The organism is Lentzea sp. HUAS12 (genome assembly GCF_024125735.1).
In the GTDB taxonomy this organism is placed as follows: Bacteria; Actinomycetota; Actinomycetes; order Mycobacteriales; family Pseudonocardiaceae; genus Lentzea; species Lentzea albida.
Genome location: NZ_CP099738.1, coordinates 798673 through 914015, shown reverse-complemented (window position 1 = coordinate 914015; position 115343 = coordinate 798673). Strand labels below are relative to the sequence as shown.

General features: G+C 71.0%; 106 protein-coding genes (2 of these 106 only partly in view). 45 read left to right on the top strand and 61 right to left on the bottom strand.

Features of this window, described 5'->3' with window-relative positions:
* The 3 genes in view from ND450_RS04310 to ND450_RS04300 are tightly spaced (at most 12 nt apart) and all read right to left on the bottom strand, a layout consistent with a single transcriptional unit that may run on beyond the window.
* A protein-coding gene (locus ND450_RS04310; protein ID WP_253324847.1) for a hypothetical protein crosses the window boundary here: on the bottom strand, window positions 1-336 show its 5' portion. 765 nt of this gene lie to the left of the window's left edge; the window shows 336 of its 1101 coding nt (coding positions 1-336); it begins with the start codon at window positions 334-336; its stop codon lies beyond the left edge, outside the window.
* A 12-nt stretch (window positions 337-348) separates the two neighbouring features.
* The gene (locus ND450_RS04305; protein ID WP_253324846.1) at window positions 349-735 is read right to left on the bottom strand and encodes a FixH family protein; all 387 of its coding nucleotides are present in this window, start codon (window positions 733-735) and stop codon (window positions 349-351) included.
* Window positions 732-2069, bottom strand: coding sequence for a hypothetical protein (locus tag ND450_RS04300; RefSeq protein WP_253324845.1), 1338 nt, complete (start codon window positions 2067-2069; stop codon window positions 732-734). The genes ND450_RS04305 and ND450_RS04300 overlap by 4 nt, the downstream gene beginning before the upstream one ends.
* Before the next feature lie 136 nt (window positions 2070-2205).
* Between ND450_RS04300 and ND450_RS04295 the strand changes: the two genes are divergently transcribed.
* Together ND450_RS04295 and ND450_RS04290 are read left to right on the top strand one after the other, a co-directional pair.
* The gene (locus ND450_RS04295; RefSeq protein WP_253324844.1) at window positions 2206-3339 is read left to right on the top strand and encodes a sensor histidine kinase; all 1134 of its coding nucleotides are present in this window, start codon (window positions 2206-2208) and stop codon (window positions 3337-3339) included.
* Entirely contained in the window at window positions 3336-3995 is a 660-nt protein-coding gene (locus ND450_RS04290; protein WP_089924807.1) for a response regulator transcription factor, read from the top strand. Before ND450_RS04295 ends, ND450_RS04290 begins: the two co-directional genes overlap by 4 nt.
* A gap of 248 nt (window positions 3996-4243) precedes the next feature.
* Here ND450_RS04290 and ND450_RS04285 read toward each other — a convergent pair whose 3' ends face one another.
* The 4 genes from ND450_RS04285 to ND450_RS04270 form a co-directional block, all read right to left on the bottom strand.
* A complete protein-coding gene (locus ND450_RS04285; RefSeq protein ID WP_253324843.1) occupies window positions 4244-4882 on the bottom strand; it encodes a hypothetical protein in 639 nt (212 codons plus the stop codon).
* Window positions 4883-4977: 95 nt separating this feature from the next.
* Entirely contained in the window at window positions 4978-5622 is a 645-nt protein-coding gene (locus ND450_RS04280; RefSeq protein WP_253324842.1) for a response regulator transcription factor, read from the bottom strand.
* Window positions 5607-6659 (bottom strand): hypothetical protein, encoded by a 1053-nt coding sequence (locus ND450_RS04275; RefSeq protein ID WP_253324841.1) that lies wholly within the window; start codon window positions 6657-6659, stop codon window positions 5607-5609. The genes ND450_RS04280 and ND450_RS04275 overlap by 16 nt, the downstream gene beginning before the upstream one ends.
* Window positions 6652-7668, bottom strand: coding sequence for a sensor histidine kinase (locus tag ND450_RS04270; RefSeq protein WP_253324840.1), 1017 nt, complete (start codon window positions 7666-7668; stop codon window positions 6652-6654). The genes ND450_RS04275 and ND450_RS04270 overlap by 8 nt, the downstream gene beginning before the upstream one ends.
* Window positions 7669-7746: 78 nt before the next feature.
* On the opposite strand from ND450_RS04270, the gene ND450_RS04265 reads away from it, so the two are divergent.
* From ND450_RS04265 to ND450_RS04250, 4 genes are all read left to right on the top strand, one after another.
* Window positions 7747-8298 carry a VanZ family protein gene (locus tag ND450_RS04265; protein WP_253324839.1) on the top strand — a complete coding sequence of 184 codons (552 nt, stop codon included), beginning with the start codon at window positions 7747-7749 and terminating at the stop codon, window positions 8296-8298.
* Window positions 8299-8417: 119 nt separating this feature from the next.
* Window positions 8418-9878, top strand: coding sequence for an NF041680 family putative transposase (locus ND450_RS04260; protein WP_253324838.1), 1461 nt, complete (start codon window positions 8418-8420; stop codon window positions 9876-9878).
* A 184-nt stretch (window positions 9879-10062) separates the two neighbouring features.
* Complete coding sequence (locus tag ND450_RS04255; protein ID WP_253324837.1) at window positions 10063-10722, top strand: response regulator transcription factor; 660 nt, start codon at window positions 10063-10065, stop codon at window positions 10720-10722.
* The gene (locus ND450_RS04250) at window positions 10715-11788 is read left to right on the top strand and encodes a HAMP domain-containing sensor histidine kinase (RefSeq protein ID WP_253324836.1); all 1074 of its coding nucleotides are present in this window, start codon (window positions 10715-10717) and stop codon (window positions 11786-11788) included. Before ND450_RS04255 ends, ND450_RS04250 begins: the two co-directional genes overlap by 8 nt.
* 134 nt (window positions 11789-11922) lie before the next feature.
* Here ND450_RS04250 and ND450_RS04245 read toward each other — a convergent pair whose 3' ends face one another.
* Window positions 11923-13284 (bottom strand): oxygenase MpaB family protein, encoded by a 1362-nt coding sequence (locus tag ND450_RS04245; protein ID WP_253324835.1) that lies wholly within the window; start codon window positions 13282-13284, stop codon window positions 11923-11925.
* A gap of 263 nt (window positions 13285-13547) precedes the next feature.
* Here ND450_RS04245 and ND450_RS04240 point away from each other — a divergent pair, with 263 nt between their 5' ends.
* Complete coding sequence (locus ND450_RS04240) at window positions 13548-14456, top strand: DUF1996 domain-containing protein (RefSeq protein WP_253324834.1); 909 nt, start codon at window positions 13548-13550, stop codon at window positions 14454-14456.
* A 32-nt stretch (window positions 14457-14488) separates the two neighbouring features.
* Window positions 14489-14977 carry a DUF305 domain-containing protein gene (locus tag ND450_RS04235; RefSeq protein ID WP_253324833.1) on the top strand — a complete coding sequence of 163 codons (489 nt, stop codon included), beginning with the start codon at window positions 14489-14491 and terminating at the stop codon, window positions 14975-14977.
* A gap of 75 nt (window positions 14978-15052) precedes the next feature.
* On the opposite strand, the gene ND450_RS04230 is transcribed toward ND450_RS04235, so the two are convergent.
* The 6 genes from ND450_RS04230 to ND450_RS04205 all read right to left on the bottom strand — a co-directional run bounded on the left by ND450_RS04230 (window position 15053) and on the right by ND450_RS04205 (window position 21744).
* Window positions 15053-16066: a LacI family DNA-binding transcriptional regulator gene (locus ND450_RS04230; RefSeq protein WP_253324832.1), complete on the bottom strand. Its 1014-nt coding sequence runs from the start codon at window positions 16064-16066 to the stop codon at window positions 15053-15055.
* A gap of 38 nt (window positions 16067-16104) precedes the next feature.
* Window positions 16105-19197, bottom strand: coding sequence for a PA14 domain-containing protein (locus ND450_RS04225; protein ID WP_253324831.1), 3093 nt, complete (start codon window positions 19195-19197; stop codon window positions 16105-16107).
* Between the two features lie 316 nt (window positions 19198-19513).
* On the bottom strand, window positions 19514-20158 hold the full coding sequence (locus ND450_RS04220; RefSeq protein ID WP_253324830.1) for an HAD-IA family hydrolase: 645 nt from the start codon (window positions 20156-20158) through the stop codon (window positions 19514-19516).
* An 8-nt stretch (window positions 20159-20166) separates the two neighbouring features.
* Entirely contained in the window at window positions 20167-20424 is a 258-nt protein-coding gene (locus ND450_RS04215) for a DUF6510 family protein (protein ID WP_089924851.1), read from the bottom strand.
* A 13-nt stretch (window positions 20425-20437) separates the two neighbouring features.
* Window positions 20438-21175, bottom strand: coding sequence for a ferredoxin reductase (locus tag ND450_RS04210; protein ID WP_253324829.1), 738 nt, complete (start codon window positions 21173-21175; stop codon window positions 20438-20440).
* The gene (locus tag ND450_RS04205) at window positions 21145-21744 is read right to left on the bottom strand and encodes a sulfite oxidase-like oxidoreductase (protein ID WP_253324828.1); all 600 of its coding nucleotides are present in this window, start codon (window positions 21742-21744) and stop codon (window positions 21145-21147) included. The genes ND450_RS04210 and ND450_RS04205 overlap by 31 nt, the downstream gene beginning before the upstream one ends.
* Before the next feature lie 56 nt (window positions 21745-21800).
* Between ND450_RS04205 and ND450_RS04200 the strand changes: the two genes are divergently transcribed.
* Both ND450_RS04200 and ND450_RS04195 read left to right on the top strand, forming a co-directional pair.
* A complete protein-coding gene (locus ND450_RS04200) occupies window positions 21801-22580 on the top strand; it encodes a crotonase/enoyl-CoA hydratase family protein (protein ID WP_256557438.1) in 780 nt (259 codons plus the stop codon).
* 11 nt (window positions 22581-22591) lie between these two features.
* Window positions 22592-22972, top strand: a complete 381-nt coding sequence (locus tag ND450_RS04195) for an HNH endonuclease (RefSeq protein WP_253324827.1) — start codon at window positions 22592-22594, stop codon at window positions 22970-22972.
* 19 nt (window positions 22973-22991) lie between these two features.
* On the opposite strand, the gene ND450_RS04190 is transcribed toward ND450_RS04195, so the two are convergent.
* Window positions 22992-23438: a hypothetical protein gene (locus tag ND450_RS04190; protein WP_253324826.1), complete on the bottom strand. Its 447-nt coding sequence runs from the start codon at window positions 23436-23438 to the stop codon at window positions 22992-22994.
* Window positions 23439-23515: 77 nt separating this feature from the next.
* A complete protein-coding gene (locus tag ND450_RS04185) occupies window positions 23516-24457 on the bottom strand; it encodes a hypothetical protein (RefSeq protein WP_253324825.1) in 942 nt (313 codons plus the stop codon).
* Between the two features lie 137 nt (window positions 24458-24594).
* Here ND450_RS04185 and ND450_RS04180 point away from each other — a divergent pair, with 137 nt between their 5' ends.
* Together ND450_RS04180 and tsaA are read left to right on the top strand one after the other, a co-directional pair.
* Window positions 24595-25998 (top strand): YdiU family protein, encoded by a 1404-nt coding sequence (locus tag ND450_RS04180; protein WP_253324824.1) that lies wholly within the window; start codon window positions 24595-24597, stop codon window positions 25996-25998.
* Window positions 25998-26393: a tRNA (N6-threonylcarbamoyladenosine(37)-N6)-methyltransferase TrmO gene (gene tsaA, locus ND450_RS04175; RefSeq protein WP_089924869.1), complete on the top strand. Its 396-nt coding sequence runs from the start codon at window positions 25998-26000 to the stop codon at window positions 26391-26393. Before ND450_RS04180 ends, tsaA begins: the two co-directional genes overlap by 1 nt.
* Before the next feature lies 1 nt (window position 26394).
* Here tsaA and ND450_RS04170 read toward each other — a convergent pair whose 3' ends face one another.
* Window positions 26395-28992, bottom strand: coding sequence for an ABC transporter substrate-binding protein (locus ND450_RS04170; protein ID WP_253324823.1), 2598 nt, complete (start codon window positions 28990-28992; stop codon window positions 26395-26397).
* A 137-nt stretch (window positions 28993-29129) separates the two neighbouring features.
* On the opposite strand from ND450_RS04170, the gene ND450_RS04165 reads away from it, so the two are divergent.
* The gene (locus ND450_RS04165; RefSeq protein WP_253324822.1) at window positions 29130-29297 is read left to right on the top strand and encodes a hypothetical protein; all 168 of its coding nucleotides are present in this window, start codon (window positions 29130-29132) and stop codon (window positions 29295-29297) included.
* Window positions 29298-29420: 123 nt separating this feature from the next.
* The gene (locus ND450_RS45960; protein ID WP_371927648.1) at window positions 29421-29597 is read left to right on the top strand and encodes a DUF3040 domain-containing protein; all 177 of its coding nucleotides are present in this window, start codon (window positions 29421-29423) and stop codon (window positions 29595-29597) included.
* Here ND450_RS45960 and ND450_RS04160 read toward each other — a convergent pair.
* Genes ND450_RS04160 through ND450_RS04140 form a run of 5 tightly spaced genes read right to left on the bottom strand, consistent with a single transcriptional unit; the run spans window position 29569 to window position 34232 of the window.
* Window positions 29569-30603, bottom strand: coding sequence for a pyridoxal-phosphate dependent enzyme (locus ND450_RS04160; protein ID WP_253324821.1), 1035 nt, complete (start codon window positions 30601-30603; stop codon window positions 29569-29571). The two genes, ND450_RS45960 and ND450_RS04160, sit on opposite strands and share 29 nt — an antisense overlap.
* An 8-nt stretch (window positions 30604-30611) precedes the next feature.
* The gene (locus ND450_RS04155; protein ID WP_253324820.1) at window positions 30612-31406 is read right to left on the bottom strand and encodes a Rossmann-like domain-containing protein; all 795 of its coding nucleotides are present in this window, start codon (window positions 31404-31406) and stop codon (window positions 30612-30614) included.
* Between the two features lie 27 nt (window positions 31407-31433).
* Window positions 31434-32204 carry an ABC transporter ATP-binding protein gene (locus tag ND450_RS04150; protein ID WP_253324819.1) on the bottom strand — a complete coding sequence of 257 codons (771 nt, stop codon included), beginning with the start codon at window positions 32202-32204 and terminating at the stop codon, window positions 31434-31436.
* On the bottom strand, window positions 32201-33262 hold the full coding sequence (locus ND450_RS04145) for an iron ABC transporter permease (protein ID WP_253324818.1): 1062 nt from the start codon (window positions 33260-33262) through the stop codon (window positions 32201-32203). The genes ND450_RS04150 and ND450_RS04145 overlap by 4 nt, the downstream gene beginning before the upstream one ends.
* Window positions 33255-34232: an ABC transporter substrate-binding protein gene (locus ND450_RS04140; RefSeq protein ID WP_253324817.1), complete on the bottom strand. Its 978-nt coding sequence runs from the start codon at window positions 34230-34232 to the stop codon at window positions 33255-33257. Before ND450_RS04140 ends, ND450_RS04145 begins: the two co-directional genes overlap by 8 nt.
* A gap of 85 nt (window positions 34233-34317) precedes the next feature.
* On the opposite strand from ND450_RS04140, the gene ND450_RS04135 reads away from it, so the two are divergent.
* Entirely contained in the window at window positions 34318-35529 is a 1212-nt protein-coding gene (locus ND450_RS04135; protein ID WP_371927647.1) for an MFS transporter, read from the top strand.
* Window positions 35526-36248, top strand: a complete 723-nt coding sequence (locus ND450_RS04130; protein ID WP_253324816.1) for a TauD/TfdA family dioxygenase — start codon at window positions 35526-35528, stop codon at window positions 36246-36248. Before ND450_RS04135 ends, ND450_RS04130 begins: the two co-directional genes overlap by 4 nt.
* 87 nt (window positions 36249-36335) lie before the next feature.
* On the opposite strand, the gene ND450_RS04125 is transcribed toward ND450_RS04130, so the two are convergent.
* Genes ND450_RS04125 through ND450_RS04115 form a run of 3 tightly spaced genes read right to left on the bottom strand, consistent with a single transcriptional unit; the run spans window position 36336 to window position 37893 of the window.
* On the bottom strand, window positions 36336-36890 hold the full coding sequence (locus tag ND450_RS04125; RefSeq protein WP_253324815.1) for a hemerythrin domain-containing protein: 555 nt from the start codon (window positions 36888-36890) through the stop codon (window positions 36336-36338).
* Between the two features lie 12 nt (window positions 36891-36902).
* Window positions 36903-37577 carry a hypothetical protein gene (locus tag ND450_RS04120; RefSeq protein WP_253324814.1) on the bottom strand — a complete coding sequence of 225 codons (675 nt, stop codon included), beginning with the start codon at window positions 37575-37577 and terminating at the stop codon, window positions 36903-36905.
* The gene (locus ND450_RS04115; RefSeq protein WP_253324813.1) at window positions 37567-37893 is read right to left on the bottom strand and encodes a plasmid stabilization protein; all 327 of its coding nucleotides are present in this window, start codon (window positions 37891-37893) and stop codon (window positions 37567-37569) included. The genes ND450_RS04120 and ND450_RS04115 overlap by 11 nt, the downstream gene beginning before the upstream one ends.
* A gap of 80 nt (window positions 37894-37973) precedes the next feature.
* Between ND450_RS04115 and ND450_RS04110 the strand changes: the two genes are divergently transcribed.
* From ND450_RS04110 to ND450_RS04100, 3 genes are read left to right on the top strand one after another with little or no spacing between them, the layout of a single operon-like run.
* Entirely contained in the window at window positions 37974-39158 is a 1185-nt protein-coding gene (locus ND450_RS04110; protein WP_253324812.1) for a cytochrome P450, read from the top strand.
* On the top strand, window positions 39155-39949 hold the full coding sequence (locus ND450_RS04105) for an SDR family oxidoreductase (RefSeq protein WP_253324811.1): 795 nt from the start codon (window positions 39155-39157) through the stop codon (window positions 39947-39949). The genes ND450_RS04110 and ND450_RS04105 overlap by 4 nt, the downstream gene beginning before the upstream one ends.
* On the top strand, window positions 39934-40545 hold the full coding sequence (locus tag ND450_RS04100; protein WP_245786716.1) for a flavodoxin family protein: 612 nt from the start codon (window positions 39934-39936) through the stop codon (window positions 40543-40545). The genes ND450_RS04105 and ND450_RS04100 overlap by 16 nt, the downstream gene beginning before the upstream one ends.
* Here the strand turns inward: ND450_RS04100 and ND450_RS04095 are convergent.
* From ND450_RS04095 to ND450_RS04050, 10 genes are read right to left on the bottom strand one after another with little or no spacing between them, the layout of a single operon-like run.
* The gene (locus ND450_RS04095) at window positions 40455-41042 is read right to left on the bottom strand and encodes a phosphatase PAP2 family protein (protein ID WP_253324810.1); all 588 of its coding nucleotides are present in this window, start codon (window positions 41040-41042) and stop codon (window positions 40455-40457) included. The two genes, ND450_RS04100 and ND450_RS04095, sit on opposite strands and share 91 nt — an antisense overlap.
* 34 nt (window positions 41043-41076) lie before the next feature.
* The gene (locus ND450_RS04090) at window positions 41077-41748 is read right to left on the bottom strand and encodes an SDR family oxidoreductase (RefSeq protein WP_253324809.1); all 672 of its coding nucleotides are present in this window, start codon (window positions 41746-41748) and stop codon (window positions 41077-41079) included.
* Window positions 41749-43023 carry a D-glycero-beta-D-manno-heptose 1-phosphate adenylyltransferase gene (gene rfaE2, locus ND450_RS04085; RefSeq protein WP_253324808.1) on the bottom strand — a complete coding sequence of 425 codons (1275 nt, stop codon included), beginning with the start codon at window positions 43021-43023 and terminating at the stop codon, window positions 41749-41751.
* Window positions 43020-43595, bottom strand: coding sequence for an SIS domain-containing protein (locus ND450_RS04080; RefSeq protein ID WP_253324807.1), 576 nt, complete (start codon window positions 43593-43595; stop codon window positions 43020-43022). The genes rfaE2 and ND450_RS04080 overlap by 4 nt, the downstream gene beginning before the upstream one ends.
* Window positions 43592-44791, bottom strand: coding sequence for a glycosyltransferase (locus ND450_RS04075; protein WP_253324806.1), 1200 nt, complete (start codon window positions 44789-44791; stop codon window positions 43592-43594). Before ND450_RS04075 ends, ND450_RS04080 begins: the two co-directional genes overlap by 4 nt.
* Entirely contained in the window at window positions 44788-45648 is an 861-nt protein-coding gene (locus ND450_RS04070; RefSeq protein ID WP_253324805.1) for a glycosyltransferase, read from the bottom strand. Before ND450_RS04070 ends, ND450_RS04075 begins: the two co-directional genes overlap by 4 nt.
* On the bottom strand, window positions 45645-46628 hold the full coding sequence (locus ND450_RS04065) for a glycosyltransferase family 9 protein (protein WP_253324804.1): 984 nt from the start codon (window positions 46626-46628) through the stop codon (window positions 45645-45647). Before ND450_RS04065 ends, ND450_RS04070 begins: the two co-directional genes overlap by 4 nt.
* Window positions 46625-47140 (bottom strand): HAD-IIIA family hydrolase, encoded by a 516-nt coding sequence (locus ND450_RS04060; protein ID WP_253324803.1) that lies wholly within the window; start codon window positions 47138-47140, stop codon window positions 46625-46627. The genes ND450_RS04065 and ND450_RS04060 overlap by 4 nt, the downstream gene beginning before the upstream one ends.
* A 53-nt stretch (window positions 47141-47193) precedes the next feature.
* Window positions 47194-48186, bottom strand: coding sequence for an NAD-dependent epimerase/dehydratase family protein (locus ND450_RS04055; protein WP_253324802.1), 993 nt, complete (start codon window positions 48184-48186; stop codon window positions 47194-47196).
* Entirely contained in the window at window positions 48183-48578 is a 396-nt protein-coding gene (locus ND450_RS04050) for a ChaB family protein (protein ID WP_253324801.1), read from the bottom strand. Before ND450_RS04050 ends, ND450_RS04055 begins: the two co-directional genes overlap by 4 nt.
* Window positions 48579-48625: 47 nt before the next feature.
* Here ND450_RS04050 and ND450_RS04045 point away from each other — a divergent pair, with 47 nt between their 5' ends.
* On the top strand, window positions 48626-49978 hold the full coding sequence (locus tag ND450_RS04045; RefSeq protein ID WP_253324800.1) for an aldehyde dehydrogenase: 1353 nt from the start codon (window positions 48626-48628) through the stop codon (window positions 49976-49978).
* On the opposite strand, the gene ND450_RS04040 is transcribed toward ND450_RS04045, so the two are convergent.
* Genes ND450_RS04040 through ND450_RS04015 form a run of 6 tightly spaced genes read right to left on the bottom strand, consistent with a single transcriptional unit; the run spans window position 49962 to window position 56658 of the window.
* Window positions 49962-51176, bottom strand: coding sequence for a UDP-glucose/GDP-mannose dehydrogenase family protein (locus ND450_RS04040; RefSeq protein WP_253324799.1), 1215 nt, complete (start codon window positions 51174-51176; stop codon window positions 49962-49964). The genes ND450_RS04045 and ND450_RS04040 overlap by 17 nt on opposite strands.
* A complete protein-coding gene (locus ND450_RS04035) occupies window positions 51137-52120 on the bottom strand; it encodes a glycosyltransferase family 9 protein (RefSeq protein WP_253324798.1) in 984 nt (327 codons plus the stop codon). Before ND450_RS04035 ends, ND450_RS04040 begins: the two co-directional genes overlap by 40 nt.
* Window positions 52117-53016 carry a glycosyltransferase family 2 protein gene (locus tag ND450_RS04030; protein WP_371927645.1) on the bottom strand — a complete coding sequence of 300 codons (900 nt, stop codon included), beginning with the start codon at window positions 53014-53016 and terminating at the stop codon, window positions 52117-52119. Before ND450_RS04030 ends, ND450_RS04035 begins: the two co-directional genes overlap by 4 nt.
* Window positions 53013-54608 carry a carbamoyltransferase C-terminal domain-containing protein gene (locus ND450_RS04025; RefSeq protein WP_253324797.1) on the bottom strand — a complete coding sequence of 532 codons (1596 nt, stop codon included), beginning with the start codon at window positions 54606-54608 and terminating at the stop codon, window positions 53013-53015. Before ND450_RS04025 ends, ND450_RS04030 begins: the two co-directional genes overlap by 4 nt.
* 9 nt (window positions 54609-54617) lie before the next feature.
* On the bottom strand, window positions 54618-55535 hold the full coding sequence (locus ND450_RS04020; protein ID WP_253324796.1) for an NAD-dependent epimerase/dehydratase family protein: 918 nt from the start codon (window positions 55533-55535) through the stop codon (window positions 54618-54620).
* Window positions 55525-56658 (bottom strand): zinc-dependent alcohol dehydrogenase, encoded by a 1134-nt coding sequence (locus ND450_RS04015; protein ID WP_253324795.1) that lies wholly within the window; start codon window positions 56656-56658, stop codon window positions 55525-55527. Before ND450_RS04015 ends, ND450_RS04020 begins: the two co-directional genes overlap by 11 nt.
* A gap of 140 nt (window positions 56659-56798) precedes the next feature.
* On the opposite strand from ND450_RS04015, the gene ND450_RS04010 reads away from it, so the two are divergent.
* The 3 genes from ND450_RS04010 to ND450_RS04000 are packed head-to-tail and all read left to right on the top strand — an operon-like array spanning window position 56799 to window position 60965.
* Entirely contained in the window at window positions 56799-59054 is a 2256-nt protein-coding gene (locus ND450_RS04010) for a molybdopterin oxidoreductase family protein (RefSeq protein WP_371927644.1), read from the top strand.
* 2 nt (window positions 59055-59056) lie between these two features.
* Window positions 59057-59470: a hypothetical protein gene (locus ND450_RS04005; protein WP_253324793.1), complete on the top strand. Its 414-nt coding sequence runs from the start codon at window positions 59057-59059 to the stop codon at window positions 59468-59470.
* A 1-nt stretch (window position 59471) separates the two neighbouring features.
* Window positions 59472-60965, top strand: coding sequence for an MFS transporter (locus tag ND450_RS04000; protein WP_253324792.1), 1494 nt, complete (start codon window positions 59472-59474; stop codon window positions 60963-60965).
* On the opposite strand, the gene ND450_RS03995 is transcribed toward ND450_RS04000, so the two are convergent.
* Together ND450_RS03995 and ND450_RS03990 are read right to left on the bottom strand one after the other, a co-directional pair.
* Window positions 60948-63185, bottom strand: coding sequence for a GH92 family glycosyl hydrolase (locus ND450_RS03995; RefSeq protein WP_253324791.1), 2238 nt, complete (start codon window positions 63183-63185; stop codon window positions 60948-60950). The two genes, ND450_RS04000 and ND450_RS03995, sit on opposite strands and share 18 nt — an antisense overlap.
* A gap of 21 nt (window positions 63186-63206) precedes the next feature.
* Complete coding sequence (locus ND450_RS03990; RefSeq protein WP_253324790.1) at window positions 63207-63815, bottom strand: hypothetical protein; 609 nt, start codon at window positions 63813-63815, stop codon at window positions 63207-63209.
* Between the two features lie 187 nt (window positions 63816-64002).
* Between ND450_RS03990 and ND450_RS03985 the strand changes: the two genes are divergently transcribed.
* Window positions 64003-65391, top strand: coding sequence for a hypothetical protein (locus ND450_RS03985; RefSeq protein ID WP_253324789.1), 1389 nt, complete (start codon window positions 64003-64005; stop codon window positions 65389-65391).
* On the opposite strand, the gene ND450_RS03980 is transcribed toward ND450_RS03985, so the two are convergent.
* Window positions 65381-66142, bottom strand: coding sequence for an endonuclease/exonuclease/phosphatase family protein (locus tag ND450_RS03980; RefSeq protein WP_253324788.1), 762 nt, complete (start codon window positions 66140-66142; stop codon window positions 65381-65383). The two genes, ND450_RS03985 and ND450_RS03980, sit on opposite strands and share 11 nt — an antisense overlap.
* Before the next feature lie 60 nt (window positions 66143-66202).
* On the bottom strand, window positions 66203-68188 hold the full coding sequence (gene fusA, locus ND450_RS03975; RefSeq protein ID WP_253324787.1) for an elongation factor G: 1986 nt from the start codon (window positions 68186-68188) through the stop codon (window positions 66203-66205).
* Between the two features lie 281 nt (window positions 68189-68469).
* Between fusA and ND450_RS03970 the strand changes: the two genes are divergently transcribed.
* The 4 genes from ND450_RS03970 to ND450_RS03955 all read left to right on the top strand — a co-directional run bounded on the left by ND450_RS03970 (window position 68470) and on the right by ND450_RS03955 (window position 72847).
* On the top strand, window positions 68470-69060 hold the full coding sequence (locus ND450_RS03970; protein ID WP_253324786.1) for an SGNH/GDSL hydrolase family protein: 591 nt from the start codon (window positions 68470-68472) through the stop codon (window positions 69058-69060).
* 112 nt (window positions 69061-69172) lie between these two features.
* Window positions 69173-70327, top strand: coding sequence for a xylose isomerase (gene xylA, locus ND450_RS03965; RefSeq protein ID WP_253327854.1), 1155 nt, complete (start codon window positions 69173-69175; stop codon window positions 70325-70327).
* A 1-nt stretch (window position 70328) separates the two neighbouring features.
* On the top strand, window positions 70329-71711 hold the full coding sequence (gene xylB / locus ND450_RS03960) for a xylulokinase (protein WP_253324785.1): 1383 nt from the start codon (window positions 70329-70331) through the stop codon (window positions 71709-71711).
* Window positions 71708-72847, top strand: a complete 1140-nt coding sequence (locus ND450_RS03955; RefSeq protein WP_253324784.1) for an ROK family protein — start codon at window positions 71708-71710, stop codon at window positions 72845-72847. Before xylB ends, ND450_RS03955 begins: the two co-directional genes overlap by 4 nt.
* Here ND450_RS03955 and ND450_RS03950 read toward each other — a convergent pair.
* Window positions 72804-73106: a DUF6223 family protein gene (locus tag ND450_RS03950; RefSeq protein ID WP_253324783.1), complete on the bottom strand. Its 303-nt coding sequence runs from the start codon at window positions 73104-73106 to the stop codon at window positions 72804-72806. The two genes, ND450_RS03955 and ND450_RS03950, sit on opposite strands and share 44 nt — an antisense overlap.
* 133 nt (window positions 73107-73239) lie before the next feature.
* Here ND450_RS03950 and ND450_RS03945 point away from each other — a divergent pair, with 133 nt between their 5' ends.
* Together ND450_RS03945 and ND450_RS03940 are read left to right on the top strand one after the other, a co-directional pair.
* Window positions 73240-74322: a sensor histidine kinase gene (locus tag ND450_RS03945; RefSeq protein WP_253324782.1), complete on the top strand. Its 1083-nt coding sequence runs from the start codon at window positions 73240-73242 to the stop codon at window positions 74320-74322.
* On the top strand, window positions 74319-74984 hold the full coding sequence (locus ND450_RS03940) for a response regulator transcription factor (protein WP_253324781.1): 666 nt from the start codon (window positions 74319-74321) through the stop codon (window positions 74982-74984). The genes ND450_RS03945 and ND450_RS03940 overlap by 4 nt, the downstream gene beginning before the upstream one ends.
* Here the strand turns inward: ND450_RS03940 and ND450_RS03935 are convergent.
* Complete coding sequence (locus tag ND450_RS03935) at window positions 74939-79180, bottom strand: BTAD domain-containing putative transcriptional regulator (RefSeq protein ID WP_253324780.1); 4242 nt, start codon at window positions 79178-79180, stop codon at window positions 74939-74941. The two genes, ND450_RS03940 and ND450_RS03935, sit on opposite strands and share 46 nt — an antisense overlap.
* Window positions 79181-79277: 97 nt before the next feature.
* Here ND450_RS03935 and ND450_RS03930 point away from each other — a divergent pair, with 97 nt between their 5' ends.
* Window positions 79278-79802 carry a response regulator transcription factor gene (locus ND450_RS03930; RefSeq protein ID WP_253324779.1) on the top strand — a complete coding sequence of 175 codons (525 nt, stop codon included), beginning with the start codon at window positions 79278-79280 and terminating at the stop codon, window positions 79800-79802.
* A 10-nt stretch (window positions 79803-79812) separates the two neighbouring features.
* On the top strand, window positions 79813-80736 hold the full coding sequence (locus tag ND450_RS03925) for a peptidoglycan-binding protein (protein ID WP_253324778.1): 924 nt from the start codon (window positions 79813-79815) through the stop codon (window positions 80734-80736).
* Here ND450_RS03925 and ND450_RS03920 read toward each other — a convergent pair.
* The 4 genes from ND450_RS03920 to ND450_RS03905 all read right to left on the bottom strand — a co-directional run bounded on the left by ND450_RS03920 (window position 80730) and on the right by ND450_RS03905 (window position 86750).
* Window positions 80730-81446 (bottom strand): patatin-like phospholipase family protein, encoded by a 717-nt coding sequence (locus tag ND450_RS03920; RefSeq protein WP_253324777.1) that lies wholly within the window; start codon window positions 81444-81446, stop codon window positions 80730-80732. The genes ND450_RS03925 and ND450_RS03920 overlap by 7 nt on opposite strands.
* A gap of 1642 nt (window positions 81447-83088) precedes the next feature.
* Complete coding sequence (gene ligA, locus ND450_RS03915) at window positions 83089-85083, bottom strand: NAD-dependent DNA ligase LigA (RefSeq protein ID WP_253324776.1); 1995 nt, start codon at window positions 85081-85083, stop codon at window positions 83089-83091.
* A gap of 57 nt (window positions 85084-85140) precedes the next feature.
* Window positions 85141-85881 carry an alpha/beta fold hydrolase gene (locus ND450_RS03910; protein ID WP_253324775.1) on the bottom strand — a complete coding sequence of 247 codons (741 nt, stop codon included), beginning with the start codon at window positions 85879-85881 and terminating at the stop codon, window positions 85141-85143.
* Window positions 85882-85940: 59 nt separating this feature from the next.
* A complete protein-coding gene (locus ND450_RS03905; RefSeq protein ID WP_253324774.1) occupies window positions 85941-86750 on the bottom strand; it encodes an LLM class flavin-dependent oxidoreductase in 810 nt (269 codons plus the stop codon).
* Window positions 86751-86835: 85 nt separating this feature from the next.
* On the opposite strand from ND450_RS03905, the gene ND450_RS03900 reads away from it, so the two are divergent.
* Window positions 86836-87699 carry a LysR family transcriptional regulator gene (locus ND450_RS03900; RefSeq protein ID WP_253327853.1) on the top strand — a complete coding sequence of 288 codons (864 nt, stop codon included), beginning with the start codon at window positions 86836-86838 and terminating at the stop codon, window positions 87697-87699.
* Here the strand turns inward: ND450_RS03900 and ND450_RS03895 are convergent.
* Window positions 87696-87926: a hypothetical protein gene (locus ND450_RS03895; RefSeq protein ID WP_089920220.1), complete on the bottom strand. Its 231-nt coding sequence runs from the start codon at window positions 87924-87926 to the stop codon at window positions 87696-87698. The genes ND450_RS03900 and ND450_RS03895 overlap by 4 nt on opposite strands.
* A gap of 96 nt (window positions 87927-88022) precedes the next feature.
* On the opposite strand from ND450_RS03895, the gene ND450_RS03890 reads away from it, so the two are divergent.
* Both ND450_RS03890 and ND450_RS03885 read left to right on the top strand, forming a co-directional pair.
* Window positions 88023-89000 carry a pyridoxal-phosphate dependent enzyme gene (locus ND450_RS03890; RefSeq protein WP_253324773.1) on the top strand — a complete coding sequence of 326 codons (978 nt, stop codon included), beginning with the start codon at window positions 88023-88025 and terminating at the stop codon, window positions 88998-89000.
* Window positions 88997-90118, top strand: a complete 1122-nt coding sequence (locus ND450_RS03885; RefSeq protein ID WP_253324772.1) for an ArgE/DapE family deacylase — start codon at window positions 88997-88999, stop codon at window positions 90116-90118. The genes ND450_RS03890 and ND450_RS03885 overlap by 4 nt, the downstream gene beginning before the upstream one ends.
* Here ND450_RS03885 and ND450_RS03880 read toward each other — a convergent pair.
* From ND450_RS03880 to ND450_RS03865, 4 genes are read right to left on the bottom strand one after another with little or no spacing between them, the layout of a single operon-like run.
* A complete protein-coding gene (locus ND450_RS03880) occupies window positions 90099-91082 on the bottom strand; it encodes an acyltransferase (RefSeq protein ID WP_253324771.1) in 984 nt (327 codons plus the stop codon). The genes ND450_RS03885 and ND450_RS03880 overlap by 20 nt on opposite strands.
* Window positions 91079-92032: a D-alanine--D-alanine ligase family protein gene (locus ND450_RS03875; RefSeq protein ID WP_253324770.1), complete on the bottom strand. Its 954-nt coding sequence runs from the start codon at window positions 92030-92032 to the stop codon at window positions 91079-91081. The genes ND450_RS03880 and ND450_RS03875 overlap by 4 nt, the downstream gene beginning before the upstream one ends.
* Complete coding sequence (alr, locus tag ND450_RS03870) at window positions 92029-93132, bottom strand: alanine racemase (protein ID WP_253324769.1); 1104 nt, start codon at window positions 93130-93132, stop codon at window positions 92029-92031. Before alr ends, ND450_RS03875 begins: the two co-directional genes overlap by 4 nt.
* A complete protein-coding gene (locus tag ND450_RS03865) occupies window positions 93117-93734 on the bottom strand; it encodes a M15 family metallopeptidase (RefSeq protein WP_253324768.1) in 618 nt (205 codons plus the stop codon). The genes alr and ND450_RS03865 overlap by 16 nt, the downstream gene beginning before the upstream one ends.
* Before the next feature lie 166 nt (window positions 93735-93900).
* Here ND450_RS03865 and ND450_RS03860 point away from each other — a divergent pair, with 166 nt between their 5' ends.
* Entirely contained in the window at window positions 93901-94752 is an 852-nt protein-coding gene (locus tag ND450_RS03860; protein ID WP_253324767.1) for an NAD(+)/NADH kinase, read from the top strand.
* Here the strand turns inward: ND450_RS03860 and ND450_RS03855 are convergent.
* Window positions 94727-95575, bottom strand: coding sequence for a hypothetical protein (locus ND450_RS03855; RefSeq protein ID WP_253324766.1), 849 nt, complete (start codon window positions 95573-95575; stop codon window positions 94727-94729). The genes ND450_RS03860 and ND450_RS03855 overlap by 26 nt on opposite strands.
* 2 nt (window positions 95576-95577) lie before the next feature.
* Window positions 95578-100101, bottom strand: a complete 4524-nt coding sequence (locus ND450_RS03850) for an AAA domain-containing protein (RefSeq protein WP_253324765.1) — start codon at window positions 100099-100101, stop codon at window positions 95578-95580.
* A 258-nt stretch (window positions 100102-100359) separates the two neighbouring features.
* On the opposite strand from ND450_RS03850, the gene ND450_RS03845 reads away from it, so the two are divergent.
* Window positions 100360-101298, top strand: a complete 939-nt coding sequence (locus ND450_RS03845; RefSeq protein ID WP_253324764.1) for an alpha/beta fold hydrolase — start codon at window positions 100360-100362, stop codon at window positions 101296-101298.
* Here the strand turns inward: ND450_RS03845 and ND450_RS03840 are convergent.
* Window positions 101291-102583, bottom strand: a complete 1293-nt coding sequence (locus ND450_RS03840; RefSeq protein WP_089920326.1) for an MFS transporter — start codon at window positions 102581-102583, stop codon at window positions 101291-101293. The genes ND450_RS03845 and ND450_RS03840 overlap by 8 nt on opposite strands.
* A gap of 142 nt (window positions 102584-102725) precedes the next feature.
* Between ND450_RS03840 and ND450_RS03835 the strand changes: the two genes are divergently transcribed.
* On the top strand, window positions 102726-103397 hold the full coding sequence (locus ND450_RS03835) for a TetR/AcrR family transcriptional regulator (RefSeq protein WP_253324763.1): 672 nt from the start codon (window positions 102726-102728) through the stop codon (window positions 103395-103397).
* A gap of 347 nt (window positions 103398-103744) precedes the next feature.
* On the opposite strand, the gene ND450_RS03830 is transcribed toward ND450_RS03835, so the two are convergent.
* On the bottom strand, window positions 103745-104737 hold the full coding sequence (locus tag ND450_RS03830; protein WP_253324762.1) for a helix-turn-helix domain-containing protein: 993 nt from the start codon (window positions 104735-104737) through the stop codon (window positions 103745-103747).
* Between the two features lie 98 nt (window positions 104738-104835).
* On the opposite strand from ND450_RS03830, the gene ND450_RS03825 reads away from it, so the two are divergent.
* Entirely contained in the window at window positions 104836-105798 is a 963-nt protein-coding gene (locus tag ND450_RS03825; protein ID WP_253324761.1) for an alpha/beta hydrolase, read from the top strand.
* On the opposite strand, the gene ND450_RS03820 is transcribed toward ND450_RS03825, so the two are convergent.
* The gene (locus ND450_RS03820; RefSeq protein WP_253324760.1) at window positions 105782-107824 is read right to left on the bottom strand and encodes a cellulase family glycosylhydrolase; all 2043 of its coding nucleotides are present in this window, start codon (window positions 107822-107824) and stop codon (window positions 105782-105784) included. The two genes, ND450_RS03825 and ND450_RS03820, sit on opposite strands and share 17 nt — an antisense overlap.
* A 204-nt stretch (window positions 107825-108028) precedes the next feature.
* Between ND450_RS03820 and ND450_RS03815 the strand changes: the two genes are divergently transcribed.
* The 6 genes from ND450_RS03815 to ND450_RS03790 form a co-directional block, all read left to right on the top strand.
* Window positions 108029-110656, top strand: coding sequence for a glycoside hydrolase family 9 protein (locus tag ND450_RS03815; protein WP_253324759.1), 2628 nt, complete (start codon window positions 108029-108031; stop codon window positions 110654-110656).
* 160 nt (window positions 110657-110816) lie between these two features.
* Window positions 110817-111839, top strand: coding sequence for a LacI family DNA-binding transcriptional regulator (locus ND450_RS03810; RefSeq protein WP_371927641.1), 1023 nt, complete (start codon window positions 110817-110819; stop codon window positions 111837-111839).
* 402 nt (window positions 111840-112241) lie between these two features.
* A complete protein-coding gene (locus ND450_RS03805) occupies window positions 112242-113522 on the top strand; it encodes an ABC transporter substrate-binding protein (protein WP_253324757.1) in 1281 nt (426 codons plus the stop codon).
* Between the two features lie 20 nt (window positions 113523-113542).
* Window positions 113543-114481 carry a carbohydrate ABC transporter permease gene (locus tag ND450_RS03800; protein WP_245786346.1) on the top strand — a complete coding sequence of 313 codons (939 nt, stop codon included), beginning with the start codon at window positions 113543-113545 and terminating at the stop codon, window positions 114479-114481.
* Window positions 114481-115293: a carbohydrate ABC transporter permease gene (locus tag ND450_RS03795; RefSeq protein ID WP_089920320.1), complete on the top strand. Its 813-nt coding sequence runs from the start codon at window positions 114481-114483 to the stop codon at window positions 115291-115293. The genes ND450_RS03800 and ND450_RS03795 overlap by 1 nt, the downstream gene beginning before the upstream one ends.
* A gap of 2 nt (window positions 115294-115295) precedes the next feature.
* Window positions 115296-115343 carry the beginning of a GH1 family beta-glucosidase gene (locus tag ND450_RS03790; RefSeq protein WP_253324756.1) on the top strand. The gene runs 1329 nt beyond the window's last position, so the window shows 48 of its 1377 coding nt (coding positions 1-48); the start codon lies at window positions 115296-115298; the stop codon falls past the right edge of the window.

The following is a 115343-nucleotide window of genomic DNA, read 5'->3' as shown; positions in this document are numbered from 1 at the left end:
GACCAGGTAGCCGACGGGAGCGGAGAACGTGCGGCCGAAGACCCCGACCGCGCGCCCGCCGACCAGCGGGTCGACCGCCTTGTCGCGCTTGGCGTTCGCGGTGGTGAGCAGCACCACGGCGAGGCTCGCCAGGCCGGAGATCGCGCTGCCCGCGTACAGGAACAGGTGCGGCAGCGTGAAGAACGTGTCCGGCCCGACGTCGGAGTGCCACTGGATGTCCCAGGTCAGCCCGATCAACGAGATCAGGGTGCCGCCGAGCACGACGCCCGCCGGGACCAGCCCCCTCGGGACCGTCCCCACCGACGGCGTCGCCGCCGCCGTGATGTTCACAGTCATTCCTCCCCCTTCTCAGGTGAGCAGCAGCGGGATGACGACCCGCTCGCTGCGCAGTGACACGGTGATTTCCCATTGACCGGCCATGAACAGGTCGACGCCCATGACCCTGTACCGGCCGGGGGCCTGCGGCGCCGCGGTGATCGGGGCGAGCGCGTGGCCCATCTGCGGCATCGCCGGTTCGACCGTCACGTCGCCGTCGGCGGCGTTGCCGGAGCGGTCGGTGATCCGCAGGTCGAACTCGTTGCTGCCGGACCTCGTACTGGTGGGCGTGAGCTCGAACCGGAGCCCGCCGCTCTCGGCGAGGTGCGGCCGGGCCTCGACCCCGCGCGGCCACAGCACGACGACGGCGGCCAGGACGGCGAGCACCACGGCCACCACGGCCACGGCGGAACGCTTCACTTCGAAGCCACCCCCTTCGCGGCGGGCACGTCGACCACCTGGGGCACGGTGACGACCGAGTAGTCCCGTTCGACCTGGATCCACACGAGGTAGCGGCCCGGCAACGGGAACGAGTAGGTGAACGGCACGTCCGGCCCGTACGCGGCGACGCTCTCGTCGGGCTTGTCGGGCATCCCCGGCACCGGCGGGATCATCGAGTGCACGTGCGCCCAGATCGGTGCCTCGGCGGCACTTCCGGTCATCGGGCCGACGACGATCATGTGCCCGAGCATGCCGAGCCACGGTTGCAGGTCGCGCTCGCCGAACTTCGCGGTGATCGTGCTCGGCCTTCCCGCCTCGCGGATCTCCACCGCCGTCTCGGCCTTCCCGTCGTGCGCGACGGCGACCCCGGTCCCGGTGACGTCCACACCGGACCGCAACAGCTGCACTCCCCCGCCGCGCCGGGTGATCTCGGCGGCGACCGCGTGCACGCCCTGCTCGGGGTCGCGCAGCCGGGCGCGGTACTCGCCCGGTGCCGTCCGGACCGGGTGCAGGTGGCGGAGGTGCCCGGACGGCGACACGACGACGAGGTGGACGAACGCGCTGTCGTGCACCAGCAGGTCGTCCACCGGCCGCCCGGACGAACCGTCGGTCAGGCTCAGCACGAGGTCCCTGTCCTCCATGCGGGGCACCATGTTCACCGGTGGCCGCGAGAAGTCCGTGATGGACGTTCGCTCGTAGGGGTTCGTGACGTTGTCGAACGTCGGGTCGAGCTGCGTGCCGGGTGCCGCGACCGGCGGGATGCTCGGCGAGAGCAACGCCGCCGTCACCCCGACCGCCACGGCGGCGACCACGCCTGCGGTGGGAACGAGCGCCAGCACGGGCTTGCCGAACACCGCCAGCACCAAGGCCGCCAGCAGCAACAGGCCCGCCGCGATGAACCCGCCGTAGGTCGCGTTCTCCCACGGCGACGGCACGAGCGCGGGCACGACGAACGGGATGGTGGCCTCGTCGACCGCGAGCTCCCACGGGCCGGGACGGTCGACGTGCAACTGCCCGGCGTGGAACCCCGGCGTGGCACCGAGGACCACCTTCGTCGTGCTGCTCGGGGCGCCCGCCGCGCGCAGGGTCAGCGTCAGCTCACCCGGCGCCGTCCCGGCGTGCGTCACCACGTCGACGTGCACGGGTCCCGGCACCTCCGCGACCCGCCGGATGATCACCGTCAGGTCGCGGTCGCCGAGGCTCTGCGCGACGTGGATGTCGGCGCCGGACTGGGCGCCGTCGGCCAGTGCGGGGGCACCGATCCCCAGGATCGCCCCCAGCACCAGCAGCAAGGTCACAACACGTCGTTTCATCGCGACCGAACGTAGCGATCACGCCCGGTCCGCCGCGTCACTGCGAAGTCGGAAATCCCATCCCCCGCGCGGGGGATCCCCGACCCCTGTCCGGCGGGAGGACCTCGGGGTCGGCCTTGCGGCAAGATTCGTCCCGATGGATTCGGTCAAGGTCCCCCTCAAGCACCAGTCGGCCCTCGTCGCCGTCGTCTGCATGGTCGTCGACGGCGGGTTCGTGCTGCTCGACCGCGAACCGTTCCCGCAGACGATGGTCGTGCTCTTCCTGACCCTGGCCGTGGACGCGATGCTCGCCGGTCCGGCCCGGCTGTCGCTGTGGGTCGCGGCGGCGCAGGCGGCGGTCCCGGTGCTCGTCCTGGTCGCGATCGGCGACGGACTCGACTCCAACGACGCAGGCCTGCTGATCGCGGGCTACCGGGCGGGGGCGTGGCTGCGCGGCGGACCGGCGTACGCGGCGCTCGGGTTGCTCTCCGCCAGTCTCGTCACGAGCATGATCCTCTACGACTACGACCTGCTGTACGCCGTGCTGGTGGCGGGCAAGGGCGCGTTGCTGCCGTGGCTCGTCGGCCGCTACACCACGGCCCGGCGCGCGTACCTCGCCGAGTTGGAGAAGCGGTCGGCGATGGCGGAGAAGGACGCCAAGGCCGCGGTGACGAAGGCGATCACCGAGGAGCGCGGCGCGATAGCCCGCGACCTGCACGACGTGATCATCCACCACGTGAGCGCGATCAACCTGCACGCCGGCGCCGCCCGGCTCGGCAACCCCAACGGCGACCCGAAGCTGACGAACTCGTTGCGCGCGGTCGAGACGTCCAGCCGCGCGGCCATGGTGGACCTGCGGCACCTGCTCGACCTGCTGCACGGCGAGAAGCCGGAGGGAGCGCGGCAACCGGGGCTCGGCAACCTCGACGAACTGCTCGACGGCGTGCGCGCGGCGGGCATCCCCGCCCGGCTGGAGGTGCGCGGGCAGCACCGGGACCTGCCGGAGTCGTTGGACGTCACGGTCTACCGGATCATCCAGGAGATGCTGACCAACGCCCTGCGGCACGGCGACGCGTCCGGGGTGACGGTGACGCTGGACTACGCGCCGGACTCGCTGACCGTCGCGTCGGAGAACACGGCGGGCCCCGGCGACGACTCGGGATCGGTGCGCCGCGGCCTCGTCGGCATCCGCAACCGCGCCGGCATGTTCGACGGCAGGACGCGCTCCGGGCTCGACCCCGACGGCCGCACCTGGCGGACCACCGTCACGTTCCCCCTGGAGGCGTCATGACGTTGTCGGTGCTGCTCGCCGACGACCACGCGATGCTGCGCTCCGGCATGCGCGCGATCTTCGACACGCAGGAGGACCTCCGGTGCGTCGCGGAGGTCGCGGACGGCAGGGCCGCGGTGGCGGAGGTGGCGCGGCTGCGGCCGGACGTGGCCGTGCTCGACATCCGCATGCCCAAGCTCGACGGCCTCGGCGCGACGGAGATGATCCTCGCCGACCCCGCGAACCGCACGAAGGTCCTGCTGCTCACCACCTACGACACCGACGAGTACGTCTACCGGGCGCTCAAGGCGGGTGCCAGCGGGTTCCTGCTGAAGTCGCTGCCGCCGGAGGAACTGATCTCCGCGGTGCGCGTGGCGGCGCGCGGGGACGCGTTGATCGACCCGTCCGTCACGCAACGCCTGATCGCGCGGTTCGCCGTCAGCCTCGCGCCTCCCCCGACGCCACCGGAGCTCGACCTGCTGACCGCGCGCGAACGGGAGGTGCTGCAGCTCGTCGCGGCGGCGTACAGCAACGCCGAGATCGCCGCGCGGCTGCACGTCGGAGACGAGACGGTGAAGACGCACGTCTCGCGGGTGCTGGCGAAGCTGGGGCTGCGGGACCGGGTGCACGCCGTGGCGTACGCGCACATCAACGGCCTGGTGCAACCTCGCCGCTGAGCCGTTCGTCGACGATCCGGGACCGCGTCGAACTCCGCGAGGCGACCGGCCTCGCCGGTCGCCCGGCAGGTGGTTGCGCGTGCCGGAACGGGCCGGACGCGATGCTCTCGATCAGCGGGACGTGGTGGTGGCCACGGGTCCGCACCTCGGCGAGGAGCGGTGTGCGAAGCCGTGCTCGTCCCCGGCGACCCTGGTGCCGGGGACGAGCGGAAGCGGAGCCGTGGAGACCCCTCGTGAAACCCCGCGGCTCAGCTCTGCCAGACCAGCGGCGTCTTCACGTAGTCGTCGCCGCGGTTGTACTCGGCGCCCGCGACCTTCGACCCGTCCTGCGCCGCGCTCAGCACACACGTCTCGTAGGTCTCGCCGGCGGCCTTGAACGTCCTGGGCGCGCTGGTGGAGTCGCACTTCGGGGTGTCACCGCTGATGATCACGCCGGTGCCCTTGCCGTCCTCGCCGAGGCCGCGCAGGCCGATCGAGGTGAAGCTGAGGTCGGTGCCGCTCAGGTTCTCGACCTTGGCGCGGAGGTAGAACGGCGTGATGTTCTTGGCCTTGTCGCCGAACTTCGCCAGGTCCTCCTTCGCGCCCGCCTCGATGGCCGTGACGGTGACGGCGATGGTGCCGCTCTTGTCGCCGACGGTGATGGGGATGACCGCGCGCTCACCGACCTTGAGCTTCGAGCCGGGAGCGGTGATGTCGCCACCGGCGGGGACGGCCGGCGCGGACTTCGACGCCGAGGTCTCCTTCGTGCTGGTGGCGGTGCTGGTGGTCTCGCTCGTCGGGTCCGCGGCGGGAACGGCCTGGCCACCGGTCTCGGAGCCGCACGCCGACAGGAGCAGCCCCGCGGTCGCGATCGAGGCGATGAACAGGGGGCCACGGGCGTGCGTCACTGCGGAACTCCTCGGACTGCGGAACCTGGGGGGTGTCCAGCACGTTAGGCCGGATGCAGGAGCCGCGGTATCGGTCGTTCACACCACACGGGCGCTCAGAGGTCGTCGAGGCCGATCAGCCCGTCCTGGATCGCCCTCGCGACGAGCGCGGCCTTCGTGGGCGCCTGCCGGCCGATCGCCGCGTACTTGACCCTGATCCGCTCGAGGTGGGAGTTCACCGTGCTGAGCGTGATGTTCAGGCGTTGGGCCACGAACTCCTTCGACTCCGACTGGAACCACTCGACCAGGACCTCGGTCTCGCGCGGCGACAGCGCGGGCCGCGTCTCCGACCTGTCGCCCGCCAGTGCGCCCGCGAGCGCCGGCGGGGTGTACGACTGGCCCCGCGCCGCCGCCCTCACCGCCTGCACGAGGTGGTCGGCGCCCTCCGCCTTGGTCAGGTAGCTCAGCGCGCCTATCTCCAGGCACTGCAACGCGATCTCGTCGTCGGACCGCATCGAGTACACGATGACCCTGCGGCCGTCCTCCACGAGCCTGCGCAGCTCGGCCGTGGCGGGGGTGACGCTGTTGAGGTGCAGGTCGAGCACGACGACGTCCGCCGTGGCACCGGGACCGGTCCAGGCGACCTCCGGGTCCTCCCCGCTCGCCACCAGGTGGACGTCCGCTGTGGACAGCCAGTGCGCGACTCCCGCGCGCACCACCGGGTGGTCGTCGACCAGGACCGCAGTCACGCCGTCCGCCATCGCGCCTCGCTCCTCACAAGTCCGCCGTGGACACTCGTCTCGACCGTGACCGCCACCGGTCTTCCCGGTGCCGGAAGGGTTTCCGGCGCGTCGGCCACCACCGCGACGCGCACCTCGTCGGCGGTGCGCAGCAGGCTCACCTTCGCACGTCCGTGCGCGACGGCGAGGGCCTGGGCCATGGGTGCGACCAGTTCGCGGCGCACCCCCGTCGGCACGGGGGTGGCCGTGCCGCTGACGGCGAGCGAGACGACGACACCACGTCTTTCGGCGACGTCCACGCAGGCGGTCAGCTCGTGCAGCAACGGGTCGGGCACGTCGTCGTTCTCCGCGAACAGCCTGCGCAGCTGCACGGCCGCGACCGAGCAGCGCAGCCTGGTCGTCGGGTCTGCCACGCTCACCTGCTCGTCGGCCAGGTCGGCGAGCAGCGGCAGCAACGCGCCCAGCTGGCCCTCGAAGCCCGCCTTGAGGTCCTGTTCCCGTTGGCGCGCCAGCTCTTCGCGGGTGCGGGCGGCGTCGTGCTCGGCGGCGGCCTCCGCGGCGAGCCTCGCGTCCCGGTGGAGCACGCGGGTGATCACCAGGACGCCGACCTGGAAGCTCGTGCCGCTCAGGATGACGACGCCGGCGGTGCCCACGTCCCCGTTCCCGGCGTGCGCGAACCACGCGACGCTCAGGCAGATGTGCACGGCCAGCGCCACCACCAGCGCTTTCGGCCTCTCCACCAGCACGAGCAGCAGGTACCAGCCGACCAGCCCGAACCCCCAGTCGGGATCGTCCAACGACGCTCCCGCGGGCAGTGCGGTCGTCACCAGCACCGACGCGGCGAGCGGCACGACGGCCAGCAGGGGTGGGGTCGGCGTGCCGGCCGCGACGTGTCCCGCCACGATCCCGAGCACCGCGGTGAGCAGGCAGTACGCGATCCACGCCGCCGGACCGTGCGGGTGCGCGACCAGCGAGGGCAGCATGAGCACGAGCTGGACGGCGAAGACGACGACCAGCAGCACCTGCCGGGCGGTGGTGGAGACGGCGTGGTCAGTCATCGGCGGGCCACACCAGACGGGCGGTGGTGCCGCGTCCCCGTGCCGACTCGACCACCGCGGCGCCACCGACGGCCTCGATGCGTTCGACCACCGATCCGCGCAGCCCGCGCCGGTGCCCGGGCACCTCCTCCGGCACGAACCCCCTGCCCTCGTCGCTGATCACGACCACGGCCCCGCGCCGCACCGTCAGCTCGGCGCGGGAGGTGCCCGAATGGCGTTCGACGTTGGCGAGCAGCTCCCGGGCCGCCCGCACGAACTGCAGCGCGACCCCGGCGGGCACGCGGACGACCTCGGCCTCGACCCGCACGTCCACGGCGCTGTCGCGCGCCACCGCCGTGAGCGCGGCCCCGAGGTCGACGGTCCCCTGCTCGTCGCCCCGTTCGGCCAGCACCACCAGGTCGCGGCGCGCCTGCGCGGCCACCTCCGCCGGATCGCCGCCGTGTGCGGCCATCAGGAACGTCGCGGCGGCCGTGTCGTGCAGCAGGGCGAGGTACTCCCGTTCCCGTCTGCCCTGGTCCAGGGTGACAGCCGCCGCCCGGCTCCGTTCGGCGGCGCGTTCCCGCAGCCGGTCGACCCGGCGGCTCGACCGGCGCAGCAGCTCGTAGGCGAGCCGCGCGAGCACCGACTCCAGCACCGCCCGCACGAGCACGCCCGGCCCGGTCGTCACGACCTGCACCGCGAGCAGCGCGACCGTCGCGGGCACGGAGACCTTGAGCGGCCACTGCCACTGCCAGGTGATCAAGGTCGTGGTGAGGACCGTCAGCACCCACTGGTCGGCGTCGGCGCCCAGCAGCACCGACAGCACCACGACCCGCAGGAACGCCACCGGCAGCGCCACTCCCGGCAGCCGGAAGTCGGCGACGGTGCTCACGGCGACCACCGCGAACAGGCTCCAGCCGAGCGGTGAGTTCAGTGAGAAGGCGCCGAAGAGGCTGATCAGCGCGACGCCGGCGCCGCGGACGGGACCCGCGAGACGGGACACCGTCGCAAGCAGCCTCGCCTCCAGCACAGGTGCATTCTGCACATATCGTCCGCGTATCGGAAAACGCGTACGTCCCCGCAACGTCCGTGCGTCTTGAGTGGACGCGTGCTCAACACCTGGCAGGAGTGGGTCGGAACGGAGACAGGGGTCGTCATCGGGGGCGTGCTGGGGATACCGGTGGCGCTGCTGGTGATGCTGCTCCTGGGGCTCCACCGGATGCACGGGCAGCGCCCAGGCCCGTGGCGGACCGCTCTGGTCGACGTGGGACTGGTCTACGGAACGCTGCCGTGGGTGTGGCTCCTGCTGCTGCCGGGCTCGTCGTCCGAGCTGAGCCTGGTGCCGTTCGCGGACATCGCCGACCTCCTCGCGCAGCGCGACCTCGGCCAGATCGTCGGCAACCTGCTGGTGTTCGCGGCACTCGGGTTCTTCGGCCCGCTGCGGTTCGCGGCGCTGCGGTCGGTGTGGCGGGTGCTGCTGGTCGCCGGGGCCTGCTCGGTGCTCATCGAGGTCGCGCAGTTCACCGCGCTGCACCGGGTGTCCTCTGTGGACGACGTGCTGCTCAACGCCGCCGGTGCGGCGCTGGCCTCACTCCTGTCGTGGCGGTGGTGGCGGGTGAAGCCCGCCGTGGCGCCGGAGCGCCGGCTGGTCACGGCCTAGCTTGAGTTTTAACCTCTGAGGGGTTGGTCGGCACCCTCATTGATCATGAGTGAAGCCCTTGGTCGATTCTTCTTCTTGCGACAGACGAAGATCGAGACCAAGGGCTTCAGTTGATAAGTGTGCACCATGCCCGGGATGCCGCCGCGTTCAGGGAGTTATCGGCGTTGCGGCAGGAGTTCTACCGGTGCCTGACGCGGCGTGCGGACGCGTTGTTCGAGCTGACCGACGCTGTGTTGTGTGCTGACGGTCCGACCCGCTCGATCGCGGAGCTGTCACTGATCGGTGAGCACCGCCGCGGGCATGGCAGCGGCTACGCCGCGCTGGCCCGGGGCCAGGTGGACTTCGACCGGTTACGCACCGCCTTGGCGGCGGTGTCGCTGCCTCGCGCCGCGGACGGACGGCTGGTGCTGGCGGTGGACGTCACCTGCTGGCTGCGCCCGGAAGCACACACGTGCCCGCAACGGATCCTGTGTCACACCTACGGCCGGGGCAAGGACCAGCACATCATGGTGCCGGGCTGGCCCTACTCCGTCGTCGTCGCCCTGGAGAGCGGGCGGCATTCCTGGACCGCGCCGCTGGACGCGGTCCGGCTCGCGCCCGGAGACGACGCCGCGAGCGTGACCGCCCGGCAGATTCGCGACGTCGTGAACAGGCTGATCACCGCCGGACACTGGTCACCAGGTGATCCGGAGATCCTGCTGGTCGCCGACGCCGGCTACGACGGACCCCGGCTTGCTCACGTGCTCGCCGATCTTCCGATCATCGTGCTGGTGCGGATGCGCTCAGACCGGGTGCTGCGCCGTCCGGCACCACCGTTGCGGCCCGGCCCCAGCCCAGGTCGCCCCGCCCGTCACGGCGCAGAGTTCGCCTTCGGCGACCCGAACACGTGGGGCGAGCCGGACAGCACCCTCGAGACCACGACCCGGCTCTACGGACCGGCGCGGATCCGGGCCTGGGACCGGTTACACCCCAAGCTCACCTCCCGCACCGCCTGGGCGAGCCATACCGGAGACCTTCCCATCCTGGATGGCACCGTGATCCTCCTGCAGGTCGAGCGGCTGCCCTCCGGCGCGATCCCGAAACCCGTGTGGCTCTGGCACTCCCGCACCAGTCTCACCCACGCCGAGGTCGACCTGGCCTGGCAGGCGTTCCTGCGCCGCTTCGACATCGAGCACACCTTCCGCATGCTCAAACAGACCCTCGGCTGGACCACCCCGAAGCTCCGCTCACCCGACGCGGCCGACCGCTGGACCTGGCTGCTGCTGACTGCTTACACCCAGCTCCGCCTCGCCCGCGATCACACCATCGATCTGCGCCACCCCTGGGAGAGACCCCGGCCGACCCGGCGACTGAGCCCGGCACGAATCCGCCGGGGGTTTCGGAACCTGCGTCCACAACTGGACTGTCCGGCCCGTGTCCCGAAACCCTCAAGACCCGGCACAGGACGCCCGCCGGGACTACCCAACCACCAGCCTGCAATACGCCACGACGTCCACACCGTCACCAGCACGAACAAGCAGAAACCCAAGCGCGGCAACAAGGCCAAATCGACGAACCCTCGACCACGCCGAACAGGTTAAAACTCAAGCTAGGTCTTGTCCGGAAGTTCGTCTGGTGGCAGGCGCGGGCGAGAGACCCGGAGGCGGTGCCGCCGCGACGTCCTCATACCGGGCCGTATTCGGGCGTCGCGGCGGTGCCGTCTCCGGGGCCCTCGCCCGCCACTGCCGCCCGATGAGACTTCCGGACACGACCTAGGGTGGCGGTATGCGCGTGCTGATCGTGGAGGACGAGCTCCACCTGGCGGAGGCCGTGCGGGACGGCCTGCGGCTCGAGGCGATCGCCGCGGACATCGCCGGCGACGGCGACACCGCGCTGGAGATGCTGAGCGTCAACGCCTACGACATCGCGGTGCTCGACCGCGATGTCCCGGGTCCGTCCGGGGACGAGGTGGCGCGGCGGATCGTCGCGTCCGGCAGCGGCATGCCGATCCTGATGCTCACCGCCGCCGACCGGATCGACGACAAGGCGTCCGGGTTCGGCCTCGGTGCCGACGACTACCTCACCAAACCGTTCGAGCTGCGGGAACTGGTGCTGCGCCTGCGCGCGCTGGCCCGCCGCCGCACGTACGCGCGACCGCCTGTGAGCGAGATCGGCGGGCTGCGGCTCGACCCGTTCCGGCGCGAGGTCTTCCGCGACGGGCGGTACGTGGCGCTGACCCGCAAGCAGTTCGCGGTGCTGGAGGTGCTGGTCGGCGCGCAGGGCGGGGTCGTGAGCGCCGAGGAGCTGCTGGAACGGGCGTGGGACGAGAACGCCGACCCGTTCACCAACGCCGTGCGCATCACGGTCTCGGCGCTGCGCAAGCGGCTCGGCGAGCCGTGGCTCATCGCGACCGTGCCGGGCGTCGGCTACCGCATCGATGCCTAGGCAGCCGGGGCTCAGCGCCCGCCTGAAGCTCACGCTCAGCTACGCGGGCATCGTCGTCGTGGCGGGCGCGGTCCTGCTGGCCGTGGCGTGGTGGTACCTGCTGCGCTACCTGCCCGACAACGACAAGGGCCTGTTGTTCGTCAGCCCCAACCGCTTCCTGCTGTCCCGCATCTTCGGCCGCGCGGCCGCGGTCGCCATGGCGGGCCTGGTGGCGTTCGGCCTGCTCGGCGGCTGGCTGCTGGCGGGCAGGATGCTCGCCCCGCTGGACAAGATCGCGGACGCGGCCCGCCTCGCCGCCCATGGCTCCCTGTCGCACCGGATCCGCCTGCCCGGCAGGTCCGACGAGTTCCGCGAACTCTCCGACGTCTTCGACACCATGCTGGAGAAGCTCGAGTCCCACGTGGCCGAGCAACGCCGGTTCGCCGCCAACGCCTCGCACGAACTCCGCACCCCGCTCGCGATCTCCCAGTCGCTGCTCGACGTGGCCCGCCAGGACCCGTCCAGCGTCAACGCGGACCTGATCGACCGCCTGCACACCGCGAGCCGCCGCGCGATCGACCTGACCGAGGCCCTGCTGCTCCTGAGCCGGGGCGAGCGCGGCACGTTCACCCGCGAGCCCGTGGACCTGTCACTGGTCGCCGAGGAGGCAGCCGAAACCCTGCTGCCCCAGGCGGAGAAGCGCGGCATCACCCTCGACGTCACCGGCACGCCGGCCACCACCACGGGCTCCCCGGAACTGCTGCTGCGGATGGTCACGAACCTCGTGCAGAATGCCGTAGTGCACAACGTGCCGGGCGGCACGGTCACCGTCCACACCGAACCGCAGCACCAGGCGTGCGTGGTGCGGGTGGAGAACACCGGCCGCCCGCTGCCGCCACACCTGGTGCCGACGCTCGTCGAGCCGTTCCAGCGGGGTGGGGACCGCGTGCGGTCCGAGGACCACGCGGGGGTCGGGCTCGGGCTGGCCATCGTGCACAGCGTCGTGCGCGCGCACGACGGGGCGCTCGACGTGGCGGCGCGTCCGGGTGGTGGGCTGCGGGTGACGATCCGGCTGCCTGGGGTGTAGGGGCGCGGCCCGCGACTTCACGAGCTGGCTGGCTGGTGTGTGGCAGCGGCGGGCGGCGTGGGGCGGGCGGCGACAGGCCGTCTGCAGCGACAGGCCGTGTGCGGCGGCCGCACCCCAACCACTCCTTCCGTGCCCTACACCCGCCCCAGCAGGTGCCGGGCCGCCTCGAAGTCCCGCTCCCCCACCAGGAACTCCCGCAGCGCCAACTCCAACTCGTCCCCCCGGATGGTGCCGTCCCCGTCGTGGTCGAGCTCCCGCATGGCCGCGATGAGCTCGTGGCGGCGCGGACTGTGGTCGAGCAGCCGCGTGTACTCGTCCTGCCGCACCTCCCCGTTGCCGTCGCGGTCGATCAAGCCTCGCACCACCGCGGCGACAGCGCCGTAGCCGCGTTCCCGGCCGGCCGGCCCGGGGTAGGTGCGGTCGGCCAGGGCCACGGCGTACGCGGCGGCCGTCACCGAGCCGTCCGCGGGTGTGCCGGTGGCCGTGCAGAGTTGCTCCCACCAGGAGTGGAACGCCTCGTGGACGGCGTCCTCGTCCTTCTCGTCGAGGTCGAGGTGCGTGCTGATCTCGCGCGCCATCGCGAGGAAGTCGCTCCACCTCAGCACGCCGTCGCCGCTCTGGTCGAGGACCGTGCCGAAGAACGACTCGGGGACGAGCACTCGTGCCGGGGTCTCGGCGGCCCTGATCGAGGCTGCTGCGAGCGGTAGGTAGCGCCACGGTTTCGGCAGCAGGCCGGCGACCATCCGGACGGCCTGGTGCAGGCCGCCGACCACGAGGTCGGTGCCCGGGACCACGGCGAGCCGCAGGCGTTCGCGGTAAGCGGCGGGCAGGGTGGCGGTGGTGGCCTGGACGGCAGCGGTGACCACCGCGAAGCGCAGCGGGGCCCACACCAGGCCCGGAACGGGCAGGCCGGACGGTGGTGGGATGCGGTAGATGCTGCCCGACAGCAGGTCCCTGACGGTCGCGTTGTCCTCCAGCACCTCGGCCACGACGCGGTCGAAGTAGGCGCGGAACTCGTCCGGTGTCGCGGGCAGGTCGTCCTGCGCGAGGCCGAACCTGTGCCCGACCCGCCGCCACTCGTCGTAGAAGCGGCCGGTCTCCTCCGCGGACAGGGGTTCGCCACCCAGCCTCTGCATGGTCAGCACGGCCTCGAACAGGGTCAGGTGCACCCAGGCCCTGGCCGTGGCGTCGCCGGCGTCGAACGTCCTGCCGTAGCCGTCCTTGCCCTGCATGCGGCGGTGGAGTCGTTCCAGCCGTGCGAGCTCACGGCGTTGTTCGGCCGGGGTGCCGTAGACGTAGGTGTGCAGGCTTTCGATCGTGCGGAACAGCCTTCGCCACGGACGTGCGTTGTACACGGAGAACTCGGCCACGGCGGCACCTACGGCCGGATGTGCGGCCTGCAGCACCAACGCCCGGTGCATCACCAGCAGGAAACGCCACTGGCCCAGACGTTCCCACGTGCTCGAACCCGGTCCCAGCGCCACGTCGACGGTCATGGCGCCGAAGCTAGTCAGAGGCCGGGGCTTCCGTGAACGTCGTTCACCTCATCCGGTGGCGGAATGCACCCGCTTGCCGGAACTCGATCACGTGTTGCAGCGGGATGTGCGAGGGAGAGCGCTCTCACAACCCTGCCGCCGAACGGTACGACCCAGCGCCCGAAGTGTCAAAGAACCGGGCTTGACACCCCGCACGGACTGGCGGGACGCTAGTTGGGAGAGCGCTCTCCAAGCCGGTTTCCCCACTCGGCAGGAGGACACAGGTGTCCCGAAAACTCAGCGCACTGCTATCGACGGCTGCCCTGGTGGCGGCCGTGGTCGTGGTGGCGACGCAGTCGGCGCAGGCCGACGACCTCGTCACGCACCACGAGTTCCAGGCCAACTGCTCGGTCACGACCCACCTCCCGGACGACCCCATCGTCTTCCCGGGACTCGCGGGCGCGTCCCACATGCACACGTTCCTCGGCAACCCGTCGACGAACGCCCGCAGCACCAACGACTCGCTCAAGGCGGCCCAGACCAACTGCAAGACGCCGGACGACAAGTCGGCGTACTGGTTCCCGTCGGTCTACAACGGCGACCAGATCGTGCCGCCGAACTTCCCGCAGGTCATCTACTACAAGTCCGGCATCCTGCGGTACCAGGACGTCGTGCCGTTCCCGCCGGGCATGCGGTTCGTGGTCGGCAGCCCGACGGCGACGCAGGAGGAGTTCCGCACGGCACCGGGCGCGGTCGAGGGCTGGGAGTGCGGCGACAGCTTCCACAACTGGGACATCCCCCAGTACTGCGTGCCGGGCAGCCAGCTCAACGTCCGGTACCAGGCGCCCAGCTGCTGGAACGGCCGTGACCTCGACTCGGCGGACCACAAGTCGCACATGGCCTACCCGGACCGCGCGACCCTCGTCTGCCCGCCCAGCCACCCGGTCGCGGTGCCGATGATCGAGTTCAAGATGGCGTTCCCCGTGTCCGGCGACATGTCCCGCGTACGACTCGCCAGCGGCCGCGGGTACACCTGGCACTACGACTTCATGAACGCCTGGGACGCACCCACCCAGGCCGCACTCGTCCGGCACTGCATCAACGGCGGACTGCAGTGCGACCCGCGCGGGTACGACCTGTACAAGCCCGACCGGGGCGCCGCACTCGGACCGGACTACCGGTTGCCGCGGTGAGGTTCCCCGCCTCATGCACCCCAGGGCGGCGCGTGCCCTGGGGTGTTTCCGCCCTGGTGCTGCTGACGGCGTGCGCCGCGCCCGCTCCCCCGCCGCCGCAGCAGGTCTCGCCCTTCAACGCCACGGACACGGCGTGGGTCCAGCTGATGATCCCGATGAACGAGCAGCTGCTGCCCGCGCTGGAGGTCGCCCCGCCCGCGCTCTCCGGGTTCGCCGCGGAGCTGAGGGCCTCGCACGAGAACGAGCTGGTCCACTTGCGACAGTTGCGGGACCGGGCGGGGCTGCCGGACACCAACCTGCACGCGGGTCACCAGATGCCCGGCCTGGTCTCCGAGGCCGATCTGCTGGTCATCCGCGCGGATCCGTCGGCCCTGGCCGGAAAGCTGCACGAGCACCTGGAGCAGACGGCCAAGCTCGCCCGCAGTGAACTGGAGAACGGAACGGACGCCGCGACCAAGGAGTTCGCGGCGTCCGTCGAGTCGTCCCGCAGGGATCAGCTCAGCAGGCTGGGTCAGGGGTAGTCCACGGCGTGGCGGACCTGGTTCGCCGGGTCCGCCCGGCCTTCCGTGCCGTCGAGGACGGTGGCGGCAGGGCGATCAGGCGGAGGCCCGGACGACGAGTTCCGGTTCGAAGATGACCGATCTCGGCCGCTGCCCCGGCTTCTCCAGGTCGGAGAGCAGCAGGTCGGCCATCTGCGCGGCCATCTTCTCGACGGGCTGCCGGATCGTGGTGAGCTGCGGGCGGCAGGCCAGGGCGGGCGCGCTGTCGTCGAACCCGACCACGGCCACGGCGTCGGGGACGCGCAGTCCGTGCTCCAGCAACACGTCGACGGCCGCCTGCGCCATCAGGTCGTTGGCGGCGAACACGGCGTCGAGGTCGGGGCACTCGGTGAGCAGCCGGTGCATCGCGGCCGCGCCGCTCTCCGCGGTGAAGCCGCCCTCCGCGGTCGGCACGTACGGGAAACCGTGGCGGGCCATGGCGTCGCGGAAACCGGCGTGCCTGTCCTGGCTCGCGAGGACGTCCATCGGGCCGGAGATCGTGGTGATGTTGTAGCGGCCCGAGGCCACGAGGTGGTCGGCCGCCATTCTGCCGCCCGCCCGGTGGTCCATGTCGACGTAGCTGATCGGCATCGGCCGGCCGGGCCGCGCGTAGAGGACCGAGGGGACGCCCGCGTCCACCAGCCTGGCGGGCAGCGGGTCGTCGGGGTGGGTGGAGACCAGCAGCGCGCCGTCGGCGCTGCCCTGTCTGAGGAAGTCGACGACCTCGGTCCGCGCCGGGTCGGAGTCGGCGAGCATGAGCACGGGGTGGACGCTGTGGCCGCGCAGGTGGTCGACCACGCCCGCCGTGACGCGCCCGAAGAACGGGTCGGTGAAGACGTCGGATCCCCCGCCGGTGCCCGAGATCACCAGGGCGACCGTGCCGGTGCGGCGGGTGACGAGAGACCGGGCCGCCCGGTTGGGCGAGTACCCGGTCTGCTCGATCGCGTTGCGCACCGTCTCCTGGATGTCGGGATCGACGTTCCGCGTGCCGTTCACGACACGGGAGACCGTCGCGCGAGACACTCCCGCGACTCGCGCGACGTCCTCCAGCGTGGGCGCAACCTTGCTCATGCCACGGTTGTACCACGCCGGAGAGCGTTCTCCCGTGATCAGGAGGTGACGCGCACGTCCTTCACGGCACCGCGCCAGAAGTCGACGTTCTGGCCGTTGTACTTGGCACGTCCGACCGCGAGAGCACCGGTGCTCTCGATGGCCGGTCCGGCCGCCGCCGTGGCGACCAGCGCCCCGTCGACGTAAAGGCGGATCTCGCCGCCCTTGCGCTCACCCTTGATCTCGTACCAGCGGCCGATCTCCGGGGTGATCTCGAACCGCGCGCGGTTGCCGCCCGGCGTGCTGAACGCGAACGCGCCCTGGCCGTACTGCAGGTAGAACGGGTTCTCCGCCTGGCGGCCGTCCTGGCTCACCGCCGTGGCGTAGTTGCCGGGCAGTTCGTCCAGGCGCACCTTCGCGGACACGGAGTAGTCCTTGGTCGTGTCGACGACCGGACCGTAGGTCTCCGCCGAGCCGTTGCGGAACTCGAGCGCCCCGTCCTTCCAGGTGGCCCCGGTCGGGCTGAGCGTCAGCGGGTTCCTACCCGTCGAGTCCTTGGCCGTGGCGCCCTTGGTCTCGTTCAGCTTCCACTCGCCGCTGCCCGCGTACGGGTACGGCTTGCCCGCGTTCGCCCCGGCCTCGATCACGCGCCGGTTGATCTCGCGGACGGGACCCGGATCGACCTTGATGCGCTTGCGGTCGTAGGTCCAGAGCCCGTTCAGCTCACCCTCGAGGTCGGTGACCTGCGTGTAGACCGACGCGGACATCTCCGCGCGGGCCTGGCCGAGGTAGAACGTGCGGGTGTTGTCGACGTACTTCGCCGTCAGCGCCGCCTTGTCCGCCACACCGCTGTAGATCGCGATCGGCGCACCCGGCCACTGGTGACCCGGCGTGCGCAGCGTGAAGCCGCCGTGCTCGCCGTCCATCACGACGCGCTTGCCGTCCGGACGGGCCGGGTCGGTGTTGTTGTAGTCGTGGTGGTCGATGACGTCGCCCTTGCCGCTGTCACCCTTGGAGGCGCAGCAGTTCACACCGCTGTGCGCGCTGACGACCCGGGTCGGGTCGAGCGCCTTCACCTCGTCGGTGATCTGGCCGGTCACGGTGCGGTCCCACTCGCCCCAGCCCTCGTTGAACACGATCCAGGCGTAGATGGACGGGTAGTTCTGGAGCTGGTGCATCAGCTCCTTGCCCTCCTTGACGAACCGCTCCTGCGACAGCGGGCTGTTGCCGTCCTCGAGGGCCACGAAGTCCTGCCACACCAGCAGTCCGAGCCGGTCCGCGTGGTAGTACCAGCGGGCGGGTTCGGCCTTGATGTGCTTGCGGACCGCGTTGAAGCCGAGGTCCTTCTGCGCCTGCAGGTCGAACACCAGCGCCTCGTCGCTCGGCGCCGTGTTCAGGCCGTCGGGGTAGAAGCCCTGGTCGAGCTGCATCAGGTTGAAGATCGGCTGGCCGTTGAGCGTGAGCTTGGGCGTGCCGCCGACGTTCGCGATGCCGGTGGAGCGCATGCCGAAGTAGCTCTTGACCTTGTCCTTGCCGAGCGTGATGTCGAGCTTGTAGAGGTACGGGTCGTCCGGCGTCCACAGGTGCGCGTTCGGCACCGGCAGCTTGAGGTTCGAGTTCGCCGGTCCGGTGACCGTGCCGACCTGCTTGCCCTTGGCGTCGCGCGCGACCGCGGTGACCGTGGAGTTCCCGGCGGACTTGACGTTGACCGTGAGCGAGCCGGCCGCGAGGTCCGGGGTCGTCTTGATCTCGTCGATGCCCTTGTCCGCCACCGGCTCCAGCCACACCGTCTGCCAGATGCCCGACGACGGCGTGTAGAAGATGCCGCTGGGGTTGGGCGACTGCTTGCCCTTGGGCTGGTTCGGGCCGGTGGTGTCGGTGACGCCGACGACGATCTCCTGCTCACCGCGCTTGAGCACGTCGGTGATGTCCGCGCTGAACGCCGTGTAGCCGCCGGTGTGCTCGGCCACGAGCTTGCCGTTCACCCAGACCTTGGCCTCGTAGTCGACCGCGCCGAAGTTGAGCTTCAACCGCTGGCCGTTGCCGATCTTCCAGTCGTGCGGCACCGACACGGTCCTGCGGTAGAACATGTGGTCCTCGTGCCGTTCGAGACCGGAGAGCTGCGACTCGATCGGGTACGGGACGATGACCTTCTCGCGCAGCTTCTTGCCGAACGCGGGCTGCTCACCCGCCTTGGCGGCCGCGAACTCCCACGGGCCGTTCAGGTTGAGCCACTTGTCGCGTTCCAGCTGCGGCCTCGGGTACTCCGGCAGCGGTTTGCGCGTGTCGACCTTCTCGCCCCACGGCGTGCGGAGCCGTTCGGTCGAGACGTTGCCGGTCGTGCGGGCGGTCTTGCCGATCTTCTGACCGTCGACCGCGAGCGCGCCCGCGCCGTCGTAGTACATCCGGACCCGCTGGCCCTTCAGCACCCGCTCGCCCAGCCCGATCGTGGCGCGGTTGCGGCTGGTGGTGATGAACGAGATCGGGAACGGGGTGGCGTCGACCTCGACGCGCAGGTGGTCCTTCAGGTCGTTCGCACCGGTGATGCGACCGCCGAAGTCCGCGGTGAGGGTGCGGCCGTCCTGGGAGACCTCCGCCGCGGCCGGCACGGCCTTGAAGTCCGCCGGCGGCGTGAACGCCGAGCTCGGGACGAGCTGCTTCGGCGTGTTCGCGCTGGACCAGCGCAGGAACATGTTGGCGCCGCCGACGTCCTGGAACATCTCCAGCTTGAAGGCGTACTGCTTGCCGGCGGTGAGCGTGACCGGCGCGCTGGTCTGCTCGCGGTCCCAGTCGGGCACCCAGTGGTCGATCACGGACTTGTCGTCGATCAGCAGGCGGAACCCGTTGTCGCCGATGGCGTGGAACGTGTAGTCGCCGGTCTGCGGGACCGCGATCTGGCCGGTCCACCGCGCGGTCGTGTGTTCGGTGCGACCGTTCAGGAAGCCGAAGACACCGGTCAGGTCACCCTGGTTGATGTCGGCGTCGAGCACGGTGCCGCCCAGGTTCGCGAAGTCCCGCGCGCCCGGTGCCGACATGCTGAAGTACTCGCCCTTCAGGCCGTGCACGGGCTCGGCGGCGACTGCCGAAGGCGCGCTGGGCGCTATGCCCAACGCCATCAGCAGCGCGACGAGTACGGGGGCGGTTTTCTTCATCGGCGAAGATCCCCTTCGTTTTACAACGTTGTAAGTGCGCTCCCCCACATCAACGCACACGAATCAACAACGGGGCTACGGCCGTTCGGAGGTATCCGGCATGTCAAACCGGACAAGTTTCCGGGAAATGACGTTCTCGGGTCGGGAGAAGAGGAGGTGGTTCAGAAGCGGTGGGATCAAACGGATCTGGGAGGAGTGGGCGTTCGGGGTCAACCGAGGACGAGGCCCGCCAGTTCTCGTCCTCGGCACGACCGCGGCGTCGGCGAACCTCACCCACTCGTCAACGCTGCCCAGGACCCGCCAGAGGTCGTCCAGTTCAGGAAGGCCGGCGGAGCTCCCCGGACACCTCGACGCCGCCACCGGTCCACCGGGCCGACCGCAGATCCCGCACGACAACCGGCGCAGGCGTCTCCAGCGCGCCCTCCCCGACGCCCACCACGGTGCCGGCCTCGGCGGCAAGACCCGCCGCCACCCCGTTGCCGCTGTCCTCGAACACCACGCACTCCCCGATCGGCACGCCGAGCTTCTCCGCCGCGCGGAGGTAGCCCTCGGGGTCGGGCTTGCCGCGCGTCACCTCGTCGCCGTTGATGACCACCGACGGCAACGGGATGCCGACCGCGGCCAGCCGCACGGTGAGCAGCTCGGGCGGGGCGGACGTGACCAGGGCCCAGTTGCCCGGCAGCGAGTCGACCAGTTCGCGGGCTCCGGGGATCGCGGTGGTGGAACCGGCGTCGGCGACCTCGATGGCGTTGATCCGGCGCAGCGCCTCGGCGTGCACCGAATCGGGCACGTACATGCGGACCGTGTCCGTGGCGCGGCGGCCGTGCAGGCCCCGCAGGACCTGTTCGGGGTCGACGTCGTACTCGTGCGCCCACTGCGTCCACGCGTGTTCGGCGGCGACGGTCGAGTCGGTCAGCACGCCGTCCATGTCGAACAGCACCGCCTGGCAGGCCAGGTTCATCGTTCTCCTCAAGGCAGCGGGATCTCCAGGCTCACCGTGCCGCGCAGGTCCAGCCACGCCCGGTCGCGTCCGCGCACCAGCCGCAGCACGACCTCCTCGCAGTGCGGGCAGCGCGCGACGACCCCTGGGGCGTTCTGGTAGACGCGCAGGCTCGCCACCGACCCTTTGTACCCGCAGCCGGAGCACTGCCCGGTCGCGGCGGTCAGGTCGACCGCGAAGATCTCGCGCAGGTCGCCCGCCAGCGCGTTGCCGTCCACGTGGCTCATCGGTGCTCTCCTGTCAGCCGAAGCGTTCCGTGCGGACGCGGCGGGGGTCGTGGCCCAGCGCCACGAGGATGTCGGACACCGTCTCGACGAAGCCGGTCGGTCCGCACACGAACACGTTCGGCGCGAAGTCGGCTGGCCACGCGTGGGTGTTGAGGGTGGCGAGGCCCAGGCGTCCCGGTGGGGGTGCGCCCTCCGGGGCCTCACGGGTGTGCACGAGGTGGACGTCGAGCCCGTTGTCCTCGCGGGCACGGCGGCGCAGCTCGTCGGCGTAGTAGACGTCCTCGGGCGTGCGGACCGAATAGATCAGCCGGAACGGCACGCGGCTGCCCTCGGCGGCGCGCGTGCGGATCATGGCCATCAGCGGCGCGATGCCCGAGCCGCCCGCGACGAGTGTCACCGGTGCCTGGTCGGCCGCGCGCCAGACGAACCAGCCGCCGACGGGTCCGCGCAGCTCGACCTGCTGCCCTGGTTCGAGGACGTCGCACAGGTACGGCGACACCTCGCCGTCGGCGACCCGTTGCACGCTCAGCTCGAACCGCTCCCCGTCCGGTGCGGAGGAGATCGAGTAGCTGCGCTGCACCGAGTAGCCGTCCTCGGCGGTGAGCCGGACGTCGACGTGCTGGCCGGGCAGGTGTCCCGGCCAGCCGGGCACGTCGAACACCAGGCTGCGCGCGCTCGCCGTGATGTCGGTGGCCTCGGCCAGTTCGGCCACCCGCCAGGTCAGTCGCCCTGATACCGCTGCTCGCGCCATGGGTCTCCGTAGTCGTGGTAGCCCGCGCTCTCCCAGAAGCCGGGTTCGTCCTCCAGCAGCAACTGGATCCCGCGGACCCACTTCGCCGACTTCCAGAAGTACAGGTGCGGCACCAGCAGCCGCGCCGGACCGCCGTGCTCGGGCGTGAGCTCCTCGCCGTCGTAGCGGTACGCGATCCACGCCTGGCCGTCGACCAGGTCCTCGAGCGGCAGGTTCGTGGTGTAGCCGCCGTAGGACTGCACGAGCGCGAAGTCGGCCGCGGTCTCGACGTCCTCCAGCAGGACGTCCAGCGAGACGCCCTTCCAGCGCGTGCCGAGCTTCGACCACTTGGTGACGCAGTGGATGTCCGTCGTGATCTTCTCCGCGGGCAGCTCGATCAGCTGCTGCCACGACCAGTCGTAGCGCTGACCGGCCTCGGTGTTGATCGTGAACTGCCACCGGTCGGTCGTCACGCGCGGCGTCGGGCCCGCCGTGAGGACCGGGAAGTCCTCTGCCAGGTACTGACCGGGCGGCAGCTGCACGTCCGGTGACTGGCGTCGCCCGGTGAAACCGGGAGAGACGATTGGCATCGTGTCAGTAGACGACAGTGGCGGCCCGAACGCCACTGGTGATCACGGAGGTCACAGTGGACGTGCTGGTGGAGACCCTCGGCGTGGTGACGGTGATCCGGATGAACCGCCCGGACCGGCGCAACGCGGTCGACGGGCCGATGGCGGCTGAGCTGCTGGACGCCTTCGTGGCGTTCGAGGAAGACCCTGCGCAACGGGTCGCGGTGCTCACGGGCGAGGGCGGCACGTTCTGCGCGGGCGCCGACCTGACCTCCGTCGGCGACCCGACCCGGCGCAACGCGTTGGACCCCACCGGCGGAGGTGCCGGACCGATGGGGCCGACCCGGCTGGCGCTGAGCAAGCCGTTGATCGCCGCCGTCAGCGGGTACGCGGTCGCCGGTGGGCTGGAGCTCGCGCTGCTGGCGGACCTGCGGGTGGTGGAGAGCGACGCGGTGTTCGGGGTGTTCTGCCGGCGGTGGGGCGTGCCGTTGATCGACGGCGGGACCGTGCGGCTGCCGCGGATCGTGGGGCTCGGGCGGGCGCTGGACCTGATCCTGACCGGACGGCCCGTGGTGGCGGACGAGGCGTTGGCGATCGGGCTGGCGAACCGGGTGGTGGAGCCGGGCCGGGCTCTCGCGGTGGCCGTGGAGCTGGCGGAGCAGATCGCCGGGTTCCCGTTCGAGTGCGTGCTGGCGGACCGGGCTTCGACGTACGCCGGGCTCGACCTGGACCTGGCGGAGGCGTTGCGGGCCGAGGGGGCCGCGGGCGTCCCGATCGTGGCGCGGGAAGGCGTGGCGGGGGCGGCGCGGTTCGCCGGCGGGGCCGGTCGGCACGGCGAGTTCGGGGAGGACCAGTAGGCTCGGCGATCGTGCCCACCGGTGGTAGCAAACAGGTTCGCGCCGCGCGCAAGCGCAAGAAGCGCATGGCCCGCGTCGTCAACGACCTGACCGACGCGCAGTGGGACGCGATCAAGCTCGCGTGGGGCGGTTGTGCCTACTGCGCAACGCCTTCCGGTTCGTTGCAGAAGGACTGCGTGCAGGCGATCTCGCGCGGCGGCCGGTACACGCTGGCCAACGTCGTGCCCGCGTGCGGTTCCTGCAACGCCAGCAAGTGCAACGCCGAGGTGACGGGCTGGCTGCGCCGCAAGAAGCTCGACGAGCGCACGTTCCTCGTGCGGCTCTACGAGATCTCGACCGAGCTGACCGCCCGCTTCACCCCGCCGGCCGACGACACCGCTCCGGTGGCGTGACGGTGATCGCGCGCCCGTTCTAAGCCGCGTTGCGCACCGCGCTGTACCCGCTGTAGAGCGCGTCCCACGCCTTCTTGCAGCGCGCGTCCAGCTGCCCGTCCGCGCTCACCCCGCCCGCCGCGAACCACGGCTCGCAGGGCGCGATCTCGGCGAGCTGCCTGCGCACGTCCGTGACCGCCGCCTGACCGGCGGGCGGCAGCTTCGCGGACTGCTTCTCGACCTCGTCGATCACGCCGGTCACGTCGGGCATGACGTGCGCGCAGTTGTCGGCCGGGGCCACCGGTTCGCCGCGCAGGCGGGCGGCGCACTCCGTCAGCAGCACGCCGATCGCGTCCAGCCTGGGCTGCAGGTCGGGCAGCGGCGAGCCCGTGGCGGACGGGGCGGCCGGGGTGATGGTGGGCAGGGACGAGGTCCCGGTGCCGCACCCGAGCAGGAGGAAAGCCAGCGCAATGGCGGAGTAGCGCACGGGCAGCAGCGTAGCGAGGCGAAAAGGCCGCCTGAGCTGGGGTGCTCCGGCGGCCTTCGTCGTTCACCCGATCAGGTTCATGCCCGGATGTAGGACTTCACGCCGGCCGGGAAGCCGATCGGAGCGGCGGACGTGTCGTTGACGGGGCCGCTGACGACGGCGGACTTGCCCTTGCAGCCCGGCTCGGACCAGATCTTCACGGCGCCGTCCGGGGACAGCGACTGGAAGCCGCCGCGGAGGTCGGCGCACTTGTCGGAGACCTTGACGCCGACCGCGAAGCTGTCGCCGAAGTCCTTGAGGTTCTTCTCGCTGAAGAAGGTGACGGAGTTCGCGGGCTTGGCGCCGGGGGCCGGCTGGGCCGGGTTCGGGGCCTCGGCCTTCGGCACCGCGCGCTTGCCCTCGGGGTTGATCACGAACCACTTGCCGCCGACGTTCTGGCCGAGGATGTCACCGGCCTTCTTGTCCTTGCTGAACAGGTAGATCGGGCGGCCGCCGATCGTCACCTGCAGCTGGCCGTCCTGGCGCTTGATGAAGCCGATGTTCTCCCTGCGGATGCCGGGGAAGAACAACCGCGTGCCCTTGGTCACCGTGATCGCGGGCCACGTCTTGGCGCAGTCACCGTTGCAGTTGGACACACCGCCGTTCACCGGGTCGTCGCTGAACCAGTAGACGGAGAGGCCTTTTCCGTTCACCACAGCGGGTTCGAGGCCACCGGCGTTGCCGGCGCGCAGCTCGACCCACTTCTGCCTCACCTCGACGGGCGCGCTCTCCGGGGCGCGGTCACCGGAGTTCTGGTCCGCTTTGTTGGAGTTCGCGGTGCCGCGCAACAAGTCCACTCCGGACAGTCCGTCGGTCTCGACCTCGTTCGCCGACGCGTCCTGCGCCACGTCCTGCGACTGGGCCTGGTCCGGGGAGGGAGCGGCGGAGCCGGACGTGGCGGCACCCTGGCCGCAGGCCGTCAACGCGAGGGCACCGACCGTGAAAAGGGCAGCAACGAGCCCAACTTGATTGCGACGCATTGGTTTCTTCTCATTCCTGAGTGGACTGATCAACCTGTTCACCACTGACACGTGCACGCCCCGGGAACGGTTCAACGGGTTCGAACTTGAGACCGCGGTCACACGCCTTCGCGGGAGCAACGGGTACCGTTGACCCCGTGAACATCAGCCTGAGCAGCGATTTCGCGACCGCGGTCCCCGAGATGGCGGTCTCGTGGGAGGCCGTCCCGGTCGAGGAACCGGAACTCCTCGTCCTCAACGAGCCCCTGGCGAGGGAAATCGGGCTGGACCCGGCCTGGCTGGCCGCGGACGGCCTGCCGTTCCTCACCGGAAATGCCGCTCCCGGATTCGCCCAGGCGTACGCCGGTCACCAGTTCGGCGGCTACTCCCCCCGGCTGGGCGACGGGCGCGCGTTGCTCCTAGGCGAGCTGACCGACGCCGAGGGCCGTCTGCGGGACCTGCACCTGAAGGGCTCCGGCCGCACGCCGTTCGCCCGCGGTGGCGACGGGCTGGCCGCCGTCGGCCCGATGCTGCGCGAATACGTCGTCAGCGAGGCGATGCACGCGCTCGGCATCCCCACGACCCGCGCGCTGGCCGTCGTCTCCACCGGGCACGTCGTGCAGCGCGAGGAACCGCTGGCCGGCGCGGTGCTGGCCAGGGTCGCCGCGTCGCACCTGCGGGTCGGCAGCTTCCAGTACGCGCGCAACACCGGTGACGTGGACCTGCTGCGCCGCCTCGCCGATCACGCGATCGCCCGTCATCACCCCGGCAGCACCCCGCTGGAGCTCTTCGGGCACGTCGTGGCCGCTCAGGCGTCGCTCGTGGCGCAGTGGATGCTCGTCGGCTTCATCCACGGCGTGATGAACACCGACAACATGACGATCTCCGGCGAGACGATCGACTACGGGCCGTGTGCGTTCATGGAGGCCTACGACCCGACGACGAAGTACAGCTCCATCGACCACCAGGGCCGGTACGCCTACGGCAACCAGCCGATCATCGCCGAGTGGAACCTCGCCCGGCTCGCCGAGGCGCTGCTGCCGTTGTTCGCCGAGGACCAGGACGAGGCCGTGCGACTGGCCCTGGCGACGCTGCGGACGTTCGACTCCCACCTCGAGGAGGCCTGGATCGGTGGCATGGCGGCCAAACTCGGCGTGTCCGGCGACGTGAAGCCGCTGCTCAAGGACCTGCTGGCGTTGCTGCAGGCGAACCACGTCGACTTCACGTCGTTCTTCCACCTGCTCGGCAAGGCGGCGCGCGGTGACGCGGAGCCCGCCCGTTCCCTGTTCCTGGACCTCGCCGCGATCGACGCCTGGATCGCGCGGTGGCGCGAGCTCGGGCCCGACGCCGACGTGATGGAGAAGGTCAACCCCGTCTACGTCCCGCGCAACCACCTCGTCGAGGAGGCGCTGGCCGCGGGGGCCGACGGTGACATGGGCCCGTTCGAGCGACTTCTGAAAGCGGTTACCTCCCCGTTCGGCGAACGACCCGGCCTGGAATACTTCGCGGCTCCTGCGCCGCAGGACTTCAGTGCCACCTACCGGACCTACTGCGGGACTTGATGAAGCTGCAGCCGATCGGCCACGTCGAATCGCCTCTCACCGACCGCTCCGCCGCGCCCAAGCAGGCCGACGAGGGCGCCCCGGAGGCCCTGCTCGTGTTCGCCCCGGAGTACGCGCGGGCGATGAGGGAACTGCGCGAGGGCCAGGACGTCCTGGTCCTCACCTGGCTCGACCGCGCCGACAGGTCGGTGCTGGCGGTGCACCCGCGCAGCGACCCGGCGAGGCCCGAGACGGGCGTGTTCTCCACCCGGTCACCGGACCGGCCGAACCCCATCGGCCTGCACCACGTGCGGATCACCGCGGTCGACGGCCTCAAGCTGCGGGTCGCGCACCTGGAGGCCGTCGACGGCACACCGATCGTCGACGTGAAGCCGGTGCTGGGCGCCGAACGCTGACCTACTGCGGGTCACGCGGGCACCCGGCGTCCGGTGCCAGCCCCTGCGCCAGCTCCTCGCCGAACGGCAGCTCGCCGCACAACAACCTGGGCGTCGAGGTCGTGTCCGTGTTGCCCTGCAACACGAGCACGGCCTTGTCCGCCGGCAGCCGCGTGCTCGCCCCGAACCCGATCCTGCCGGTGGCGCCCTGGATGGCGTTGTCCGGCCGGATGCTGCCGATCCCGGCCAGCAGCCCCTCCCGCACGCGCGCGCCGGGGTCGGTCCGCCGCACCTGCCGCACCCCTTCGGCCAGCACCTGCATCGCGTCGTAGGCGGCGGCCGAACGACCGTCCCCCAGCGTCTGGCAGGTCTTGCGGAACACGTCGAGGTAGTTCTTGTAGAACGGCACCTTCGCGCAGTCGGCCCACGCGGCGGGGCTCGCGAACGACAGGTAGTCCAGGCGCACGTTGGGGAACTGGGCCATCGTGCCCTCGAGGATGAACCGCGTGGACGAGTCGCTCGCGAGCACCGGCGGTGTGGTGCCCTGGCACCTGCTGTTCATGCCGCGCAGGAACTCCGCCAGGTACTGGGCCCGGCCGGCGTAGAAGACCGCATAACCGGGCTTGGCCTGCGCCGGGCACGCGCCCTGCCCGAGGCTCGCGGGCGCGAGGCCCTCGTCGTCGTTCGCGACCCGGTACGACCTGTACTGGCTGACCGCGATCCCGCGCTCGGCGAACGAGAGCCGGGCGTCCTCGGCGAGGTTCTGGCTGTAGCGGTCGCCGGGGTCGCCGGAGAAGAAGATCGCCACGTCCGTGACGTTCAGGCGGCTCTGCGCGTAGTAGGCGGCGACCTTCGACTCGCGCAGGTTGTTGGGCCCGATCTGGTAGTAGTACTCGTTGATGCTCGCCATGTCGTCGGCCGAGGTCAGCGTGCCGATGACGGGCAAGGCGTTGCTGCCCAGCCGTTTCACGACGGACTTGGCGGTGTCGGTGCTGATCGACAGCCCGGTCACCGCGACGACGCTGCGGTCGCGGGCCGCCAGTTCGACGATCTTGTCCGCGGCCACGTCACCGGAGGCGAGCCCGCGCCCGCCCGGCCCCTCGCCGCCGTTGGCCAGCAGCACCTTCATCGGCACGTCGCTGTTCTTCTGCGCCACCCACACACCGCGCAGCTCTTCCACCAGGGCGTGGAAGCTGTTGGCGGTGCTCGGGGTCAGCACGCTGAGGAACACGACGGTGATCGCGTCCGGCCGCAGCGCCGCCCTGCGGTTCTCCGCCACGATCCTGCTGTAGGCGTCCTCCAGGGCGGGCCGGATGTCGGCGGGCACCGAGTCGGGGACGAAGTGCCGCAGCGGGTCCGCCGACACCCCGATGCACTCGTCGCCGACGCGTTCCAGCGGTGAGCGCGGGGACGGCGACCACCACTCGTCGCACCTGGCGTGGTTGAGGAACGGCACGGCGACCAGCGACCCGGCCAGCAGCAGGAGCACGAGCGGCGCCGCCGCGGCCCGGCGCAGGCGCAACGGCGGGAACTCCGACAGCGCGCCGGTGATCCCGCGCGCGGGCTCCGACGGATCGGTGTCGAGTTCCAGCACCCACGTCCGCGAGCTCGACGACAGCTGGCCGAGCCAGTCGCCGTACTCCGCCAGCGCGTCCGCCGCGTGCGTCCCGGGCGGTCCGCCGGACTCCACGGCGACGACCACGAGCAGCGGATCCGGTCGGTTCAAAGGGTTGCCGCGCCACGACCGTCCACTCCGGACCGCGTTGCGGGCGTCGCCGATCGCACCGGTCAGCCACCGCCCCGCGCTGTCCGCGCCGTGGTCGTCCAGCAGCAGCCACGGGCACCCCGTGCGCCGCCGGCCGGTCCCCCACAGCGTCCAGCGCCGGTGCGAGCGCCGCAGGTCCTCCAGCAACGCACGGACGAGCAGGGCGTCGACCTCGTTTTGGTGCCGCACCGCCAGGCGTTCCTTCACGACGGCCCGGGCGAGCCGGTAGAACCCGCCGCGCGACCGCCCGCCCAGCCGCTGCTCGCCCACCCACGTCGCCGGGCGCCACAACAGGGCCATCAGCGCGAGACCGATCCGCGGCACGAGCCCGATGGCCAGCCTGATCCACCAGGGGAAGTCCTGCGCGAGGTCCTGCACACCATCCCGGGTCACCCGCGAGCGGCCCTTGAGGTGCGCGCGGAACTCGCGGGCGATCTCGCGTTCCTCGTTCTCCGGCTTGACGTCCTCGGGCAACGTCAGGTCGAGCAGCCACTCGACGAGCGCGAACCGCGGGAACCGCAGCACCGGCACGCCTCGCACCTCACTCGCGAGCTGTCCCACCACGTCGTCGAGCAGCTTGCGCCGCGACAGAGCCTCGCCGTCGGCGAGCGCGTACGGGACCCGGCGCCCCCGCGCGTTGGCAGGCCTGTTCACCAGCGCGTCCAGCGGCCGCTCCGTACCCGGTGGCCTGCGCAACCGCACGATCGGCAGCGGCACGTCGCGTGCGGGCCAGCGCGGCCGGGTGGTCAGGTGGTCGAGCAGCCGGAGCAGCTCGACCGCACCGCTGAACCTGAGTCCCCTCGTCTGCTCCGAACCGTCGAACCACCCCTGTGCCGCCGCTCTCCCCCGCACCACGCCCCCGTTCTGCCGGACCCAAACAGGATCTGGACGGATTGTCGGGTACGGCGATCGACGTATTAGCGGGAACGGCCTTAATTCGCGGCGGGTTCGAATGCGGTGCGGCGGGTTTGGCAGGCGGGTACCCCGTGGGCATGAGCCAGCCAGTACCGCCGGCGGAGCCCGTGCCGACCACTCCGGGCCCCGACCAGCCGCGCCCCACCGGACCCGACCAGCCGCAGCCTCCCGGCCCCGACCCGGACCCGTTGCGGCCTCCTGGGCCGGACCCCGACCCGTTGCCGCCGGAACCGAAGCCGCTCTAGCAGCGCACGCCCCGCCCGCTCCACCGCGCCCAGAGCCGGACCCGGTCCGGCGGTGTCACGTTTGACCCCCGAAACCCCCGGGTACAGATCTCGTGCCACTGCCGGACCGACTCTGGAGCGCCGATGCTCAGTCGAGAGGAACACCAGCGGCTCATCGACATCGAGGGCCGCCTCCGTGTCACCGACCCCGACCTTGCCCGCGCTCTCAGCGAAGGCCCGGTCTCACAACGGACCCTGCGTCAACGCGCGGCGGCCGCTCTGGCGGCGGCCTTCAGGAAGCGACCGGGATCGCGCGGCTGACCACCGCGTTCGGTGGTGCCTCCGCGCGGTTCCAGTGCATCCGCGACCACGGCAGGTCCATGTCGCCCAGCGCGCTGATCTGGCGCGGGCGCAGGTCCTCCGGTGCCGGCGCCGTGGCGTGGCGGGAGTACGCCGCGTCCACGTAGCGGTGGCCGGTGTCCGGGGCCAGCACCACCACGTGCCGCTCCGGGTCGAGGCGCTGCTCCCACCTCGCCGCCAGGTACGCGGCGCCCGCCGACAGGCCCGCGAAGATCGCGTGCTCGCGCAGCAGGGCCACGCTGCCGGACAGGGCCGCGTCGAAGCCGAACCAGTGCACGGTGTCGTAGAGGGTGTGGTCGACGTTGCCGAACGGGATCGAGCTGCCGATGCCGGCGATGATGATCTCCGGGTCGTGCACGTGCTCGCTGCCGAACGTGACGCTGTCGAAGGGTTGCACGCCCACGAGTTCGACGGAGGGTGCTGTCTCGCGCAGGAACGTCGCCAGCGCGCCCGTGGACGCGCCGGTGCCCACGCCGCCGACCACGGACAACCGGGAGCAGTCGGCGTGCTCGCGGATGAGGTCCGCGATCGGCCGGTAGCCGCGGTAGTGGACGTCGTCGTGGTACTGGCGCATCCAGTGGTGGCGCGGGTGGTCGCGCAGGATCTCCCGCACCCGTGCGACGCGCCTGCTCTGGTCCAGCTTGAGGCTCGCGGACGGCGGCATCGGTTCCACCGTCGCGCCGAGGATCTCGAGCTGGGTGTGCAACGTCTTGTCCACGGTCGTGGAGGCGACGATGTGGCAGTGCAGGCCGTAGCGGTGGCAGGCCAGGGCGAGGGCGTGCGCGTAGATGCCGCTGGAGCTGTCGACCAGCGTGTCGCCGACGGCGATGGTGCCGCGTTCGAGGAGGTGGCGGACGGCTTCGAGGGCCGAGGCGACCTTCATGGTCTCGAAGCGCAGGCAGAGGGTTCGGGAGTCGAGGCGTACCAGGGCGGGGCGGCTGAGCGCGTCAGCGATGTGGTGGTCCACGTCTTCTCTCAGGCTCGGTAGCGGTACAGCGCTGTCTCGTCGGCGCTGAACTGCGAGAAAGGGAACGGTTCCGCGGACACGGCGGTGACGCCGGAACCGAGGAAGTGGCGGGCGACGGCGCTCGCGGTCTGGGCGTAGACGATCAGCGGGATCTCCCGCGAGCGGCACACCCGCAGGATCTCGTCGAACGTGCCGTTGCCGATCGTCATGCCCGTCGCCACGACGGCGTCCGCGACGCCGAGGACGTCCCGCATGTCCGGGGTCACCGGGTCGCCCCACTGCGTCGTGCGCAACGAGAGGTCGCACGGCAGGCATTCGGCCCCGCGCTCGCGGATCGCCGCCACCAGGGGGTTCACCACGCCGATCAACGCGACCTTGGCGCCGGCCTCGACGTCGAGCAGGCCGGCCACCGCGGCGTCGCGGGCGCGTGCCCGTTCCTCCGGCGCGCCTGCCGGCAGCATGACCCGCTCGGCGTCCGAGGTCCGATGTGGACGGACGCTGCCGAGGTAGGCGTCCAGTGCCGCCACGCGCACCGGCGCCGGGGCCTCGGTGAGCAGTGACGCGACGGGAGCGCCGGAGTAGTTCGCGCACACCGCCGGGTCGGCGTCACCCTCCGCGAACGCGCAGGCGCCGAACGCGCTTCCGATGCGCGCCAGCACGTACTGGTTGCGGTAGGTGGTGTCGCCACCCGCCAGCCGCGTGCCGTGGTGGACCCAGAACACGCTGGTGGCCGGTATCTCCCGCGGATCGGGACCGTGCCGTCCCTCCAGCACTTCCGCTATCAGATCATCCACAGTGGACATGACTCCCCCTCGACTCGGCAGATCGGTTCATCGGCGGACCGGCTCGCGGTACCCGACGGCCAGGTGGCCCAGGTCGTCGCGGCCGATCTCGGCTTCCACGTCGAACACCTCGCGCAGCAACGGCGCCGTCAGCACGTCCACGGCCCGGCCGTCGGCGACGACCTCACCGCGGTGCATCAGGACCAGCCGATCGCAGTACCGGGCGGCCAGCGCGAGGTCGTGCAGCGCCACCACGACGGTCTGCGGCGTGCTGCCGGCGAGCTCCATCAGTTCGAGCTGGTGGCGGACGTCCAGGTGGTTCGTCGGCTCGTCCAGCAGGAGGCCCGCCGTGCGTTGCGCGAGCGCCCGCGCCAGGTGGGTGCGCTGGCGCTCACCGCCCGACAGCTGCTTCCACGGCCGGTCGGCCAGCTCCGTGAGGTCGAGCCTCCGCAACGCGGACGCGACGATCTCGTGGTCGGTGGCGTCCGGGCCGCGCCACCGCGACCGGTGGGGCGTGCGGCCGAGCATGACCACCTCGGCCACCCGCAGGTCGCTCTCGGTGTCGGCGGTCTGCTCGACGAACGCGAGCTCGCGCGCCCGGTCGCGGGCGGACCACGACCCGATCCCGGAGCCGTCGTAGAGCACGCGCCCGCCGGTCGGGGTGCGCAACCCCGCGACGCAGCGCAGCAGCGACGACTTGCCGGAGCCGTTCGGGCCGATCAGCCCGACCGTCTCCCCCGGCTCCACCGCCAGCGACACGTTCCGCACGATCGTCTTGCCGGGCACGCCCCAGCTCAGGTCCTCGACGTCGATCCTCACAGCTCACCCCGCTTGCGCAGCACCAACAGGAAGAGCGGCACGCCGATCAGCGCGGTGAACACGCCCACCGGCACCTCGAGCGGCGCGAAGACCACGCGGGTCAGCGCGTCCGTCCAGACCAGGAACACCGCGCCGACCACGGCCGACATCGGCAACAGCCTGCGGTGCAACGGACCCACGAGGAACCGGACGCCGTGCGGGATGATCAGTCCGACGAACCCGACCGCGCCCACGGCGGCGACGGCCACGGCGGTCAGCACCGACGTCGTCACCAGCAGCACAGCACGGGTCGTGCGGACGTCGACGCCGAGCGAGGACGCGGTGTCGGTGCCGAACGCGAACCCGTCCAGCGCGGCCGAGCACAGCCACACCACCAGCAACCCGGCGGCCAGCACCACCGCGCACACCACCACGGACGTCCACCGGGCCGAGGCCAGCGACCCCAGCAGCCAGTTGGTGACGGCACGGATGCTGTCCGCGTCACCGGACGACAGCAGGATCAACGACGTCAGCGCCGCGAACAGCTGCCCCACGACGACACCGGTCAGCACGATCCGCGAGGAGTCCAAACCGGTGCGCCGCAACAACACCATCAGCAACCCGAACGCCACCAGCGCGCCGATCAGCGCGCCGCCGGTGATGCCGAGCTGCGATCCCGCGAACCCGAGCACCACCACGACCACCGCGCCGGTCGAGGCACCGGACGACACCCCGAGCAGGTACGGGTCGGCCAGCGAGTTGCGCGTGACGCTCTGCAGCACCGCGCCGCACACCGCGAGCGCGCCGCCGACGAGTGCCGCGAGCAGCACCCTGGGCAGCCTCAGGTCCCAGATCAGCGAGTCCAGCAGGCGCGGCAGCGGGACCACCGGCAGCCCGAGGCGTGCGCCCGCGGCACGGCCGATCTCCGCCCAGCCCGCCCCCACGCCGATGCGGACGGCGAGTGCCATCGACACCACGAGCACGACGAGGCTCAGGGCGACGACGAGCGTGTTCTTCTTACGCTGAAGGGGTTTCGGGCTCTTCTGGACGACGGGGTCGAGGACCGCCGCGTCAGCCACGGCCGGCGATCTCGTCGAGACCGGCGCCGAACGCCTTCAGGGCGTCGACCGTGCGCACGGACGGGTCCATCTCGATGCCGGGGAGCTCGATCACCCTGTTCTCGCGCACCGCCTTGAGCTGTGAGACGGCCGGGTGCTCCTTCATCATCGCGAGCTTCTCGCCGGCCTTGTCACCGGGGTTGCCGCGCTCGGACAGGTCGCCGATCACGATCACGTCGGGGTCGCGGCGCGCGACCTCCTCCCAGGACGCCTCCGGCCACTCCTGGCCCAGGTCGTCGAAGACGTTCACCGCACCGGCGATCTTGCTCATCTGGCTGGGCATGCCGTCACGGCCCGCCACGTACGGAACGCCCTTGAAGACCGAGTAGACCCAGACGACCTTGACGGGCTCCCGCTTCACGGCCTGCACCTCGGCGACCGCGGCGCGCTGCTCGGCGGCGAGCTGGTTCGCCTTGTCCTGGATCCCGAAGATCCTGCCGAAGTTCTCGTAGTCGCGGAACAGCCGCTCGAACGGCGCGGTCGTGCCGTCGGAGCAGTTCACAGCGCTCACGAACGTGGGCACGCCCAGGGATTCCAGCTCGTCGCGGGTGCCGGCGCGGTCGGGGGTGAAGAGCTCCTGGAACGACGCCACGACGACGTCGGGATTGGCGGCTCTCAACGGCTCCGAGGTGAGGACCTTGGGCGACAGCACGGGGATCTTCGCGTAGGCCTCGGCGTACTTCGGCGCGACCTTGGTCTTGACGTTCGCGGTGCCGGCCATGCGGTCCTGCAAACCCAGCGCCAGCAACGTTTCCGTGGAGTTCTGGTCGAGCGTCACCACCCGCTGCGGCGTGCCGGTGAACGTGAGCCGCTTGCCGCAGCTGTCCACCACCACCGACTGGGCCGCCGGCGCTTCGGCGCCACCCGGTGCGGCACAGCCCGCGGCGAGCACCGCGACCAACGCCAGGCCGATCCGGCCGGGGTGAGACATCAGATCCTCCAGAGATTCACTCGAACGGCTTGCGCTACTGTAACGACAATCATTTTCAAGGCAACCCTGCCGGAAGGTCGATCGCGTGGTCCACGACACAGCACCCCGCAGCTCCTCGGTGCTGCGCAGCGCTTCATTCCTCCGTCTCTGGACCGCCACCACGGCGTCCGGCATCGCGACCTGGGCGCTGCCGTTCGTGCTGGGCCTCGCGGTGCTCTCGCGCTCGATCACCGCCGTGGAGCTGGGCGTTCTGCTGGCCGCGCGCACCGCGGGCTTCCTCGCCGCAGTACCGGTCAGCGGTGTCCTGGCCGACCGCTACGCCCGCCGCCAGGTGGTCCTGTGGTCGGGCCTCACCTCCGCCGTCGCCGCACCCGTGCTCGCGGCGTTCGTGGGCGGCTCGCTGGTGGTCGCGGCGATCGCGGCGGCGGCGATGGGAGCGGGCCAGGGTGCGTGCCGGCCGGCGTTCCAGGCGCTGACGGCCGAGGTGGTGGAAGGCGACCAGCGCCAGCAGGCCAACGCCGCGATGACGTTGTCGGTGCGGGTGACGACGCTGGTGGCGCCGGGCCTGACCGCGTTGCTGGCGCTGGTGGTGAACACGCAGGCGCTGCTGCTCGGCATCGGTGCGCTGTGGCTGGTCGCCGCACTGGTGCCGCCCGCCGGTACCGGGCTCACGAGTCCCGGCGGTGGCAACGGTTTCGTCGCGGACTTCTGGGAGGGCGTCCGGGAGGCCCGCAGGCACCCGTGGTTCCTGGCCGGGCTCGGCGCGCTGACCGCCGTGATCGCCACCGGCTACTCGGCGACCGGGGTGGTGCTCCCCCTCGTCAGCCGCGACCGCTACGACACCGAGGCCGTGCTGGCGGGAGCGCTCACCGCCTACACGCTCGGCGCGCTGGCCGGTGCCCTGCTGATCGCCCGCTGGCGGCCGAGGCACGCGGGCTGGACCGCGCTGGCCGGCCTGGCGCTGTACGGGTTCGCGCCGCTCAGCCTCCTGCTGCCGGTGCACCCGGTCGTCGTGGTCGCGGCCTACGCCGTCGCCGGACTGGGCATCGAGCTGTTCAACGTGCCGTGGTTCACCGCGACCCAGCGCGAGGTCGAGCCGTCCAAGCTGGCCCGGGTGTCCTCTTTGGACTTCCTGATGTCGTACGGCCTGGCGCCCGTGGGCCTCGCGCTCATCGCCCCGGCGATCTCGTCCTTCGGCGCGCCCGCCGTGCTGGCCGCGTGCGCGGTGATCTGCTTCGCCGCACCGGCCCTGGCCGCGCTCGTGCCGTCGTCCCGCGACTTCGGGCCGCGCCGGTGATCGTTCCCCGTGTACCGGCCCTCGACCCCGCCGCGCGCACCGCACTGTCCGACAACGGGGCCGTGGTCCTCACCGGCCTGCCCAACTCCGCGGACTCGCTGCCGGTCGCCGCGTCCCTGCTGTTCGGCACCGCGTTGCGGGAGCTGTTCCCCCACCGCACCAGGCGTTCCGTCGACGGCGGGGTCGTCGGCCTGCACGCGGACAGCTTCGACGTCGTCGTGGACATCGGCGGGAAGACCGTGCGGCGCAGACACCCCGACGAGGACCACGTGCTGGTGCTGCTGGCTTCGCAGGCCCCGCGCGGAGGTGAGTCGTTCGTGCTCGACGCGCACGAGTTCACCGACTCGCTGGACGCGGAGCTGCGGGACTTCCTCAGGGGCACGGACGTCGACCTGTACGGCCGCTGGGCGCAGACGCGCGGCCTACCCGCGACACCGCGGGTAGGCCGCCACATCGAGTTCACGCGCACCGGCAGGCGGATCACCCGCCGCACGGACGGGGTCGCGGCCCTGCACCGCGATCCCCGCACCGAGCACGTCACCGCGATGCTGTCCCGCTTCGACGCGGAGGTCGAACGGGTGCAGCGGGACCTGCCCAGGATCCGGCTGACCGAGGGCGATCTGCTGGTCCTCGACAACTACCGCTGCTGGCACGGCCGCGACGCCCACGAGGGCGCCAGGACCGTGCACATCCAGACGGTGCGAACCGACGACGCCTGAGGCGGGCGAGGGCCGGTTCGGCGAGGCGGGGGCGAGCAACTCGGCCACCAGAGCGCGGCGCCGAGCCCCCGGCCCCACCTCCACCGGTCAGGAGGAAGCCGCCTTCTCCAGCTCCCGGCGCAGCTGCTCCTTCGTCATGCTCGACGCCCCGTCCAGGCCCATGTTCTTGGCCTGCAACAGCAGCTCCTCGCGGGTGGCCTGGCCGGGCATCTCACCGAGGTGGTCGGCCCGGCTGCGCGCGAACGCCTCACCGAGCTCGTAGCGGCGCTCGGCGCTCAGGCGCTTGCGCATGCCGGGAAGGACGGTCTTCTCCTCTTCCTCCACGTGGTGGGTGATGGAGTCGACGACGTCCTGCAGCGCCTTCTCGTACTGCGGCGAGTCGTAGTCGGTGTCGAGGAGCTTGGCGAGCAGCTGCTCGGCCTCGGCGTGCTCCTCCTGGCTGTGCTCGACCTCGTCGTCACCGCCGGCGTCCTTGGCGACCGGGTAGACCTCGGCCTCCTCGGCGCGGCTGTGGGCGACGAGCAGGCCGCAGAGCACCGGGGTCAGCAGAGGTCGTTTCTCCGGGTGGTTCTTCAGCTCGTCGAACAGGCGCTCCACCTCGCGGTGGTCCTGCATGATCAGGTCGACGACGTCGTACTGCATGGTGGTTCTCCTTCAGTTCGGGTGGTTCCTCGGATAGCGCGTGGTGATGGGCGCGACGCCGCGCCGTCCGATCCGGCCGAGCGCGATGCCGAAGCCGCTGATCACGGCGACGGCGACGACCGAGGCGAGCACGATCGACCACGCCAGGCCGGCGCCCAGCAGTCCTGCCGCCGCACCGGCGATGACGGCGGAGGTGAGTCCGTTGACGAGGTTGACGAGGCCGGACACGCCCAGCGCGGTGCCGATCAGCCGCGGGCGCCTGGCCTTGCGCCAGCCGGTCTGGCCGCTGTCCACCCCGACGCCCAGGGTGTCGTCGTGCATCTGCCGCACGAAGACGTCCCTTGTGGACGGTTCGAGTTCGGCGTAGACGGCCCTGATGCGGTTGATCCCCAGTCCCGCCTGGACGTCCTCGATGCTCAGCTCGACCGTGCGGAACAACGTGGCCAGGCCGATCAGGAACAGCGCGGCGAAGACGACCAGCATCAGCGTCAGCAGCACCGCGGTCGACACCACCTGAGCGACGAACCCGAGCGCGATCATGGACGCCGAGATCGTCGTGAGCAGGTGGCCCGCCCGTCCGGTCGCGTCGGTGATCGTCGCCGTGCGGATCATCTGCAGCGTGTTGTGCTCCATGGTCAGGATCGTCAGCGCCGAGGCCTTGTCCACGTCCTGCACGTCAGCGTCCAAGCGCGTCGGCCAGTTCCTTCTTCGTCATGGTGGACCGGCCCCTGATGTTCTTCTTCTTGGCCTCGTTGTAGAGCTGTTCCTTGGTCTGGCCCTTCGGGCGGTTCGTGCCCGAGCGCTGACCGCCGCGCTTCTGCGGTGACATGTCCTGTGTGGACGACTTGCTCGCCGTCTTCGACTCACCGGCCTGCGCGCGGTTCTTGTTGACCGTTCGAGCCGCGATCTCCTTGGCACGCTTGGGCGAGGCGCCGCGGTCCTGCGCGGAGTCCTTGATGTGCTCGTACTGGCGTTCCCGTTTCGCGTTCGATCCCGCGGGCATCACGACCTCCTGACTCGGTGCTGACTCGCGAATACCCCGTTCAGGGAGGTTCACACACGGGTCATCGGGTAGCCGGGGTCATGGCGATCTCCTCCCGACTCGACACCGCCCGCGTGCTCGCCACGGTGCTGCTGCCCACCCTCGCCAAGGGCGTCATCGTCCGCAGGCCCGGGGTGATGGCGGCCGCCGAGAAGGTGCAGGCCGACACCAGGGCCATCGACACGATGCGCAGGCTGCGCGACCGCTACGGCCCGGAGCCGGTGCGCCTGCGCGTCACCGGCCGCAGCATCGCCGTGCTGGTCGACCCCACCGACGTGGGCAGGCTGCTCGCGGAGTCGCCCGAGCCGTTCGCGCTGGCCACGAAGGAGAAGAAGTCCGCGCTGGAGCACTTCCAGCCGCACGGAGTGCTGATCTCCGACGGCCCCGAGCGGCAACGGCTGCGCGAGCTCAACGAACGCGCGCTGCGACCGGAGAACGTGCCCGCCGAGGCGGTCGTGCGCGACGAGGCCGACCTGCTCACCCGGCACGTGATGAGCACCGGCGAGCTGACCTGGGCCTCCTTCAACCAGACGTGGTGGCGGATCGTGCGCCGGATCGTGCTCGGGGACGGCGCCCGGGGCGACGACCGGCTCACCGACGACCTCAAGGCGCTGCGCGCGGACGCCAACTGGGCGTTCCTCCACCCGAAGCGGCGTGAGCTGCGCGAACGCTTCCAGGCCAGGCTCGACGAGCACCTCGCCCGCCGCGAGGAGGGCAGCCTCGCCGCCCAGCCGGGTGACCTGTCCGGGCAGGTGCCGCACTGGCTGTTCGCCTTCGACGCGGCCGGGATCGTCACCCTGCGCGCGCTCGCCATCGGCGCCCGCGGCAGGAACGGTGTCCTCGAGTCCGCCCGGCTGTGGCCCACGACGCCGGTGATCCTGCGGAAGAGCAGGGAACCGACCCGCTGGCACGGCACGTGGCTGCCGCAGGACACGTTGTTCGTGGTGTTCACGCCGTTCTTCCACCGCGACCCGGACCGGCTGCCGTTCGCCGACCGGTACGCGCCGGAGTACTGGGACGGGCCGCTCGACCCGGCGATCGTGCCGTTCAGCGGCGGTCCCGGCGTCTGCCCCGGCCGGGACCTGGTGCTGACCGTCGCCGCCACGATGCTGGACGCGCTGAGCGAGCACCTCTCGTTCCCCGTGCTCGACTCGCCGCTGCCCGGAACGCTCAACCACTTCGGCATCCGCATGCCGGTCGAGCAGACGGGAATCCGCGTCTCATGAACACACCCCTCTACGCCGTGGTCACCGGCGCGGATTCCGGCATCGGCAAGGCCGTGGCCGTCGCACTCGCGGGCGGTGGCGTCGACGTCGGCATCACCTACCACGAGGACGCCGACGGAGCCGAGCGCACAGCCGGGGAGGTCCGCGAGGCGGGCGCCCGGTGCACCGTCCGGCAACTCGACCTGACCGATCTGCCCACCGCCGCCTCCGTCGTCGACGAACTGGCCGAGGAGCTGGGCGGCGTGGACGTCCTGGTGAACTGCGCGGGCACCGGCAGCAGCCAGAAGGCCGTGGACATGGACTTCGACACGTGGCGCTCGGTGCTCTCGGTCGACCTGGACGGCGCCTTCCTGTGCTCCCAGCGCGCGGCGAAACACATGATCGCCGCAGGACGGGGTGGCCGGATCATCAACATCACCTCGGTCCACGAGCACCTGCCGAGGGTGGGCGCGGCGCCGTACTGCGCCGCGAAGGCCGGGCTCGGCGCGCTGACCCAGGTGCTCGCCCTCGAACTGTCCGAGCACGGCATCACGGTCAACTCCGTGGCGCCGGGCGAGATCTCGACTCCGATGACAGGTCAGGAGGACGTCGACCCGCACACCGAGTCGCGGCCGGGCGTCCCGCTCGGCCGGCCGGGCAGTGCCCACGAGGTCGCCGCCGTGGTCGCGTTCCTCGCCACGCCCGCCGCGTCCTACGTGACCGGGTCGTCGTTCGTCGTGGACGGCGGCATGTCGCTGATGGGCCCGCAGGCGAGCCAGCTGATGACCGACGAGAAGTGGAGGCAGACCTGATGCGTGCCGTGGTGCTGAACTGCACCTTGAAGAAGTCGCCCGAGGAGTCCAACACCGACCTGCTGGCCCAGGTGGTGATCGACGAGCTGACGAAGAAGGACGTCGAGGTCACCTCGTTCCGGCTGGCCGACCACGAGATCCCGCCCGGTGTCGCGACCGACCTGGGCGGGGGCGACGAGTGGCCGAACATCCACACGCTGCTGCTCCGGTCCGAGATCCTGGTGTTCGCGACGCCGACGTGGGTCGGCCGCCCGTCCTCGTTCGCGCAGCGGGCGCTGGAGCGGATGGACGCCATGATCTCCGAGACCGACGACCAGGAGCGGCCGGTGGCCTACAACCGGGTCGCGGGCGTCGTGGTGACCGGCAACGAGGACGGCGCGCACCACGTGATCAGCGAGATCTGCGGCGGGCTCGTCGACATCGGCTACACGATCCCCGGCCAGGCCTGGACGTACTGGAACCGCGGCCCCGGACCGGGTCCGAGCTACTCCGAGACCGACGAGGGTCACGAGTGGTCGGAGAAGACCGGCCGCACCATGGCCGCCAACCTGCACGCCGTCGCCCTGGCCCTCGCGGAACGCCCGATCCCGGCCTGAGCCAGCGCCACGAGCGCGCCGATGGCCAAGCCGCCCAGGACGTCCGTGGGCCAGTGCACACGGGCCCTGAGGCGGCTGTAGGCGACCAGCAACACCAGTGGCGTCACGAAGACGGCGGCCTCGCGGTCCGCCAGCGCGGTGGCGGTGCCGAACGCGGCGGCCGTCACCGCGTGCTTGGAGGGGAACGACGACGAGTCGGGGTGCTCCGGCAAGGCCTGCCGAGCGGGGATGCCGGCGGCCTGAGGTCTCCTGCGGTGCACGACGAGGCTGATCAGGTGGCCGATCGGCATGGCGATCACCGCCGCCCCCAGGGCCTTCTTCGCCACCTCCGGCTTGCCGGCCACCGCGAGCAGGCCGACGACGGGTATCCAGAGCAGTCCGCCCCGCGCCGTGAGGCTGGCGGCGATGATGACCGGGTGAGGACGTCTCGTGGGCAACACCTCGCTGTTGTGCAGCGAGTCCGCGTCGAGCTCCGCCAGTTCGTCCTCACCGGTCATGCGGGTCTACTACCCGCTGCGCCACCTGGCGAACCTACGGGTAGGACGGTTCCTCGCCGTGCGCGATCACCAGTTCGCGGATCTCGCAGCCCTCCGGCTGGCTCAGCGCGAACACGATCGCCGCCGCCACCCGGTCCGGCGGGTTGAGCTTGTCCAGGTCCTGCGGCCGGTACTGCTCGGTGCGGTCGTCGAAGAAGTTCGTGCGCATGCCGCCCGGCACCACCAGCGTGACGCCGATCCGGCCCGCCGTCTCGGCGGCGAGCGCGCGGGTGAAGCCGACGACCCCGAACTTCGAGGCGCAGTACGCCGTCGCGTCGCTGACCGCGCGCAGCCCGAGCGTGGACGCGACCGTGACGACGCGCCCGTTCCCGAGGTGCGGCAACGCGGCCCTGACCACCGCCGCGGTGCCGAACAGGTTGACCCGCACGACCTGTTCCCACTCGTCGGGCGGCACCTCCTCGAGCGTGCCGCACCGGTCGATGCCGGCGGCGGTGACCACACCGCCGAACCCGCCGTGCCGCTCGGCGAGCGCGCGCACCGCGGCTTCGGCGGCACGTCCGTCCGCCAGGTCGACCAGTTCGAACTCGTGCCTGTCCGGCGCGGACTTGTCGAGCACCAGCGGTGTCCCGCCGGCGGCGTGCACCGCGTCGGCCACCGCCGCCCCCAGTCCGGCCGCTCCCCCGGTCACCAGCACGTTTCCCAGCATCTAAGCCCTCCTCGACAGGATCTCGGTCGTCGAACGGCCCCGGTGGTACGGGACCACGACGCTGCGGCCGCCCCAGCGCCGCACGACGGCGGCCTCCGGCAGCTGGTCCGCGGTGTAGTCGCCGCCCTTCACCCACACGTCCGGGCGCAGGCGGCCGAGCACGTTCTCCGGCGTGTCCTCACCGAACACGACCACGTCGTCCACGGATTCCAGCGCCCGCAGCACCTCGATGCGTTCGGACTCGCGGTTGACCGGCCTGTTCTCACCCTTGAGCCGCCGCACGGACAGGTCGGAGTTGAGGCACACCACCAGGCAGTCGCCCAGCGCGCGGGCGGCGGCGAGCATCCGCACGTGGCCGGTGTGCAGAACGTCGAAGCACCCTCCGGTGGCCACCACGGTCCCGCCACGCCGCCGCACCGAGTCCACAGTGGACGGCAGGGGCGCGCGCATGCCCGAGACACCGCCGTCGCGCAGGAACTCCGCCGCGGCCGCCACGGCGTCGGCCACCGCGTCGTCCGGCGCGGCACCGCCTGCCAGCCGCACGGCCGCCGTGACGGCGAACCGGTCCCCGGCACCGCACGGGTCGGCGATCTGCACGCCGGGCGCGGGAACGGCCACCGGCGTCCCTCCACAGTGGAGCAGAGCCCCTTGCCCGCCGAGCGTCACCACCACGGCCCTGGCACGCCAGCGCGACACCAGCTCCGCCGCGGCCGCGTCCGGGTCGGTCAGCTCGCTGAACGCCTTGGCCTCGGACAGGTTCGGGGTCGCGAGCCGCACGCCGGGAACCGGAGCGGGACCGCGCGGATGCGGGTCCCAGACCACCGGGACGCGCGTGAGCACCGACCGCAGCCGTTCGTCGCGCAGCAGTCCCCGGCCGTAGTCCGACGCCAGCACGAAGTCGGCGGACAGCACCGCGTCGAGCATGTCGTCGGTGACCTGAGGCGTCCCGGAACCGCCGTGGTCCACGCGGGCCAGCGAGGTTCCGCCGCACCGCAGCCGCGTCTTCACCGGAACGGCCCCGGTGCGCCCGTACAGGCCGGGGACCTCGACCAGCGACCGCAGCCGCTCCCCCGCCGCGTCGCAGGACAGCGCGCTGACCAGCGTCACGTCCACGCCGTCGCGCGCGGCCATCGTCGCGGCGAGCGCGGCACCACCGGCGCGGGCGTGCTCGCCGACGACGTCGAGGACCGGCGCCGGAGCGTCCGGGCAGACGCGGTCGACGGTGCCTTCCACGTCGACGTCGAGCAGGGAGTCGCCCACCACGACGAGTTTCACGAGGCCCTCCTCATCGACAGGGGCAGCGCCGCCTCGAAGGCCTCGCACAACGCGTGCACGACCACCAGCTGCGCCTCCTGCACGTTGCAGGCGTGGCCCGGCAACGCGAGCGCGTCATCGGCCAGCGACGCCAGCGGGTTCGGCAGCGGTCCGGTCAGCGCCCACGAGATCGCCCCGGCGAGCCGGGCCGCGCGGGCCGCCTCCAGCAAATTCGGGCTGTTCCCGCTGGTGGACAACAGGACCACGACGTCACCGGGCCGCGCGTGGGCCGTCACCTGACGGGAGAACACCTGGTCGTAGCCGTAGTCGTTGGCGATCGCGGTGACGCTGGAGGTCTCGGAGCACAGCGCCAGCGCGGAGAACGGCGCGCGGTCGTCGCGGTAGCGGCCGACCAGTTCGGCGGTGAGGTGCTGGGCCTCGGCGGCCGATCCGCCGTTGCCGGCCGCGAGCACCCTGCCGCCGTCGACGAGCCGGCGTGCCAGCACCGAGCCCCAGCGGTGGATGCGGGAGGACTGGGCGCGCACACCCGCCAGGGTGTCCGCCAGCCCGTCCAGGTGGCTTTCGACCGTCACCGCGCCACCGCCATGTCGTCGTTCGCCCGCACCCGCTGGTGGACGAGCTCGGTCCGTGCGGCGATCTCGTCCCACTGGTACATGACGTCCACCCTGTCCTGGCCGGCCATGCCGTACGCCATGCCGCGGGACGGGTCCGCGAGCAGCTTGCGCAGCGCGCAGCCGAGGGCGCGGGGATCGCGGGGCGGTGTCAGCACACCGGTGACGCCGTCGACGACCGTGTCGCGCAGACCGCCCACCGCCGACGCGACGACCGGGACACCGCAGGCCATGGCTTCCAGGGGAACGATGCCGAACGGCTCGTACCACGGCACGCACGCCACCACGTCCGCCGAACGCAGCAGAGCGGGCATCTTCACCCGCGCCACCTGCCCGACCAGGCGCACGCGGTCCGCGACGCCACAGGCTTCCGCACGGGCGAGCAACCGCTGCGCCTCGGGATCGGACTTGAGGTCGTGCGGTCCCCCGGCGATCACGAGCTCGGTCTCCGGCACCAGGGGCAGCGCCGCGATCAGGTCGTCGAACCCCTTGCGCCGCACGAACCTGCCGACCGACACGATCCGGTGCGGTGCCCCGCGCCGCGCCACCGGCCCGGACGGGGTGAACAGGTCCGTGTCCACGCCGCACGGCACGACCGTGATCTTGGTCCGCCGCAGGCCCATGGCGATCAGCTCGTCGACCTCGTCGTCGCAGGTGGCGGCGACGGCGTCGGCCTCGTGACCGACCAGCCTCTCCACCGCGATCCGCTCGGCCGGGCTCGTGTCCCGCGCACCCTGGTGACGGCGCTTCACCGTGCCCAGGGCGTGGTAGGTGTGCACGACCGGGACGCGGGTGCGCCGCACCGCCAGCACCGAGGCCAGCCCGGACATCCAGAAGTGGCTGTGCACGACGTCGGGCGGCCTGTCCTGCCAGTCCTGCGCGAGGAAGCGGGAGAACGCGGTCATGTGCGGCAGGAGCTCGTCCTTGGGCACGTGCCCGGCCGGTCCGGCGGGCACGTGCACGACCTCGTAGCCGTCGGGGGTGCCGACGCGCCGCGGCAGTCCACGGGCGTCGCGCCGGGTGTAGACCGCGACCTCGTGACCCCGGCGCACCAGGGCGGCCGCCAGCGCGGCCACGTGCACGTTCTGGCCTCCCGCGTCGGCACCTCCCAGAGCCGCGAGCGGACTGGCGTGCTCTGACACCATCGCGATCCTCATCCGATCACCTCCTTCAGCGTCACGTCCCAGTTGCGCAGGAACGCATCGAGTCCGTAGTGGGCCAGCGCGAACTCGCGGGCCCTCCTGCCCTTCTCCCGCGCGAGGTCCGGATCGGCGACCAGGTCCCGCGTCGCGCTCACCAGCTCCCCCACGTTCGTCGAGATCGCGCCCACCTCCGCGGTGACGGCGCGGATCGCCTCCGTGCTCGCGAGGGCGACGACCGGCATGCCGATGTGCATGGCCTCCAGCAGCGACAGCCCCAGCGACGTCCAGCGCGGGGTGTGCACGTACACGCGACGGCGGGCGAGTTCCCGGTGCAGCGCGTCGAGTCCGTGGTCCCCCATGCCGCCGATCTGCTCGGTACCCATGCCGAACACGTCGATCGGGTCGAACCTCGGCAGCAGGTCCGTGCCGACGATCCGGCCCCTGCGCACCGGCTCGTTGATCACGGCCGCCGCCCGCGGGAGCTCGCCCGTGTAGAGCGGTCCCGGGTCGACGACGCCGTGCTCGATCACGACGGTGCGGGTCGTCCCGCAGTCCCACATCAGGTCGTTGAAGTGCGTGACGTGGACGATGGTGCCGTCCCAGCCGGCGAGCGGGTGTTCCTGTGCGGGAGCGCTCGGGGTGTTGTGCTCCAGGTACACCTGCGGAATCCCCGCCGGCACGCGGGCCAGTTCGTCCAGCCGCTGCACGACCGCGACGTCGGCGTCCACTTCGGACGGATCGACCTCGATGGCCTCCCACGGGCGCCCGGCGAGACCGGTGCCGTGCGGCGGGCCGGGGATCAGGTAGTCGTGCCCTCCCTGGACGAACGAATGCGTCCAGGACCCGTGCACGTGCCACAGCAAAATCCTCATGTCATCACCTCCGCTACGGCCGCCACGACGTCGGCCGGGTCGACCTGGTCCAGGCACGGGTGTCCGCGAACCGGGCACTCACGCGCTCTCGTGCCACGACAAGGAGCTCCTTGGTCGCCGAGCAGCACATGTCTGCCGTACGGCGCCCATCTGACGGCCGGGACGACCGGCGCGAACAACGACACGACCGGTGTGCCGACCGCGGCGGCGAGGTGGGCGGGGCCGGTGTTGCCGACGACGACCGCGCCGGCCCCGGCGAGCACCCCCGCCAGTTCGAGCAGGCTGGTGCGCCCGCCGAGATCGGATCCGCACGCGCCCGCGACGTGCCCGGTGAGCCCGGCCTCCGCAGGTCCTCCGGTCACGACCACGCGGTGCCCGGCGGCGGTCAACGCGACCACCGCCTTCGCCCACCGGTCGGGCGACCAGGTGCGGGCGGGCGCCGACACACCGGGGTGCACCACCACGTACGGATGGTCCAGTGGTGTCGCGGGCGGATCGACGACCCTCAGGAGGCCGTCGTCGCCCTCGGGGAGGTCGAAGCCCGCGGCGCGCGCGACCTCCAGCGCCCGTTCGGCCTCCGGGACGTCCGGATCACCGGTCAGGCGCACGTCCAGCAGCGATCCGGGGTAGTCGATCGACCGCGCCACGATCTTCGGGACGCCCGCGAGCCGCAGCATCAGAGCCAGTGGCAACGGGCTTTGGTGGAACGACGTGAGGATCAACGCCACGTCGGCGCGGATGCCGTGCACCAACGCCGTCACGGCCTCGATGTCGAACGGCCGCACGTCGGGAGCGGGATTCACGATCCACGGGCACTCCCACTCGACGATCCGCGAGACGCCGGGCAGCAGTTCCGCCGCCCGGACCCCGGCCGGTCCGCAGAGCAGCACGACCTCGCCCGCCGTCGCGGCGGCGCGCACCGCCGGCCCGGCCAGCAGCACGTCACCGTCGCTGTCCAGGCGCGCGACCAGCGTCCTCACAAGATCATCTCGATCGCGGAGCGCAGGTCGGGTGCGGTGCGCGGGGCGCGGTCGACCTCGTCCTGCCTGGTCACCGGGGTCGGGACGAGCACCGAGGCCGCACCGGCGGCCTTGGCTGCGTCCACATCGGCGCCGATGTCGCCCACGACGACAACGCGTTCGGGCCGCACGTCGAGGACCTCGCAGGCCGCCAGCACCAGCCCCGGCGCGGGCTTGCGGCACGCGCAGCCCTCGCCGGGGTGGTGCGGGCAGATCTGCCAGGTGCCGAACTCGCCGAGGAGCTCCTCGACGCGGGCGTTCACCGCCGCGACCTGATTCGCGGTGAGGAGCCCCCGGCCGATGCCGGACTGGTTGCTCACGACACCGGTGTGCAACCCGCGCTCGCGCAGGTCGCGCAGCACTTCGCGCGCACCGGGCATCACGGTCACGAGATCCGGGTCGCCGTTGTAGGGGACGTCCCGGATCAACGTGCCGTCACGGTCGAAGAGCACCGCGTCGAAAGGCTCGTCCATAGAGGAGAGTTAGCCGAGAAAAACGGCTTGAAACGCTACTCGGCGAAGCGGTTCTACAGTGCCGGGCTACCAGGAACCCCTTTGCCCTCACCGATTCCGCGCAGGAGTACCTGAAGTGCTTCCTGCGCGTCGAACTGGGGTTTCCAGCCGAGCTCCGTCCGGGCGCGCGACGCGTCCAGCAGCGGCGACTTCAGCGCCAGGTCCACCCAACCGGGCGGCGTCGGCTGCAACCGCAGGCGCCAGCTCACGTTCGCCAGCAGGCGTACCAGCCCCGCCGGAACGTACACAGGCCGCCCGCCGAGGACCTCCGCCAGTGCACGGGGAGTGACGACGGGATCGGCCACGAGGTTCACCCCGCCGTGCGGTCGCTGCCGCAGGATGCGGACCAGACCGTCGGCCACGTCGTCGGCGTGCACGAACTGCAGCACCAGGTCGCGCGGCAGCGGCAGGACCGGGATGCGGTTGCGGAACAGGGCCCTCGGCACGAGCTTGCCGAGGAAGTACTCGCGGATCTCGGACCCGGCGTCGGACTGCAGGATCAGACCGGGCCTCGGCCGGGAGATCAGCAGGTCGGACTCGAACTTGTTGAGCATGTGTTCGACCGCGGCCTTGTGCCTGCTGTAGAACGACGACCGCACCCCGTCGACCGGCCACGACTCGTCCACGCGGCGGTCCTTGCTGCCCGGTGAGTACGCGCCGACCGACGACATGTGCACGAGGTGCGGCACCTTCGCCGCCACCGCGGCGCCGAACACCTGCGCGGAGCCGGCCACGTTCGTGCGGTAGGTCGCCCGTTCGTCGCGGGCGGGCTGGATGCGCCAGGCGAGGTGCACGACCGCGTCGGCGTTCTCGAAGACGCCCTTCAGCACCTCCTCCGCGCCGGGCCGGCCGAGGTCGACCGGGGTCCACGTGACACCGCGGTAGGGCGGTGCGTCCCCCGGCGGGCGGCGGGAGATCCCGTGCGGCTGGATGTCCGGTTCCTCGGCGAGCCTGCGTAACAGCGCCGTCCCCACGTTCCCGGTCGCGCCGGTGATCACGACCTTCATGAGCGCGCTCGCGCGGTCGCGCGGTCGTTCGCCTTGGCGATGGCGTCGACGAGTTCGTCCTTGGTCATCCGGGAGCGGCCCTCGATCTCGAGTCGTTTCGCTATCTCGTAGAGGTGTTCCTTGCCGGCGTTCGCGTCGACACCGCCGGCCGTCTCGCCTCGCGCCGGGGTGCCGCGCTCGGCCTGCGGATCGGAGGGCCCCATCTCCTCCTTGGCCTCCCAGTGGTCACCGACCTTCTCGAAGGCGTGCTTGAGAGCGGAGAATGCGGTGCGGTGCGCGCGTTCGCCCTCTCCGTAGGACTCGACCGCCGAGTCGTGCGCCTTGATCCACGTCCGTTGCGCCTTCTCCGACGAGCGGGCCACCGTGCTGGGCAGTTCCTGCCGTCCGGGCATGGCTCTCCTCCAAGGTTTCCACCTGGGACGACGGGTACCCGAACGACATGACCACCATGCACGCCATCGACGTCCACAGCCCTCGCGACTCCCAGCTCGTCGGCTGGCTTCCCACCGCGACACCCTCCGAGGTCTCCGCGGCCCTCGCCACCGCGCGCTCCGCCCGCCTGGAGTGGGCCGCCGTTCCCGCCGCCGAACGCGGCGCGGCGGTGCGGGAGGCGGCGACGGCGTTGCGGCAGCAGGCGAGTGGTCTGGCAACGGTGGTGGAGACGGAGACAGGGCGCCCGTTCGCGTCGGCGCGGGAGGGTGTGCTCGCGGGCGCGGCGACGCTGGAGCAGTACGCCGAGCTGGGTCCGGTCCACCGTGGACGGTCGTTGCTCGGCTCGGCCGTCGACTTCATGGTGCCGGAACCGCGCGGGGTCGTCGTCGCCCTGACACCGTGGAACGACCCGATCGCGGTGGCGTGCGGACTCATCGGCGCCGCGCTGGTGACGGGCAACGTCGTGGTGCACAAGCCGAGCGAGCGGTGCCCGCACACCGGACTGCTGCTGGCGACCGTGATGCAGCCGTGCTTCCCCGCCGGGGTGCTGCAGACGCTGGTCGGTGACGGTGGAGTCGGTGCCGCGCTGGTGGGTTCGGACGACGTCGACGTCGTCGCGCACGTCGGCAGCACCGCGACCGGGCGGGCGATCGCGCGGACGTCGTCGGCGAAGCTGTTGCTGGAGAACGGGGGCAACGACCCGTTGCTGGTCGACGACGACGTCGACCCGGTGTGGGCGGCGGAGCAGGCGGCGCTCGGCGCGTTCACCAACGCGGGTCAGCTGTGCACCTCGGTGGAGCGGATCTACCTGCACAAGGCCGTGGCGGCGCCGTTCCTGGAGGCGTTGTGCGCCAAGGCCCGCGAGTGGAACGCCGACCCGCAGCCGCTGGTGGACACGCGGCACCGCTCGTTCGTGCACGAGCAGGTCGCCGAGGCACTGGCGGCGGGTGCGTCGTGCCTGGCCGGCGGCTCGGTTCCGGACGGCATCGGCGCCTACTACCCGGCGACCGTGCTGGCGGACTGCGGCGGCGCCATGCGGGTCATGTGCGAGGAGACTTTCGGACCGGTCGCACCCGTGCAGCTGGTGTCGTCGTTCGACGAGGGCCTCGCCGAGGCGTGTTCCGGCGAGTACGGCCTGGCCGCCACGGTGCTGACGTCGTCGATGGAGCACGCCCAGCGCGCCTGGAGGGAACTGCCGGTCGGCACGGTGAAGGTCAACGCGGTGTTCGGCGGCGCCCCCGGCGGCGCCGCGCAGCCCCGCGGCGCCTCCGGCACGGGCTTCGGTTACGGCCCCGAGCTGCTCGACGAGATGACCACGACCAAGGTGGTCCACCTCGGCGTTCCTACCGGCCGGTCCTGACCAGGCGGAAGCCCGCCTCGGCGGCCTTGTCCGGCGGCACGACCCCGCGGGTGTCGAAGATCAGCGGGGTCCGCACGCCCTTCGCCAGCTCGGGCCAGTCGAGCTCGGCGAACTCCGGCCACTCGGTCAGCACGACGAGGACGTCCGCTCCGGCCGCCACCTCGGCCGCGCTGCCCACCACCGCGATGCCGTTGTTCGTCGTCGTGACGCAGGGGTCGTAGGCGACGAGCCGCGCGCCCTCCTGCTCCAGGATCTCCGCGACCGCGAGGGCCGGCGAGTCGCGCAGGTCGTTGGTGCCGGCCTTGAACGCGAGCCCGAGCAACCCGATCCTCTTGCCCTGCAACGACCCGGCCTCGTCGCGGATCCGGTCGACGACCCGGTGCGGCTGGTGCAGGTTGGTCGTGATCGCCGCCTCGAGGGTGGCGAAGTCGATGCCCGCCGAACGCGCCGTGGCGAGCAGCGCCAGCGTGTCCTTGGGCAGGCACGACCCGCCCCAGCCCGGCCCGGGGTGCAGGCACGACGCCCCGATCCTGTCGTCGAGCCGCATGCCCTCGGTCACGCCGTCGATGTCGGCGTCGAGGTGCTCGCACAGCTCTGCCAGCGTGTTGACGTAGGAGAGCTTCAACGCCAGGAAGCAGTTGCTCGCGTACTTCACCAGCTCGGCGCTCGTGTTGTCGGTGAGCACCACAGGCGCACGCGTGTTCTCGTACAGCTCCGCGACCGCACGGGCCTGCTGCTCGTTCTGCGCGCCGACCACGATCCGCTGGGGCCGCAGGAAGTCCTCGACCGCGTGCCCCTCCCGCAGGAACTCGGGGTTCGACACGACACCGGGATGCCGCGCGGCCGTGCCGACCGGCACCGTCGACTTCAGCACCACCTGGGCGGACGCGCCGGCCAGCACCGCCTCGACCGCAGACAGGTCCGCCTCACCACCCGGCCCGGACGGCGTCTGCACGCAGACGAACGTGAAGTCCACATCGGACAGAGCACTGCCCCGCACGAACCTGAGGCTGTCGTTGCCCAGCCCTTCCGCCACGAGCTCCCGCAACCCGGGCTCGTGCAACGCGACCTCACCCGCGTTCAGCGCGGCGACCTTGGCCTCGTCCACGTCCGCACAAGTGACCTGGTGGCCGAGGTGCGCGAAGCACGCGGCCGTGGTCAGCCCGACGTAACCGGCGCCGACGACTCCGATCCGCACAGCACACCTCCCGCAGCATCGAGGACTTCCGCGACCGTGATCTCCAGCAGTCCGGGATCGGGGTCGTCGGCGAACGTGTCACCGGTCCGGCCGTGCCACAGCACGTGGTGGGGGCCGCAGCGCGGACCCCACAGGTCCGGGGGCACCGGGCCGAACAGCAGGACCGACGGGGTCCGGTAGGCGGTGGCGACGTGGGCCACGCCGGTGTCGCCGCAGATGACCAGGCGGGCGGTGGCGACCAGGTCGAAGAGTTCGGCGAGGGTGCCGGAGAAGACCGTCGGGCCGGGTTGTACCGCATCGGGACCGGAGTCCGGTCCACCCGCTCCCACCTCGCCGGCACGGCCGGGCTCCTCCGCACCCGCCACCACCTGCCGCGCCAACTCCCCTTCCCCCGGCCCCGCGGTCACCACGACCTCGGCCCCGATCCCCCGGGCCACCGCCGCGTACCGCTCCACCGGCCACCGCCGCGCCCCCGTGCTCGCCCCGGGGTGGATCACCACCGGACCTTCCCGCTCCCCCACCGGCGCGAGCCGGAAGTCTTCGACATCGCAGGGGATCCCGTGCCGCTGAAGCAGCTCGCACCACCGCAGCACCTCGTGCCGCTCGGCCGGCCACTCGACCGCTGTGACGCGCTCGTCCCACGAGCCCCGCTCCGCGTACGTGATCAGCCGCCGCGGCTCGGTGGCCAGCAGGCGCTCCACGCTCTGCGGCCCGCGTCCGTGCAGGTTCACCGCCAGGTCGGGCCGGTGGAAGTCGATCGGTCCCAGTTCGGCGGTCGGCAGCAGCCGGTCCACCGCCTCGATCCGCGACACCGCGTCCTCCAGCCACGCCGGGGCGGCCAGGGTGATCTCGGCTTCCGGGAAGGCCGCGCGCAGGCCCCTGAGCGCGGGCACCGCCGTCAGCAGGTCGCCCAGTCCGAGCGCCCGCAGCACCAGGATCCTCACGGCCGCACGCTCCGGTGCCGTACCTCGCCCCGCAGCCGGTGCCAGCACGCCACGGGCGGGATCAGGGCGCTCGTCACGACCATCCGGACCACCTCGTCCGCGTCACGGGGTCCCGGCGCGATCCGCGCCATCGCGAACCACGCGGTGCGGCCCGCCCACACCACACCGAACGCAGCTGCGACACGCCGGAAACCGAACACTCCACAAAGGACAGCCAGCAGCCCGGAGGCGGTCGTCAGGAGGTGCGCGGGCAACCGGCCGCGCTTCCCGCCGATGCGCGCACGCCAGCGCGGGCCGACCAGACGCCGCATCAACGCGTCGTCGGCGTTGCCGCGCTGGTCGCGCACGCTCGTGAGGAACGTCGCGGGCTTCACCGGGTGGGTGGTGACGCGCTCGCCGCGCACGATCCGGTAGCCGAGGTCCTGCACGCGCAGCGCCAGTTCGGCGTCCTCGCGGTAGGCGCGCGGGAAGCGTTCGTCGAAGCCGCCCGCGCGGGCCAGGGCCTCGCGCCGGTACGCCATGTCGGCGGTGATCCAGTGCGCCGTGGCGAGGCCCGCCGTGCCGCGTTCGGCGTCGGTCGGTTCGCGGTCCGGAGGCAGTGGCACGACGATCCGCGCCTGACTCGCGCCCACGTCGGCGGGCAGGTCGGCGAGGTCCTCGCTCAGCCTGGCCTTCCAGTCGGGGGCGAGCACCACGTCGTCGTCGAGGAACGCCACCCAGTCGCCGCGCGCCTCGCGCCAGCCCGTGTTCCGCGCGGCCGCGGGCCCGAGCCCCGTCTCGCGGTCGTCCACCACGATGATCTCGCACGGCTCCGGGCCGTCACCTCCGGCCAGGGTGTCCAGCAGGACGTCGAGGTTCGGCCGGCCGACGGTCGGGATCACGACGGAATAGCTCATCGGCGCACCACGAACGGGCCGATGGCGAGCAGGTCGACCGGGGACGAGCCGAAGCACTCCAAGGCGTCGCGCGGGGTGTCGACCATCGGCCGGCCCGCGGTGTTGAGGCTCGTGTTCACCACGACCGGGACACCGCTGCGGACCTCGAACTCGTGCAGCATCCTTTCCAGCAAAGGATCATCGGCGACGGTCTGGGCCCGCGCGGTGCCGTCCACGTGCACCACGGCAGGGATGCGGTCGATCCACTCAGGACGGACGTCGTGCACGAAGAGCATGTACGGGCTGGGGATCGGCCCGCGGGTGAACACGTCCTCGGCCCGCGAGGCCAGCACCATCGGCGCCACCGGACGGAACTGCTCACGGCCCTTCACGTCGTTGAGCCGCGTCAGGTTCTCCGCGAAACAGGGGTTCGCGAGCAACGAGCGGCGGCCGAGCGCACGCGGGCCGTACTCGCTGCGCCCCTGGAACCAGGCCACGATCTTGTTGGCGGCCAACGCCTCCGCGACCTCCGAAGCGACGTCGGCCGGCCTCTCGTACGGCACGGCCGCGGTCCGCAGCACCGCCTCGATCTCGTCGTCCGAGAAGCCGCGGCCGAGGTCGGCACCGGGCATCGGCGCCACCACGTCCGAGGTCAACGCCAGCGCCGCGCCCAGCGCCGTGCCGGAGTCCCCGGCGGCGGGCTGGACCCAGACCTCGTCGAACGGGCCCTCCGCGAAGATCCGGGTGTTCGCGACGCAGTTCAGCGCCACTCCCCCGGCCATCGTGAGCCGCGTTTCCCCGGTGCGTTCGTGCAGCCACCGCACCAGTTCCAGCAACACCTCTTCGAGCCGCACCTGCACGCTCGCCGCGAGCTCGGCGTGGTCGCGCGTCAGCTCGTCGTCCGCGGCGCGTTGCTTGGCGAGCGCGCTCCAGTCGATCGGCTGGATCTCGAAACCGCCGTCGCGCACGACGATGTGGGAGCGCATCAGGTCGAGGTGCGCGGGGTCGGCGTGGGAGGCCAGCGCCATCACCTTGTACTCGTCGCTGGACCTCAGGAAACCCAAGTGCTCGGTCAGGTCCTCGTACATCAACCCGAGCGAGTGCGGCAGCCGCTGCGACGCGAACGTCGTGAGCTCCTGGTCGACGTACCGGCCGGCCAGGTGCGACCCGCACTCGCCGCGACCGTCGGCCACGAGCACCGCGCAGTTGCCGCCGAAGGGCGCGGCGAGACCCGTCGAGGCCGCGTGGGCGACGTGGTGCGGCACGAACCGCACGATGTCGGGATCAAGGCCGGGCAGCGAAGTGGAGAGGAACTGCGGCGCCTTGCGCGCATAGGTCGTCCGCAGTTCCTCCCATGGGGCGTACTCCTGGTCGACCAGGGCGGGGTCGTAGGAGTACGCGACGGCATCCAGATCCGCCGCGGTGAGCCCGGCCTGCTCGAGGCACCACCGCGCGGACAGCTCGGGTTGTTCCCAAGCGGAGAACGGCACGGGCCGCTTCCCGTGCTTGCGGCGGGAGAACCTCTCCTCCTCGGCCGCCGCCACGACCTCGCCGTCGACCACCAGTGCCGCGGCCGGGTCGTGGAACACCGCGTTGATCCCGAGAACTCGCATGACGTGCGGCTACCCGGCGAATTCCCGGACAAACGACCGCAGTCCCTCTTCCAGCGCAACCCGCGGCCGCCAGCCGAGGACCTCCTGCGCCAGCGCGATGTCCGGGCGCCGGCGACGCGGATCGTCCACCATCGACTCGACGTGCCGGATCTCCGACGCACTACCGGTCACCTCGATGCTGCGGTGCGCGACGTCGAGCACGGTGACCTCGTCCGGGTTGCCGAGGTTGATCGGTCCGGGGTGGTCGCTGCGCGCCATCGCGAGCAGCCCGCGCACGAGGTCGTCCACGTAGCAGAGAGAACGCGTCTGGAGCCCGTCACCGTGGACGGTGAGCGGCTCTCCCGCCAGCGCCTGCCGCAGGAACGTGGGGATCATCCGGCCGTCGTGCGCGCGCATGCGCGGGCCGTAGGTGTTGAAGATCCGCACGATGCCCGCGTCGACACCGCGCTCGGCCCGGAACGCCACCGTCATCGCCTCGCCGAACCGCTTGGCCTCGTCGTAGACGCTGCGCGGCCCGATCGGGTTCACGTGCCCCCAGTAGGACTCCCGCTGCGGGTGCTCCTCCGGGTCGCCGTAGACCTCGCTGGTCGACGCGACGACGACGCGCGCGCCTTTGCGGCGGGCGAGGTCCAGCGCGTGGTACGTGCCGAACCCGCCTGTCCGCAACGTGTCGACCGGCATGCGCAGGTAGTCGGCGGGCGAGGCCGGGCACGCCAGGTGCAGGACCAGGTCGACCGGTCCGAGCAGGTCGAGCGGCCGCGTCACGTCGGCGGCCACGACGGTCACGCCGTCCGGAACGTTCTCCCGCGAGCCGGTGCGGAACGAGTCCACGCACACGACCTGCGCGCCCTCCCGCAGCAGCGCGTCGCAGACGTGCGAGCCGAGGAACCCCGCGCCCCCGGTCACGACCACCCGTTCAGGCGACATCGAGGACCGTCTTCAGCCAGCCGTCCTCGCGCAGGTCGAACGTCTTGTAGGCGTCGATCGCGGCGGCGGGCTCCTCGTGCTGCGTGATGAACGCGGTCGGGTCGACCACGCCGGTCAGGACGAGGTCGAGCAGCCGCGGGATGTACCGGCGGTGGTTGCAGTTGCCCATCCGCAGCGTGAGGTTCTTGTTCATCGCGGCGCCGATCGGGAACTGCTCGAACCCCGGCGGGTAGACGCCGATGATCCCGATCGTGCCGGCCTTGGCGACGAGTTCGACGGCCCAGTCGAGCGCCTGGGACGGCGAGTCGCCGGGCTTCCACTGCTCGCCCTCGCGCTCGCCGGGGCTTTCCGCGTCGACGCCAACGGCCTCGATCACGCGGTCCGGCCCGATGCCGCCGGTCAGGTCCTTCACGACCTCGATCGGGTCCTCGGAGTTGAAGTCGACGGTCTCCGCGTTCTGCGCGCGGGCCTTGTCCAGCCTGGACGCGATGCCGTCGACGACGATCACGCGACCGGCACCCTGCCGTTTCGCCGAGGCGATGGCGAACTGGCCGACCACACCCGCGCCGAGCACCAGCACGGTGTCGCCGGAGCCGACCTCGGCCAGGCGGGAACCGAACCACGAGGTCGGGAAGATGTCGGAGACCATGATCGCCTGGTCGTCGCTCACGCCGTCCGGGAGGCGCACCATCGTCGTGGCGGCGTGGGGGATGCGCGCGTACTCGGCCTGCAGGCCGTTGATCGGCCCGGTCGCCTTCGGCCCGCCGAAGAAGCTGGTGCCCGCCGACGGTCCGTTCGGGTTCGCGGTGTCGCACTGCGCGTAGTAGCCCGCCCGGCAGTAGGAACACGTGCCGCACCCGATCGTGGAGGGGATCACCACCCGGTCACCGGGCGTGAACCCGCGCACCGACGAGCCCACCTCCTCGACGACACCGACGGCCTCGTGCCCGAGCACGGTGCCCTCGACCATGTCCGGCATCGTGCCGCGCACCATGTGCAGGTCGGTGCCGCAGATGGCGCTGCGGGTGATCCGCACGACCGCGTCGGTCGGTTCCTGGATCTTCGGGTCGTCCACGTCGTCGAGCCTGATGTCGCCCACGCCGTGCCACACGACAGCCTTCATCGTTCGTCCGCCTCCCTGGGTCCGTGTCGCTGGTCTTCCCGTGAGCAGGGGCGGCAAACACCAGGTCACCGGACAATTCGGGCCTTTCGGAACAAAAACATTTTCGGTTTCGGGCAGGGTCTGCCGGGTATGGCTCCCGAGTGGATCGCATCGCCGACGTATGGGGAGCACGCACACCGCACGGACGCGGGACGGACTGGCCGGTGCGCGTCGACCAGCGGCTCGTGGACGGCGTCGGGGAGTCCGATGTGGACCGCTGGGTTCAGTCGGCGTGCGTGCTGTGCAGCAACGGGTGCGGCTGCGACATCGCGGTCAAGAACGGCCGGATCGTCGGTGTGCGCGGACGTGCGGAGGACGTCGTCAACCGCGGCAGGCTCGGCCCCAAGGGCCTCTACGGCTCCTGGCAGGCCCACGGCAAGGAGCGCCTCACCACACCGTTGATCCGGCGTGGTGGAGAGCTGGTCGAGACCGACTGGGACACCGCGATGAGCGAGATGGTGCAACGCTCGCAACATTTGCTGGCCGAGTCCGGACCGCTCACCCACGGCTTCTACACCAGCGGGCAACTGTTCCTCGAGGAGTACTACACCCTCGGCGTGATCGGCAAGGCCGGTCTCGGCACCCCGCACATGGACGGCAACACCCGGCTCTGCACCGCGACGGCCGCGGCCGCGCTCAAGGAGTCGTTCGGCGCGGACGGCCAGCCCGCCTGCCACGCCGACATCGACCTCTGCGACGCGCTGTTCCTGTTCGGGCACAACATGGCCGCCACGCAGACCGTGATGTGGTCCCGCGTGCTCGACCGGATCGAGGGACCGGACAGGCCTCGGCTGGTCGTCGTCGACCCCCGGACGACGCCGACCGCCGAGGCCGCCGACGTGCACCTGGCGCCGTTGCCCGGCACGAACCTGGCGTTGCTGAACGGCCTGCTGCGCGAGCTGATCGAGCGCGACCGGATCGACCACGACTACGTCTCCGCGCACACGCTCGGCTTCGACGAGCTCAAGGCGACCGTCGAGCCGTACACCCCGGAACGCGTCGCGGAGATCTGCCGCATCTCCCCTTCCGACCTTCTCCGGGCCGCCGAGATCTTCGGGACCTCCGAGCGCGTGCTGTCGACCGTCTTGCAGGGCTTCTACCAGTCGCACCAGGCGACCGCGGCGGCGTGCCAGGTCAACAACCTGCACCTGCTGCGCGGCCAGATCGGCCGCCCCGGCAGCGGTGTGCTGCAGATGAACGGCCAGCCCACCGCGCAGAACACGCGGGAAGCCGGGGCCAACGGCGATCTCCCCGGCTTCCGCAACTGGGACAACCCGGCGCACGTCGAGGAACTGGCCGAGCTCTGGAAGGTCGACCCGCTCGTCATCCCGCACTGGGCACCGCCGACGCACGCGATGCAGATCTGGCGGTACGCCGAGCAGGGGTCGATCAGGTTCCTGTGGATCTCCGCGACCAACCCGGTCGTGTCGTTGCCCGATCTCGGCCGCATCAGGAACATCCTGCGCCAGGAGGGCCTGTTCGTGATCGTCCAGGACGCGTTCCGCACCGAGACCACCGAACTCGCGGACGTGGTGCTGCCCGCCGCGATGTGGGGTGAGAAGCAGGGCACGTTCACGAACCTCTCGCGCGTCGTGCACCTGTCCGACCAGGCCGTCGAACCCCCCGGCGAGGCCCGCGGCGACCTCGACATCTTCCTGGACTACGCCTCCCGCATGGGTTTCCGGGACCGCGACGGTGAACCGCTGATCAAGTGGAAGGACGCGGAGGGCGCGTTCGACGCGTGGCGCGAGTGCAGCCGCGGCCGTCCTTGCGACTACAGCGACCTCTCCTACGAGAAACTGCGCGGTGGCAGCGGAATCCCCTGGGGCGGCGAACGCCTGTACGCCGACGGCGTCTTCCCCACTGCCGCCGACCACTGCGAGGACTACGGCCACGACCTGCTCACCGGGGCGACGACGACCCCGGCCGACTACCGGGCCCGGCGGCCGGATGGCAGGGCGTTCCTCAAGGCGGCCGAGCACACGCCCCCGCCGGAGGTGCCGAGCGACGAGTACCCGTTCCTCGGCACCACCGGGCGCTCGGTCTACCACTTCCACACCCGCACCAAGACCAAGCACGCCCCCGAACTGCAGGAGGCGGCGCCGGACCCGTGGGTGGAGATGTCCGCCTCCGACGCCGAGAACCTGGGGCTGTCCGAAGGAGACGTGGTCCGGGTCGAGTCCGAACGCGGTGGCGTGGAGGTCCCGGTCCGCATCGGACGGTGTCGTGAAGGCGTGGTGTTCCTGCCGTTCCACTACGGCTTCCAGGCCGCGAACGAGCTGACGCTCACCGAGTGGGATCCCGTCTCCAAGCAACCGCTGTTCAAGATCAGCGCCGTGCGGATCAGGAAGGTGTGACCGTGCTCCTCGCCAACCACCTGGGTGTGCTGCACTCGACGCTGGGGACGCTGGCCGAGACGTTCCGCGAGGTCGCCGCGCGGCACGGCGACGAGCCCGACGTCCGGCACATCTGCGCACTGCTCGCCCAGCGCATCGATCGGCAGGCGGAGCAGCTCAAACCGGTCGTCGACCGGTACGGCGAGAGCGGCGAGCCCGAGCCGAGCCTGCTGCGCGACCTGCAGGACCTCTACGCGCTCGCGTCGTTCACCGACATCACCTGGACCGTCGTCGGCCAGGCCGCGCAAGGACTGCGCGACCAGGAGCTCATGGACGTCGTGAGCGCCTGTGAGCAGGACACGGCACGGCAACTGGCCTGGTTGAAGACCCGCATCAAGCAGAGCGCGCCGCAGGCGCTGATCGTGGCAGGGAGCTGAGATGGCAGAAGCCGGTGTGCGCACGCTGATCCCCGCGAGGATCGACAGGCTCCCCTGGTCGCCGTTCCACACGCGCATGGTGATCGCACTGGGCGTCGCGTGGATCCTGGACGGCCTGGAGATCACCGTCGCCAGCGCGATCGCCGACACGCTGACCAAACCGGAGACGCTCGGGCTCTCCTCCACCGCGGTCGGCCTGCTCGCCACGGTCTACCTGCTCGGCGAGGTCGTCGGCGCGCTGTTCTTCGGCCACCTCTCCGACAAGCTCGGCCGCCGCAACCTGTTCATGATCACGCTCGCGGTCTACCTGGTCGGCTCGGGCCTCACCGCGTTCACCCTGGGCAACGGCGCGGGGTGGCTGGTCTTCCTGTACCTCACCAGGTTCATCGCCGGCATGGGCATCGGCGGCGAGTACGCGGCGATCAACTCCGCGATCGACGAGCTCATCCCCGCCCGTTACCGGGGGCGCGTCGACATCGCCGTCAACGGCACGTACTGGGCGGGCGCGGTGCTCGGCACGCTCAGCTCGTACATCCTGCTCAACCACGTCGAGCTGTCGCTGGGCTGGCGGCTCGGGTTCCTCGTCGGACCGGTGCTGGGGCTCGTGATCCTGGTGGTGCGCAGGCACCTGCCGGAGAGCCCGCGCTGGCAGATCATGCACGGCCGCACCGACGCCGCCGAGAAGACGATCAAGGGCATCGAGGACGAGGTCGAGAAGGAGTCCGGCTCGGCCCTGCCCGCGGTGGACGAGAAGAAGGCCATCGAGGTCAAGCCGGCCGAGCAGATCGGCTACCTCGCGCTGGCGCGCGTGCTGTTCAAGGAATATCCCTCGCGGGCGGTTCTCGGCGCGACGCTGATGATCACGCAGTCGTTCCTCTACAACGCCATCTTCTTCACCTACACGCTGGTGCTGGGCAAGTTCTACGGCGTCCCGTCCGAGGTGACACCGCTGTACCTGATCGCGTTCGCGGTCGGCAACCTCGTCGGGCCGTTCACCATCGGGCACCTCTTCGACACCATCGGCCGCCGCCGGATGCTGTTCCTGACCTACGCGGTCTCCGGTGCGCTCCTGGCCGTCACGGCCGTGCTGTTCTACGCCGGGGTGCTGAACGCGATCACGCAGACGATCGCGTGGTGCGTGATCTTCTTCTTCGCCTCGGCCGGTGCCAGCGCCGCGTACCTGACCGTCAGCGAGATCTTCCCGCTGGAGGTGCGGGCGAAGGCGATCGGCGTCTTCTTCGCCATCGCCCAGTGCTTCGGCGCGCTCGGCCCGGTGATCTACGGCGCGCTGATCGGCACCGGCGACCAGCCCGTGCGGCTGTTCGTCGGCTACCTGGTCGGCGCGGTGATCATGATCGCGGGCGGGCTGGTCGCGCGGTTCCTCGCCGTGGACGCGGAGAACAAGTCGCTGGAGGACGTCGCGATGCCGTTGTCGGCCACCGCGCGACGCAGCCACACCCGTGCGGAGGGCGCCGGCTCACCCTTCAAGACGTGAGACCAGCACTCCCCCGCGCTCGACGAACGACTCCGGCAGCCACGGCTGCCCGATCTTCCTGCCGTTCCACCGCGTCTCCTCGACGTAGATCCCGGGGGTCCCGGCCGCGAGGACCGTGATGTTCTTCGCGGTGATCCGGGCCTTCGGGAAGATCGGGCTGGAGACGTGCAGTTCGGCGCTGCTCGGCGTGCGCGGGTAGAGGCCCAGGGCGGCGAAGACGTACCAGGCGGACATCGTGCCGAGGTCGTCGTTGCCGGGCAGGCCGGACGGGCCCGTCCTGTAGACGAGGCGGGCCATCGCGCGCACGGTCTCCTGGGTCTTCCGCGGCTGGCCCAGCTCGTTGTAGATCCACGGCGTGTGGATGCCGGGCTCGTTGGTCGGGTCGTACCGCAGCGGGTCGCCACCGGTGGCCCACGAGCCGTCCGCGCGCTTGAAGAACCCGTCGAGCCTCTTCGCGGCTGCCTCGGACCCGCCCATCACCTCGGCGAGGCCCTGGACGTCGTGCGGGACCATCCACGTGTAGGTCGCGCTGCTGCCCTGCGCGAAGCCCTGGTCCGAGGCCGGGTCGAACGGCGTGACCCAGGTTCCGTCGGCCTTGCGGGCCTGCTGGTGGCCGGTCTCCGGGTTGAACGTGTTGCGCCACCAGCCCGCGCGCCGCTCCATCTCCGCGTTCGGACGGCCGAGCCTGCGGCCCAGGTCCGCGAGCGCCTGGTCGGCGACCGAGTCCTCCAGGGTCTCGGCGGCGCCGCCCCAGCAGTGGCACGTGTCGTGCGGGGCGTAACCGAGCCTCATGTACTCGGCGAGGTTCGGGCGCTGGCCCTCGCACTGGCCGGGGCAGCCCTTGTCGGACAGGCCGTCCGGGTGCGGGACGGTGGCCTGGCGCAGCAACGAGTCGTAGGCGGCGTTGACGTCGAAGTCCCTGGCACCCATGGCGTACATGCCCGCGACGGCCGGCGCGGACGGGTCGCCCGTCATGACGTGCGTCGGGCCGGTGATGTGGACCCAGCGGTCCCACACACCGCCGTTCCTGCGCGAGATCTCCAGCAACGACTGGGCGTAGCCGCTCGCCACGTCCGGGGCCAGCAGGGCGAGGAGCTGGGTGTGGGCGCGGTACTGGTCCCAGCCGGAGAAGTTGCCGTACCGCACGTCCTGGCCGGCGTCGGTGATCACGTTGGGCTGCAGGAAGGCGTGGTAGAGCGCGGTGTAGAAGATCGTGCGCTCGTCCGCGCTGCCGCCGTCGACCTCGACCGCCCTGAGCTGCTTCGCCCAGGCCTTCTTCGCCTCCTTCGCGATGTCGTCCACGGTCGCGCGCTTCGGGATCTCGGCGGCGAGGTTGCGCTCGGCCGCGTCGAGGCTCGTGTAGGAGATGCCGACGCGCATGCGCACCGAACTGTCCGCGAAGGAAACATAACCGCCGGAACCCCTGCCCGCGCGGGCACTTCCGGTCAGGTAGCCCTCGCCGCCGCGCGCCGTCGTGCTGCCGGGCCTCAGCTCGCTGTCGACCCACGTGCCGTAGTTCGTGATCGGACGGTCGAAGGACGCCGTGAAGTGCAGGCGGTAGTAGGTCTTCTGGTTGTTCGTGCCGCCGTTCGCGCGACGTCCGCAGAACGCGCCGGTCAGCACCGAACCCGAGACGGAATCGGTCGCCGGGTCGATCGTGATGTCGGCGTCCTCGCTGCCGTTGAGCGAGTTCGAGGTGCGGAACAGCAGCGAACCGTTGACGGGGAACGTGAACTCACCGATGCCGGCGCGGGTCGTCACCGAGAGGTCGGCCGTGGCACCGGACTTCAAGCCCACCCGGTACCGCCCGGCCTCGGCCTTCTCGTCGGCGTGGGAGAAGTCGCTCGCGAAGATCTGGTCCTTGGTGTCCGCCGTCGGCGACGAGGTGATCTCCCCGACGTGCGGCATGATCGGGACGTCCCCCGCGGCGCCGGGGTGGCAGCCCGCACCGTTGACGTGCGTGAGGCTGAAGCCCCGCACGCGCGTCGCGTCGTAGGCGTACCCGTTGGCGGCGCCCGTGTTCGTCTGGTCGCCGCGGGTGGACGTGGGGCTCCACGAGATCATCCCGAACGGCCGCACCGCGCCCGGATACGTGTTGCCGCCGCCCGCCGAGCCGATCAGGGGGTCGACGTACCGGGTGTCGTCTCTCACCGCCGCGCTCGCGGGCGTCGCCAGCGCGGCGGTGAGGACAGTGACCAGGAAGACCGGAAGCGCTCTCACGCCCCGGACACTAACCGGATCTCAGTAAACGCAGGGTGGCCGGTAACCGTCGACTTTGAGCCCCTGGAACTCCAGGTCGTTCTTCGTGTTGCCGACGAACACCAGGCCACGGGCGTCGTCGAGCGCGTCGGCGAGCGGGTAGGACGGCTTGCCGAGCGCGGGCAGATATGTCCAGTTCTCTGTCTTGAAGCTGAAGAACTTCTTCACGAGCCTGCCGCCGGTGGACGGGATCTTCGTGACCCACTTGTCGCCGCCGCTCCAGAACTCGGCGGGTCGCAACTGGACGTACAGGTCGTTCGTGGCGCGGTAGGTGAGCCAGAACCCGCGCGAGTCCGACAGGTCGGCCTGGGCCTCGAACTCGTTGCCCAGCCACACGACCATGACAGCCCAGTCGTCGGCGAGAAACTTGATCTTCGCCGTGTGGTCGTGCCGCCCCTTGGGGACGAGGATGCTGCCGGTCGCGGGTTCCGTGGCACCTTCACCACTGGCGATCCACTGCTGGTACCGGTCGATGGACGGGGTGGCGCACTCGCGGCCGTGCGAGGCGTTGGCGACCGCTGTCGAGCCGAGGGTGAACAGCAGCGCGTACGCGACTACCGCGACGCGGCCGAACGTCGATTTCAGGCGCATCCAGCGGACCGTAGCGGAAATTGGTATAAACCATTTCCGTTGACGGTTGACAACGGTCTCACTCGGTTACCTGGACAGCGGATTGTGAGGCGTTGCCGCGAGGGCCACAGTGAGCGCCGTGCAGCCCGCCAGATGGATCGCATTCATAGGTGTCGTAACGGTTTTCGCCTTCCAGCTGACGACTCCGGTGCGCGCGTCGGACGACTGCTCCCCCACCGTCGACGAGCGGACGTTCGCCTCCGCCCGCGAACTCCGGTCCCTCAACACCACCGTCGCCGGATTCGGCGTCCGCGCCACCGGCAGCCCGGCCCACGACCGCCTGATCTCGTGGCTCGAACGCCGCGCGGACCGGTTGCCGGGCGTGTCCGTGCGGTCCGAGCGCTTCGCGATCGAGCGGTGGCGACCGGGTCCCGGCTTCCTGCTCTCGAACGGCGTCGTGCCGGTCGCGTCCGCGATCCCCTATTCCGACTCCGGCGTGCGCTCCGGCGACCTGGTCCGCCTGCCCGCCGGCACGCCGATCACCGCGGACAACGCCCGCGGCAAGGTCGTCCTGCGCGACTTCCCCGTCCTCGACCGCGGCTACCTCGCCGAACCGCTGCTCAACGCGGACATGGTCGGCGCGGGCAGGGCGGGTGCCGCCGGCGTGGTCGTCGCCTTCCCGTTCCCCCACGAGCAGGTCAGGGGCTACTGGGACCCGCACCTCGGCACCCACTACCGCGTGCCGGGCGTGTTCGTCGGCTCCGACGCGGCCTCGAGGCTCGTTCCAGGCACGCACACGACGATCGGCGTGGTGGCCGGACGCGCACCGGCCACCACCCGTTCCCTGATCGCGACCCTGCCGGGCCTCAGCAGCGAACGGATCGTGCTCGACACCAACACCGACGGCGTCGGCTGGGTCCAGGAGAACGGCACGGTCGCGCTGCTGGCACTGGCCGAGCACTTCGCGCGGCTGCCGTTGCGCTGCCGGCCGCGCACGATCGAGTTCGTCTTCGCGACCGGCCACCTGCACCGCCCCGCCGAGGGCAGCGAGTTCCGCGCCCGCGCGCTCGACACCGAGTACGACTCGGGTTCCGTCGCGTTCGCGTTCGTGCTGGAACACCTCGGCACGCGCGAGTACCTGCCTCAGGACGGATCGCTCCGACCGACGGGCCTCGCGGAGCTCTCGGGCTGGTTCGCGGGCAGTCCCGTGCTCTCGCAGACCGCGGCCTCGGCCCTGGCCGGGCGTGCGGTCGACCGCACCTTCGTCCTGCCCGGCAGCGACCTGCCGGTACCGGGACGCGTGCCGCCGCAGTGCTCGTTCGGCGGCATCGGCACGCACTTCCACTCGCACCTGGTGCCGACCATGGCGATGATCTCCGGACCGTGGACGCTCTGGGCGCCCTCGTTCGGCGCGCAGGCCGTCGACCACGAACGCATGCGCCGGCAGGTGCTGGCCGCAGGTGACGCGATCACGGCGCTGGCGCCGGTGCCCCGCGAGCAGATCGCCGGTCCGTACCTGGACCAGCGGCGGGCACGCGCGGCCGGCGCGCCGACGTGTTCGCACGACCTGCCGCCGGAGTGGGCTCCTAGAAACTGATCAGCGCCTGGATCGGGAGGTGATCGGTCGGGAACTGGCCGTCGCGCTGGAACGTGTTGATCGCGGCGGTCTCGACGGTGGCCCCGCGCGTCAGGATCCAGTCGATCCGCGGGCCGTCCGGGACCAGCGGTCCGAAGCCGTGGAACGTCCCGTGGGCCGGCGTGGTCTGCTTGCCCGTGAGCCACGTGTCGGCGAGGTCCTCGGTCAGCACGGCGTAGGCCGGCGAGCCGGGGACGTCGTTGAAGTCGCCGGTGACGACGACCGGGAGCTGCTGGGCCCGGAGGCGGTCGTGGATGACCTGGGCGCTGCACAGGCGCGCGTTCGCGGACTCGTGGTCGAAGTGCGTGTTGACGGCGACGAACTGCTTGCCCGTCAGGCGATCGGCGAACCGGACCCAGGTGACCATGCGGATCACGTTGTTGCCCCACGACCTGGAGGCGACGACCTTCGGCGTGTCCGAGAGCCACTCGTGGTCGAACTCCAGCGGTTGCAGCCGGTTCGTGTCGAAGAAGATCGCCATGAACTCGTCGTGGCTGCCACCGTGCCGGCCGAGGCCGATCCAGTCGTAGTGGTCGGGCAGGTCGTGCGCCACGTCGCTGATCTGTCCGTAGAGGCCTTCTTGCGTGCCGATCAAGGCCGGCAGCTCCTGCCTGAGGAACTCGGCCATCACGGGACGCCTGGTGGGCCACGAGTTCGGCTCGACGGTCGAGGCGAACCTCAGGTTCAGGGACATGACGTTCAAGGTCGACATCCGGTCCAGCATGGCACAGGGCCGCTCTCAGCGAGAGCGGCCCTGCGTCTACCTGCTGTTTCACGCCGGGGCGTACCCGACAGGCGTGCTCGTGAACGAGCCGCGGCCCTGCGTCCGGCTCCGCAACCGCGTCACGTAGCCGAACATCTCCGCCAGCGGCACGCTCGCCGTCACCACCGCGGCACCGGCCCTGGCCTCCGAACCGAGGATCCTGCCCCGGCGCGTGGCCAGATCACCGAGCACACCGCCGAGGTACTCCTCCGGCACGGTGACCGCGACCTCGGCTATCGGTTCGAGCAGCGTCATGGCGCCGGCCTTCAGCGCCTCGCGCAGCCCGTTGCGCGCCGCCGTGCGGAACGCCATCTCCGAGGAGTCCTTGACGTGCGTGGACCCGTCGGTGAGCGTCACCCGCACGCCGGTCACCGGGTGGCCGAGAGGTCCCTCGGCCAGCGCGTCCCGGCAGCCCTGTTCGACCGCGCGGACGAACTCCTGCGGCACGCGCCCGCCGGTGACGGCCGAGCGGAACTCGAAACCGGTCTCCAGCGGCTCGGTGCTGATCACGATGTGGGCGAACTGCCCCTGCCCTCCGTCCTGCTTGACGTGCCTGTGGACGAATCCGGTGACGCCCGTGGCGACCGTCTCGCGGTACGAGACGCGCGGCCGTCCCATGGTGATCTCGACGCGGTGCAGCGTGCGCGCCTTCTCCACCGAGACCTCCAGGTGCAGCTCGCCCTGGCCGGACAGCACGGTCTGCCCGGTCTCCGGGTCCGTCCCGAACCGCAGGGACGGGTCCTCGTCGACCAGGTGCGCCAGTGCGTCGGCCAGCCGGGCGTTGTCCGCGCTGCTGCGCGCTTCCACCGCCACGGACACGACCGGGTCGGCCGAGACCGGGGGTTCGAGCAGCAGCGGGGCGTCCGGCGCGCACAGCGTCGTGCCGGTGCGGGCCGACTTCAGCCCGACCAGCGCGACGATGTCGCCCGCGAAGGCCTGGTCGACCGGCGTGTGCCGGTCGGCCTGGACGCGCAGGATCCGCCCGATGCGTTCGGTGCGGCCGGCCACGAGCACCGAGTCCCCCTTGTGGAGGGTGCCCGAGTACACGCGGACGTACGCGAGCCGTCCCGTGGCGGCGGCGTTCACCTTGAACACCAACGCCGAGAACGGCGCGTCCGGGTCAGGCTGCCGTTCCTGGCCGTCGGCGCCGCGCACCGCCGGAACGTCCACAGGGGACGGCAGGTACGCGATCACCGCGTCCAGCAACGGTTCCACGCCCCGGTTGCGGTACGCCGAGCCGCACAGCACGACGGTCGCCCGGCCCTGCCGGGTCAGGTCGCGCAGCGCCGTGCGCAGCGTCTGTTCGGACAGACCTCCCGCGAAGAACTCCTCCACCGCCTCGGGGTGCAGCTCCGCCACCGCCTCCTCCAGGACGCGGCGACGCCGTTGCGCCTCCGCCAGCAGCGTTTCCGGCACAGGCCCTTCGGTCATGCCGTCGTCCCACACCAGCGCGCGCATGCGCACCAGGTCGACGACACCGACGAACCCGTCCTCCACGCCGATCGGCAGCTGCACGACGAGCGGCACGGTGTGCAGCCGCGTGCGGATGGACTCGACGACGCGGTCGAGGTCCGCGCCCGCCCGGTCGAGCTTGTTGACGAACGCGATCCGCGGCACGCCGTGCCGATCCGCCTGCCGCCACACGGATTCGCTCTGCGGTTCCACCCCGGCGACGCCGTCGAACACCGCGACGGCCCCGTCCAGCACGCGCAGGGACCGTTCGACCTCGTCGGCGAAGTCGACGTGCCCCGGCGTGTCGATGAGGTTGACGCGGTGCCCGTCCCACGTGCAGGTCACGGCCGCGGCGAAGATGGTGATGCCGCGGTCGCGCTCCTGCGGGTCGAAGTCGGTGACGGTGGTGCCGTCGTGGACCTCGCCGCGCTTGTGGGTGCTGCCCGTCGCGAACAGGACGCGTTCGGTCAGGGTGGTCTTGCCCGCGTCGACGTGGGCGAGGATGCCGAGGTTGCGGACAGCGTTCAACGTGGTCGTGCGCATGGTTCTGCCTTTTCCTTCAAGGACTTACGGGGTCAGCGCGATGACCCGACGAACACCTTCGTGGGTTCGTCAGACACTCCGGCGCCCGGCGCGCAGCGGGCGACCGGGGTGCGGGGACACGAGGATCACGTCGAAACGGGACGGGAGGACGACAACGGCGGTACGCACGGCCGGTCCCCTCTCGCCTCGGTGATGATGATCGTGGAGTGTAGACACCTGAGCGGTGCCTCACAACGCCTTTTGAGGCGGAACACCTCCACCATGCTCAACGTTCACCAGGTATGCGCTTGTGTTTGCTCGGCGACTCGATCGCCGCCGGAGTGGGCAGCACGCGCCGGGAGGACACGCTCGGCCCGTTGCTCGCCGACCGCCTTCGCCAGGCGGGCCACCGGGTCGACCTCGACGTGCGCGCCGTCCCCGGCGCCCGTTCCGCGGACCTGCGCGCCCAGGTGCGGGCCACGGGCGCGGTGGACGTCGCGGTGATCGTGATCGGCGCGAACGACCTGACCCGCTTCGTCCCCGCCCAGGTGGGCGCCCAGCAGCTGCACGACGCCGTCGCGGACCTGAGGGCGAAGGGCGCCGAGGTCGTCGTCGCCACCGCGCCGGACCTGAGCATCGTCTCGCACGTGCCCCCGGCCCTGCGCGACGTCGTGTCGGCCGCGAGCCGCCAGTACGCGCAGGCCCAGCAGCAGGCCGTCATCCGCGCCGGAGGCGTGGTGGCCCACGTCGAACGCGCCGTCACCCCGCGCTTCGCGACCGACCCGTCGCTCTTCGCCGCCGACCGCTTCCACCCGTCCGCTGCGGGCTACCGGGCGATCGCCGACGCCCTCGCCCCCGCCGTCGAGGCCGTGGCGGACCGCCGCCGCGTCTGATCACCGGCGCGGTCCCCGCCGCCGCGATCACCCGCTCCACACCCGCCGTTGCGATCAAGGCCGTGGCGTCGTACTGTCCAGACTAAGTTCAAGCATTGAACGAATGAGGTGGATGATGAGCACGCCCACTCCGGCGGACAAGTTCTCCTTCGGTCTGTGGACCGTGGGCTGGCAGGGTCGCGACCCGTTCGGCGACGCCACGCGGCCCGAACTCGACGTGGTCGAGGCCGTGCACCGGCTCGCCGAGCTCGGCGCGTACGGGCTGACGTTCCACGACGACGACCTGTTCGGCTTCGAGGCCACGCACCGCGACCAGCAGATCAGCCGCCTGCAGGGCGCGCTCGCCGAAACCGGTCTCGTCATCCCGATGGTGACGACGAACCTGTTCGCCCACCCGGTGTTCAAGGACGGCGGCTTCACCAGCAACGACCGCGGTGTGCGGCGGTTCGCGCTGCGGAAGGTGCTGCGCAACATCGAGCTGGCGGCCGAGCTCGGCGCCCAGACGTTCGTGCTGTGGGGCGGTCGTGAGGGCTCCGAGTACGACACCGCGAAGGACGTGCGGGCGGCGCTCGACCGGTACCGCGAGTCGATGAACCTGCTCACCCAGTTCGTCACGGACCGCGGCTACGACATCCGCTTCGCGCTCGAGCCCAAGCCGAACGAGCCACGCGGCGACATCCTGCTGCCCACGGTCGGGCACGCGATCGCGTTCATCTCCGAGCTGGACCAGCCCGAGCTGGTCGGTCTCAACCCCGAGGTCGGGCACGAGCAGATGGCCGGGCTCAACTTCGTGCACGGCATCGCGCAGGCGCTGTGGCACAAGAAGCTCTTCCACATCGACCTCAACGGTCAGCGCAGCATCAAGTACGACCAGGACCTGGTGTTCGGCCACGGCGACCTGATGAACGCGTTCGCGCTGGTCGACCTGCTGGAGACGGCCGGGTACGAGGGTCCGCGGCACTTCGACTACAAGCCGTCGCGCACCGAGGACATCACGGGCGTGTGGGACTCGGCCAAGGCGAACATGGCCACCTACCTGCTGCTTCGCGACCGGGCCGCGGCCTTCCGCGCCGACCCGGAGGTGCAGGAGGCGCTGGAGACGGCAGGCGTGGCCGAGCTGGGCCGGCCGACGCTGAACGCCGGCGAGTCCTACGACGACCTGCTCAAGGACGACGACGGGTTCGACCCCGGCCAGGCGGCCGAGCGCGGCTTCGGCTTCGTGCGGCTCAACCAGCTGGCCCTCGAGCACCTCACGGGAGCCCGCTGACATGACGCTCGTCGCCGGCGTCGACTCCTCGACGCAGTCGTGCAAGGTCGTGGTCCGCGACGCCGAGACGGGCCGGCTCGTCCGGGAGGGGCGCGCGTCCCACCCGGACGGCACCGAGGTGCACCCGTCGCACTGGTGGAGCGCGCTGCAGTCGGCGTTGTCCGACGCGGGCGGGCTCGACGACGTCGCGGCGCTCAGCGTCGCGGGTCAGCAGCACGGGATGGTCTGCCTCGACGACGGCGGCGAGGTCGTGCGGGAGGCGCTGCTGTGGAACGACACCCGTTCCGCGGCGGCGGCCGCCGACCTCACGGCCGAACTGGGCGCGCAGGAGTGGGCGACGCGGATCGGGCTGGTCCCGGTCGCGTCGTTCACGATCACCAAACTGCGCTGGCTCGCCCAGCACGAGCCGGACAACGCCAAGCGCACCGCCGCCGTCTGCCTGCCGCACGACTGGCTGACGTGGAAGCTGCGCGGCACGGGTGCGCTCGAGGACCTGGTCACCGACCGGTCGGACGCGTCCGGCACCGGGTACTTCGACTCGGTGGCGAACGCCTACGTCCCGGACCTGCTGTCGCTCGGTCTCGGCCGCTCCGACGTGGCGCTGCCGCGGGTGCTGGGTCCGTCCGAGTTCGTCGACGGACCGGTCCGGCTCGGCGCGGGTGCCGGTGACAACGCCGGCGCCATGCTCGGCGTGGGCGGCGGCAAGGACGTCGTGGTGTCGCTCGGCACCTCCGGCGTCGTCACCGCGACCGCCGAGGTCAGGGCGGCGGACGCCTCCGGCATCGTGGCGGGGTTCGCCGACGCCACGGGCCGCTACCTGCCGCTGGCGTGCACGCTCAACGCCGCCCGCGTGCTGGACGCGACCGCCCGGATGCTGGGTGTGGACCTCGCGACGCTCAGCGACCTCGCCCTGTCCGCCAAGCCGGGTGCCGAGGGCGTCGTGATGGTGCCGTACCTCGAAGGCGAACGGACGCCGAACCTGCCCGACGCCACGGGAGCACTGCACGGCCTGACGCTCACCAACTCCACGCCCGCGAACATCGCGCGTGCGGCGGTGGAGGGAATGCTGTGCGGTCTCGCGGTCGGTCTCGACGCGTTGGCCGAGCAGGGTGCGGACGTCAGCGGTGTGCGGCTCGTGGGTGGAGCGGCGGCGTCCAGGGCCGTGCGGGAGATCGCGCCGATCGTCTTCGGCGTGCCCGTGACGGTGCCGGCGCCGGGTGAGTACGTGGCGGACGGCGCGGCTCGGCAGGCGGCGTGGACGCTCACGGGTGCGGCGACGCCCCCGGAGTGGACGCTGGCGGAGAGCACGCGGTTCGAGGCGGACGCGGTGCCGGAGGTCCGGGCGCGGTACGGGGACGCGGCGCAGCGATACTTGAGTCGATGACCACCGTCGACCACCTCCGCCAGGTCCGCCTCGGCAACCTGCGGACGGTGCTGCTCGCCCTCGTCGACCGCCCCGGTTCGCGGGCCGACCTCGCGGCCCGCACCGGCCTCACCAAGGCCACGCTCGGCAACCTCACCGAGCCGCTGCTCGCGAGCGGGATCCTCGTCGAGGAACCCGCCACGCTCGCGGGCATGGGCAGGCCGTCCAAGCCGTTGCGGTTCCACCCGGACGGCCCGGTCGCGGTCGGGGCGGAGATCAACGTCAGTCACCTCGCCGTCGAGACCCTCGGGCTCGACGGCGAGACGCTGGAACGCCGTCTCGTGCCCGCCGACATGCGCGGGGCGACCGAGAGCGAGGTGCTGGACCGGGTCGCCGAGCTGATCCGCGAGGTCACCGGACCCCGCAAGCTGCTCGGCGCGGGCCTCGCGATCCCCGGTGTCGTGCACGACGGCATCGTCATCAGGACGCCCAACCTGCCGGGGCTCGTCGGGTCACCGCTCGCGGAGGGCCTCGGCCGGCGCCTCGACCTCGACGTCGAACTGGACAACGAGGCGAACCTGGCCGCGCTCGCCCACCTGTGGCCGCACCACCTCGCGGGCGAGGACTTCGTGCACGTCACGGCGGACGTCGGCATCGGTGCGGGCGTCGTGCTGAACGGCGAGGTGTACCGCGGGGTCAGCGGGTTCGCCGGCGAACTCGGGCACGTCGTCATCGAGCGCAACGGCGTCCCCTGCACGTGCGGCAGCCGCGGTTGTGTGGAGCGGTACGCGGGTCTCGACGTCATCCTGCGCGAGGCCGGGCGGCGCACGCTGAACTCGCTGCGCAAGGCCCTCGACTCCGGCGACCCCAAGGCGGGGCGGGCGGTCCGCGACGCGGGCGAGGCCCTGGGAGTCGGCCTGGCGACGCTCATGAACCTCTTCGACGTGCCGACGGTCGTGCTCGGCGGCAGCTACGCCCTGCTGCACGACCATCTCAGCGCCGCCGTCCAGTCCGAAATGGACGGCCGGGTGCTCGCGGGCGGCGAACGGCACACCCGCCTGCTCGCCTCACCGCTCGGCGAGTTCGCCGTGGCACGCGGAGCGGCGGGGCTGGTCACGAGGCGCGCGGTGCAGCAGCCCGAGCGGCTCTTCGCCTGACCAGCACGCCGAGCACCACGGCGACGAGACCCACCACCAGCGAGACGTAGCCGCCGACGATCCCGTAGCCGGTGCCGGGACCGCCCTTCGCCATCAGCACGACCACGAGCCCGATCACCGCGCCGGCCGCGCCCAGCACGACGGTCCAAAGGCTCCACCGGCGCCGTGTGAGCGCCAACAACCCCACCGCGCCGACGAAAACACCCACCAGCGACCACAGACGGCCGGACGTCATCTCATAAGCAGCTGAAAGCACCATGGGCACCAGCCTGACCCGCTCGAAGCGCCTGGTCGTCGTGCGGCCGCAGACTCCCGACTACTGCGCCCGCGGTAGTCGGAACATCCTCCGCGCGCACGATCTACCAGCGCGAACGGGGGTTTAGAGTGCACGCGTGGACAAGCGCTGGCTGGACTGGGCGATCGCCGCGGGCGTGGCGGCGAGCCTCGTCGTGGCCGGGCACCCGGCGACCGCGCCGGGATACGCGCTGCTGGCGTTGAGCGGGCTGGCGCTCGTGGCCCGCCGGACGGCGCCCGTCGCCGTGCTCGCCGCGACCGGGCTCCTCGCGTTCGGCTACCAGGCGACCGGGGCGGACGTGCCGGTGATCGCGTTCCTGTTCGCCGTGTACTCGACGATGCGGGCGGGCCACCGCGTCGTCACGCTCGCCGGTTCCGTGCTGATGCTCGCCACGCTCCCCCTCGCGGCGCTGCTGTCCCCGCGCGACCTCACGACGTACGAGGCGTTCGCGCAGACCCGGGACGTCCTGCAGATAGCGTGGCTGATCGCCGCCGCGGCCGCCGGTGAGGCCCTCCGGCAGGCCGAACGACGGGCCGACGAGGCCGAACGCACCCGCGAGGAGACCGCGCGGGTGCGTGCCGGCGAGGAACGCCTGCACATCGCCCGCGAGCTGCACGACTCGCTCACGCACCAGATCTCGGTGATCAAGCTGCAGGCCGAGGTCGCCGTCCACCTCGCCCGCAAGCGCGGCGAGGACGTGCCCGAGCCGCTGCTGGTGATCCGCGACGCCGGGCGCGAGGCCTCCAGGGAGCTCCGCGCGACCCTGGAAGCGTTGCGGGACGACGACAAGAACCCGCCGCACGGCATCGACGACGTCCCAGAACTCGTCGAACGCGCGCGGTCGACCGGCCTGGACGCCCGGCTCACGATCGACGGCAGCCACGACGACATCCCGGCCGCCGTCGGGCGCACGGCGTACCGGATCGTGCAGGAGTCGCTCACGAACATCGCCCGCCACGCCGCGGCCGAATCCGCGCGCGTTCACCTCGACTGCCGCCCGGACGCGCTCGTCATCCGCGTGGACGACGACGGCGGTGCGGTGCCGCCGAACCCGCGGCCGGGCGTCGGGCTGCTCGGCATGCGCGAACGCGTGACGGCGCTCGGCGGCCACCTCCAGGCGGCTCCCCGCAGCGAAGGCGGTTTCCGCGTGCAGGCCGAACTCCCCGTGGCACAGCCGTGATCCGCGTCCTGCTGGTGGACGACCAGCCGTTGATCCGCAGCGGGTTCCGCGCACTCCTGGACGCGGAGGACGACATCGAGGTCGTCGCCGAGGCCGCGACCGGCACCGAGGGCATCTCCCTCGCGCGCCGCCACCTCCCGGACATCGCCCTCGTCGACGTCCAGATGCCCGAGATGGACGGCATCGAGGCCACCCGCCGGATCGCCGCGGATCCCGCGCTGAGCGGCACGCACGTCGTCATCCTCACCAACTACGGCCTCGACGAGCACGTCTTCCACGCGCTCAAGGCGGGCGCGGCCGGGTTCCTCGTGAAGGACGTGCTGCCGGAGGACTTCCTGCACGCCGTCCGGGTCGCGGCCCGCGGTGACGCGCTGCTCGCCCCGTCGATCACCCGCCGGCTGATCGACCGGTTCGTGACGCAACCTCCCACGCGGCACGGAGACCTCTCCCACCTGACGACCCGCGAGCGCGAGGCCGTCGTCCTCGTCGCGCGCGGCCTGTCGAACGACGAGATCGCCGCCGCCATGGTGATCAGCCCGCTCACGGCGAAGACCCACGTCAACCGCGCGATGGCGAAGCTGCACGCCCGCGACCGGGCGCAGCTCGTCGTGGTCGCCTACGAGTCCGGCCTGGTCGTGCCGCAGACCTCCGAACGCGGGTAGGCCTCGGCGCAGATCCGCGCCTCGGCGTCGGCGGTGGACAGCGACCAGCGGATGATCCGCGCGTCGTTCGAGCCCGACACCAGCTCGTCCTCCCGCGGAAACGCGAGCGCCTGGACGGGACCGGTGTGCCCGGTGAGCTTCGTGCCGGCGCGCGTGCCCAGGTCCCACACGACGACCGCGTCGTCCTCTCCCCCGGACGCCAGCGCGGTGCCGGACGGGCTGAACGCCAGCGCCACCACCGGTGCCGAGTGCCCGGTCAGCGTCATCAACTCGGCCCCCGTGGCCACGTCCCACACCTTCACGGTCCGGTTGGCGCCCGCCGTCGCGAACCGCGTGCCGTCCGGGCTGACGGCGACGTCCCGCACGTCGCCCTGGCCGGTGCTGACCCGGCGTTCGAGCCGGTCGGCGGCCACGTCCCAGAGCATCGCGCCGCCCGCCGGGTCGGTGGAGATCAGCAGGCGGCCGTCCGGCGTGAACTCGACGGCGCTCGCGATGTGCGGGCCGCCGGAGAACCCGCGTTCCTGCAACTGCGGCACCGTCCAGCGGAACCGCCCGAGTGACGCCGCGACGATCCCGCGCCCGTCCGGCTGGTACGCGATGTCGGTCGAGGCGCCCAAACCGTTGTAGGACAACGACGACACGCGCTCGCGCCGGGCGACGTCCCAGATCGTGGCGGTGTGGTCGCGGGTCAGCGCGGCCAGCCGGGAGCCGTCCGGGCTGAACGCCACCGACTCCACCCGGTCGGAGTGACCGTCCAAAGTGGCCAGTTCCGTGCCGTCGAGGTCCCACAGCCGCACGGTCCTGTCGTCGCCGGCCGACGCGACCAGCCCGCCGTGCACGGCGATGTCGTTGATGCCGTCGGCGTGGCCGGTGAACGGCGGCACCGCCTCCTCCCGCACCGCCACGATCCGGCCGTAGCCGCCGGAGACCAGCAGCGTGCCGTCGCGGCCCAGCGCGATCGCCCTCGACTCGGTGCGGCCGCGGTCGCGGTAGGTCGTGACGGGACGGCCCGTGCGCACGTCCCAGATGGTGATCAGCCCGTCCTCGTCCGCGACGGCCATCCGGCCTCCGACCGGTGCGGAGGCCTCCCACGCGTAGGCGCCCTGTTCTGGCAGCTCTGACAAGAGCTTGCCGCCCGCGTCCCAGAACTTCACGCCGTCGCGCAGACCCGCGGTGACGACCGCCGGGCCGTCGAACGCGACGCTGCCGACCTCCAGGGCGGGGATCTCCCCGATCCGCGCGCCGGACGCCACGTCCCACACCAGCGGGTGTTCCCGGCCGTTCGCGGTGACCAGACGTGATCCGTCCGGGCTGAACGCCAGCGCGGTGACCTCGCCCCGGTGTCCCTGCACCGTCCGGCTGGTCTTCGTGCCGACGTCCCACACCTCGACCGCGCCGCCGGCGACACCGACCGCGAACGACGTCCCGGACGGGTGGAACGCGAGCCCGGTGGTGATCACGTCGAACTGGCGCGAGAACACGGCGGTGCCGGTCGAGAGGTCCCACACCACGACGTCCCCGCGGCTCCCGGCCAGCGCCGGCAGGGACGCGTTCGAAGCGAGGAACCGGTCGTCCGCGCTGAACTCGGCCTGCCTCGCGTAGCCGCCGTCGGTGAACGCGGTGTGGTCGGCGAGCAGGAGCTTGCGCGAGCGCGTTCCCAGGTCCCACAACGTGACGTGGCCGTCCCGGTCGGCCGTGGCGATCACGTCGCCCCCGTGCGACACGCTCACGTCGAGCACGGGCGGGCCGTCCGCGTTGAGCTCGATGCGGCGGCGCGGTGCGGAGGCCGTGCTCAGGAGCGCGCCTCGGGTGTCGTCGTCGGCGTGCAGCCGGTGGGCGGAGACCGCGAGCTGCCCGGCGAGGTCCGGGGCCGTGTCGACGAGGCCGCGGGCGGACAGCGCGAGCTGGTGCGCCTGCTCGATCCGTTGCTGCAACCGGGCTTCCCGCGACTGCCACCACGCGACGCCACCCGTTCCGGCGGCCACCAGCAGCAACACGGCCATGATCGCGACGAGCTTCGTGAGCAACCGGTTGCGGCGCTTCACGGTCACCTGCTCGGCGTCCTCCCGGTGACGGCTCGCGTCGACGAACGCCTGCTCGACCGCGTTCAGCTCATCGGGGTGGTCCTGGGCCCACGCCGACGCGCTGACGAGCTGCGCACCCCGGTAGAGCGCGCCCTCGTCCCGGTCGAGCTCCGCCCACGTGTGCGCGGCCGCGGTCAGCCTGCGGTGCACGAGCAACGTCGAGCGGTCGTCGGACAGCCAGCGCTGCAACCGGGGCCACGCCCGGATCAGCGCCTCGTGGGCGATCTCCGCGGTGTCCTCGTCCAGGACGACCAGCCGTTCGGCGACCAGACGCCCGAGCACGCCGTCGACCACCTCGGGCTCGGCGATCCCGTCGAGCTCGCCGCGGCGGATTGGCCTGCGGGTGTCCTCGGTGCCTTCCCCGAACGCCGTGAGCCGCACGAGAATCCGGCGCATGGCGAGCTTCTCCGCGTCTCCCAGCTCGTCGTAGGCGCGTTCGGCGGTCTGCGCGATCGCACCGCGCACCCCGCCGCCGGCCCGGTACGCGGCCAGGGACAGCTCAGCGCCGGACCGTTGCCACGTCTCGACGAGCGCGTGGGACAGGAGGGGAAGCGCGCCGGGTTCGCTCTGCACGTCGGCCAGAACGGTCGCGAGCAGGTCGGCGGCGACGGACAGCCCGCTCAACGCCGCCGGGCGCAGCACGATGTCGCGCAGGTCGGCGGCGGAAGGCGGCCCGACCAGCACCGTCGCCTCGTCCGCCAAGGCTTGGAGCAGGCCGGGGTGCTGGGTGACGTGGGCGAGGAAGTCGGCCCGGACACCGAGCACGACCCGTGTGCGGCGATGCGGCCCCTGTACGGCGTCGAGCAGCACCGCGATGAACCGCAAGCGTTCGCTCTCGTCGTCGCACAGCGTGAACAGCTCTTCCACCTGGTCCACGACGAGCAGCACGCGCACGTCGTCCGGTCCGGTCGCGAGCGCGTTGCGCACCTCGACGTCGAACGCCGACGGGTCCTCGCGCAGGTCCGGCCGCTTGCCGGTGAGGTGCGCGAGCGCGTTCGCCAGGGCGTCCACCGGGTGTGCGGTCGGTGTGATGACGACGGGGCGCCAGGTCTCGTCGAGCCGGCCCACCACGCCCGCGCGCAGGAGCGAGGACTTGCCGCTGCCGGAGGCGCCGAAGACGCCGACGACCGGGTGCCGGTCGATGCGGCGGGTGATCAGGTCGACGAGGTGGTCGCGGCCGAAGAACCACGGGTGGTGCTCCGGTTGGTAGGCCATGAGGCCGCGGTAGGGGCAGGCCGCGCGGGTGGGGTTCGGCGGCGCGGGGTCGTGCGGTGGGGTGGGGTCGTGTGGCGGTACGGCGTCGTGTGGCGGTACGGCGTCGTGTGGCGGCGTGGAGGCGTGCAGCGCCCCAGAGCCGTGCAGCGACCCAGACCCGTGCAGCGGCGCAACCCCCTGCACCGGCATGCCCCGCAACACCATCTCGTGCAGCCCACGCAACTCCGGCCCGGGCTCCACCCCCAGGTCCCCGACGAGCCGTGCACGTGCCCTCCGGAACACCTCCAACGCCTCAGCCTGCCGAGCAGCGCCGTAGAGGGCGGTCATCAGCAGGACCTGCAAGCTCTCCCGGTAAGGATTCGCCTCGGCCAGTTCGGCGAGCCCCCCGACCACCTCGGCGTGCCGCCCCAGCGCCAGTCCGGCGGAGGCCCTCACCTCGCAGGCGCGCAGCCGGGCCTCGTCGAGCCTCGCGGCGAACCGGTCGGGCAGGTCCGGGTAGGCCGGGCCGCGCCACAGGCCGAGGGCCTCGGCGAGCAACTCGACCGCCTTCCCGGCCTCCCCGGCCGCGAAGGCGCGTTCACCGTCGGCGGCCAGCTGGTCGAACAGGTCCGCGTCGAGCTCGCCGGGGTCGACGGCCAGCGCGTAGCCGGCCGGTTCGCGGGTGATCCGGTCGCCGAGGCCGAGTGACCGCCTGAGCTGGTGGACGTACAGCCGGACGTTCTCCTGCGCGGAGGCCGGCGGCCGTTCCCAGAGCACCTCGATCAACCGCTGCGGCGAGACGGGCCGGCCGGCGTGCCGGAGCAGCATCGAGAGCAGGGTGCGCTGCTTCGCCGACCGCGGCGGGACCTCGTTCCCGTCCGCCGTGACGACGACCGGACCGAGTACCCGGAACCGCACGCGCCCTCCCCCGATGATCGGCGGAAAGGTAACCACGACCTGGCGTTGTACGCAGCCGATACGCGGAAATACGGTCCTTTCCCCACTGTTCCGGGACGTGCGAACCATCCACGTCTCGTTGTCCCTGCGCAGTGCGCTGCTGACGGACAAGATCTCGTCCCGCCTCGCCGCCGTGCCCTGGGCCGTCGTCCGCCGGCCCGCCGACGTGGTCGTCGTCGACGCCGCCGACGCCGCCGGGCCGGGGACCGTCGCCGTGCTGTCGTCCGCCGACGCCGTGCCGGGGCTGGTGCGGCTGGGCGTGACCGGGCTGGTGCTCGCGGACGACCCTCCGGAGGACGTCGTGCGGGCGGTCCACGACGTGCACCGGCACGGCGGCTGGGTCTCGCCGCGGCTGGTGCCGTCGGTGCTGCCCGGTCCGCCGCCCGCGTCGCTGACCGTCCGGGAGCGGGAGGCGCTGCGCCTTCTCGCCGAGGGGTGGGAGAACGCGGAGATCGCCGCCGCCATGTTCATCACCGTGAGCGCGGTGAAGTACCACGTGTCGAACCTGCTGCGGAAGTTCGGCTGCCGCGACCGCACACAACTGGTCTCGCGACTAGGGCGCCCGTCGGCGGTGCGTTCCTAGCGTGCTGCGCATGAGAATCCTCGTTGCCGCCCTGATCTCGTTCGGGGTTCTGACAGGTGTCGTCAGCCCCGCCCAGGCGGCGCTGCCGTCGTGGCCGAACGTCAAGGAGGGCCAGAACGGCGCGAACGTGCTGACCGCACAGCACCTGCTGCGCCACCGCGGCTACAGCATCGCCGCCGACGGAGACTTCGGCCCGGCCACCGAGGCGGCGGTGAAGCAGTTCCAGAGCGCCAACGGCCTGTCCGCCGACGGCCAGATCGGCCCGAACACCTGGCCGAAGCTCGTCGTCAGCGTCAAGCAGGGCAACAACAGCAACGCGGTGCGCGCCGCCCAGGTCCAGCTCAACCGCTACGGCTACGGCCTGGACGAGGACGGCGACTTCGGCGGCGGCACGCACAGCGCGGCCGTGGCGTTCCAGAAGTCGAAGGGCCTGACCCAGGACGGCATCGTCGGCCCCAACACGTGGCAGACCCTCGTCGGCGGCTCGGGTTCCGGTGGCGGTGGCGGTGGCACCTACAGCCTGCCGCTCGCGAAGAGCGCCCTGCCGCGCAGCGAGTACGACGACCCGCACCACGACTACCCCGCCATCGACCTGCCGGTGAACAGCAAGCCGGCTTACGCGATGGTCACGGGCACCGCGTACCGCATCAACGAGCCCAGCGGCTGTGGCAACGGCCTGCGGATCGTCAAGGGCGGCGTCGACTACATCTACTGCCACTTCTCGTCGTGGTCGGTCTCCAACGGCGCCTCCGTCCAGGCGGGCGACCGCGTCGGCACGACCGGCAACACCGGCAACTCGACGGGCCCGCACCTGCACATCGCGATCAAGATCAGCGGAACGTCCTACTGCCCGCAGAACTTCCTGCTCGCCATCTACGACGGGCGCACGCCGCCGGCTCCGTCCTCGCTGCCCCGCACGGGCTGCTTCTACTGAGCCGCAGGGCCTCCGGCCGGCTCGTCCGGCCGGAGGCCTTCGGGCGGTCCGCAGGCGTGCGCTCCGCCGGCCGGGCAGCCCGCGACCAGCCAGTCGCGGGTGCTCGCGTACGCGGCGTCGATGAGCTCGCGCGCACGGCTGAAGTCGGCCGGCGACACCCACAACGGGCAGAGCGAGGGCACCACCCGCAGGCCGACGACGTCCCGGTAGCGCTCGACGTCCACCTCCAGCCGGTGGTTGACCAGCAGGGTGAGCGCCTGCAACGCGATGCCGAGCGCGCTGCGCGGCGGTGAGGTCAGCGCGCAGGCGTACCCCGTCGGCAGCACCCACACCTGGTCGGCGCCGAGCGCGACCGCGTGCGACACGGGCGCGTTGTTCACCGCACCCCCGTCCACCAGGTAGCGGCCGTCGAGCCGCACCGGCGGGAACACCCCCGGGATCGCGGTCGAGGCCAGCACGGCGTCCACCGCGTTCCCCGACGACAGCAGGACCTCCTCACCGGACAGCACGTCCGTCGAGCCCACGTGCACGGGCACCTCGGTGCCCGTCAGGTCCACCGGGCCCAGCGACCGCTCCAGCAGGCGGCGCAGACCGGACGGCGGCACCAGGTGGTCGCGCAGCCCCAGCAGGCCGAGGAACCCGCGCAGCGGTCGCACCGGGAACACGTCGCGGCGGCGCAACGACAGCCACAGCGACGCCAGCGAGTCCACATCGGACGGATTCGATGAGAGTCGCGCTTGAGGTGGTTCCTGGTGGTCCGGCCGGAGCGGCCGCGTACCGGTGTTGTACGTGGGCGTTCCGGCCATGCCGCCAGGGGCCGCCTCGGGCCCGGCTGTCGCGGACCGGACCTCGACACACGCCCTATGGTCGGCGCCCACCGCGCCGTGGCCGTCCAATGCCGGCCCACACCATCCGGGCGGAGCGCTCGTCCTGCCCGTCTCACCGCTCGTCCGAGCCGATTTCCCGGTGACGTGCCGTCGGAGCGGACGGGCCGGCTCGCGGTGAGCGACCACACAGATCGTTCCGGAAACACAACGGGCACCGCGCCCGTTGTACAGGTTGGTCGGTGCGATCCGTGTCCCCCGGGCCTCACCTCAACGCCTCCGCGGAAGACCGTTCGGCTGGTACCGCGCAGAGCCACTCGCCGAGAGGCGACCGATCGCACCGGCCCACCAGCTCGCCCTCAAGCCGTCAGCCTCCCCGACAGGCGGCTTGAGGGCGTCCGGTCGGCGCGGGCCTCTCCTGCCGCGCCGACCACCCGTTTCTCCTCGCACACGGTTCCTCCTTGCACACGAGGGTGTTCGACGTTCCGGATGGTGACCCGCCACACAGATCCCCCTGGAACACAACAGAAGTGCGCGCCGTTGTACAGGTTGGTCGGTGCGGAACGAGTCCCCGGGCCCCAACACAATCGCCTTCGCGGAATACCGTTCAGCTGGAGCCGCGTCGTGCCCACCGCCGAGAGGCGACCGCCGCACCGACCACGAACTTCGCCTCAGGTTGTTTCCCCCAAACGACTTGAGGCCTCCCGCCGGCCGGAACGTGCCCTCACCCCCATAGGGGAACGTTCTGCCGGCACCGCCCTCAAGTCGTCACCCCCCGGCGGCTTGAGGGTCTTCAACTTGCGGGACAACGACTCCGGTGAGCGAGCACACAGATCGTCCCGGAAACACAACGGAGCCCCGCGCCGTTGTACAGGGTGGTCGGTGCGGAACGAGTCCCCGGGCCCCAACACAATCGCCTTCGCGGAATACCGTTCGGCAGGAACCGCGTCGTGCCCACCGCCGAGAGGCGACCGCCGTACCGACCGACCAAGCCCCGCCCGCGAGCCGTGACCCCCAGACGGCTCAAGGGTTTCCGCCGGTGGACGTGCCCCCTTTTTTTTGAGGGGTGCACGGTTGCGCCGGCACCACCCCTCAGGCCGCTGCCCCCTCGGCGGACTGAGGGACTCGGCCCCCACGCTGCCGTCCTCCCCCAGGCAGCGTGGGGGCTTTTTGTTATTGGTGGCGGCGCCTTGTTCTGGCGAGGCGGGGCTTTGCCCGCATCCGGTGGCAGGCGCTTACCCCGGCAACGTGGAAGCCCTCCGCATCCGGGCGGCGGCCATCGGAGTCGCGCCGACAGCGCTTTCCCAAGCAGGGATTGGTCCTGCACATTCCGGCGCCGGGTCGCCCGACGCCGGACTCGGCAGAATGCGGCCACCACACGCGGCACATCCGGCCGACTTTCCCAGCACTGGACGAAGAGCTCGCCTGCCCATGCGGCTTCGCCGCGCCTGCCTTCACCGCAGAACTGGGCAGCCATCTGTCGCCAGCCCCAGAACGGCGGCTTCCCGCGGCCGCCCCGCACCGCCTGTCAGGCGATGCCCGCGGCGATCAGCTTGGTCCAGATCTCGCCCTGGTCCACCACCTCGACGCCGAGCTTCTCCGCCTTCGTCAGCTTGTTGGCGCCCACGCCCTCGCCCGTGATGAGCAGGTCGGTGGTGGCCGAGACGGAGGAGGCGGCGGTGGCGCCCGCTCGTTCGCACATCTTCTGGAACGTCGGGCGGGTGACCTTCTCGCCTGAGCGCGGGTCGCTGATGGAGCCCGTGATCACGACCGACTTGCCTTCCAGGGGTGCGCCCGCCACCACGACCGGGGGGAGGTCCTCTTCGCGGACCTCCAGGGAGACGCCTCGGTCGCGGAGGCGTTCGATCTCCGGGCGGAGGCGGGCCAGGTGCTGGGTCAGGGACTCGGCCACCTTCTGACCGATGTCCTCCACGGCCACCAGCTTCTCGACGCCCGCGTCGGCCACTTCCTCCAGGGAGCCGAAGCCCGCTCTGCACAGGCGTGCGGCCGTGCCTTCGGAGGCCATGGGGATCGAGAGGCCGATCAGGGCTCGGCGCAGGCCTACCGAGCGGCTGCGGTCGATGGACTCGATCATGCGGGTCGCGGAGACCTCGCCGACGCGGTCGAACTCCAGCAGGCGTTCCTTGGTGAGGGTGTAGAAGTCGGACGGGTTCACCAGGTCGCCCGTCTCGGCGAGGCGTTCGATCCACACCTGGCCGATGGCGTCGATGTCGGCGGCGGCGCGGGAGGACCAGTGGATGAGGCGGCGGACGGTCTGGGCCGGGCAGGCCGCGTTGGTGCAGAACAGTTCGCGGCTGTTGCCCTGCTCGGTCAGCGGTTGGGCGCAGGACGGGCACTCCGAGGGCGGGACGATCTCCTGCTCGCTGCCGGTGCGCTTCGACTCGTCGAGGACGCCCGCGACGAACGGGATCACGTCGCCCGCGCGGCGGACGAGGACCGTGTCGCCGATCTTGATGTTCTTCGAGCGGATGACCTCCTGGTTCGCGAGCGTCGCGCGCGTCACCGTGGTGCCGCCCACGAACACGGGCTCGAGCCACGCCACCGGGGCGATCTTGCCCGTCTTGCCCACGTCCCAGACGACGTCCTTCAGGACCGTCGTCTTCTCCTCGGCGGCGAACTTGTACGCGATCGCGCCGCGCGGGGACGACGAGCGGGTGCCCGCGGCGGCGAACGCGTCGCGGTTCGCCAGGCGCAGCACGGCGCCGTCGAGGTCGTAGTCGAGCGTGTTGCGCGCCTGCTCGATGCCGCCGATCAGCTCCTGGGCCTCGGCGGCGGTCGTGCAGTGCTTCATCTCGGCGACGCTGAAGCCCAGCTTGCGCAGACCCGCGTCGAGGTCGGAGTCGGCGCTCTCCGGCTCGGTCGTCAGGTCGAACGCGAAGAACTGCATGCGCCGGCCCTCGACGGCCTTCGGGTCCTTGGCGCGCAACGTGCCCGCGGCCGCGTTGCGCGGGTTGATCAACGGCTTGTCCGGGTGCGCCGCGTTGTACTTGTCGAACGTCGAGCGCAGCATCACGCACTCGCCGCGCACCTCGACCCGGCCCGGGGCATCGACCTTGTCCGGCACGCCGTCGCACAGCGCGCGCGTGAGGAACGTGACGTCGTCACCCGTCGTGCCGTCGCCACGGGTCACAGCGCGCGCCAGGCGGCCGTTCTCGTACACGAGCGCGAGCGACAGCCCGTCGAGCTTCGGCATGACGACCACGGGCTGGCCGGGGAACCGCGAGAAGAACGACTCGACCTGCTCGGGCTTGTTCGCCTTCTCGAGCGACAGCATCGGCCGCGAGTGCCGCACCGGCGCGTGCAGCACCGAAGGCGCGCCCACGTGGTCCAGCGGGTTGTCCTGCGGCGCCAGCTCCGGGTGCTCGGCCACCAGCGCGCGGAACTCGTCCTCGATCGCGTCGTACTCGGCGTCCGCCACCAGCGGCTCGCCCTGGTAGTACGCGTCACGCAGTTCGACGATCCGCGCGGCGAGCTCCTGAATCCGATCCCCAGCTGCACTCATGGACGGGACGTTACCCGGCACCCCTGACAATTCCGTGCAGCCGCGATCGAGCACCGCTCAAGCCGAGTGCTCCACCAGAGCGTCGACGAACCGCGGCCACACCGGACGGGGGAGGTCGTGCCCGACCGAGTCCAGCACGAGCAGGGAAGCACCGGGCACGGCGTCACGCAGAGCTTCCCCGTGCTCCAGGGGAAAGACCGGATCGAGCGAACCGTGTACCACCAAAGTGGGCGCGACGACGTCACCGAACCCGCCCGCACGCGGAGCGTCGAACGAGATGCAGAAGTGGTTGGTCATAGCCGAATCCACGTTCACCGTCCGTGCGACGTCCTGCACTGCCAGTCGCCGTACGTGCTCCTCGTCGAAGTACGGCGATGGACCCGCATAGGCCCGTAGCACCGACACGATCTTCTCCACATCGGACGGAGCCTCCTCGGACGAGGCCTCCAGGAACGCCTCGGTCATCGGCGGCAGGTCCGGGTCACCGGTGGTGGTCGCGACGAACGTCAGCGACGCCACCCGATCCGCGTGCTCCACTCCCAGCGCCAGAGCGATGGCACCGCTCATCGACCGTCCGACCACATGGGCCCGTGCGACACCCAACGCGTCGAGGATCCCCACCGCGTCCAGCACCATGTCCGACAACGCATACCCCGGCTGCCCCGGCGGATAGCTCACCGACAACCCGGTGTCCCGGTTGTCATAACGGATCACGAACCGCCCCCGCGCCGCGAGAGAGGCGCACAACTCCGTCTCCCACCACAACATGGACGCGCACGCGCCGTGAATCAACAACACCGCGGGATCCGACGAGTCCCCAAAGGTCTCAACACACAACTCCACGCCGTTGACGAGCATCACCGCACCGCCGGTCCATCACGGAGCACGCCACGCACGTGATCCACGGACAGAGAAGCAGGGTCGAACGCCGTCAGGCACCACGTGGCCCCGGCATCCACGAACGGCGTGACGTCCGCACCGGGCTCGACCTCGCACACGTAGTCGAACGGTCCACCGGACCGCAACGCCTCCACCTTCCCCACCGCATCAGCGAACTCGCCGGCGGACGTCAGGTTCACCGGGAAGAACCCGTCCAGCCGGGCCGCCCGGCGCATCGGCCGCGAGTTCCCCGGGAACCCGGCCGCCCACACGGGCACGCCGGGCCGCTGCACGGGCCGGGGCAGGAACCTCACACCGTCCACCGCGTAGTGCTCGCCGCGGTGGTGCACGACCTCCCCCGACCACGCCGCCCGCAGGACCTCCAGCGACTCGTCCAGCATCCGCCCGCGCACCCGGTCGTCGCACTCCTCGCCGGTCCGCGAGAACTCACCGGCGAACCGGTCGCTCCCCAGCCCCACGCCGAGCACGAGCCGCCCGCCTCCGAGCAGGTCCAGCGACGCGGTCTCGCGCGCCAGCTTCACGGGCCGGCGACGGGTGATCGCCGAGACCATCGGCCCGAACCGCAGCGCCGAGGTGGTGGACGCGATGGCGGCCAGCGTGATCCACGGGTCGGCCACGTGCGTGACCGGCTCACGCCACCGCACGTGGTCCCAGACGAACAGCCCGTGCCAGCCCGCCTCCTCCGCCTCGGCGGCGAGACGAGCGACGAGCAACGGATCGGCGAGCGCGTCGAACAGCGGCAACCACAGCGCACATCGTGGGTCCATGCAGCAACGCTAGAAACGAACAGGCATTAACAAAAGCGATAGAATCTGCTCATAACAAGAAGCAGCGCTTATCATCCCAGCCGTGATGGACCTGCGGCACCTGGCCACCCTCGACGCCGTGGCCACCGAAGGCACCTTCGGCAGAGCGGCCGACCGCCTCGGCTACACCCAGTCGGCCGTGAGCCAGCAGGTCGCCGCACTGGAGAAGGCCGTCGGCGGCGCTGTCTTCGACCGCCCGGGAGGCCCGAAACCCGTCCGGCTCACGCCCCTGGGTGAAGTCGTGCTGGCGCACGGACGTGAGGTCCTCGCACGCGCCCAAGCCACCGAAGACGCCGTGGAACGCTTCAAAGCAGGCGAAGGACGCGTCGACATCGGCACGTTCCAGAGCGTCACCAACGTCATCCTCCCCACCGTGGTGCGCCAGCTCCTCACCGAACACCCCAAGGCCGACATCAGGCTGTTCGAGGAGGAGACCGACCAGCCCGGCGCCGACGGCCTGGACCTGGTCTTCTTCGACGGCCGGCTGCACGGCGACGTCGAGCAGGTCAAGATCCTCGACGACCCGTACGTGCTGGTCACCCGCCCCGGCCAGTTCCCGGCGGGCCCGGTCCCGCTGCGCGCCCTGCACGGCGCCGCCATGGTCGCCCAGCCGCCGATCTGCGACCAGGCCAGGGTCGAACGCGTCTACGCCGACGCCGGCGTGGAACCGCTGATCGTCTTCCGCACGGCCGACAACCGCGGCGTCCTCTCGATGGTCCGCGCCGGCATGGGTCTCGCCGTCGTGCCGCGACTCGCGCTGGACCTGCCCACGGACCTGGACACGCACGAGCTCGAAGAACCGGGCCTCTCCCCGCGCGAGATCCACCTCGCCTGGCAGGCGAACCGCACGCTGTCACCGCTGGCCGGACGCGTGATCGAACTGACGAGGCGAGCCGCCGAGCAGCTCTAGTCGCGCGGCCCGCGCAGCGTCAGCACCACCCGCAGCACGTGCTCGACCGCCGCGGGGAACACAGCTCCCCGCAACTCGTCGCGGTGCACCAGCGTCTGCCCGGCGAACTCGACCATGCGCTCGGGCCCGACCCGTCGCACGACCAGCGCGGCGACCTCCTCCAGGTCGAGGGCGGGGTTGTCGAGGCGGGCCAGCGCGAACTCGACGATCAGCTCCTCGTCGCTCATCCGGCGACCTCCTCCCCGACTCATCGGATTCTCCCACCGACAAACGTCGGAAACATGCGCTGGACCGATGATCCGCGCCACCGCACGCTGGGACCCATGACGCTCTCGCGGCCAGGAGCTCGCAGCCGGCGGTACCCGCCCGCGCCCACCGAGGTGCGGGAGTTCCACTCCGGACTGCCCGGCTACGCACCGACTCCGCTGACCGAGCTGCCGGCGCTCGCCGCGGAGCTCGGGATCGGCCGCTTGTTCGTCAAGGATGAATCCTCCCGGCTCGGACTGCCCGCTTTCAAGGCTCTCGGCGCGTCCTGGGCCGTCCACCGCGTCCTCCAGCAGCGAACGGGCCCGGTCACGCTCACCACCGCGACCGACGGCAACCACGGCCGCGCGGTCGCGCGCATGGCCCGCCTGCACGGCCGGTGCGCTCACGTCTTCGTGCCGAACACGGTCCCCGAGCACGCGATCGAGGCCATCCGCGCCGAGAACGCCCAGGTCACGGTGGTCGACGGCACGTACGACGACGCGGTCGCCGAAGCCGCGAACGCCGACGGCGTGCTGGTGCAGGACATGGGGTGGCCCGGTTACGAGGAGGTACCGGCCTGGATAGTCGAGGGGTACAGCACGCTGTGCCACGAGATCGACGAGCAGCTCGACGAGGAACCCGACCTGGTCGTCGTCCCGGTCGGCGTCGGCTCGTTCGCCCAGGCCGTGATCACCCACTATCGCAGCCGTGAGTCCCGCACGCGCCTTCTCTCCGTCGAACCCGAGAGCGCCGCCTGCGTCCTCGCCAGCCTGGAAGCGGGCGAGCTCACCACCGTCCCGACGGGCGACACGATCATGGCCGGACTGAACTGCGGCACTCCGTCCGCCACCTCCTGGCCGTTCCTGCTCCACGGCCTGGACGCCGCCGTGGCGATCTCCGATGACGAATGCACCAACGCCATGAACGACCTCCACGCGCTGAACGTCCACTCCGGACCGTGCGGCGCCGCACCTCTCGCGGGTGTGCGCGCGCTCCGCGGCGACCTCGGCGACATCGGCACCGCCGTTCTCATCAGCACCGAAGGACGCCCGTGAACCCCCGTGACCTGCTGGCCGACCTGATCTCCATCGACTCCGTCAACCCCGACCTCGTTCCCGGCGGCCACGGCGAACGCCGGATCGCCGACTTCTGCGCCGGCTGGTTCCAGACCCGCGGCTTCGAGGTCCACCGCCTGGAGGAACGCCCCGGCAGACCGTCGCTCGTCGCCGTCAGGAGGGGCACCGGCGGCGGGAAGTCGTTGATGCTCAACGGTCACGTCGACACGGTGGGCCTGGCGGGCTACGCCGGCGACCCGCTCGAGCCGACCGTCGAGGACGGCAGGATGTACGGCCGCGGCACGTTCGACATGAAGGGCGGGATCGCGGCCATGATGGTCGCCGCCGCCCGAGCCACCGAACGCCCGCTGCGAGGCGATGTCATCGTCGCGTGCGTCGCCGACGAGGAGCACGGCAGCTTCGGCACGGAAGAAGTGCTCCGCCACTTCACCGCTGACGCCGCCATCGTCACCGAACCCAGCCACCTCGAGGTCACGCTGGCGCACAAGGGTTTCGTCTGGTTCGAGGTCGAGGTCGGAGGCAGGGCGGCCCACGGCTCACGACCGGAGCTGGGCGTCGACGCCATCGCCAAGGCGGGCCACTTCCTCGTCGCGCTGGAGCAGCTCGGAGCCGACCTCGCGGACGGCCCGAAGCACCCCCTGCTCGGCACCGGAACGGTCCACGCGTCCCTGATCAGCGGCGGCGAGGAGGCCTCCACCTACCCGTCGGCGTGCAGGATCACCCTGGAACGCCGCACGGTTCCCGGAGAGTCCCCGCAGCAGGCCGAGGACGAGCTGCGGACGATCCTCGACCACCTCACCGCCGCGGTCCCGGACTTCCGCGCCACGCTCACCCGCGGCCTGGCGAGGGACCCGTTCGAGGCCGACCCGGACGCGGAGATCGTCCGCACGCTCATCTCGAACCTGGGAGAACCGCCGGTCCTGCGCGCCGAGCCGTTCTGGACCGACTGCGCCCTGCTGGACCGCGCCGGCATCCCGTGCCTGCTGTTCGGCGTCGACGGCGCAGGCGCCCACGCGGCCACCGAGTACGTCGACCTGGCGTCGCTGGACCGCCTCACGGACGTCTTGACCGGCACGATCACGCAGTTCTGCGGCTGAGCGCGCGGGACCGCATCACGGGTTCCTCGACGCAGCGCCAGCTCAGCGCCGCCACCGCGATCGTGAGCACCGCCGCGACCGGCCCGGCGGCGGCGCCCAGCTCCGGCCGCAGCCACAGCGTCAGCGGGTAGTTCCACAGGTAGGCGCCGTAGGACAGGGTGCCGAGGGCCACCAACGGCCGGATCGGCGTCGCGACCTCCTCCCACCTCGACCAGATCAGCAGCAGCACGGACGTGCAGGCCGCGATCGCCGGACCGGCGACGAGGTAGGTCAGCGCGTGCCCCCGCAACGGGATCACCGACAGCACCGCGAGCCCGGTCAGGGCGACCGGCACGGCCCAGCGCGGGGCGGTCGTCAGCTTCAGCCTGGTCGCGGCGCCGATCACGAAGCACACGAACCACGACGTCGGCAGCGCGTAGGCGTTGTCGGCGTGCGGCCACAGCCAGACCAGCGTCGCCGTGCAGGCCGCGAGCGCACCCAGGGCCGTGACGGCCAGAACCGCGCCGGTCCGGTCGCGCACCCACGCGAACGCGAGCAGCGCGGGCCACAGCAGGTAGAACTGCTCCTCGGTGGCGAGCGTCCAGCCGTGGAACGCCGCCGGGCTCACGCCGCCGATCGGCAGGTTGCCGGTGAACGTCACCAGGACGACCACGGTCCTGAGCAGCTCGTCCCGCTCGCCCAACGGGTCGAACACGAGCGTGACCACGGCGAACACCGCGACCAGTGCCAGCAACGCCGGCAGCAGTCTGCGCGCCCGGCGCAGGTAGAACCGCCTGAAGTCGACACGTCCGGTGTTCGCGAGCTCCCTCTGCAGGACACCGGTGATCAGGTACCCGCTGAGCGTGAAGAACACGACCACGCCGACCACGCCCGCACCGGGGAACACGTCCGGGAACGCGTGGCGCAGCATCACGAGGAGGATCGCGATGCCGCGCAGCACGTCCAGCCCGGCGATCCGCTTCACCGCATCGCTCCCCGCACCAGCTTGTCCAGCAGGTCCGGATAGGACAGTCCGGCGGCCGCGAACATCTTGGGCACCTGCGACTCCGCCGTCATGCCCGGCATCGTGTTGACCTCGTTGAGCACGAACCCGTCACGCGTGAGGAAGAAGTCGACCCGCGCGAGACCACGGCACCCGAGCGCCTCGTAGACGCGCGACGCCGAGTCCTCCAGCGCCTTCAGCTCGGTGTCCGCCAGCGGCGCCGGGATCACGAACCGCGCGCTGCCGTCGTACTTGACGGTCGTGTCGAAGAACCCCGGTACCTGGATCTCCAGCGGTGGCCCGGTCCGGCGCCCCTCGTCCGGGTCGTCCAGGACGGCGACGTCGATCTCGCGGCCCACCAGGACCTCCTCGACCAGCACCCGGTCGTCCAGCTCCAACGCCCGGCGCACAGCGGGTCCGAGGTCCTCCTCGCGTTCGACGAGCGCCACCCCGAAGCTCGACCCGGCCGCCACCGGCTTCACCACGACGGGTCCCGTGAAGTCCACAGTGGACGCTTCGGTGACCAGTGCGCCCGCGGCCGTGCGGACCCCGACCGCCTCGGCGACGAGCTTGGTGGCCCACTTGTCCATGGCGAGCGCCCCTGCCCGGGGCGGCGAGCCCGCGTACGGCACACCCGCCAGTTCGCACAGGCCCGCCAGCGTGCCGTCCTCCCCCAACGGCCCGTGGACCAGCGGCAACACCACGTCGCAGGTCGCGAGCACGTCGAGCGCGGCGGCGAGGCTGCCGGACGCCAGCGTGTCGAGCACCTGCCCGTCCGGTCCGTGCCACCGCCCGTCGCGGCCGATCGTGAGCGCCACAGCCTGGTACCTCACCGGGTCGAGCGCCTGGCGCACCGCCGCCGCCGACGCCACGGAGACGTCGTGCTCGCAGTTCTGCCCGCCGCCGATCACGGCGACGCGGATCCCCCTCATCGAACGCTCCTCCGCACCCTCGCCCCGATGCCCGTCACGATCTCGTGCGGGATCGTTCCCGCCCACCGGGCCCAGTCCCGCACCGCCGGTTCGCCGTCGTCCCCCGGCCCGAACACCACCGCCTCGTCCCCCGGCGCCACGACGTCCTCACCGACGTCGACCACGACCTGGTCCATCGAGATCACCCCGGCGACCGGCCGGCGACGTCCCGCCAGCCACACCTCGGCGCGGCCGGAAGCGTTGCGCGGCAGGCCGTCCGCATACCCCACCGGCAGCAACGCCAACGTCGTCGCCCGGTCCGTCACGTAGGCGTGCCCGTACCCGATCCCCGTCCCCGCGGCCACCCTGCGCACCTGCACCACCGGCGCCGTGAACCGCAACGCGGGACGCAGCCGGGTCGTCCCCGACGGGTCGATCCCCACCAGCCCGGCCCCGATCCGGACGACGTCCAGGTGGGTGCCGGGATCCGTCAGCGCGGCGCTCGTGGCCGCGAGGTGCCGCACCGAGGGCCGCAGTCCGGCCTGGCGCGCCATCTCGACCCCTCGCCGCAGCGCCCGCTTGCCCGGCTCGTTGGCTCCGGGCACGTCCGCACACGGCAGATGCCCCATCACCCCGACGACCGAGATCCTGCCCGCCAGTTCCGCACGCCGTGCAGCCGACATCAGCGACAGCCACGTCTCCGGCGCGGCCCCGTCGCGCGCCATCCCCGTGTCCAGCTGCAGGTGCACGCGCACCCGCCCGTGCAGCGCGGCGAGGTGCTCCAGGCCCGGCACGCTCAGGTCGATCCCGTACCGGACGGCCGTGCGCACGTCCACGTCGACGGGGTTGAGCCAGCTGAGCACCGGAACGTCCACACCGGACTCCCGCACCGCGACGGCCTCGGCCAGCGACGTGACCCCGATCCACGTCGCGCCGTTCGCGACGGCGGTGCGCGCGACGGCGCCGATCCCGTGCCCGAACCCGTCGGCCTTCACCACCGCCATCACCGCGCCGCGGGCCCAGGAGACGAACCTCCTCGTGTTGTCCGCCACCGCGGCGAGGTCGACCGACAGCTCGGGCGCCGCCGAGACCTGGCGGACGCTCGTCACGAGCGCGCCCACGCAGGCACCTCCACAGGTCCGTAGACGGCGTGGCCGGCACCGGTCAGCAACGCCCAGTAGCGGTCGCCGTAGGACCAGTGCCACCACTCGGTCGGGTAGTTGACCAGGCCCGCCGCCCCCAGCGCGTCGGCCAGCACCGTCCGGTTGCGGCGGGCCTCCTCGTCGACCGGAGCGCCGAAGAAGCAGGCACCGCCGCTCTCCTCCGGGGTCGCGTCGACCTCCGTCCCCATCCACACCTCGACCCCCGACGCCGTGACCAGCGTCAGGTCGACAGCGGCGCCCGCGACGTGCGGCGCGACGGCCAGCGGCGCCACGAACCGGCTGGACAGCCGGGCGAGCTCGACGGCGTCCGCGGACGGGTGCAGCTCGCGCAGTTCGGCCGTGTACCGCTCGATGATCGCGTTCTGGTCCGAGGCGCTGCGGTGCCCCTCGACCACCCGCAGGTCCACACCGGACGGGAGCAGCGCCCGTGCCACGTCGAGCCGCCGTGCGAGCCCTTCCCGCACCCACACACCAGGTGCGAAGTCCAGCGGCACCAAAGGATCTCCGTTGTCGAGCACGCGAACGGCGCGCACGACCGGATCGGCCAACAAGATGGTCATGCCGCCAACCTAGGAACGCGGGTCCACTGCGGACTCCTCCTCACGGCCACGCCCGCGCGCCGAACGGCCGGTTCGACACCGGGGGCATCGGCCGTTCGGACGAGGGGCGCACCCGCCGCCGAAATTCGGCAGACTGGAGCCGTGACGAGACTGAGGACGACCTGACGTGCACGCCGCCGGCCTGGTGCTGCACCCGCAACGAGACTCCGCCGCCGCCGTCGAGGCCGTCCTCGGCTGGGCGACCAACCGCGGTGTCGAGATCCTCGGCATCTCCGACGAGATCCAGCGCCTGCGCTGCGAGGCCACCCCGGTCACCGCGGAGGAGCTGGGCCGCCGCGCCGATCTGGTCGTGAGCCTCGGCGGCGACGGCACGATGCTGCGCGCCATGCGCCTGGCCGACGGCGAACGCGCCCCCGTCCTGGGCGTCAACCTGGGCAGACTCGGTTTCCTGGCCGAGGTCGACGTCCCGGACCTGCCCGCGGCCCTGTCCGCCATCGACGCCCACGACTTCACCGTCGAGCCGCGCCTGGCCGTCGACGCGGAGTTCCAGGGCCAGAAGGTCACGGCGTTCAACGACGTCGCCGTCGTCCGCGTCCCCGGTGAGGGCGGCGCGCGGGTGGCCGTCCGCGTGGCCGGCCAGCCGTTCGTCAGCTACGCCGCCGACGCCGTCATCGTCGCCACCCCGACCGGCTCCACCGCGTACAGCTTCTCCGCGGGCGGCCCGATCACCAGCCCGTCCGTCGAGGCCCTGCTCGTCACCCCGGCCGCCCCGCACTCCGCCTACAGCCGCGGGGTCGTGCTCTCGGTCAACGACGACGTGGAGCTGGACCTCCTGCCGTCGAGCGGCCGCCTGGCGGTCGAGGTGGACGGCCAGGTCGCGGGCTACGTCGAGCCGGGCCAGCGGGTGTCGTTGCGCGGCCGTGCCGCCGCCGCTCGGGTGGTGCGGCTCGGGATGACGACGTTCTACCAGCGGGCGCGGCGCAAACTGCGGCTCACGGACTCCGCCGAGCTGGGGTGATCTCCTTCCAAGACGATTCGGCCAGGTCGTTCAGCGCGAGCACGACCACCTTCCACGAGATCTCGGCGGTGCCGGTGTCCGGGTTGTACTTGTCCTCGACCTGCCTCTTCGGGTGGACGAGGTTCCGGTACTCACGGAGCGTGTGGGCGTAGTCGTCCACGTCGCGCCCGATCCACCCTTCCCTGACCGCGAGCTTGATCAGCGAGTCGAGGTGGTCGCGTGGACTGCTGCCGTCGGCCGAACGGCTTCTGGCCACGTCGTAGAGAACGCCTTCGAGCACGCTGCCCAACATGATGATGGCCGCGGTGGCCGCACCGTGCACCCAGCACGTGTGCGCCTCGTCCAGACGGCGCCGCAGCTGCTCCGCGTACGCGGGATCGGTCACGATGTCGGCCAGGCTCGCGGTCAGCTCCATGGGTGCCCTCATCGCGGGTATGTCCAGCGAGGGATCCCTCTGTTCGAGCACTGGCCTGCCGCGCTCGTAGGCGACCTGATAGCCCTCGACCGCCAGCAGGCGGTTGAGATCGATCACCACAGCTCCACGCACGTCGTCGTCACCCAGGTACTCACGAGGATCAGCGAGTCTGAGGAGGACCTGGGTGATGGCGACCAGGTCCTTCTTCCGCTGATCGAGCTGGTCGAGAATCCAGTCACGTCGATACCCGTCGAAGTCGGGAACCCTCGTCCAGCCGGCGGCGCGCAGGAACTTCGGCAGTTGCCAGCCTGCTCTCCGGCTCGGCGACACGTCGTCGCCGCAAATCAGGTCCGCGAGGTGCTCCAGGGTGTTGCCGTCGAGCTCGCCTTGGATCGCGTCCAGAGCCATCCTCACTCCTCCTCGTCCGCCACATACATCACGGTCTGAACCTTCAACGGTGTTATGCCTTTCATCGCCAACCCCTGCCAAACAGGCTCGAGCGCGCGCTCGCGGTCGATCTCGAACTCGCTCTCCCGGACGCGCACGATCTCCCACCCGGCCCGGCGCAAACCTCTTTCAGCTCTCATGTCACGCCGCTGGTCCTCCGGATCGGTGTGCCAGATGTGGCCGTCGCACTCGACGGCCAGACGGCCTTCCGCACCGCTGACGACGAGATCGATGCGCTTGTGACCGACCTGGTACTGCGGAGCGACGTGATATCCACGGGCCCGGATCATCCGGAACACCTTCTGCTCGAGCATCGAGTCGAAAGCAGGATGGGGTTCGTCGTCACGGACGTCGTCGAGCTCCAAGGCGGGCCCGTACGGCGTTGGTGGGTTCTGCATGTACCCGAGCAGTTTCGCCCTGAGGTCCTCGGGGTTCATCTGGTCCAAGCCGATCGATGTGAACAACCACAACTGGTCCTTGGCCCGGCTCGCCGCAACGTTGTACGCACGCCTGAACATGAGCGCCTTCGAAGCGTTCGGCTGGGTCGCCACGACCATCGACAAGAAGATCACGTCACGCTCGTCACCCTGGAAGTTGGCGGGCGAGCCGACGCGGATCCTGCGCTGTTGCTGCACGTCCAACGGCACCGCGCTGTTGATCTCGTGCTCGAGCAGCTTCACCTGCCCCTGTCCTTGGAGCACGACCACGCCGAAGGTCTTCCGGTCGTACTCAGTCGCTGCCAGACACGCCAGGAGCTGCTCCACGATCGCCTTGGCCTCGGCCCGGTTGTGCAGGTTCTGGTTCTTCCCTTCGTTGACGGCGCCGGAAACGCGAACCACCTTCAACGGCGTCAATCGGTCCGAACCGAACTGCCTCAACGGGATGAGCCCCCCGCCGGCACCATCGAGGTTCGGGTAGAACTCGGCGGAGGACCAGCCGATGATCTCCGGCATGCACCGGAAGTGCTCCCGCAAGCGCACGATGTTGCGCATTCCAGCTCGCGCCGACATCAAGCCGTAAAGGCTCGACTTCGGGGTGAACGACTCCTTCACGTCCGCGTCGAGATTCGGCAAGTACTCGTCAAGGCGTGCGAACATCGGTTCGAGAGGTCCCAGCCTCCCGTCCGACGGCGCACACTGCATGTCGTCGCCCACCACGATCACCCGAGGTGCCATCCACAACAGGAACAGCTGTTCCAAACCTGCCTGGCTGGCCTCGTCGACGATGACCACGTCGAAGGAGTCGCGCTGCGCTCGCATGGTCTCCAGCAACTTCGGCAGTGGCACGACCCAGGCGGGAACGGCGTCCTTGGCCTTGTCCATCGCCGCACGCGCCGCCTTGCGCAGGCGGTTCACCTGCTTCCCGTACCCGGCACCGATGTTGCCGGTGTGCTGGGCGTAGGCGTTCAGGGCGCGAGTGTGTTCGTCGGTCATCCGCCTGATGCACGCCGCCAGACCGAGTTTCCCCGCGAGCTCGGCGGTGACCTTCGACTGCTGCATGGTGTTCTGCTCGAGTTGGGCGAGCAGCTCGCGTTCACGGTCGGCGGTCCGCTGTCGGACCACGAAGGAACGTGCCTTCGACCAGGCCCACGCATCCCCCACGGCCGCGATCTTCGAATCCCACTGCCGCTCGTGCGCGCTGCGTTCCAAAAGGGCGAGCAGGCCGGGATGAACGGAACCCAGCACACGTCTGAGCTGCTCAAGCCTCAGCACCTGCGCCTTCTCATTTCGCGCGATGTCGATTCCCCGGATCGCGGCGGCATAACGCTCGACGTCCTCCCCGATCGCGGCCTCGAGGACTGCCGCCACCTCGGGACAGACGTTCGGCTGGGTCGCCCACGAGCGGAGCAATCGCAGCACCTCCGCCAGTTTTGACTCCGCTTGCTTGGCTTCGACCACCCTGCGGGCTGCTGGGATCGCGTCGAACAGCTCGCAGAACTGCGCGGCGGTCGCCACCGGAACACGCACGTTCGCAGCAGCCAACAGACTCACCACGCGCCGATGTGCTTCGCCCAGTTCAGCGATGTGCGTCAGCTGCACCGACTCGTCAACCAAGCAGGACAGCATCTGTGCCGGCGCCCCCGCAGGCAGCACCACTCCGACGAGGCTCCACTTCTCGTTCAGCTGCACAACGGCAAGCTCGGCTTCGAGCCGTTCGAGTACAGCCTTCAGATGCTCGGCCGAACGTGGCGAAGCGCCGTTGACCGTGGCGGTTTCCAGCAGGGTCCGCGCATTGCGCTGGGCGGCTGAGGGCGCGATTCTCCGGACCTTCCGGCCCGCCTCCATTTCACCCAGTAGCACTCGTCCTGCCGCGAGTTGCCCCGTGGCCCTGCCCAAGCCCAGCCCGGTGACCCCACCAACCTCCACGACCACGTCGAGCCGATGGGCCTGGAGGCGTCGTTGTATCAGCACAGGCTCGGCAGCCACCGCGATGAGCTGATCCCATAGACCCACGTTGCGGTTCGCGATGCGGTCACTGATCGCCCTGCACGTCCACGCGTCAGCGGGCCACCGGACAACGTCCTCTGACAGATTCATGGCGTGCAATGCCGCACGTGCCACGTCCAAGGCCGTTTCCAGTTCACGCAGCCGATCTGGAGTCACGGTCGCCAGTGCCTGGGCGACTGGGGTGTCGACACCCGCAGCACCGGATCGGGCGATGCGCGCTGCCGTCAGCACTTCCGCGTAGACGCCCGCGACAGGCAGGGCACCATCTCCCGGAACGACCTGGTCCTGGCGCGCTCGGTCTTTTCTCGTCACCGAACACAGCAGTGACCGGAGTTCGGCGAACTCCGCAGGCCTGAGGGGAGGCCTGCCGGGCAACGACTCCGGAACCTCCGGCATCCAGCCGTGCGCGTCCGCGTTCAGCTTCACTTCGCGGATGATGTCAACCAAGACCCCGCGGTAGGCGTCATCCCGGTAGTCGGGCACGACCGGTGGGTGCTGGTAGGTCTCTACCTCACGAAGGGCCCGGATCTGCTCCGTCAGCTCGGCTCCAAAACCGCGCAACGCCGCCCGTTCCTCGCGCAACCTGCGCGTCTGCAGGTCCAACGTGTCCAGATCCGTTGTCGCCAGGATCTGTGAGAGAGCACTGACACCGCGCTCCAGTTCATCCGCACCACTGCGGCCTCCGCCTGTCAGCAGCACGCATAGTTGGCGCAACTCAGGCGGCACCTTCTCCCTGAGCACGCGCAACGCCTGATCCTTCTCGCTGGTGACCAGGACTCGCAGTCCACGAGCGAGCAAGGCGCAGATGAGGTTCGCAATGGTGTGCGTCTTCCCGGTACCAGGTGGTCCCTGCACCACCACCCCGGTCTCCGTCCGCAACCGGTCGACGATCCGTGCTTGATCATCATTGGCGGGCAACGGGAACAGCGGATCCTCACCGAGGACATCGCTGCGCATCGCGCGTTGCTCGGCGAGCCACCTCGTGCGCTGTTCAAGTCCCACGTTCGCGACCAGGCCCGCCAGCCCGATCGGGATCTCCGCGTCGGGATCGCGAAGCTCCGCTTCGATCTGCTGGTAGGCCTCTGCCAGCAGCACCTGGCTGCGAGGCCGCAACAACAGCGCGGGCGACGCCGAGAGCCGCACGACCGGCGAGGGTTCTTCGACGGGTTCCTGCCAGTCCTCGCTCACTTCGATGTTCGTGTCGATCACGCTCTCGAACCAGCTCCTGATCAGCGGGCCCGAGTCGAGCGGGAATCGTCCGTTCTCGCGGAGAGACTGCCGCGCGGCACGACCCCGATCCGGGTGGAACACCTCCTCGTCCCCGAAGATCTCGCGTTCCTCCAAGCGCAGGGGTGTTCCGTCTTCCCAGTGCACGCGGATGCTCGAAGTGCCCGGCTCGACAACCGTTCGCACCCTGCTGGTGACGAGGTGACGTCGCACAACGTCCCCGGACGGCGTCTTCCACACCACCAGGCCGATCGCCAGCACGAACTCGTACTCGTCGTCCTGTTGGTCCAAGACTTTCGCCACGTGCTCCAACTGCTCGTACAGCGCGCGGCGCGCCTGCTTCCGCCTCTCGCTCACCGCCCATTCCCGCCAACGCGGCAGCCACGTCCGATAGGCAGAACGCACGTCGTCCGTGAGACCGGCGGTCAGTTGCCGCATCTCTGTTTCGAGCACACCTCTATCGGTCACGTCGGTTCCGAGAGGACCGGGATCCGCCAACCGTGGTTCGGGTCCCGCAGGATCGGCAACTTGGTCGAGGTCGAGCCAACCGTCCAGACTCGCAGGCGGTTGAGGCGGCGATGTCCTCATGACCGCGTCGATCTCGAGCAAAACGCCCGTGCTCGGATCCCAGTCACGACGCAGCCCTTCCGGTAGCCCACCCAGCCAGATGACGAGTTGAGGTGAGCGCGCACTCTGCGACTTGATGTCACGAACGCGGTCCTTGGCCGCTTCTTCGGTGATCTCCCGCAGGAAACCGATGAGATTGGTCGTCGTGCGCAGAATCGCAGTGTCGTCCTGTGCGCTGGCGGCCATGTGTCCCCTCCCGTGATCAGGCAACGGGCCAGGATGACGAGAGGAGAACGCCGCTTCAACACGTACTGTCCAGTACCTCCAGAAAGTGTCGATATTGTCCGTATTCTGACCAGTTTTCAATTGCCGTCAGTAATAAATCTGCGGAGCAATTGCCGCGTTCGAGTGAGTCCAGCCGACCATCCTCGAGTACCTGGGTTGACGCCGGTCGGCCGCTCTGTTCGGATGTCCACTCCGAACAGAGGCTGGGGGCCGATGGACATGGAGCTGAACAGACGCAGTGTGTTCGCGCTGGGTGCGGGCGCCGCACTCGCGATGGGCACGGGAACCGCTGGAGCCGGGAGCCCGAAGGAGCCGGACCTCCCGGGCTTCCGGCACAACCACACGCAGGTCAACGGGGTGCGCCTGCACTACGTCACGGGCGGCCGGGGCGCACCGCTCGTGCTGCTGCCGGGGTGGCCGGAGACGTGGTGGACGTTCCACAAGATCATGCCGGCGCTGGCGGAGAAGTTCCGCGTCATCGCCGTCGACCTGCGCGGACAGGGCTCGTCGGAGAAGCCGCGCGGCGGGTTCGACAAGAAGACGATGGCGACCGACGTCCGCGAGCTGGTGCGCAGGCTCGGGTACGACCGGGTGGGCGTCGTCGGGCACGACATCGGTGCCATGACGGCGTTCTCGTTCGCCGCGAACTTCCCCGAGGTCACCGCGAAGGCGGCGTTCCTCGACGTGCTGCACCCCGACGAGAGCTTCTACCAGCTCCCGCTGCTGCCCCCGCCCGGCGGCTTCACGCCGTGGTGGTTCGCGTTCAACCAGGTCCAGCAGCTTCCGGAGCAGTTGCTCACCGGCCGGTTCCGGCACCTGCTCGACTGGCTGTTCGCGAACACCGCGTTCACGCCGTCCGCGATCGACGAGCGGACCCGCCAGATCTACGCGCGGGCCTACGACTCCCCGGACGCCATCCGCGCGGGCAACGGCTGGTACCAGGCGTTCCAGCAGGACATCGCGGACGGCAAGACCTACGCCAAGCTCACGCCGCCGGTGCTGGGACTGGCGTCGGTCCTGTCCTACGACCAGTTCGTGGCGGCGCTGCCGACCGTGGCGGAGCGGCCCGAGGTCGTGCGGGTCGACGGGTCCGGCCACTGGCTCACCGAGGAGCAGCCGGACGTCGTCGCCCGCGAGATCATCCGCTTCTTCAGCTGACCGGGCGCGCCTGGCGCGCGGGGATGAACGTCGCGACCACGACTGCCAGCAACGCGGTCGCGGCGCCCAGCCCCATGATCAGCTGGAAGCTGAACGGCGCGCCCACCTGCGTCAGCACGACGCCCGCCACCGCGCTCGACACCGAGGTGCCGATCGCGCGCATCAGCGAGTTGAGGCTGTTGGCCGCGGCCGTCTCCGACGTCGGCACGGCGCCCATGATCAGGGCCGGCATCGCGCCGTAGCCGAGGCCGATGCCGGCGCCGATCACGGCTGAGACGACCACGAGCTGCCAGATCGACGTCAGCATGAAGATGCCCACGGCGTAACCGAAGGCGACCACGAGCGCGCCCATGATCAGCGTGACGCGCGGGCCGCGGGCGTTCGAGATGCGGGCGGACACCGGCGCCGTCGCCATCATGACCAGGCCGGACGGCACCAGCACCAGGCCCGTGACGAGCAACGACTGCCCGAGGCCGTGCCCCGTCGAGGCCGGCAGCTGCAGGACCTGCGGCAGCACCAGTGACTGCGCGAAGAGGGCGAACGCGAACGACACCGACGCGATGTTCGTGAGCAGCACCTGACGCCGGACCGTGGTGCGCAGGTCGACCAGCGGCTGGGACGACCTCAGCTCCCACCAGCCCCACAGGCCGAGCACGAGGGCCGCCACCAGGAACAGGCCCGTGACCGCGCCGCCGCTCCACTCCGACGCCTTCGACACGCCGAGCAGCAGGCTGATCAACGCGACCGAGAGCCCGACCGCGCCGAGCAGGTCGAACCGGCCGCCGCTGCGCACCGGCGACTCCGGCACCCAGATCAGCACCGCCGCCACGGCCAGCACGCCCGCTCCCGCCGACGTCCAGAACAGCATGTGCCAGTCGCTCTGCTCGACCAGCAACGCCGCCGCGGGCAGGCCGAGCGCGCCACCGACGCCGAGCGAGGCGCTCATCAGCGCGGTCGCGCCGGCCAGCCGTTCCCTCGGCAGTTCGTCGCGCATGATGCTGATGCCGAGCGGGATGACGCCGACCGCCATGCCCTGCACCACGCGCCCCACGATCAGCGGCACCAGCGAGTGGCTCAGCGCCCCGATCACCGAGCCCACGACCACCATCAACAGGCTGACCAGCAACATCCGCCGCTTGCCGTACATGTCGCCGAGCCGCCCGATGACAGGCGTCGCGACAGCGCTGGCCAGCAGCGTCGAGGTGATCACCCACGTCGTGTCGCCGGGTGACGAGCCCAGCAGCTGCGGGAACCTCGGCAGCAGCGGGATGACGAGGGTCTGCATCAACGAGACGACGATGCCGCCCGCCGCGAGCACCGCCACGACGACGTTCGGGCGCGTCACCGGACGCGTTTCTTCGAGGAGCACGACCCCGAGTCTAAGTCAGTCACTTGACTTAACATCGAGCGGTGCAAGGATGTCCCGGATGTCCGGAACAGAGGTGACGATGAACAAGGTGGAGAGCCAGTCCAGGGCGGAACGCGCGCACGCCACCCGCGAGCTGATCCTCACAGCGGCCGAGCGCCTGTTCGCCGAGCACGGCGTGGTGGCCGTGTCGAACCGCCAGGTCAGCGAGGCGGCCGGACAGGGCAACAACACCGCCGTCGGCTACCACTTCGGCACCAAGGCCGACCTGGTCCGCGCCATCGCGCGCAAGCACCTGGCCCACGTCGAGGAGATCCGGCAGCGCATGGTCGCCGCCCTCGGCACCTCCCCCGGCCTGCGCGACTGGCTCGACTGCCTGGTCCGCCCGGTCACCGTGCACCTGGACGAGGTGGGCAGCCCCACCTGGTTCGCCCGCTTCGGCGCGCAGGTGATGACCGACCCGACCCTGCGGCCGATCATCATCGAGGAGACGCGCTCCTCACCCTCGCAGGTACGGATCCTGGCGGGCCTGAACGCGTGCCTGACCGACCTGCCGGACGACGTGCGGGCCGAACGACACGACATGGCGCGCCAGCTGCTCGTGCACATGATCGCCGAACGGGAGCGCGCCCTCGCCGAGAACACGCGCACGCCGCGAGCCAGCTGGCACGACGCCGCCACGGGGCTGGTCGACGCGCTGGTCGGGTTGTGGCAGGCGCCGGTCAGCGGTTAGGCCGACGTCGACGCGGTCGAGCCGGGTGCGGACCGCACGCGCCACCCACCGCAACCACGCACGCAGGCCCGGCGCGCGGTGCCAACCGGACAGCCGAGGGCGTCAGCCAACCACCTACGAGTCCTGGCGTGGCGATGCGAAGCGAGCCGTCCGAACCTTCACGCATCGGGCAGCGGTGCACACCCGCATCGGCGATTGGGGCTTTACCTTGAGGGGGCGGGGTGCTACCCCTCTGGGCACGGCCGGGCGCTTGTCAGCCCGGCCTCTTCCGGCCGTCCAAGCACCCCGCACAACCAGGCCACGCAACGCGACCCGACCAACCAAACGCCACCAACCCACCCAACGGGCTAGTCGGACGCGTTCTCCCGCAGGCGCCGCAACATCAGCGCCAGGTGCAGCCGGAACCGGCCGTGCGCCTCGTCGAGACCGAACCCCAGCACCGACTCGGCGCGTGCCAGCCGGGCGGTCATCGTGCTGTGGTGGCGGTGCAGCACCGTCGCCGCCTTGCGCAGCGAACCGGTGGCGCACACCGCGTCCAGCATCGCGATCATGCCCGGCTCGCCGGCCAGTCGGTCGAGCGCGGCCACGTCGGGCAGCGCCGAGACGTCCGCGGGCGTGAGGCGTTCGGCCAGAAGCCCGAGGCTGCCGAGCTTCTCCCACCACACCACCGGCTCACCGTCCGATGTGTACCGCAGCGCCGTTCGCGCGCCCTGCCACGACTTCGCCGCGTCCATCGCGGGCAGCAGGGGTCCGACGCCGAGCCGGCCGCGCGTTTCCGGCACGTCCGCGGTCAACGTCGCCCGCACGTTCCCCAGCACCACCGACCGTCCGGGCACGTCCACGGTCGACGCCAGCACGCGCAACGGGGCGGTCGCGGCGATGCCGAGCAGGTGCAGGGCGCGGGAACGTTCCGCCGTGCCAACGCTTTCCGACAGGACCAGCTCGATGAGCGCGGGGTCGCCCAGCTCCGGCAGCGGCACGCTCGAGTGCTCCAGGAGCACGGCGGCGGCGATCGCGAACCGTTCGAGCAGCATGTCGTCGAGAGGAACTGCAGCACCTTCCCGCGCGACCCAGACCTGCACGCCGCCTTCCAGGGGGCGGACCGCGGCCCGTGCGGGCACCGGACCCGCCGTGACGGCACCGCCGGCGTCGGCGCGCAGTGAGAGGCCCTGGCCGGGCGCGTGCAGGCCGACCGGGCAGCCGGCGAGCTCGGACGTGCTGCGGACCAACGTGTCGAGGCTCGCGCGCTCGGTGATCAGGCGATCGAAGAAGCCGATCACCCTCACGGCGCTCTCGGCGTCGGCGTCCAGCCCGGACAGCCTCAGCAGCAAACCTCTCATTCAGACACCATAGCCCCGACAGGTGGCTGGAGAGAGACGCGAATCACCCGCCACGTGTCGGCTGCCCGCACCGCCGCACCGAGCCGAGGATCAACGACATGAGCTACGACATCGATCCCGAAGTCCTGCCCTGGCTCGACATGCTGCCGCAGTTCGACATGACCAGCAACGAGGCCGTGGCGTTCGCCCGTTCCCAGCAGTCCGAGCTGGCCCACCTCATGCCGGTCTACGAGCCGGTCAACCAGATCGACGTCCGCGACGAGACGGTCCCCGGTCCGTCCGGCGCCCCCGACGTCCGGGTGCGGGTCTACCGCCGCGCCGGTACCGGGAACGCAGTGCCGGGACTGGTCTACATCCACGGCGGCGGGTTCATCGTGGGCAGCGTCGAGATGTTCGACGCGCACGCGAAGAAGATCCTCGACGAGCTCGACGTCGTGATCGTGTCGGTCGACTATCGCCTGGCGCCGGAGAACCCGTTCCCGGCACCGGTCGAGGACTGCTACGCGGCCCTGGTCTGGACGGCGGCCAAGGCGGACGAGCTGGGCATCGACCCCGCGCGCCTCGGTGTCGGCGGCGAGAGCGCCGGTGGTGGGCTCGCCGCCGGAACGGTGCTGCTCTCGCGCGACCGCGGCGGCCCCGCGCTCGCCTTCCAGTACCTCGGCATCCCCGAGCTCGACGACCGCCTCGACACCGAGTCGATGCGGGACTACGTCGACACCCCGCTGTGGAACCGCCCCAACGCGATCTACAGCTGGACCGCGTACCTCGGCGGCGAGCGGGGCGGCGAGGACGTCTCGCCCTACGCCGCACCCGCCCGCGCGACCGACCTGTCGGGCCTTCCGCCCGCCTTCGTCACCGTGTGCCAGTACGACCCGCTGCGCGACGAGGGCATGGAGTACGCGCGGCGCCTGGCCCACGCGGGCGTGGCGACCGAGCTGCGCCTCTACCCCGCCACGTTCCACGGCACAGCGCTGGTCGAGAGCGCGGCGATCACACGCCGGATGTTCGCCGACGAGATCGACGCGCTCCGCCGCGGCCTGAAGGTCACGGACTCCCGCTGACCGAACTGCCCGACCTCGTGACGTGGTAGGTGACGGTGGCGCCGCTCCAGTAGTGGAACGTCAGCGTCACCCGCGCGTTGTCGTTGACCTCGGCGAAGAACTCCGGGGTCAGCGTCGTCGTGCCGGTCGTGTAGTTCGGCGCGAACGCCCGGTCGAACTCCTTGAACGACGTCCAGTTGTGCGGTCCCGCGTTCGACCCGTCCGCGTACTTCGCCTCCATCGTGGCGAGCAGGTCCCCGCGGAACGTGGTGGGAATCGAGAACGAGCTCGTCGTGCCGGTCGCGCTCGCCAGCACCGGGGTGTCGTGGGTGACCAGGTTGACCCGCCACGGCACGCCGGCCGAGAAGTGCGCTGTCAGCACGGCGTTCGTGCCGTAGGCGCGTGATCCGCTGAGCCGGGTCATCGTCGGCGCGGTCAGGGTGAGCTGGTCGCCCGAGATCGTGTAGTCGCTGCCGCGCACCAGTTCGGTCGTGCCCTGGCGCAGGCCGGTGAACGTGGTTCCGTTGGTGTTCAACGTGATCGTCTTGGCGGAGACGGCACTGGACCTGGCGCTGAACACCTGGTCGGTCGACGCCGTGCCGGAACGGGTGGTCCAGCTCGACCTGATCTGCGCGGCGAGTTCGGGATCGCTCCACTGGAAGGACGTGCGGCCGAGGTGCTGGCCGTTGTCCCACAGCATCGTCGTGATCTTCTTGGTGCGCGCGTAGTACCCGAGGTGCTCGAAGAACTTGAGCTTCTCGCCCTGTTCGATCGTGCCGGTGTGCCGGTCGAACCCGAGCAGCCCGTACTCGCCGAGGACCACCGGGACGCCGCGGGCGACGAAGGTGTTGTACACGCGGTCGAACGAGTCGGTCAGGTCCTTCTGCGCCGTCGCGTCGTAGCGCGTGCCGCCGGCGACGTTCACGCTGAACGGCCAGTAGCCGTAGTAGTGGAAGGTCGCGACCAGGTTCGGGTCGTTGAAGCCGCGGATCGACGTCGCGAGCTCGTCGAGCCGGGCCTGCTCGGACGACGTGTGCAGGGTGGGCAGCACGAGCAGGCGGCTCGCGTTGTTGCCGCCCGAGCGCCGCACGATGTCGCGGAACGACGCGTTCAGTTCGTGCAGCAGCTGCGCGTTCTGGGCGTCACCCGAGCTGCCGGTGAACTGCGGCTCGTTGACGCTCTCGAAGACGAGCCTGCCCGGTGAGTCCCTGAACGCGGTCGCGAGCTGCGTCCAGATCGCGTTGTAGCGCGTGAGCACACCGGTCCGGTTCGACGGCATGGCCGAGATCCACTGCCACGAGTCGTGGTGGATGTTGATCATCACCTGGAAGCCGTCCGCGAGTGCCCAGCCGACGACCTCCTTGACGCGGTTCAGGTACGCCGCCTCGATCACGTGGTCCGAGCCCTGGTGCCGGCCCCACGTGACGGGGATGCGGATGCTCTTGAAGCCCTGCGCCTTCACGTTGTCCAGCAACGCCTCCGTGACGCGCGGGTTGCCCCACGACGTCTCGTCGCTCCCGGTCGCGTCGAGCGTGTTGCCGAGGTTCCAGCCGGGCTGCATCGCCTCCACCTGCGCCATCGCGTCGCCGGGTAAGGGATTTCCGGTCGTCGTGGTGGTCGTCGTCGGCGAGGGGCCCGGCTCGCCGGTGCACGTGACGCCGTTGAGGGCGAACGACCGCGGCGCGGTGTTCGTGCCGGACCAGCTGCCGTTGAAGCCGAACGAGACCTTGGCGTTCGGCTCGATCACCGCGTTGTAGGCGGCGTTCGACGCCGTGGCCTCGGCGCCCGAGGACGTGACGGTGGCGTTCCACGCCTGGGTCACCTGCTGCCCGGACGGCCACGTCCAGGTCAGCCGCCAGCCGTCGACGCGCTCGCCGAGGTTGGTCACCGACACGGCCGCGGTGAACCCGTTCTGCCACTGGCTGGGGACCGCGTAGTCGACCTCGCAGCCCGGCGCCGCGGCAGCGGGGGCCACGATCGCAAGGCCGGCACTCGCCGCCACCGAGACGAACGCCGCCGCCAGTGCGGCGACACGCCTTCCGGTCATGACACACCTCCTGAGCCTGGGAGCGTTCCCAGAATTCCGGACTGTACTGAGCCACCCGGAAGCCGGACAGGCGTGCCGTCGATTCGACTCGAACGCGGAATCGCCTCTGTCACACGGACTTCGTGACCGTTACAGTCCGATTCTGGGAGCGCTCCCAGATCTCGGACCTTGGAGGCTGACGTGCACACTCGCGGGTTCAGAGCCGTGGCAGCCGTCCTCGCCGTGCTGCTGGCGGGGATGGCGGGTCCGTTCGTGTCGCCGTCAGCGGCCGCGCCCGCGTTCAACTACGGCGAGGCGCTGCAGAAGTCCGTCTGGTTCTACGACGCCCAGCGGTCCGGGCGGCTGCCGGCGGGCAACCGCGTGAGCTGGCGCGCCGACTCGGCCGTGCGCGACGGTTCGGACGTCGGCCTGGACCTGTCCGGCGGCTTCTACGACGCCGGTGACCACGTGAAGTTCGGGCTCCCGTTCGCGTTCAGCATGTCGATGCTCGCGTGGGGAGCCGTGGAGAACCGGGCCGCCTACACGAGTTCCGGCCAGCTCCCGCACCTGCTGGCGAACCTGAGGCACGGCACCGACTGGATCATCAAGGCGCACCCGTCCCCGAACGTCGTCTACGGGCAGGTCGGCGCGGGCAACCCCGACCACGCCTGGTGGGGATCGGCGGAGGTGATGCCGATGGCCCGGCCCTCGTACAAAGTGGACAGTTCTTGCCCCGGCTCCGACCTCGCGGGCGAGTACGCGGCGGCGATGGCGTCGGCGTCGATGGTCTTCCAGAGCACCGATCCGGCCTACTCGGCCACCCTGCTCACGCACGCCAGGCAGCTCTACACCTTCGCCGACACCTACCGCGGCAAGTACAGCTCGTGCATCACCGACGCCGCGAGCTTCTACAACTCCTGGAGCGGCTACCAGGACGAACTGGTGTGGGGCGCGATCTGGTTGCACCGCGCGACCGGGGACGCGAGCTACCTGACCAAGGCGAAGGCGGAGTACCAGAAGCTCGGCACCGAACCGCAGAGCTCCGAGCGCTCCTACAAGTGGACCATCGCGTGGGACGACAAGTCCTACGGCGCCTACGTTCTGATGGCACAGCTGACCGGCGAGCAGACCTACATCACCGACGCCAACCGCTGGCTCGACTTCTGGACGACCGGTTACAACGGCAACCGGGTGCGCTACTCCCCCGGCGGCCAGGCGGTGCTCGACAGCTGGGGATCGCTGCGGTACGCCGCCAACACCGCGTTCGCCGCGCTGACGTATTCGGACTGGCTGTCCACACGCGACAGCACACGTGCACGGACCTACCACGACTTCGGCGTCCGGCAGATCAACTACGCGCTGGGCGACAACCCCCGCAACGCGAGTTACGTCGTCGGTTTCGGCACCAACCCGCCACGCAACCCGCACCACCGCGGCGCGCACGGCTCGTGGGCAGACAGCATTCAGGAACCCACCGTCAGCCGTCACGTGCTGTACGGCGCGCTGGTCGGCGGCCCGAGCACCAACAACGACGCCTACACCGACAGCCGCAGCGACTACGTGATGAACGAGGTCGCGCTCGACTACAACGCGGGCTTCACCGGCGCCCTCGCCCGGTTGTACGGGGAGTACGGCGGCGCACCGCTCACGTCGTTCCCGGTCGCGGAGACCCCGGACGGCCCCGAGCTGACCGTGCAGGCGTCGGTGAACCAGAGCGCCGCGCAGTTCACCGAGATCAAGGCGTTCGTGCTGAACAAGAGCGCGTGGCCCGCGCGGACGTTCAACGGCTCGCTGCGCTACTACTTCACGCTCGACGGCTCGACCACGCCGAGCCAGATCACCGTCACCACGAACTACAACCAGTGCGGCACACCGAGTGCGCCGACCCAGCACAGCGGCTCGGTGTACTACGTGGACGTGCCGTGTCCGGGCGTCGCGCCGGCCGGGCAGTCCGCGTTCCGCAAGGAGGTGCAGTTCCGCATCACCAGCGCCGGCACGTGGGACCCGTCCAACGACTGGTCCTACGTCGGGCTCGGCAGCGGCAACACCGTCGCCCAGACCGAGCGGATCGTGCTGCGCCAGGACGGGAACGTGGTGTGGGGCAGCGAGCCCGGTGGTGGCGTGCCGGACAGCGAAGCGCCTTCCGTCCCCAGTGGACTGATCGCTTCCAACGCCGGGACCACCGCGGTCACCCTGAGCTGGACGGCCTCCGCGGACAACGTCGGGGTGGCGGGGTACGACGTGCTCAACGGCACTACCGTCACGGGCACGACGTCGGCGACGAGCTTCCGGGTCACCGGCCTCACGCCGGACACGCCGTACTCGTTCTCGGTGCGCGCACGGGACTCCGCGGGCAACGCCTCGGCGGCGAGCAGTCCGGTCACGACGCGCACGCTGCCCGGCGTGGCGAGCACGCTCACCGTGCAGCACAGGGGATCCGGCGCGGCGACGTCGAACCAGATCGGCGCGACGCTCCAGCTGACGAACCGCGGCACGTCGGCGGTCGGCCTCACCGGCACCACGGTCCGGTACTGGTTCACCGGTGACGCGCCCTCGCCGACCTACCAGGTGTGGTGCGACTGGGCGCAGATCGGCTGCACCTCCGTCCAGGTGCGCGTCGTGAAGCTCGCGACCGCCCGTCCTGGAGCCGACGCGTACGTGGAGGTGGCGTTCGCGTCCGGCACGCTCGCGGCCGGGGCGAGCACGGGCGAGATCCAGGTGAGGACAGCGAAGTCCGATTGGTCCTCTTTCACCCAGTCCGACGACCACAGCTACCGCGTGAGCGCTCTCACGGACTTCGACCGGGTCACCGCCCACACCGGTGGCGCCCTCGTGTGGGGCGTGGAGCCCTGACCGACCTCGGGGTGGGACGTTCTGCGCGGCACAGGCGTCCCGCCCCGTACCCAGCCGCGTTCCCGGCACACCGGCGTGCCGGGAACGCGCTCTCACGATGTGACACGCGGGTGTTTCGTCACATTCGAATTGATGTTCGCGGACTCCTACGATGAGCGGCATGACGGAGATCGACCGGCAACGACGGCCCGGCCCGCGGATCGAGGAGGTCGCGCGGCTCGCCGGGGTGTCCAAGTCGACGGTCTCGAGGGTGATCAACGGCGAGCAGTACGTGAGCGCCAGGGCCCGCGACGCCGTGCACACCGCGATCACACACCTGAAGTACAGCCCGAACCAGGCGGCTCGCTCCCTCGCGGGCAGCAAGGCGAACGCCATCGCGCTGATCGTGTCCGAACAGGGCAGCAGGGTGCTGGGCGACCCGTTCTTCGCCGGCGTGATGCGCGGTGTCCACGCGGAACTGACCGGGCGGCGCATCCAGCTGCTGCTCATGCTCAGCCGCCCGGAGGACCACGAGGACCTCCTCGCCTACCTGGCGGGCGGCCACGTGGACGGCGCCCTCCTGGTGAGCCTGCACGGCGACGACCCGCTCCCCCACCTCCTGCAGGAGATCGGCCTCCCGGTCGTGGTCGGCGGCCGCCCGCTCGCCGCGGGCACGGTCCCGTTCGTGGACTCGGACAACTTCACCGGCGGCCTCGACGCCGTACGGCACCTGGTGTCGCTCGGCCGCACGAGGATCGCGACCGTGGCGGGCCCGCGCGACATGGCGGCGGGCCTCGACAGGCTGAGCGGCTGGCGCCGGGGCCTGGGCGAGGCGCGGCTGTCCGCGGACCTCGTCGTCGAAGCCGACTTCACGCCGGAGAGCGGCGCCGGCGCGATGGAGGAGCTGCTGCGCCGCGCCCCCGACCTCGACGCGGTCTTCGTCGCCGCCGACATCATCGCCCTGGGCGTGCTGCAGGTGCTGCACGCCCGCGGGCTGCGCGTGCCCGAGGACGTGGCGGTGGTGGGGTTCGACGACTCGCTGCTCGCGTCCACCGCGACCCCGCCGCTGACGACCGTGCGGCAGGACGTCGAGCAGCTGGGGCGGACGATGACCTGGCGGCTGCTGGGTGAACTGGCAGGCGACTCCGGATTGCCGCCCTCGCTGCTGCTGCCGACCTCGCTGGTGCGGCGGGCGAGCGCCTGAGGGTGGCCTCGCCGGCCCGGCGGGCCGGCGGACGTCGCCCTCGGTCACACGCACCTCTCGGCCGTGCCGGACGAGCCCCTGACACACGTGCCGTCCCACGAGCGGAGGCCGTCGCCCACCCGGCCGACCCCGTTTCCGCAGTGCGTCGGCACCGCGTCCGGTGCCGCGTTCCGTGCCGATCCCAGCACGCAGTGTTAACCCATTGGTCACATCTCCGGGAGCGCTCCCAGGTTTCCCAACTGTGACCTGAGCCATGAACAGCCAGGTCACCCAGCCAACGGCGCCGCAAAACGCCTGGTGCGGCCGGAAGTGTGTCTTGACACACGTTCGAAGCCGGGACGACACTCCTCCCCGTCTGGGAGCGCTCCCAGAACCCGCCGCCGAGACCAGAGGAGTTCTCCCGTGCGACACCGTTGGATCAGCGTGCTGATCTGTGCCGCCACCACAGCCGCCGTCACCACAGCGTGCGGGTCAGGCGGGGCCAGTCAGTCCGCGGATGGAAAGACCGAGCTGACGATCGCGACGTTCAACGAGTTCGGGTACGAGGAGCTGTTCAAGGAGTACGAGGCCGCTCACCCGGACGTCAAGATCACCCAGCGCAAGACCGGCCAGGGCCAGCCGCACCACCAGAACCTGTTCACCAAGCTCGGTGCGGGCTCCGGTCTCGCGGACATCGAGGGCGTCGAAGAGGGCTACCTGAGCCAGTTCATGTCGAAGGCCGGGCAGTTCAACGATCTCAAGGAGATCGGCCCGAAGGTCGAGGACGACCGCTGGCTCGCGTGGAAGACCCAGGCGATCACCACCAAGGACGGCAAGCTCATGGGCTACGGGACCGACATCGGCCCGCTCGCCATGTGCTACCGCAAGGACCTCTTCGAGAAGGCCGGCCTGCCGTCCGACCCCGAGGGCGTCAAGGCGCTCTTCTCGACGTGGGACGCGTACTTCGCGGCCGGTGACCAGTTCATCGCCAAGGTTCCCGGCGTCGCGTGGTTCGACAGCGCCGCCCAGGTCTACAACGCCATGCACAACCAGCTGGAGACCGGCTACTACGACAAGTCCGACAAGCTGGTCATCGACAGCAACACGGCCATCAAGGCCAACTGGAACACCGTGACCGCGGCTGTCGCGAAGGGACAGTCGGCCCGGCTCGGCGCGTTCAGCAACGAGTGGAACACCGGCTTCAAGCTCGGCAAGTTCGCCACCAAGACCTGCCCGTCGTGGATGCTCGGCGTGGTCGAGTCGCAGGCGGGTCCCGAGAACAAGGGCCTCTGGGCGGTCACCGACGCGTTCCCGAACGGTGGCGGCAACTGGGGCGGTTCGTACCTGACCGTGCCGAAGCAGAGCAAGAACGCGAAGAAGGCCGCCGAGCTCGCCGCCTGGCTGACCGCGCCGGAGCAGCAGATCAAGGCGTTCAAGGCCAAGGGCACGTTCCCGAGCCAGGTGAAGGCGCTCGACGCGCCGGAGCTGCTCGAGCAGACCAACGCGTACTTCGGTGACGTCAAGGCCGGCGCGCTGTTCGCCACGCAGGCCAAGAAGATCAAGGCCGCGCAGTACAAGGGCCCGGCCGACGGCCAGATCCAGGAGACGGTCGTCAGCCCGGCGCTGCAGTCCGTCGAGCAGGGCAAGAGCCCTGACGAGGCCTGGAAGGCAGCGGTCGAGGGTGCCCAGAAGGCGGCCAAGTAGTGACCGCCACTCTCTCCAAGGTGGACCGCGGGCGAGCGCAGGAGGCTCGCCCGCGGCCTCCGCGGCGGTACCGGCTGTCCAACCTGGACACCAAGGTGTCGCCGTACCTGTTCGTAGCACCCTTCTTCGTGCTCTTCGCGACGATCGGGCTCTTCCCGTTGCTCTACACGGCGTACGTCTCCCTGTTCGACTGGGAGGTCGGCGCCGACGAGCCGCTGTTCATCGGCCTGGAGAACTACCGGACGCTGTTCGAGGACGACCAGTTCTGGAACGCGCTGTTCAACACCTTCAGCATCTTCGTGCTCTCCAGCGGTCCGCAGATCGTCGTCGCGGTGCTCCTCGCGGCGCTGCTCAACGCGAACCTGCGCGCCCGCACCGGGTGGCGGATGGGCGTGCTGCTCCCCTACGTGGCGAGCCTCGTGGCGCTGACGATCATCTTCGGCAACCTGTTCGGCCCTCAGTACGGGCTGGTGAACGATGTGCTCGGGCTCATCGGCATCGACCCGATCGACTGGCAGGCCAGCACGTTCGGCAGCCACGTGGCCATCGCGTCGATGGTCAACTGGCGGTGGACCGGCTACAACGCGCTGATCGTCCTCGCCGCGATGCAGGCGATCCCCCGGGACGTCTACGAGGCCGCGCTGGTGGACGGCGCGAGCGCGCTGCGGCGGTTCTTCAGCATCACGCTCCCGCTGCTGAAGCCGACGCTGATCTTCGTGATCGTCACCTCGACGATCGGCGGTCTGCAGATCTTCACCGAGCCGAAGCTGTTCGAGCCCTCCGGCGGCAGCGGCGGCGGCACGGAGCACCAGTACCAGACCGTCGTCCTCTACCTCTACCAGTCGGCGTTCCAGGGCCTCGACCTCGGCTACGCCTCCGCCATCGCGTGGGTGCTGTTCCTGGTCGTCATCGCCGTGGCAGGCCTCAACTTCTTCCTCACCAGGAGGGCCGTCAAGTGATGCGACGACCGTCCTTCGCGATCTACGGCTTCCTCGCCGCGTTCGTGCTGGGCTCCGCCTTCCCGTTCTACTGGTCGTTCCTGGTCGCGAGCCGCGACAACTCGGTGCTGACCGGCGACTTCACGCTGGTCCCCGGCGGGAACTTCTGGTCGAACGCCGTGCGCGTGTTCGACACCGTCCCGTTCTGGAAGGCGCTGGGCAACAGCTTCATCGTGTCCGGCACGGTGACGCTGTCGGTGGTGCTGCTGTCGACGCTGGCCGGGTTCGCCTTCGCCAAGCTGAGGTTCCGCGGCCGCGGCGTGCTGTTCCTGTTCGTGGTGGCGACGCTCGCGGTGCCGACCCAGCTCGGCATCATCCCGCTGTACATGGCGATGGCCGAGTTCGGCTGGGCCGGTGAGCTCGAAGCCGTGATCGTGCCGAACCTCGTGACCGCGTTCGGCGTGTTCTGGATGCGCCAGTACCTCCTCGACGCCATCCCCGACGAACTCGTCGAGGCGGCGCGCATGGACGGCTGCAGCCTGTGGCGCGCGTTCTGGCACGTCGCCCTGCCCGCCGCCCGCCCGGCCGCCGCGATGCTGGGCGTGTTCACGTTCATGCAGTCCTGGAACGACTTCCTGTGGCCGCTGGTGGTCCTCAACGCGGACAACCCGACGCTGCAGGTCGCGCTGGAGAAGCTGCAAAGCGGTTACTACGTCGACTACTCGCTCGTCCTCGCCGGGACCACGCTCGCCACGGTTCCGGTCCTCATCGTTTTCCTCGTGCTCGGGCGGCAGATCGTCGCCGGTGTGATGCAGGGCGCCGTCAAGGGGTGAAAATGGAGAACATTGTTTTCCCGCAGGGTTTTCTGTGGGGAGCCGCGACC

Coding starts and splice junctions, on each gene's coding strand:
- ND450_RS04300 (WP_253324845.1), bottom strand. CDS start 2,069: ATGAAACGACGTGTTGTGACCTTGCTGCTGGTGCTGGGGGCGATCCTG.
- ND450_RS04295 (WP_253324844.1), top strand. CDS start 2,206: ATGGATTCGGTCAAGGTCCCCCTCAAGCACCAGTCGGCCCTCGTCGCC.
- ND450_RS04290 (WP_089924807.1), top strand. CDS start 3,336: ATGACGTTGTCGGTGCTGCTCGCCGACGACCACGCGATGCTGCGCTCC.
- ND450_RS04280 (WP_253324842.1), bottom strand. CDS start 5,622: ATGGCGGACGGCGTGACTGCGGTCCTGGTCGACGACCACCCGGTGGTG.
- ND450_RS04275 (WP_253324841.1), bottom strand. CDS start 6,659: ATGACTGACCACGCCGTCTCCACCACCGCCCGGCAGGTGCTGCTGGTC.
- ND450_RS04255 (WP_253324837.1), top strand. CDS start 10,063: ATGCGCGTGCTGATCGTGGAGGACGAGCTCCACCTGGCGGAGGCCGTG.
- ND450_RS04250 (WP_253324836.1), top strand. CDS start 10,715: ATGCCTAGGCAGCCGGGGCTCAGCGCCCGCCTGAAGCTCACGCTCAGC.
- ND450_RS04245 (WP_253324835.1), bottom strand. CDS start 13,284: ATGACCGTCGACGTGGCGCTGGGACCGGGTTCGAGCACGTGGGAACGT.
- ND450_RS04230 (WP_253324832.1), bottom strand. CDS start 16,066: ATGAGCAAGGTTGCGCCCACGCTGGAGGACGTCGCGCGAGTCGCGGGA.
- ND450_RS04225 (WP_253324831.1), bottom strand. CDS start 19,197: ATGAAGAAAACCGCCCCCGTACTCGTCGCGCTGCTGATGGCGTTGGGC.
- ND450_RS04220 (WP_253324830.1), bottom strand. CDS start 20,158: ATGAACCTGGCCTGCCAGGCGGTGCTGTTCGACATGGACGGCGTGCTG.
- ND450_RS04215 (WP_089924851.1), bottom strand. CDS start 20,424: ATGAGCCACGTGGACGGCAACGCGCTGGCGGGCGACCTGCGCGAGATC.
- ND450_RS04210 (WP_253324829.1), bottom strand. CDS start 21,175: ATGGCGCGAGCAGCGGTATCAGGGCGACTGACCTGGCGGGTGGCCGAA.
- ND450_RS04205 (WP_253324828.1), bottom strand. CDS start 21,744: ATGCCAATCGTCTCTCCCGGTTTCACCGGGCGACGCCAGTCACCGGAC.
- ND450_RS04185 (WP_253324825.1), bottom strand. CDS start 24,457: ATGCGTCGCAATCAAGTTGGGCTCGTTGCTGCCCTTTTCACGGTCGGT.
- tsaA (WP_089924869.1), top strand. CDS start 25,998: ATGAAGCTGCAGCCGATCGGCCACGTCGAATCGCCTCTCACCGACCGC.
- ND450_RS04165 (WP_253324822.1), top strand. CDS start 29,130: ATGAGCCAGCCAGTACCGCCGGCGGAGCCCGTGCCGACCACTCCGGGC.
- ND450_RS45960 (WP_371927648.1), top strand. CDS start 29,421: ATGCTCAGTCGAGAGGAACACCAGCGGCTCATCGACATCGAGGGCCGC.
- ND450_RS04155 (WP_253324820.1), bottom strand. CDS start 31,406: ATGTCCACTGTGGATGATCTGATAGCGGAAGTGCTGGAGGGACGGCAC.
- ND450_RS04140 (WP_253324817.1), bottom strand. CDS start 34,232: ATGTCTCACCCCGGCCGGATCGGCCTGGCGTTGGTCGCGGTGCTCGCC.
- ND450_RS04125 (WP_253324815.1), bottom strand. CDS start 36,890: ATGCAGTACGACGTCGTCGACCTGATCATGCAGGACCACCGCGAGGTG.
- ND450_RS04115 (WP_253324813.1), bottom strand. CDS start 37,893: ATGCCCGCGGGATCGAACGCGAAACGGGAACGCCAGTACGAGCACATC.
- ND450_RS04110 (WP_253324812.1), top strand. CDS start 37,974: ATGGCGATCTCCTCCCGACTCGACACCGCCCGCGTGCTCGCCACGGTG.
- ND450_RS04105 (WP_253324811.1), top strand. CDS start 39,155: ATGAACACACCCCTCTACGCCGTGGTCACCGGCGCGGATTCCGGCATC.
- ND450_RS04095 (WP_253324810.1), bottom strand. CDS start 41,042: ATGACCGGTGAGGACGAACTGGCGGAGCTCGACGCGGACTCGCTGCAC.
- ND450_RS04090 (WP_253324809.1), bottom strand. CDS start 41,748: ATGCTGGGAAACGTGCTGGTGACCGGGGGAGCGGCCGGACTGGGGGCG.
- ND450_RS04075 (WP_253324806.1), bottom strand. CDS start 44,791: ATGAGGATCGCGATGGTGTCAGAGCACGCCAGTCCGCTCGCGGCTCTG.
- ND450_RS04070 (WP_253324805.1), bottom strand. CDS start 45,648: ATGAGGATTTTGCTGTGGCACGTGCACGGGTCCTGGACGCATTCGTTC.
- ND450_RS04060 (WP_253324803.1), bottom strand. CDS start 47,140: ATGGACGAGCCTTTCGACGCGGTGCTCTTCGACCGTGACGGCACGTTG.
- ND450_RS04055 (WP_253324802.1), bottom strand. CDS start 48,186: ATGAAGGTCGTGATCACCGGCGCGACCGGGAACGTGGGGACGGCGCTG.
- ND450_RS04050 (WP_253324801.1), bottom strand. CDS start 48,578: ATGCCCGGACGGCAGGAACTGCCCAGCACGGTGGCCCGCTCGTCGGAG.
- ND450_RS04045 (WP_253324800.1), top strand. CDS start 48,626: ATGACCACCATGCACGCCATCGACGTCCACAGCCCTCGCGACTCCCAG.
- ND450_RS04030 (WP_371927645.1), bottom strand. CDS start 53,016: ATGAGCTATTCCGTCGTGATCCCGACCGTCGGCCGGCCGAACCTCGAC.
- ND450_RS04025 (WP_253324797.1), bottom strand. CDS start 54,608: ATGCGAGTTCTCGGGATCAACGCGGTGTTCCACGACCCGGCCGCGGCA.
- ND450_RS04020 (WP_253324796.1), bottom strand. CDS start 55,535: ATGTCGCCTGAACGGGTGGTCGTGACCGGGGGCGCGGGGTTCCTCGGC.
- ND450_RS04015 (WP_253324795.1), bottom strand. CDS start 56,658: ATGAAGGCTGTCGTGTGGCACGGCGTGGGCGACATCAGGCTCGACGAC.
- ND450_RS04000 (WP_253324792.1), top strand. CDS start 59,472: ATGGCAGAAGCCGGTGTGCGCACGCTGATCCCCGCGAGGATCGACAGG.
- ND450_RS03990 (WP_253324790.1), bottom strand. CDS start 63,815: ATGCGCCTGAAATCGACGTTCGGCCGCGTCGCGGTAGTCGCGTACGCG.
- ND450_RS03980 (WP_253324788.1), bottom strand. CDS start 66,142: ATGTCGACCTTGAACGTCATGTCCCTGAACCTGAGGTTCGCCTCGACC.
- fusA (WP_253324787.1), bottom strand. CDS start 68,188: ATGCGCACGACCACGTTGAACGCTGTCCGCAACCTCGGCATCCTCGCC.
- ND450_RS03970 (WP_253324786.1), top strand. CDS start 68,470: ATGCGCTTGTGTTTGCTCGGCGACTCGATCGCCGCCGGAGTGGGCAGC.
- xylA (WP_253327854.1), top strand. CDS start 69,173: ATGATGAGCACGCCCACTCCGGCGGACAAGTTCTCCTTCGGTCTGTGG.
- xylB (WP_253324785.1), top strand. CDS start 70,329: ATGACGCTCGTCGCCGGCGTCGACTCCTCGACGCAGTCGTGCAAGGTC.
- ND450_RS03955 (WP_253324784.1), top strand. CDS start 71,708: ATGACCACCGTCGACCACCTCCGCCAGGTCCGCCTCGGCAACCTGCGG.
- ND450_RS03950 (WP_253324783.1), bottom strand. CDS start 73,106: ATGGTGCTTTCAGCTGCTTATGAGATGACGTCCGGCCGTCTGTGGTCG.
- ND450_RS03925 (WP_253324778.1), top strand. CDS start 79,813: ATGAGAATCCTCGTTGCCGCCCTGATCTCGTTCGGGGTTCTGACAGGT.
- ligA (WP_253324776.1), bottom strand. CDS start 85,083: ATGAGTGCAGCTGGGGATCGGATTCAGGAGCTCGCCGCGCGGATCGTC.
- ND450_RS03905 (WP_253324774.1), bottom strand. CDS start 86,750: ATGGACCCACGATGTGCGCTGTGGTTGCCGCTGTTCGACGCGCTCGCC.
- ND450_RS03900 (WP_253327853.1), top strand. CDS start 86,836: ATGGACCTGCGGCACCTGGCCACCCTCGACGCCGTGGCCACCGAAGGC.
- ND450_RS03895 (WP_089920220.1), bottom strand. CDS start 87,926: ATGAGCGACGAGGAGCTGATCGTCGAGTTCGCGCTGGCCCGCCTCGAC.
- ND450_RS03890 (WP_253324773.1), top strand. CDS start 88,023: ATGACGCTCTCGCGGCCAGGAGCTCGCAGCCGGCGGTACCCGCCCGCG.
- ND450_RS03875 (WP_253324770.1), bottom strand. CDS start 92,032: ATGAGGGGGATCCGCGTCGCCGTGATCGGCGGCGGGCAGAACTGCGAG.
- ND450_RS03865 (WP_253324768.1), bottom strand. CDS start 93,734: ATGACCATCTTGTTGGCCGATCCGGTCGTGCGCGCCGTTCGCGTGCTC.
- ND450_RS03855 (WP_253324766.1), bottom strand. CDS start 95,575: ATGGCTCTGGACGCGATCCAAGGCGAGCTCGACGGCAACACCCTGGAG.
- ND450_RS03850 (WP_253324765.1), bottom strand. CDS start 100,101: ATGGCCGCCAGCGCACAGGACGACACTGCGATTCTGCGCACGACGACC.
- ND450_RS03845 (WP_253324764.1), top strand. CDS start 100,360: ATGGAGCTGAACAGACGCAGTGTGTTCGCGCTGGGTGCGGGCGCCGCA.
- ND450_RS03840 (WP_089920326.1), bottom strand. CDS start 102,583: ATGCAGACCCTCGTCATCCCGCTGCTGCCGAGGTTCCCGCAGCTGCTG.
- ND450_RS03835 (WP_253324763.1), top strand. CDS start 102,726: ATGTCCGGAACAGAGGTGACGATGAACAAGGTGGAGAGCCAGTCCAGG.
- ND450_RS03830 (WP_253324762.1), bottom strand. CDS start 104,737: ATGAGAGGTTTGCTGCTGAGGCTGTCCGGGCTGGACGCCGACGCCGAG.
- ND450_RS03825 (WP_253324761.1), top strand. CDS start 104,836: ATGAGCTACGACATCGATCCCGAAGTCCTGCCCTGGCTCGACATGCTG.
- ND450_RS03820 (WP_253324760.1), bottom strand. CDS start 107,824: ATGACCGGAAGGCGTGTCGCCGCACTGGCGGCGGCGTTCGTCTCGGTG.
- ND450_RS03810 (WP_371927641.1), top strand. CDS start 110,817: ATGACGGAGATCGACCGGCAACGACGGCCCGGCCCGCGGATCGAGGAG.
- ND450_RS03795 (WP_089920320.1), top strand. CDS start 114,481: ATGCGACGACCGTCCTTCGCGATCTACGGCTTCCTCGCCGCGTTCGTG.